The sequence below is a fragment of the Solibacillus sp. FSL W8-0474 genome (genome assembly GCF_038004065.1).
Classification (GTDB): Bacteria; Bacillota; Bacilli; order Bacillales_A; family Planococcaceae; genus Solibacillus; species Solibacillus faecavium.
In genome coordinates this window covers 2,591,347-2,706,689 of record NZ_JBBOQJ010000001.1, presented here as the reverse complement: position 1 = coordinate 2,706,689, position 115,343 = coordinate 2,591,347, and the positions used below count along the sequence as shown (strand labels likewise).

The 115,343-nt window shown below is 37.0% G+C and carries 111 protein-coding genes and 3 other annotated features (2 of these 114 only partly in view); of the genes, 92 read left to right on the top strand and 19 right to left on the bottom strand.

All coding sequences use genetic code 11. The features are described from left to right. The 4 genes from NYE67_RS13640 to NYE67_RS13625 all read left to right on the top strand — a co-directional run. Window positions 1-524, top strand: partial view of a CAP domain-containing protein gene (locus NYE67_RS13640; protein WP_191700412.1) — the 3' portion only. The gene continues 349 nt to the left of window position 1, outside the view; the window shows 524 of its 873 coding nt (coding positions 350-873); its start codon lies beyond the left edge, outside the window; its stop codon occupies window positions 522-524. A 220-nt stretch (window positions 525-744) separates the two neighbouring features. Then, window positions 745-1,656 carry a glycine betaine ABC transporter substrate-binding protein gene (locus tag NYE67_RS13635; RefSeq protein ID WP_191700411.1) on the top strand — a complete coding sequence of 304 codons (912 nt, stop codon included), beginning with the start codon at window positions 745-747 and terminating at the stop codon, window positions 1,654-1,656. Between the two features lie 169 nt (window positions 1,657-1,825). After that, window positions 1,826-1,951, top strand: a complete 126-nt coding sequence (locus tag NYE67_RS13630) for a hypothetical protein (RefSeq protein WP_318245205.1) — start codon at window positions 1,826-1,828, stop codon at window positions 1,949-1,951. Window positions 1,952-1,963: 12 nt separating this feature from the next. Beyond that, window positions 1,964-2,734 carry a glycine betaine ABC transporter substrate-binding protein gene (locus NYE67_RS13625; protein WP_340730914.1) on the top strand — a complete coding sequence of 257 codons (771 nt, stop codon included), beginning with the start codon at window positions 1,964-1,966 and terminating at the stop codon, window positions 2,732-2,734. A gap of 77 nt (window positions 2,735-2,811) precedes the next feature. Here the strand turns inward: NYE67_RS13625 and NYE67_RS13620 are convergent, their stop codons facing one another. Then, window positions 2,812-3,711 carry a MerR family transcriptional regulator gene (locus NYE67_RS13620; RefSeq protein ID WP_191700410.1) on the bottom strand — a complete coding sequence of 300 codons (900 nt, stop codon included), beginning with the start codon at window positions 3,709-3,711 and terminating at the stop codon, window positions 2,812-2,814. A gap of 189 nt (window positions 3,712-3,900) precedes the next feature. Here NYE67_RS13620 and NYE67_RS13615 point away from each other — a divergent pair, with 189 nt between their 5' ends. After that, complete coding sequence (locus NYE67_RS13615; RefSeq protein ID WP_225231259.1) at window positions 3,901-5,208, top strand: globin-coupled sensor protein; 1,308 nt, start codon at window positions 3,901-3,903, stop codon at window positions 5,206-5,208. Window positions 5,209-5,299: 91 nt separating this feature from the next. Here NYE67_RS13615 and NYE67_RS13610 read toward each other — a convergent pair whose 3' ends face one another. Next, window positions 5,300-5,983 carry a TraR/DksA C4-type zinc finger protein gene (locus tag NYE67_RS13610; RefSeq protein ID WP_191700409.1) on the bottom strand — a complete coding sequence of 228 codons (684 nt, stop codon included), beginning with the start codon at window positions 5,981-5,983 and terminating at the stop codon, window positions 5,300-5,302. A gap of 132 nt (window positions 5,984-6,115) precedes the next feature. Here NYE67_RS13610 and NYE67_RS13605 point away from each other — a divergent pair, with 132 nt between their 5' ends. Further along, window positions 6,116-7,780 (top strand): ribonuclease J, encoded by a 1,665-nt coding sequence (locus NYE67_RS13605; protein WP_191700408.1) that lies wholly within the window; start codon window positions 6,116-6,118, stop codon window positions 7,778-7,780. A gap of 68 nt (window positions 7,781-7,848) precedes the next feature. On the opposite strand, the gene NYE67_RS13600 is transcribed toward NYE67_RS13605, so the two are convergent. Both NYE67_RS13600 and NYE67_RS13595 read right to left on the bottom strand, forming a co-directional pair. Beyond that, window positions 7,849-8,403 (bottom strand): integrase, encoded by a 555-nt coding sequence (locus NYE67_RS13600; protein ID WP_191700407.1) that lies wholly within the window; start codon window positions 8,401-8,403, stop codon window positions 7,849-7,851. 290 nt (window positions 8,404-8,693) lie between these two features. After that, window positions 8,694-8,957, bottom strand: a complete 264-nt coding sequence (locus NYE67_RS13595; protein ID WP_191700406.1) for a KGG domain-containing protein — start codon at window positions 8,955-8,957, stop codon at window positions 8,694-8,696. 424 nt (window positions 8,958-9,381) lie between these two features. Between NYE67_RS13595 and NYE67_RS13590 the strand changes: the two genes are divergently transcribed. The 5 genes from NYE67_RS13590 (at window position 9,382) to NYE67_RS13570 (ending at window position 15,262) form a co-directional block, all read left to right on the top strand. Beyond that, window positions 9,382-11,178: a carbon starvation CstA family protein gene (locus tag NYE67_RS13590; RefSeq protein WP_191700405.1), complete on the top strand. Its 1,797-nt coding sequence runs from the start codon at window positions 9,382-9,384 to the stop codon at window positions 11,176-11,178. Window positions 11,179-11,316: 138 nt separating this feature from the next. Continuing rightward, a complete protein-coding gene (locus NYE67_RS13585; protein ID WP_191700404.1) occupies window positions 11,317-12,066 on the top strand; it encodes a carotenoid biosynthesis protein in 750 nt (249 codons plus the stop codon). A gap of 49 nt (window positions 12,067-12,115) precedes the next feature. After that, window positions 12,116-12,703, top strand: a complete 588-nt coding sequence (locus NYE67_RS13580) for a lysophospholipid acyltransferase family protein (RefSeq protein ID WP_340730281.1) — start codon at window positions 12,116-12,118, stop codon at window positions 12,701-12,703. Between the two features lie 13 nt (window positions 12,704-12,716). Then, complete coding sequence (locus NYE67_RS13575; RefSeq protein WP_225231258.1) at window positions 12,717-13,817, top strand: glycosyltransferase; 1,101 nt, start codon at window positions 12,717-12,719, stop codon at window positions 13,815-13,817. Next, complete coding sequence (locus NYE67_RS13570; protein ID WP_191700401.1) at window positions 13,814-15,262, top strand: phytoene desaturase family protein; 1,449 nt, start codon at window positions 13,814-13,816, stop codon at window positions 15,260-15,262. Before NYE67_RS13575 ends, NYE67_RS13570 begins: the two co-directional genes overlap by 4 nt. Window positions 15,263-15,270: 8 nt before the next feature. On the opposite strand, the gene NYE67_RS13565 is transcribed toward NYE67_RS13570, so the two are convergent. Continuing rightward, entirely contained in the window at window positions 15,271-15,834 is a 564-nt protein-coding gene (locus tag NYE67_RS13565) for a GNAT family N-acetyltransferase (protein WP_191700400.1), read from the bottom strand. 212 nt (window positions 15,835-16,046) lie between these two features. Between NYE67_RS13565 and NYE67_RS13560 the strand changes: the two genes are divergently transcribed. From NYE67_RS13560 to NYE67_RS13550, 3 genes are read left to right on the top strand one after another with little or no spacing between them, the layout of a single operon-like run. Continuing rightward, on the top strand, window positions 16,047-16,823 hold the full coding sequence (locus NYE67_RS13560; RefSeq protein ID WP_191700399.1) for an ATP-binding cassette domain-containing protein: 777 nt from the start codon (window positions 16,047-16,049) through the stop codon (window positions 16,821-16,823). A gap of 18 nt (window positions 16,824-16,841) precedes the next feature. Next, on the top strand, window positions 16,842-17,774 hold the full coding sequence (locus tag NYE67_RS13555; protein ID WP_191700398.1) for an ABC transporter substrate-binding protein: 933 nt from the start codon (window positions 16,842-16,844) through the stop codon (window positions 17,772-17,774). 20 nt (window positions 17,775-17,794) lie between these two features. Next, on the top strand, window positions 17,795-18,556 hold the full coding sequence (locus NYE67_RS13550) for an ABC transporter permease (RefSeq protein ID WP_191700397.1): 762 nt from the start codon (window positions 17,795-17,797) through the stop codon (window positions 18,554-18,556). A 17-nt stretch (window positions 18,557-18,573) separates the two neighbouring features. On the opposite strand, the gene NYE67_RS13545 is transcribed toward NYE67_RS13550, so the two are convergent. Next, the gene (locus tag NYE67_RS13545) at window positions 18,574-19,002 is read right to left on the bottom strand and encodes a winged helix-turn-helix transcriptional regulator (protein ID WP_191700396.1); all 429 of its coding nucleotides are present in this window, start codon (window positions 19,000-19,002) and stop codon (window positions 18,574-18,576) included. 206 nt (window positions 19,003-19,208) lie between these two features. Between NYE67_RS13545 and NYE67_RS13540 the strand changes: the two genes are divergently transcribed. Beyond that, entirely contained in the window at window positions 19,209-19,724 is a 516-nt protein-coding gene (locus NYE67_RS13540; protein ID WP_340730280.1) for a DUF4242 domain-containing protein, read from the top strand. A gap of 20 nt (window positions 19,725-19,744) precedes the next feature. Continuing rightward, complete coding sequence (locus NYE67_RS13535) at window positions 19,745-20,788, top strand: acyl-CoA dehydrogenase family protein (RefSeq protein ID WP_340730279.1); 1,044 nt, start codon at window positions 19,745-19,747, stop codon at window positions 20,786-20,788. A gap of 36 nt (window positions 20,789-20,824) precedes the next feature. Here the strand turns inward: NYE67_RS13535 and NYE67_RS13530 are convergent, their stop codons facing one another. Both NYE67_RS13530 and NYE67_RS13525 read right to left on the bottom strand, forming a co-directional pair. Continuing rightward, complete coding sequence (locus NYE67_RS13530) at window positions 20,825-21,034, bottom strand: helix-turn-helix domain-containing protein (protein WP_191700393.1); 210 nt, start codon at window positions 21,032-21,034, stop codon at window positions 20,825-20,827. A 9-nt stretch (window positions 21,035-21,043) separates the two neighbouring features. Next, window positions 21,044-21,514 (bottom strand): DUF2975 domain-containing protein, encoded by a 471-nt coding sequence (locus NYE67_RS13525; protein WP_339213234.1) that lies wholly within the window; start codon window positions 21,512-21,514, stop codon window positions 21,044-21,046. Window positions 21,515-21,679: 165 nt separating this feature from the next. On the opposite strand from NYE67_RS13525, the gene NYE67_RS13520 reads away from it, so the two are divergent. Continuing rightward, window positions 21,680-24,877: a DEAD/DEAH box helicase gene (locus NYE67_RS13520; protein ID WP_339213232.1), complete on the top strand. Its 3,198-nt coding sequence runs from the start codon at window positions 21,680-21,682 to the stop codon at window positions 24,875-24,877. 104 nt (window positions 24,878-24,981) lie between these two features. Here the strand turns inward: NYE67_RS13520 and NYE67_RS13515 are convergent, their stop codons facing one another. Both NYE67_RS13515 and NYE67_RS13510 read right to left on the bottom strand, forming a co-directional pair. Continuing rightward, the gene (locus NYE67_RS13515) at window positions 24,982-25,431 is read right to left on the bottom strand and encodes a universal stress protein (RefSeq protein ID WP_191700390.1); all 450 of its coding nucleotides are present in this window, start codon (window positions 25,429-25,431) and stop codon (window positions 24,982-24,984) included. Between the two features lie 136 nt (window positions 25,432-25,567). Beyond that, window positions 25,568-26,164 carry a biotin transporter BioY gene (locus NYE67_RS13510; protein WP_191700389.1) on the bottom strand — a complete coding sequence of 199 codons (597 nt, stop codon included), beginning with the start codon at window positions 26,162-26,164 and terminating at the stop codon, window positions 25,568-25,570. Between the two features lie 204 nt (window positions 26,165-26,368). Between NYE67_RS13510 and NYE67_RS13505 the strand changes: the two genes are divergently transcribed. From NYE67_RS13505 to NYE67_RS13495, 3 genes are all read left to right on the top strand, one after another. Further along, a complete protein-coding gene (locus NYE67_RS13505) occupies window positions 26,369-27,841 on the top strand; it encodes a protein adenylyltransferase SelO (protein ID WP_340730278.1) in 1,473 nt (490 codons plus the stop codon). Window positions 27,842-27,988: 147 nt separating this feature from the next. Further along, window positions 27,989-28,486 carry an RNA polymerase sigma factor gene (locus NYE67_RS13500; protein ID WP_191700387.1) on the top strand — a complete coding sequence of 166 codons (498 nt, stop codon included), beginning with the start codon at window positions 27,989-27,991 and terminating at the stop codon, window positions 28,484-28,486. Further along, complete coding sequence (locus NYE67_RS13495) at window positions 28,473-29,606, top strand: hypothetical protein (RefSeq protein WP_191700386.1); 1,134 nt, start codon at window positions 28,473-28,475, stop codon at window positions 29,604-29,606. The genes NYE67_RS13500 and NYE67_RS13495 overlap by 14 nt, the downstream gene beginning before the upstream one ends. 40 nt (window positions 29,607-29,646) lie before the next feature. On the opposite strand, the gene nspC is transcribed toward NYE67_RS13495, so the two are convergent. The 5 genes from nspC to NYE67_RS13470 form a co-directional block, all read right to left on the bottom strand. Further along, window positions 29,647-30,837 carry a carboxynorspermidine decarboxylase gene (nspC, locus tag NYE67_RS13490; protein ID WP_191700385.1) on the bottom strand — a complete coding sequence of 397 codons (1,191 nt, stop codon included), beginning with the start codon at window positions 30,835-30,837 and terminating at the stop codon, window positions 29,647-29,649. Further along, window positions 30,837-32,066 (bottom strand): saccharopine dehydrogenase family protein, encoded by a 1,230-nt coding sequence (locus tag NYE67_RS13485; protein WP_191700384.1) that lies wholly within the window; start codon window positions 32,064-32,066, stop codon window positions 30,837-30,839. Before NYE67_RS13485 ends, nspC begins: the two co-directional genes overlap by 1 nt. A 158-nt stretch (window positions 32,067-32,224) precedes the next feature. Then, window positions 32,225-32,701: a hypothetical protein gene (locus NYE67_RS13480; RefSeq protein WP_191700383.1), complete on the bottom strand. Its 477-nt coding sequence runs from the start codon at window positions 32,699-32,701 to the stop codon at window positions 32,225-32,227. A 108-nt stretch (window positions 32,702-32,809) separates the two neighbouring features. Beyond that, window positions 32,810-33,619, bottom strand: coding sequence for a pyrroline-5-carboxylate reductase (gene proC / locus NYE67_RS13475; RefSeq protein WP_191700382.1), 810 nt, complete (start codon window positions 33,617-33,619; stop codon window positions 32,810-32,812). 370 nt (window positions 33,620-33,989) lie between these two features. Then, on the bottom strand, window positions 33,990-34,448 hold the full coding sequence (locus tag NYE67_RS13470) for a hypothetical protein (RefSeq protein WP_191700381.1): 459 nt from the start codon (window positions 34,446-34,448) through the stop codon (window positions 33,990-33,992). 260 nt (window positions 34,449-34,708) lie between these two features. Here NYE67_RS13470 and NYE67_RS13465 point away from each other — a divergent pair, with 260 nt between their 5' ends. From NYE67_RS13465 to NYE67_RS13260, 41 genes are all read left to right on the top strand, one after another. Continuing rightward, window positions 34,709-35,701 carry a DUF3196 domain-containing protein gene (locus NYE67_RS13465; RefSeq protein WP_191700380.1) on the top strand — a complete coding sequence of 331 codons (993 nt, stop codon included), beginning with the start codon at window positions 34,709-34,711 and terminating at the stop codon, window positions 35,699-35,701. Window positions 35,702-35,810: 109 nt separating this feature from the next. Then, window positions 35,811-37,100: a trigger factor gene (tig, locus tag NYE67_RS13460; RefSeq protein WP_191700379.1), complete on the top strand. Its 1,290-nt coding sequence runs from the start codon at window positions 35,811-35,813 to the stop codon at window positions 37,098-37,100. A 413-nt stretch (window positions 37,101-37,513) separates the two neighbouring features. Then, on the top strand, window positions 37,514-38,785 hold the full coding sequence (gene clpX / locus NYE67_RS13455; RefSeq protein ID WP_191700378.1) for an ATP-dependent protease ATP-binding subunit ClpX: 1,272 nt from the start codon (window positions 37,514-37,516) through the stop codon (window positions 38,783-38,785). Window positions 38,786-38,941: 156 nt separating this feature from the next. Continuing rightward, a complete protein-coding gene (gene lon / locus NYE67_RS13450) occupies window positions 38,942-41,284 on the top strand; it encodes an endopeptidase La (protein ID WP_339213212.1) in 2,343 nt (780 codons plus the stop codon). Next, a complete protein-coding gene (gene yihA / locus NYE67_RS13445) occupies window positions 41,284-41,865 on the top strand; it encodes a ribosome biogenesis GTP-binding protein YihA/YsxC (RefSeq protein WP_191700376.1) in 582 nt (193 codons plus the stop codon). Before lon ends, yihA begins: the two co-directional genes overlap by 1 nt. Window positions 41,866-42,033: 168 nt before the next feature. Continuing rightward, window positions 42,034-42,207, top strand: a complete 174-nt coding sequence (locus tag NYE67_RS13440) for a YjfB family protein (protein ID WP_191700375.1) — start codon at window positions 42,034-42,036, stop codon at window positions 42,205-42,207. Between the two features lie 180 nt (window positions 42,208-42,387). Continuing rightward, on the top strand, window positions 42,388-44,082 hold the full coding sequence (locus NYE67_RS13435; protein WP_340728556.1) for a phosphate ABC transporter ATPase: 1,695 nt from the start codon (window positions 42,388-42,390) through the stop codon (window positions 44,080-44,082). Between the two features lie 79 nt (window positions 44,083-44,161). Next, the gene (locus NYE67_RS13430; RefSeq protein ID WP_340728555.1) at window positions 44,162-45,610 is read left to right on the top strand and encodes an S-layer homology domain-containing protein; all 1,449 of its coding nucleotides are present in this window, start codon (window positions 44,162-44,164) and stop codon (window positions 45,608-45,610) included. A gap of 12 nt (window positions 45,611-45,622) precedes the next feature. Next, entirely contained in the window at window positions 45,623-48,580 is a 2,958-nt protein-coding gene (locus tag NYE67_RS13425) for a VWA domain-containing protein (protein WP_191700372.1), read from the top strand. A 296-nt stretch (window positions 48,581-48,876) separates the two neighbouring features. After that, the gene (gene hemA / locus NYE67_RS13420; RefSeq protein WP_340730277.1) at window positions 48,877-50,235 is read left to right on the top strand and encodes a glutamyl-tRNA reductase; all 1,359 of its coding nucleotides are present in this window, start codon (window positions 48,877-48,879) and stop codon (window positions 50,233-50,235) included. Between the two features lie 134 nt (window positions 50,236-50,369). Beyond that, window positions 50,370-51,197: a cytochrome c biogenesis protein CcsA gene (gene ccsA, locus NYE67_RS13415; RefSeq protein WP_191700370.1), complete on the top strand. Its 828-nt coding sequence runs from the start codon at window positions 50,370-50,372 to the stop codon at window positions 51,195-51,197. Window positions 51,198-51,215: 18 nt separating this feature from the next. Continuing rightward, entirely contained in the window at window positions 51,216-52,148 is a 933-nt protein-coding gene (gene hemC, locus NYE67_RS13410; RefSeq protein WP_340728553.1) for a hydroxymethylbilane synthase, read from the top strand. Beyond that, window positions 52,138-52,881: a uroporphyrinogen-III synthase gene (locus NYE67_RS13405; protein ID WP_340728552.1), complete on the top strand. Its 744-nt coding sequence runs from the start codon at window positions 52,138-52,140 to the stop codon at window positions 52,879-52,881. Before hemC ends, NYE67_RS13405 begins: the two co-directional genes overlap by 11 nt. Continuing rightward, entirely contained in the window at window positions 52,878-53,858 is a 981-nt protein-coding gene (hemB, locus tag NYE67_RS13400; RefSeq protein ID WP_340728551.1) for a porphobilinogen synthase, read from the top strand. Before NYE67_RS13405 ends, hemB begins: the two co-directional genes overlap by 4 nt. Before the next feature lies 1 nt (window position 53,859). Then, on the top strand, window positions 53,860-55,149 hold the full coding sequence (hemL, locus tag NYE67_RS13395) for a glutamate-1-semialdehyde 2,1-aminomutase (RefSeq protein WP_340728550.1): 1,290 nt from the start codon (window positions 53,860-53,862) through the stop codon (window positions 55,147-55,149). Between the two features lie 64 nt (window positions 55,150-55,213). Beyond that, complete coding sequence (locus NYE67_RS13390) at window positions 55,214-55,876, top strand: alanine racemase (protein WP_340728549.1); 663 nt, start codon at window positions 55,214-55,216, stop codon at window positions 55,874-55,876. Between the two features lie 576 nt (window positions 55,877-56,452). Next, window positions 56,453-56,836: a binding site (T-box leader), on the top strand. Between the two features lie 57 nt (window positions 56,837-56,893). After that, window positions 56,894-59,536 carry a valine--tRNA ligase gene (locus tag NYE67_RS13380; protein WP_340728548.1) on the top strand — a complete coding sequence of 881 codons (2,643 nt, stop codon included), beginning with the start codon at window positions 56,894-56,896 and terminating at the stop codon, window positions 59,534-59,536. A 97-nt stretch (window positions 59,537-59,633) separates the two neighbouring features. After that, complete coding sequence (locus NYE67_RS13375) at window positions 59,634-60,905, top strand: bifunctional folylpolyglutamate synthase/dihydrofolate synthase (RefSeq protein WP_340728547.1); 1,272 nt, start codon at window positions 59,634-59,636, stop codon at window positions 60,903-60,905. Then, a complete protein-coding gene (locus tag NYE67_RS13370; RefSeq protein WP_340728546.1) occupies window positions 60,902-62,158 on the top strand; it encodes a bifunctional folylpolyglutamate synthase/dihydrofolate synthase in 1,257 nt (418 codons plus the stop codon). Before NYE67_RS13375 ends, NYE67_RS13370 begins: the two co-directional genes overlap by 4 nt. Before the next feature lie 160 nt (window positions 62,159-62,318). Then, a complete protein-coding gene (locus tag NYE67_RS13365) occupies window positions 62,319-62,918 on the top strand; it encodes a translation initiation factor 2 (protein ID WP_340728545.1) in 600 nt (199 codons plus the stop codon). Window positions 62,919-63,023: 105 nt separating this feature from the next. Then, window positions 63,024-63,617 carry a Maf family protein gene (locus tag NYE67_RS13360; RefSeq protein ID WP_340728544.1) on the top strand — a complete coding sequence of 198 codons (594 nt, stop codon included), beginning with the start codon at window positions 63,024-63,026 and terminating at the stop codon, window positions 63,615-63,617. A gap of 11 nt (window positions 63,618-63,628) precedes the next feature. Further along, window positions 63,629-64,327: a RadC family protein gene (radC, locus tag NYE67_RS13355; RefSeq protein ID WP_318245204.1), complete on the top strand. Its 699-nt coding sequence runs from the start codon at window positions 63,629-63,631 to the stop codon at window positions 64,325-64,327. A 380-nt stretch (window positions 64,328-64,707) separates the two neighbouring features. Continuing rightward, window positions 64,708-65,724, top strand: a complete 1,017-nt coding sequence (locus NYE67_RS13350) for a rod shape-determining protein (protein WP_191700359.1) — start codon at window positions 64,708-64,710, stop codon at window positions 65,722-65,724. Between the two features lie 12 nt (window positions 65,725-65,736). Then, window positions 65,737-66,654, top strand: a complete 918-nt coding sequence (gene mreC, locus NYE67_RS13345; protein ID WP_340728543.1) for a rod shape-determining protein MreC — start codon at window positions 65,737-65,739, stop codon at window positions 66,652-66,654. Next, window positions 66,654-67,172: a rod shape-determining protein MreD gene (gene mreD, locus NYE67_RS13340; RefSeq protein ID WP_340728542.1), complete on the top strand. Its 519-nt coding sequence runs from the start codon at window positions 66,654-66,656 to the stop codon at window positions 67,170-67,172. The genes mreC and mreD overlap by 1 nt, the downstream gene beginning before the upstream one ends. Before the next feature lie 92 nt (window positions 67,173-67,264). Continuing rightward, window positions 67,265-67,933, top strand: coding sequence for a septum site-determining protein MinC (locus tag NYE67_RS13335; protein WP_340728541.1), 669 nt, complete (start codon window positions 67,265-67,267; stop codon window positions 67,931-67,933). Window positions 67,934-68,020: 87 nt separating this feature from the next. Next, on the top strand, window positions 68,021-68,818 hold the full coding sequence (minD, locus tag NYE67_RS13330) for a septum site-determining protein MinD (protein ID WP_191700463.1): 798 nt from the start codon (window positions 68,021-68,023) through the stop codon (window positions 68,816-68,818). Between the two features lie 117 nt (window positions 68,819-68,935). Further along, complete coding sequence (locus tag NYE67_RS13325) at window positions 68,936-69,475, top strand: hypothetical protein (protein WP_339213181.1); 540 nt, start codon at window positions 68,936-68,938, stop codon at window positions 69,473-69,475. Then, entirely contained in the window at window positions 69,476-70,087 is a 612-nt protein-coding gene (locus tag NYE67_RS13320; RefSeq protein ID WP_191700354.1) for a site-2 protease family protein, read from the top strand. 45 nt (window positions 70,088-70,132) lie between these two features. Then, window positions 70,133-70,209: a sequence feature (ribosomal protein L21 leader region), on the top strand. Window positions 70,210-70,223: 14 nt separating this feature from the next. Next, window positions 70,224-70,532 carry a 50S ribosomal protein L21 gene (rplU, locus tag NYE67_RS13315; RefSeq protein ID WP_008405205.1) on the top strand — a complete coding sequence of 103 codons (309 nt, stop codon included), beginning with the start codon at window positions 70,224-70,226 and terminating at the stop codon, window positions 70,530-70,532. A gap of 16 nt (window positions 70,533-70,548) precedes the next feature. After that, a complete protein-coding gene (locus NYE67_RS13310; protein WP_008405207.1) occupies window positions 70,549-70,890 on the top strand; it encodes a ribosomal-processing cysteine protease Prp in 342 nt (113 codons plus the stop codon). A gap of 13 nt (window positions 70,891-70,903) precedes the next feature. Then, a complete protein-coding gene (gene rpmA, locus NYE67_RS13305) occupies window positions 70,904-71,200 on the top strand; it encodes a 50S ribosomal protein L27 (protein ID WP_008405208.1) in 297 nt (98 codons plus the stop codon). Window positions 71,201-71,475: 275 nt separating this feature from the next. Further along, window positions 71,476-72,000 (top strand): Spo0B domain-containing protein, encoded by a 525-nt coding sequence (locus NYE67_RS13300; RefSeq protein WP_339213178.1) that lies wholly within the window; start codon window positions 71,476-71,478, stop codon window positions 71,998-72,000. A 5-nt stretch (window positions 72,001-72,005) separates the two neighbouring features. After that, a complete protein-coding gene (gene obgE / locus NYE67_RS13295; protein ID WP_340728539.1) occupies window positions 72,006-73,295 on the top strand; it encodes a GTPase ObgE in 1,290 nt (429 codons plus the stop codon). Window positions 73,296-73,312: 17 nt separating this feature from the next. Continuing rightward, complete coding sequence (locus NYE67_RS13290; RefSeq protein WP_191700351.1) at window positions 73,313-73,768, top strand: ACT domain-containing protein; 456 nt, start codon at window positions 73,313-73,315, stop codon at window positions 73,766-73,768. A gap of 136 nt (window positions 73,769-73,904) precedes the next feature. Next, window positions 73,905-74,777, top strand: a complete 873-nt coding sequence (gene pheA / locus NYE67_RS13285) for a prephenate dehydratase (RefSeq protein ID WP_339213174.1) — start codon at window positions 73,905-73,907, stop codon at window positions 74,775-74,777. A gap of 10 nt (window positions 74,778-74,787) precedes the next feature. Then, window positions 74,788-75,177 carry a thiol-disulfide oxidoreductase DCC family protein gene (locus NYE67_RS13280; RefSeq protein WP_339213172.1) on the top strand — a complete coding sequence of 130 codons (390 nt, stop codon included), beginning with the start codon at window positions 74,788-74,790 and terminating at the stop codon, window positions 75,175-75,177. Window positions 75,178-75,241: 64 nt separating this feature from the next. Further along, a complete protein-coding gene (locus NYE67_RS13275; protein ID WP_340728538.1) occupies window positions 75,242-75,415 on the top strand; it encodes a hypothetical protein in 174 nt (57 codons plus the stop codon). 112 nt (window positions 75,416-75,527) lie between these two features. After that, on the top strand, window positions 75,528-76,073 hold the full coding sequence (locus NYE67_RS13270; RefSeq protein WP_339213170.1) for a sigma-70 family RNA polymerase sigma factor: 546 nt from the start codon (window positions 75,528-75,530) through the stop codon (window positions 76,071-76,073). Next, the gene (locus NYE67_RS13265) at window positions 76,066-76,461 is read left to right on the top strand and encodes a helix-turn-helix transcriptional regulator (protein WP_340728536.1); all 396 of its coding nucleotides are present in this window, start codon (window positions 76,066-76,068) and stop codon (window positions 76,459-76,461) included. The genes NYE67_RS13270 and NYE67_RS13265 overlap by 8 nt, the downstream gene beginning before the upstream one ends. Continuing rightward, window positions 76,451-77,743, top strand: coding sequence for an FtsW/RodA/SpoVE family cell cycle protein (locus NYE67_RS13260; RefSeq protein ID WP_339213166.1), 1,293 nt, complete (start codon window positions 76,451-76,453; stop codon window positions 77,741-77,743). The genes NYE67_RS13265 and NYE67_RS13260 overlap by 11 nt, the downstream gene beginning before the upstream one ends. Before the next feature lie 51 nt (window positions 77,744-77,794). Here NYE67_RS13260 and NYE67_RS13255 read toward each other — a convergent pair whose 3' ends face one another. Next, window positions 77,795-78,322, bottom strand: a complete 528-nt coding sequence (locus NYE67_RS13255) for a transcription repressor NadR (protein ID WP_340728535.1) — start codon at window positions 78,320-78,322, stop codon at window positions 77,795-77,797. Window positions 78,323-78,445: 123 nt separating this feature from the next. Here NYE67_RS13255 and NYE67_RS13250 point away from each other — a divergent pair, with 123 nt between their 5' ends. The 8 genes from NYE67_RS13250 (at window position 78,446) to NYE67_RS13215 (ending at window position 85,637) form a co-directional block, all read left to right on the top strand. Then, window positions 78,446-79,498 carry a LysM peptidoglycan-binding domain-containing protein gene (locus NYE67_RS13250; RefSeq protein ID WP_340730276.1) on the top strand — a complete coding sequence of 351 codons (1,053 nt, stop codon included), beginning with the start codon at window positions 78,446-78,448 and terminating at the stop codon, window positions 79,496-79,498. 50 nt (window positions 79,499-79,548) lie between these two features. Further along, a complete protein-coding gene (locus tag NYE67_RS13245; protein WP_340730275.1) occupies window positions 79,549-80,331 on the top strand; it encodes a phosphotransferase in 783 nt (260 codons plus the stop codon). A gap of 203 nt (window positions 80,332-80,534) precedes the next feature. After that, window positions 80,535-81,155 (top strand): Holliday junction branch migration protein RuvA, encoded by a 621-nt coding sequence (gene ruvA / locus NYE67_RS13240; protein ID WP_191700342.1) that lies wholly within the window; start codon window positions 80,535-80,537, stop codon window positions 81,153-81,155. 17 nt (window positions 81,156-81,172) lie between these two features. After that, window positions 81,173-82,177 (top strand): Holliday junction branch migration DNA helicase RuvB, encoded by a 1,005-nt coding sequence (ruvB, locus tag NYE67_RS13235; RefSeq protein ID WP_191700341.1) that lies wholly within the window; start codon window positions 81,173-81,175, stop codon window positions 82,175-82,177. 15 nt (window positions 82,178-82,192) lie between these two features. Next, on the top strand, window positions 82,193-83,230 hold the full coding sequence (queA, locus tag NYE67_RS13230) for a tRNA preQ1(34) S-adenosylmethionine ribosyltransferase-isomerase QueA (protein WP_339216937.1): 1,038 nt from the start codon (window positions 82,193-82,195) through the stop codon (window positions 83,228-83,230). Between the two features lie 117 nt (window positions 83,231-83,347). After that, entirely contained in the window at window positions 83,348-84,505 is a 1,158-nt protein-coding gene (gene tgt, locus NYE67_RS13225) for a tRNA guanosine(34) transglycosylase Tgt (protein WP_339213157.1), read from the top strand. A gap of 128 nt (window positions 84,506-84,633) precedes the next feature. Beyond that, complete coding sequence (gene yajC, locus NYE67_RS13220) at window positions 84,634-84,894, top strand: preprotein translocase subunit YajC (protein WP_191700339.1); 261 nt, start codon at window positions 84,634-84,636, stop codon at window positions 84,892-84,894. Between the two features lie 101 nt (window positions 84,895-84,995). Beyond that, window positions 84,996-85,637 (top strand): DUF421 domain-containing protein, encoded by a 642-nt coding sequence (locus NYE67_RS13215; protein WP_191700338.1) that lies wholly within the window; start codon window positions 84,996-84,998, stop codon window positions 85,635-85,637. On the opposite strand, the gene NYE67_RS13210 is transcribed toward NYE67_RS13215, so the two are convergent. Next, a complete protein-coding gene (locus tag NYE67_RS13210) occupies window positions 85,617-87,086 on the bottom strand; it encodes a putative polysaccharide biosynthesis protein (protein ID WP_340728533.1) in 1,470 nt (489 codons plus the stop codon). The two genes, NYE67_RS13215 and NYE67_RS13210, sit on opposite strands and share 21 nt — an antisense overlap. A 132-nt stretch (window positions 87,087-87,218) precedes the next feature. On the opposite strand from NYE67_RS13210, the gene NYE67_RS13205 reads away from it, so the two are divergent. The 9 genes from NYE67_RS13205 to NYE67_RS13165 all read left to right on the top strand — a co-directional run bounded on the left by NYE67_RS13205 (window position 87,219) and on the right by NYE67_RS13165 (window position 97,626). Then, a complete protein-coding gene (locus tag NYE67_RS13205) occupies window positions 87,219-87,527 on the top strand; it encodes a post-transcriptional regulator (protein WP_340728532.1) in 309 nt (102 codons plus the stop codon). A gap of 214 nt (window positions 87,528-87,741) precedes the next feature. Further along, window positions 87,742-90,015, top strand: coding sequence for a protein translocase subunit SecDF (gene secDF, locus NYE67_RS13200; protein ID WP_340728531.1), 2,274 nt, complete (start codon window positions 87,742-87,744; stop codon window positions 90,013-90,015). 113 nt (window positions 90,016-90,128) lie between these two features. Then, complete coding sequence (locus NYE67_RS13195; RefSeq protein ID WP_340730274.1) at window positions 90,129-90,503, top strand: LapA family protein; 375 nt, start codon at window positions 90,129-90,131, stop codon at window positions 90,501-90,503. 171 nt (window positions 90,504-90,674) lie between these two features. Continuing rightward, window positions 90,675-92,996 carry a single-stranded-DNA-specific exonuclease RecJ gene (recJ, locus tag NYE67_RS13190; RefSeq protein ID WP_340728529.1) on the top strand — a complete coding sequence of 774 codons (2,322 nt, stop codon included), beginning with the start codon at window positions 90,675-90,677 and terminating at the stop codon, window positions 92,994-92,996. Between the two features lie 16 nt (window positions 92,997-93,012). Beyond that, on the top strand, window positions 93,013-93,525 hold the full coding sequence (locus NYE67_RS13185) for an adenine phosphoribosyltransferase (RefSeq protein WP_191700332.1): 513 nt from the start codon (window positions 93,013-93,015) through the stop codon (window positions 93,523-93,525). 200 nt (window positions 93,526-93,725) lie between these two features. Further along, entirely contained in the window at window positions 93,726-95,921 is a 2,196-nt protein-coding gene (locus tag NYE67_RS13180; RefSeq protein ID WP_340728528.1) for a RelA/SpoT family protein, read from the top strand. A gap of 21 nt (window positions 95,922-95,942) precedes the next feature. After that, entirely contained in the window at window positions 95,943-96,389 is a 447-nt protein-coding gene (gene dtd / locus NYE67_RS13175; RefSeq protein ID WP_191700330.1) for a D-aminoacyl-tRNA deacylase, read from the top strand. A 70-nt stretch (window positions 96,390-96,459) separates the two neighbouring features. Beyond that, entirely contained in the window at window positions 96,460-96,666 is a 207-nt protein-coding gene (locus NYE67_RS13170; RefSeq protein ID WP_225223674.1) for a YuzF family protein, read from the top strand. 66 nt (window positions 96,667-96,732) lie between these two features. Further along, on the top strand, window positions 96,733-97,626 hold the full coding sequence (locus tag NYE67_RS13165; protein WP_191700328.1) for a manganese catalase family protein: 894 nt from the start codon (window positions 96,733-96,735) through the stop codon (window positions 97,624-97,626). 76 nt (window positions 97,627-97,702) lie between these two features. Here the strand turns inward: NYE67_RS13165 and hisA are convergent, their stop codons facing one another. Further along, on the bottom strand, window positions 97,703-98,467 hold the full coding sequence (hisA, locus tag NYE67_RS13160) for a phosphoribosylformimino-5-aminoimidazole carboxamide ribotide isomerase (RefSeq protein ID WP_340728527.1): 765 nt from the start codon (window positions 98,465-98,467) through the stop codon (window positions 97,703-97,705). Between the two features lie 161 nt (window positions 98,468-98,628). Here hisA and recD2 point away from each other — a divergent pair, with 161 nt between their 5' ends. Together recD2 and NYE67_RS13150 are read left to right on the top strand one after the other, a co-directional pair. Further along, on the top strand, window positions 98,629-101,124 hold the full coding sequence (recD2, locus tag NYE67_RS13155; RefSeq protein ID WP_340728526.1) for an SF1B family DNA helicase RecD2: 2,496 nt from the start codon (window positions 98,629-98,631) through the stop codon (window positions 101,122-101,124). A gap of 342 nt (window positions 101,125-101,466) precedes the next feature. Beyond that, window positions 101,467-102,699, top strand: a complete 1,233-nt coding sequence (locus NYE67_RS13150) for a NupC/NupG family nucleoside CNT transporter (protein WP_340728525.1) — start codon at window positions 101,467-101,469, stop codon at window positions 102,697-102,699. A 56-nt stretch (window positions 102,700-102,755) separates the two neighbouring features. Here the strand turns inward: NYE67_RS13150 and yeiL are convergent, their stop codons facing one another. Then, window positions 102,756-103,424 carry a transcriptional regulator YeiL gene (gene yeiL / locus NYE67_RS13145; protein WP_340728524.1) on the bottom strand — a complete coding sequence of 223 codons (669 nt, stop codon included), beginning with the start codon at window positions 103,422-103,424 and terminating at the stop codon, window positions 102,756-102,758. 105 nt (window positions 103,425-103,529) lie between these two features. Here yeiL and NYE67_RS13140 point away from each other — a divergent pair, with 105 nt between their 5' ends. The 12 genes from NYE67_RS13140 to greA form a co-directional block, all read left to right on the top strand. Then, window positions 103,530-104,678, top strand: coding sequence for an MFS transporter (locus tag NYE67_RS13140; RefSeq protein WP_340728523.1), 1,149 nt, complete (start codon window positions 103,530-103,532; stop codon window positions 104,676-104,678). 54 nt (window positions 104,679-104,732) lie between these two features. Next, window positions 104,733-104,940 (top strand) — a binding site (T-box leader). Window positions 104,941-105,006: 66 nt separating this feature from the next. Next, entirely contained in the window at window positions 105,007-107,679 is a 2,673-nt protein-coding gene (alaS, locus tag NYE67_RS13135; RefSeq protein WP_339213132.1) for an alanine--tRNA ligase, read from the top strand. Between the two features lie 117 nt (window positions 107,680-107,796). Further along, window positions 107,797-108,069, top strand: coding sequence for an IreB family regulatory phosphoprotein (locus tag NYE67_RS13130; protein ID WP_191700322.1), 273 nt, complete (start codon window positions 107,797-107,799; stop codon window positions 108,067-108,069). Then, window positions 108,066-108,482, top strand: coding sequence for a Holliday junction resolvase RuvX (gene ruvX, locus NYE67_RS13125; protein WP_191700321.1), 417 nt, complete (start codon window positions 108,066-108,068; stop codon window positions 108,480-108,482). Before NYE67_RS13130 ends, ruvX begins: the two co-directional genes overlap by 4 nt. Window positions 108,483-108,630: 148 nt before the next feature. Continuing rightward, the gene (locus NYE67_RS13120) at window positions 108,631-108,921 is read left to right on the top strand and encodes a DUF1292 domain-containing protein (protein WP_191700320.1); all 291 of its coding nucleotides are present in this window, start codon (window positions 108,631-108,633) and stop codon (window positions 108,919-108,921) included. Window positions 108,922-108,992: 71 nt separating this feature from the next. Beyond that, window positions 108,993-109,505: a DUF1292 domain-containing protein gene (locus tag NYE67_RS13115; RefSeq protein ID WP_340728522.1), complete on the top strand. Its 513-nt coding sequence runs from the start codon at window positions 108,993-108,995 to the stop codon at window positions 109,503-109,505. Window positions 109,506-109,701: 196 nt separating this feature from the next. Beyond that, window positions 109,702-110,820 carry an endolytic transglycosylase MltG gene (mltG, locus tag NYE67_RS13110; RefSeq protein ID WP_445683022.1) on the top strand — a complete coding sequence of 373 codons (1,119 nt, stop codon included), beginning with the start codon at window positions 109,702-109,704 and terminating at the stop codon, window positions 110,818-110,820. A 209-nt stretch (window positions 110,821-111,029) separates the two neighbouring features. Beyond that, the gene (locus tag NYE67_RS13105) at window positions 111,030-111,662 is read left to right on the top strand and encodes an O-methyltransferase (protein ID WP_340728521.1); all 633 of its coding nucleotides are present in this window, start codon (window positions 111,030-111,032) and stop codon (window positions 111,660-111,662) included. Window positions 111,663-111,667: 5 nt separating this feature from the next. After that, complete coding sequence (locus tag NYE67_RS13100; protein WP_191700317.1) at window positions 111,668-112,600, top strand: peptidase U32 family protein; 933 nt, start codon at window positions 111,668-111,670, stop codon at window positions 112,598-112,600. Window positions 112,601-112,619: 19 nt separating this feature from the next. After that, entirely contained in the window at window positions 112,620-113,897 is a 1,278-nt protein-coding gene (locus NYE67_RS13095) for a peptidase U32 family protein (RefSeq protein ID WP_340728520.1), read from the top strand. Continuing rightward, window positions 113,898-114,533: a uridine kinase gene (gene udk / locus NYE67_RS13090; RefSeq protein ID WP_340728519.1), complete on the top strand. Its 636-nt coding sequence runs from the start codon at window positions 113,898-113,900 to the stop codon at window positions 114,531-114,533. It begins immediately after the preceding gene. A 351-nt stretch (window positions 114,534-114,884) separates the two neighbouring features. After that, a protein-coding gene (greA, locus tag NYE67_RS13085; protein ID WP_191700314.1) for a transcription elongation factor GreA crosses the window boundary here: on the top strand, window positions 114,885-115,343 show its 5' portion. It continues 27 nt past the right edge of the window; only the first 459 of its 486 coding nucleotides appear in the window; its start codon is at window positions 114,885-114,887; its stop codon lies beyond the right edge, outside the window.

Below are 115,343 nucleotides of genomic sequence, written 5' to 3'. Positions count from 1 at the left end.
CAGTGAAGGAAGCAACACCAGAACAGCCAATAACGCCAGTGAAGGAAGTAGCACCAGAACAACCAAAAGCAACTGAAACAACACAAACGTCGACTCAGTCACCTGCAAAACAACCAACAAACACTGTAGCATCTAATTCATCGGACATAGATGCAATGGAAGCGGCAGTTGTAGAATTAACAAATGCTGAGCGTGTAAAGGCCGGTTTACAACCATTTCAAACGCATGCACCATTAATGGCGGCAGCACGTGAAAAATCACAAGATATGAAAGATAAAAATTATTTCTCTCATACAAGTCCAACTTACGGTAGTCCATTTGATCGTTTGAAAGCACTAGGCATTAGCTATAAGGCAGCTGGTGAGAATATCGCCAAAGGTCAACGTACAGCACAGGAAGTTGTTACAGCTTGGATGAATTCTGAAGGTCACCGTGCAAATATTTTAAATGCAAACTTTACACATATCGGTGTTGGGTATGTGAAGGACGGTAATATTTGGACGCAACAATTCATTAAACAATAATAGTTATTTATAGAAGCATCTCCATGACTGAGCAAATCAATCATGGAGATGCTTCTTTTTTTATACAATATACTGCTTAGTCATCTAGATAACAGCGCGTTGCCAAAAAAATAAGCCTGTATAGAGTACTCGTTTGACATTAGTAACAACCTCTTGTTAGAATTGGGTTGTTGCTTTTGAAGGAGTAGACGAAATTATATTTTTGGAGTTGATATTTAAGATGAAAAAATTTAAAACCTTTGGGATGACTTTAGGGGTTTCTTCAGCACTTCTTTTGGCTGCGTGCGGAGATGATACTAATGGTAGCGGTAGTGAAAACGGAGATAACAATAACCTTAGTGAACAAGTAGACTATACGATAGTCGGAGTTGAACCTGGCGCTGGATTGACAGGTCTATCACAAAATGTATTAGATGAATACGAAAATCTGGAAGGATGGACATTGCAGGAAAGTTCAACTGCAGGAATGCTTGGAACTTTAGAACAGGCAATTCGTAACGAAGAGCCAGTCATTGTGACAGGCTGGACACCGCACTGGAAATTCTCTGCCTATGACTTAAAAATTCTTGAAGACCCTAAAGGTGTTTTAGGTGGAGCGGAAAATATTCAAACACTTGCAAGAAAAGGGTTGGAAGAAGACTTGCCGGATGTGTATACAGTAATGGATCGTTTCTATTGGGAGCCGGAAGATATGGAGCAAGTGATGTATGATGCACAAGATAGTGGTGATTTTGATGCAGCTGCAGCTCTTTGGATTGAGAACAACGAAGAAAAAGTAAGTGAATGGACAAAAGATATCGCCCAAGCTGATGGTGAGAAGGTTAAAATCATTTCTACTCCTTGGGATTCTGAATTTGCATCAAGCAGTGTAGTCAAACTTGTCCTTGAAGGATTAGGATATGAAGTTGAAGTTACACCGGTTGATCCTGCAATTATGTTCCAAGCAATTGCAACAGGTGAAGGGGATGTCACTGTAGCACCATGGTTACCATCAACTCACAACGCTTTTTATGAAAAACATAAAGACGATATTGTAGATTTAGGCGAAAACTTAGAAGGTACACAAAATGGATTCGTTGTACCGTCTTATGTAGATATTGATTCAATTGAGGATTTAGAGCCGAAAGAATAACAAACTATTAGAGAGTTTCTAATTTAAATAATACTTGTGTAGAAGCTTTGAAATCTACACAAGTATTATTTAATAAGTTAGAAGTACATATAAGACAATAGGACAACAATAACGAAATAATGTTAACTCTTTTAAAATAGATACATAGATATTAAGGAGATGTTATTCGATGAAGAAATTTAAATCGTTTGGTTTAACACTAGGAATTACTTCCGCTTTATTTTTAGCAGCATGTGGAGATGACGCGGGTAATAGTGAAAATACAAAAGAAGATTCTGCTAGTATCAGTGAATAAGTAGACTATACAATAATTGGAATTGAGCCGGGCGCTGGGTTAACAGGTCTTACATACGATGCACTAGAACAATATGAAAATTTAGAAGGGTGGACATTACAGGAAAGCTCAACAGCAGGTATGATTGGTACTTTAGATCAAGCAATTCGTAATGAGGAACCCGTTATTGTCACAGGTTGGAAACCACACTGGAAATTTTCTGCTTATGATTTAAAAATACTGGAAGACCCTAAAGGTGCATTAGGTGGAGAAGAGTATACTAATACACTCGTTAGAAAAGGGCTAGAGCAAGACTTGCCGGATGTCTATACTGTACTTGACCGATTTTATTGGGAACCGGAAGATGTTGAACAAGTAATGCTTGACGCTACAAATAGTGATTTTGATTCAGCAGCTGCGGAGTGGATTAAAAATAATGAAGCTAAAGTGAATGAATGGACAGAGGGAATTGCACAGGGCAATGGCGAGGAATTAAAATTAGTTACAACTACTTGGGATTCTGAATTAGCTTCTAGCAGTGTCATGGAGCAAGTAATTACTGAATTAGGTTACAAAGTAGATGTTATTCCTGTAGATCCAGCTATAATGTTCCAAGCAATTGCTACAGGAGAAGGAGATGCTTCTCTTTCAGCTGCATTACCAACAACACACCAAGCCTTTTATGATAAGCATAAGAAAAATATAGACGATTTGGGAGAAAACTTAAAAGGTACCCAAAATGGATTCGTTGTACCGTCTTATGTAGATATTGATTCAATTGAGGATTTAGAACCGAAAGAATAACAACTAAATAACTTTAAATATCTACAGCCTGTTATTAAAAATAACGGGCTGTATTTTTTGTTTGTGGATAAAAGGGATTATTTTTTGCCCTTCAGTATGTCATTTATATTTGCTACGACAGCTATTGAATTAGTGGAGTTACTTTTTAAATGCTCAAGTGCACCAGCTCCCCCTATATAGAAACGAATTGAGGGATGCTTTGCCGCAAACTCATCTAACCTCTGAATAATATCTGGGTGAAGCACAAATGGTATTGTCGTAATTGCAGAAAGGAGAACGACTTTCGGCTGCAGTTGGGTAACGAGTGCTTCGATTGTACCGGTTGCAGGAGAGCTCCCCACAAGAAAGGCGCGCCAACCATTTATCATTGCCTGTAGCATTAAAATATGAAGAGGCACTTCATGGTATTCTCCAGGCAAGCAGGCACACATTAGAAGGGGTGCATCCTCATGGCAATAATAATTTCTACGTATCTGAACTAAATAATCTCGTATAACCATGGTGGCAACGGATTCCTGATCCTCTGTCCATTCATTATTCTCCCACCGAGTTCCAACCTCTCGTAGAAATGGTATAACAACAGAGGAAAGGAATTTTTCCAAGCCTAAAATATGTGTAGCTTGATGGAGAATTCGATTTATTTCAGACTCATTGCATGTCTCTCCGTAATGCAATAAATATTTAGTATATTCATTCATCTCTTCTTCCGTACAAACGGGTAAATTTTCATTATTTAACTGTTGCTGACGGATTTTTAATACAGCCTGTTTAATGGAATAGCCTTGTAAAGAAAGGTTGCGCACTTTTAAAAATTGCTGTAAATCGTCCTCAGAATAGACGCGGTGCCCATTTTCCAAACGTTTAGGCTGGACTAATTGGTAGCGTTCTTCCCATTTTCGTATAACCTGTTTAGAAAGTTGTGTAATTTCAGATACTTGCGTGATGTTATACTGCCAACTTGAAGATTGTGAAACCATTATGTACCCTCCTTTCTGTTAGAAATAGTTACCATCAGTTCTAATCCATAAAAATTATATAGATATGATTATACTATAAATTTCAAAACTTTATACAAGTTTTGTATAGTTTAGGCTAAAATATAAAAAAATTGACAATAATAGAAGGTTAATGTTATACAAAGATTATACAAATAAGGGGTGGATACTTTGGCAATATGGTGGAAACAAAAAGTGGATAACGGTAAAGCAGTTCAACTCGCACAATTACAAAATTTTAGGCCAATTATGAATTTTACGAATAGACCTGACTTGGAACTACAAATGAAATTAATTGGGATTCATGAAGAAAATTTACGGCAAATCAAGTCATATCAGCCTTATATAGCAGAAGGCGTTTCAACAATTACGGATGTATTTTATGAAAGTGTTCTGGCTATACCGTCCCTAAGGAAAATTATAGAGGAACGAACAAAAATCGATCGTTTAAAGAAGATGTTGGATGTCTATATTGTTTCTATGTTCGATGGAATATTTAATGATGAGACAATTGAAGCTAAAAGGAAGCTAGCAAGTATACATTTTAAAATTGGATTAGATCCAAAATGGTATATGGGGACGTTTCAAAAACTGCAGGAAGCAATGTATACATTGATTTGTAAAGATATATCAGATTTTACGCTAAGAGAACAAATTAATTTAAATATTTCCAAGCTTATTAATCTAGAAATGCAAATAGTTTTAGAAGAATATGAAAAGGAAAATATAAATCTTCGAAATGAACAATATAATATTGTAAAGCAGGAACTAAAGGGTAATCTCTCTTCTATTATTCAAAACCTTGCAGATTTAACGGAAGAAACAAACAAATCAATTGAACAAGTTAACAATCATACATCACAAATTAGTCATACAATAGAGTCGAATGTAGAGATTGTACTGCACATTCATGAAGACGCAATGGCTGGAAAACAAGATGTAACTCAACTAGAAAAAGAGATGCTAGAGATTAAAAACAGTACTTTGGAAATGAGCCGTTTAATCGGCCATTTAAAAGTTTCATCAGAGCAAATTATAAATATTGTATCATTAGTAAGAAATATTGCAGATCAGACGAATTTGCTCGCCTTAAATGCCTCGATAGAAGCAGCAAGAGCAGGCGAACATGGGAAAGGGTTTGCAGTGGTAGCTCAGGAAGTTCGCAAATTAGCGGAGCAATCAAAAAATTCGGTAGAAAATATTACTGATTTAATTCAAAAAACAACTTCTCTAACTACAACAGCGGTGAATATGATTGAAGATGTACAATTAAGGGTCGATTCGGGATTGGATGTTTCGGTTAATACTCAAACAAAATTTCAGCAGATTTTGAAAGCAATTGACCAAAATGAAAAGCAAATTAAACAAGTAGCATTTGATATTTTGGATTTAAGTAGTGTCATTGGGAATATTGGGCATGAAACTAGGGACGTAGCAAGTACAGCAGACCAGTTGTATAAAATGACTACACATTTATAATAATGTCATATAGTTATCTAAAGATTAAGGCTGTGTTAAACGTCAATTTTAACGTTTATCACAGCCTTTTCCCATAACAAATTATTCCTAATTAATCCAAATAGTCATATTTACTAGCCTCATCCGCATACTTTTGCGAAATTTGCCCGTTAAGTTGGTCTTCTTTAGAAACATGGAGGAATTCCAAAGCCGAATACATTTCCTCACCGTCTTTGTCCTTATATAAATCATTGTAATGGTCATAATCTCCTTCAAAATCGGCCGGTGTATCCGAATTTCCGTATTGAGCAACGATTTGAAAGGAATCTTCATTATCTTGCAGTTCATCATGATTTTCTCTATCTGAAAATGAATTGTCTACAGCAGGATGAAGCAGATCTTCTTCAATTGGACGATCGGTTGGTACTGATTTTGCTACACTGTGGTCAATACAAAATGTTGTATAAGGTATTGCTACAAGGCGATCATAAGGAATTTCAGCATGGCATTTTGCACAAACTCCATATGTACCATGTTCCATCCTTTCAAAAGCAGCATTTACCTGTACCAATAGATCATCACTATGGACTTTTAGCGCCATATCCTTTTCGCGATCGTATAACTCAGTTGCTAAATCTGCCGGGTGATTATCGACTGTTGATAATTCATCTGTTGAATCACGTAAGCTTGCGCGGGCAAGTAGTTCATTTTCATTTTCATTTACATCACCGATTAATTCTGATTTTTGTTCAATCAGCTGTTTTTTTAATTTCGCAAGTTGTTTTTCTGTTAGCATCATTATCAATCCTTTCTTAGTTAGTATGAACGAAATAACGCAAAATATTTCATGACTTCAATCTCCGTTCTCGTATAGTTCATACCGTATAGGCAATACTATTTTTTATGATGCGAACAGGAGGAATAAAAGTTGCTAAATACCGATATTAAACTTTCCATTTTCGCTTTAGGTGGTATAAATGAAATCGGAAAAAACATGTATGTCATTGAATATGGGGAAGAGCTAGTAATTATTGACTGTGGTGCAAAATTTGCAGACCAAAGTTTATTGGGAGTTGATTTGATTATTCCCGATTTAAGTTATTTAGAAGAAAATAGACATAAAATAAAAGCTTTAATTGTGACGCACGGGCATGAAGATCATATTGGCGGCATTCCCTTTATGCTAAAGAAGTTAAATATGCCTATTTATGCTTCACGATTTACGCTTGGATTAATCGAATTAAAATTAAAGGAACATAAGTTATTACGCGATACTGTTTTAAATGAGATTAATGCTGAATCTCGTATTGATTTTGAGCATTTATCTGTAACATTCTTTAAAACAAGCCATAGTATTCCTGATTGTTTAGGTATTGTATTTGATACTCCAGAAGGGAAAATAGTCCATACCGGAGATTTTAAATTTGATTTTACCCCCGTAAACGATCAAGTTTCGGATATTCATAAGATGGCGGCAATCGGTACAGAAGGGGTGTTAGCGCTTATATCCGAAAGTACAAATGCTGAGCGACCTGGGTTTACCCCTTCTGAACAAATTATTGCTAGCCATTTAGAAGAAGAATTTCTAAGAGCGACAGGCAAGGTATTTATTTCTACATTTGCTTCCAATGTAAATAGAATCCAACAGATTGTGGAAGCAGCAAAAAAGACGAACCGAAAACTTGTACTGCTTGGTCGGAGTATGGTAAACGTTACTTCTGTCGCAATGCGGCTCGGTTATTTAGATATCCCGGGCTGGATGTTAGTTGAACCACGGGATATGAGAGACCTTCCTCCCGAGAGGATAGTCGTATTATGTACAGGAAGCCAAGGTGAGCCACTAGCAGCATTATCCAGGCTTTCAACTGGGCGAAACCGTGATGTCAAAGTAATACAGGGGGATACGGTGATTTTTGCTGCTTCGCCAATACCGGGTAATGAAAAGGACGTTTCCAAAATTGTTGATAACTTATTTCAGCTTGGAGCAAAAGTTGTATATGGAAATTCAAGTGTAACTGGAATGCATGTATCAGGTCATGGCTATCAGGAAGATTTAAAAATGATGCTGACCCTTATGAAACCGAAGTATTTCATTCCTATTCATGGGGAATACCGCATGCTTCATATCCACCGATTACTTGCAGAAGCAGTTGGCGTTAAATACAACAATACTTTTATACTTAAAAATGGGGAAATTGTCGATATTAAAAATGCGGAAGCTAGGCAAACTCGTGCCATTACTGCAGGAGATACGTATGTAGATGGTGTTGGCAGTGATGAAGTGGGAGAAATTGTACTACGGGATCGCAAGCAGTTATCAGAAGAGGGTATGCTTGTAATTGTTATCACAATCAGTAAATATGATGGTTCGATTATTTCAGGACCGGATAGTATTTCACGAGGTTTTGTTTACGCCAAAGAATCCGAGGCATTAATAAATGATATAAATGAGATTTCAAAAGCGGCAGTAATGAACTTTAAGGAATCTAATCCATTTGCTATGAAAAAGGCGATTAAGAAAGCTGTAGATCAATATATATTTACGTTGAAAATGAGAAAACCAATGATTTTACCGATTGTTATTGAAATCTAAATGCCACGAAAAAAACGTTCTGAAAGGATAAAAATCCCTTGCAGGACGTTTTTATATTATCTAAATTATTATGCCGGTAGAAGTTCTGCTTCATCTTGAATTTTCTTAAATAGGGCTAAATCTTCTCTGTAATTATTCAAGTATGATGACAAACTGTGATTTTTTATTTTTTCAAACATATCGATATTAACTAATTGTAACTTATTATTAAGAATTTCTGCATTAAACCATGCTGTCTCTTCGAAGGCAATATTCATTATATGTTCTTCAATAATCATACTTAAAAGGCTAGGTGTATTATAGATTTCATTTAAAGAATTTTCATTTCTCATTTCAAAAAAATCAATTGTTCTTGGAAGGGAAGCCTGTAATGCCGGTCTGTCAAGAGCATGTCCCAGCTCGTGCAGTGTTAATGCATTTATATATATTTCTAAAGGTATCATATTAGAGAATTCTGCGGCAGCTTCTACTAAACGTTTAGCATCGAAACTAACGATATGCGTAATGAAATTATAACTCATATTTACACCTGTATAATCTTGCTTTAATTCAATATTCATGCCGGTAGCTAGAATAGTAGAATGAATAATTTCTTTAAGATATTGATTTGTATATTGTTGCATGAATAATGTCATTTCCCTCTCTCTATTAAATAAGTTATATTAAAATATTTGTTTTTAATAAATGAACATAAAGTAATATATAATTTTTTTTGAATTTTTTCAAATTGTTTGTTTACAATTTTATGTAATATGCTATTTCTTTAAAGTGAAAAATAGGCTTAAAGCTTGTTATGGTGCTTATTTATGCATAAAAAAGATGCCTGCCGTGTTTATACAACGGCAAGCATCTTTTTATTAAATACGCGTATTTTACTGTTCATTATTATTTAATTTCATTCATATTGATTGTCTTAATTGTTATTATTGTTGTTGTTGTTATTTCTACGGCTAGCCTCTCCGCCTTTGCGGCCAGCTTCTTCACGGCTCATTTTACCACCATTGTTATTGCCATTATTGTTCTGGTTGTTTCCATTACTTGCTTCTCCGCCTTTACGGCCGATTTCTTGATAAAATTCTTGGTTGTGGTTATTGGATGTAGCTTCTCCGCCTTTACGACCCGCTTCTTGAACTGTCATTTTCCCATTGTTGTTCTGGTTACGATTGTTATTAGCCATTTCTAACATCCTCCTAGAATATTTTTTAAGCCTATTGCTAAGCTTACTAGTTTAATTCCCACCCTTACATTTATTAAACATTAATTATATTTCGAATATATTACAAGTAAATGATTGATTTTTATTATATATCTTAATTGAGCATGATGTGAACCCTTAGAGTGCCTGGTTACAGCGCCATGTTATATAAGAATTTATCATCAAATAATGACTGCAAAAAAAAAAAAAATTAATTCTTCTTCTATTTAAAAAAATATTTAATATCTTTTTATAAAATGGAAAATGTATTCAATTTTGTAACTTTGTAAGTTAAAATGACTATTACACAAAATTTTCTGTTAATTTTTAATTTTTGTAATACAACAGAGGTTTTTTTTGATATTGTTATATTACAACAAAAATATAATTTAGGAGGAAAAGAGAAGTGAATGCAATTACACTAGTTATAGGGGCTATTTGTATATTAGTAATAGCTTATCGTTTTTATGGTATTTTCTTTACTAAGAAAGTATTAAAAATTAATGAAGACAAGCCAACACCTGCTCATGAAAAAAATGACGGACAAGACTATGTACCGACAAATAGATGGGTAGCATTCGGGCATCATTTTGCGGCTATTGCAGCTGCAGGTCCATTAGTAGGACCAATTTTAGCTGCACAATTCGGTTATTTGCCAGGTTATCTTTGGCTATTAATCGGTGCTGTTATTGGGGGAGCAGTCCATGACGCAGTCGTACTATTTGCATCGATGACAAAAGGCGGAAAATCATTGTCTGAAGTTATGCGTGAAGAGTTAGGACCAGTGGCGGGCTTTTGTACAGGTCTTGCAATGCTTTTCATAATCACCATTACAATGGCCGGGTTATCAATGGTAATTTTAGGTGCATTAGCAGAAAATCCATGGGGAACATTTGCTGTTGCAGCGACAATTCCTATTGCTATGCTGATGGGCTTAATTAATAAGTTCACGGGTAACTTGAAGCTCTCTACTATTATAGGGGTCGTCTTGCTCGTAGCGGCTGTCTTCTACGGTCCATCGATTCAAGGGACTTGGCTCGGTGAGGTATTAACATTAGACCGTGAAACATTATCAATTTTATTACCGATTTATGCATTCTTTGCGGCAGCTTTACCAATATGGTTCTTATTAGCGCCACGTGATTATTTAAGTAGCTTTATGAAGATAGGTGTATTTATTGCCTTGATTATCGGTGTATTTATTATTAATCCTACAATACAGTTTCCAGCAATTATTCCTGACTTTTTAGGTGGCGGAGGACCGATCGTTGCAGGTCCTGTTTGGCCATTCGTTTCAATTACAATTGCCTGTGGTGCGATTTCCGGTTTCCATGCTTTTGTCGGTTCAGGAACAACACCGAAAATGCTAAATCGCTGGGAAGATATTCGTGTTGTAGGTTTTGGGGCAATGCTCGTAGAATGTGTCGTTGGGGTTATGGCTCTAATAGCAGCAACGGTTTTACATCCTGGAGATTATTTTGCAATTAACTCAACGCCTGAAAAATTTGCAACATTAGGTATGTCTGTAGTAGATTTACCTGCATTATCTGAAGCAATTGGGATGGATTTAGAAGGACGTACAGGGGGCGCGGTTACGCTTGCTGTCGGTATGGCATCGATATTTGCCGGGGTGGAATGGTTCAGTCATTTAACGGCATATTTCTATCAATTTGTTATTATGTTTGAAGCGGTATTTATATTAACAGCAATCGATGCAGGTACACGTACTGCTCGTTACTTAATTCAAGATTTCTTAGGAAATGTGTATAAGCCATTAAAGAAAACCGATTGGCTGCCCGGTGCAATCGGTGCGAGTGCCCTGGCCTGTGTCATGTGGGGCTACTTACTGAATTCCGGGGATATTGCATCCGTATGGGCATTATTCGGCGTATCCAACCAATTGATGGCGTCGATCGGTTTAGTATGTGGTGTAACTTTCGTACTGAAGATTGCAGATAAACGCATTTACGTATTAACATGCTTTATTCCATTAGTATATTTATATATTACAGTAAACGTAGCAGGATTCTGGATGGTGAAAAATGTCTACTGGAACAGTATGGCTGGTGGATATAATATTTTAAATGGAATTTTATCCATCATCATGTTAACGCTAGGTTTAATTATTGTCATAACATCATTTATTAAATGGCGTGAACTATGGGCACATCCACGCTTTAAAAAACAAGCAACAGCAAATTAAATGTAAAATCTAACCCGAAATGGAACCTAACATCCATTTCGGTTTTTATTTGAAACAAAATCGCATTTGTTTACGGGTTATATGAGAAGTGAATATAATGAAAAAAGGAAATAATAGTTTAATAAGGGAGTGAATAAAATGCGTATTGCAAATTACATATTTTACTTTTTTCTTTTTTGGTACATATGCGGAGTAGTACTTGTTGGCTTTGATTTGTTACCTAGTTGGCTGGAATGGTCGAATAGTGTATTTATTATTACATCCGGAATAATAGGAGGAATTTATTTCCTCATTCATTTCCGATTTAAATTGGGCTTCTTAATATTTGTTGGAATATTTGTGTCTACATTCATCATTGAATACTATGGATCATCTAGTCAATTTTTGTTTGGTGATTATACGTATTCCGATTATTTTGCACCAAATGTTATGGGGGTTCCAGTTGCAATCGGTTTCGCATGGGTAATGGTAATTGCGACAGGTCATGCTATTATCATGAAGTTTGGTGTGCAAAATATAATTTTAAGAGCACTACTCGGTGGTGTTTTAGCGCTTACGATGGATTTAATATTGGATCCAGTTGCCTATAAAGCGAAGCAATATTGGATATGGCACGAGCCGGGAATTTACTATGACATTCCGTGGACGAACTTTTTTGGCTGGTTTATTATCGCTTTTTTCATTCATATAATTCTATCATTCATTTCTGTTTCACAAGTGAATAAAGTTTGGCAGGATCGACTAGTCCTTTTGTATATCCTGATTATTATCATGTTTGCTTTAATCGGATTAATGAATGGAATATATTTGGCCAGTACAATAGTTGTGACAGCACTTCTCTTTTTAATATTCTCACTTCGAAAAGAGGGGCAATATGCGAGTAGCTAAAAAGAATAAAATTGCTATGAGAATGTTTCGGCTCGTCCAACAGAAATTGATGAAGCGAAGTTTTGCACATATTTATATAAAGGCAGATTTCCCTATCCCTAACAATGCACTATATATTGCTAATCACAGTTCCTGGTGGGATGGTCTGCTTTTGTTTGAATTGGAGCAAAGGGGATATATTCCAAATCTATTTGTCATGGTAGATGAGCAGGGAATAAAAAAATTCCCGATTTTTCAATGGATAGGTGCGTATTCAGTTAATCAACAAAACCCCAAACATATTAAAGAATCAATCCGCTATACGAAAAGTCTATTACAGGATGGAAAAAATATTTGTATATTTCCTCAAGGAAAGGAATGGCATTTAGAACAAAGGCCACTTTACTTTCAACAAGGTGCAGCAATGATTGCCAAGCAAGTGAAAGATGTTCCGGTCGTTCCTATAACTATTTACTATACATTTCGGAATGAACGAAAAGCGGAAGTGTGGATTGGAATTGGAAAACCAATTCAATATGAAGATAAATGGAGTCGAGAACAGATGACACAGTATTTTGAAGAGGTAGTCACGGAGCAGTTAAATGCTCTGAAAAAAGATGTCGTTCAAAATGATTATACAAGTTTCATAAAAATATGATGAGGTGACAAGGATGCTATTTATTTACTGTGTTGTGTTAAGTATTTTTGTCATTTGGACAATTTTGAATGGCTTGTTTTTACCTCGAATTAAAAAAGTGCATGGAGAAAATCAAGATCGTATTTCCATTCTTATTCCTATGCGCAATGAGCAACGAAATGTAAAAAAATGCATCTCCATGTTAAAGCAACTTACATATCCACAGCTTGAATTCATCATTTATAATGATCAATCAACTGACTTAACTGGACAAATGCTATATCAAGAAATTGAAGGTGATGCTCGCTTTCGTGTGATAGAGGGAGTGGAGTTACCGTCTAATTGGGTAGGGAAAGTGCATGCCTGTCATCAGTTACAGCGAGCAGCCACTGGAAAGTTTTTAGCGTTTATTGATGCAGACGTATCCTTGTCATCACACATTTTTGAAAAAGTTGTACCCCTTATGAGGAGAAAAGAAATCGGTCTAATTACCGGGTTTCCGCATTTTATGTATTCTAATTGGCTGGATCGGCTTGTACTTCCGATGATGCATTTTCTTGTGAATTTTCATTTACCTATTGCTTTGGCGAATTATACGAAATGGCCGGCTGCTACGGCTGCCAATGGGACTTTTTTATTTTTCGAAAGAGAAGCTTATGAGAAAATGGATGGTCATCTTGTAGTGAAAAACTCTCTATTGGAAGATGTAGAAATAGCGCGGGCGATGAAAAAATCAGGAATGCGTGTGTTATTGGTTAATCTTAGTAAAGACAGTTCATGCAAGATGTACACTAACACGTTTGAAACGTGGCAAGGTTTTTCTAAAAATACATTTAGTGGCCTAAATTATTCTTTTAGAAATGCCGTGCTATTTATCCTTTTTTATAGTGTAACTTATGTGTTTCCGCTAGTGCTTCTTATTAATAGTATTGTTTTTTTAAATTGGCTGTATGCTATACCTTATATTTTGATTGTTATTCAAAGAATGGTTTCCGACTTCAAAAGCAAGACACCCTTATATTACGCATTGCTCATGCCACTCTCGTCACTGGCAATGCTAATTATTTTGTGTAATTCAATTTATTTGTATCAAACGAAACGGTCTTATGTTTGGAAGGGACGTGAATACGGATGAAGAAAGTAGCGGTAATTGGCGGTGGTCTAGGGGGGCTATCCGCAGCTATAACACTTGCGAATGCAGGGATGGATGTTACAGTATTTGAAAAAAATAAAGACCTGGGCGGAAAAATGCGCTCAATAGATCTCGGTACACATCATTTTGATTTTGGACCAAATACAATTACGATGCGCCCTGTCTTTCAGCAAGTTTTAGCACAAACTGGCGTAGATCCGGATGATTATTTAAATTTTATCCCTTTACGAGTTCATATGAAGAATGTAAGTTCAAAAGGGGAAGTATTATACTTTTCCAACGACCAGCAATATATGATTGAGCAAATTAAAAAGTTTTCATTAAGCGACGCGGAAAATTATCCTGCTTTTATTACGGAAATTTCAAGAATCTACTTTTTGGCACAGCGTCATTTTTTGCAAACAACATTTACGAGCTGGCGAGACTATATGAAACCATCGTTACTATCAGCTCTAGTAAAAGTGCGACCTTTTGAAACTTTGAATCAATTTATAAGAAAGTATTTTCAACATCCGTTTATCGTTCAATGTTTTTTACGCTATGCGACATATATTGGTTCATCGCCATACATAATGCCTGCAACATTTGCAATGATTGCTTATTTGGAATTGGTTGATGGTGTTGATTACGTTGAGGGTGGAACATCAAAGATTGCGCAAGCATTTACAACCCGTGCTAAGCAGTTAGGTGTGAAATTTCATGTAGGGTGTGAAGTGACAAAAGTTAAATATGGAAAGACTCAAATACACAGTATTATCGATCAGTATGGAATTACACATACAGTCGATGCTGTATTTATGAATTCAGATCGATTAAGTGATTTATTTGAGCTTGATCAAGTTAAAAAAGATATTCAGCCATCCAGTTCAGCATTTGTCATACTGCTTGGACTTAATAAACGGATTGAAGGGTTGCATCATCATAATGTCTATTTTCCTGAAAACTATGAACTGGAGTTTGACGCACTCTTTTCAGATCACTACGTTGAAGATCCCACAATTTATATTTGTAATTCTTCGTATACGGATCGTTCCATTTCACCAAGTGGAGATAATTTACTGATTTTAGTAAATGCCCCACCAACGAAAAAGGGAACTTTACAAATCGATTCACATCAATATCGTCAAAAAATAATTATACAGTTAAAGGAACTTGGTCTTGATATCGAAGATGCTATTGTGGAGGGAAAAGTAATAACACCCGAGTATTTAGAGAAGGAATTTTATGCATTTCGAGGCGCATTATATGGCGCTGCATCCAATTCAGTAAAATCTGCCTTTTTTAGACCGAGTAATCGGCATGCCAAACTGAAAAATTTATATTTTGTAGGCGGGACAGTACATCCTGGAGGAGGGTCTCCGCTCGTCACGCTGGGGGGCATGAATGTAGCTAAAAAATATATAGCTGAAAATGGTCAGGAAATTTAGAGTTACCTCTAATTTTCCTGACCATTTTGTGTAATGTATAAATAATTTAAATAGTCTTCTTTTAAAATTGCATTTAAAATACAGGGCTGTTTTTGTCTCTCTTCCAATAGTAAATGCTCTTCCTGAAATTGTTGTTCTACATTTAATGAGATGAACGGTAGTTTTTCCTGTGCTTTCTGTGAACGGATATTAACAGTACGCGCACCTGCAAACACAACATCTAATTGCAACTGCTCAAATGCGATTTTTAAAATTTCGATTTTAGATGGCAAATTATAGCCAAGCCCCCAAAACTCAAAACCAATCCAACTACCAATGTGACAATGTTTTTTATGTTGGTCAATAAACATTAGTGTCGTAATACCAACTAATTTTTCTTCCTCATTTAGAATTACACGAGAAACCGTTTTTCCTTCAGATTCCTCTATTAAATTATTAATAATAAAATTTTCCGTATCTTCTATGGATTGAGTAGGTAAACCAAGTGCATTTTTTACTTCGGGTGCCTGAGATAAACGATGTATTTCTTTCGCATATCGAAGATCATGGGGAACTAACTTCACTTTTTTCATTTTATTTCTACCTCACTTTTTAAATGAACTTCCATCACTATGTAGATAACTATATATTGTTCCATTCTATATTATATTCATAAAATAACCGACAATTTTTTAGAAAATAAAAATAAATTGGAAAATAAGGTTGTTTTATTTAAGTAAGTATAATAATATAACTCATATAATATAAAACCGAGTTGAATAATCGGCATTGGGGTGAATGGTAATTGTCATCAGTAATGATTGATATTAGGAATGTAAGTAAGTCTTATGGTGATCAGGGTCTGACAGTACTGCAGGATATTTCTTTCGATATAAAAAAAGGTGAAGTTATCGCAATTTTAGGCAAAAGCGGCTGTGGAAAAAGTACATTACTTAATTGTATAGGCGGTTTTGAAGCGGTAAACAACGGCCAAATTTTGCTCGATGAAGTACCTGTCAAGAAACCGAGTAAGCGATGTATTATGCTGATGCAAAACTATGGGTTACTGCCATGGCGCTCTGTCCGGAAAAATGTAGAGTTAGGGATTGAAAATATAAGTTTATCAAAGCAGGAAATATCTGAAAGAACTCTACATTATTTGCGAATGGTTGGATTAGAGGATCGGGCTAATGCTTTACCTAGTGAATTATCTGGTGGGATGCAGCAACGAGTTGCTATTGCACGTGCCTTAGCAATGCAGCCAGAGGTCATTTTAATGGATGAACCATTCGGCGCGCTCGATACATTTACACGATACTATTTACAGGATGAATTAATGCAAATTCAGCATCGAGAAAAGATGACAATTGTGTTAGTAACGCATGATATTGATGAAGCTATTTATTTAGCAGACCGCATTTTAATAATGAAGCCAAATCCTGGGGAGATTCATAAAGAAATTGTATTGAAACTACCAAAGGAACGAAATCGTGCTGATGCAGACTTTCAGTATTATCGAGAATTAATTTTTAATGAGTTCCAATTTACACACGAAAAAGCAACGATCGAATTTAATATTTAATCTAACGGGGGTTAGTGGATGAAAAAGCTATTTTTATTAATGACAATATTATTCGTTACATTTTTAGCTGCATGCGGAAATAATGATTCTGCAGTCAATGGGGAAAAACCAACAATAAAAATTGGCTATTTACCAATTACACATGCAGTGCCTTTATATATGCAGAATGATGAGAACTATGAGGATTATAATTTAGAACTAGTAAAGTTTGGTTCTTGGCCAGAACTAATGGATGCGCTTAATACGGGAGCAATTGATGGGGCATCTGTACTGATCCAATTAGCTATGAATGCAAAGGAAAAAGGCATTGATTTAAAAGCAGTGGCACTCGGTCACCGTGATGGCAATGTTTTAATTGCAGGTAATGATATTAATTCTGTTGAAGAGCTAGTCGGAAAATCCTTTGCAATTCCAAGCAGGTTTTCCACACATAATATTTTGTTGTATGAAATGCTGAAAAAACATGGCATTGCCTATGATGAAGTTGATGTAATCGAACTACCGCCAGCAGAAATGCCGGCAGCTTTAGCAGAAGGGCGAATTGCGGGTTATGTTGTAGCTGAGCCATTTGGAGCGATTTCTGTAGCTCTTGAGAATGGTAAGGTATTGTATCAGTCAGAAGAAATATGGAAAGATTCCATCGATTGTGGCTTAGTATTGCGAGGTAAATTTATTGAAGATAATAAAGAATTAGCCGACAAATTTGTTAATGACTATGTAGCAGGTGGAGAGCTTGCACAAGGAAAAGACAAACATATGCATGAAGTGGTCGGGCAATATTTAACAGTGGATCAAAATGTGTTGGATATTTCTCTTGATTGGATTTCATATGACAATTTAAGTATTGAACAAGAAAGCTATGCTATTTTACGTGATGCATTAATGGAAATGGGATTATCTGATGACCCACCATCCTATGAAGACTTTGTTGATGCTAGCTTTGTAAATTAATAGAGGAACGGAGGGATATTATGGCCATAGTGAAAAAACTGTCACCGATTGCGATTGGCTTTATACTGCTTCTTATCTTCTGGCAATTTGCCATCTTGATCGGTGGACATCAGGCAGCACTCTTCCCTCCGCCTTTAAAAGTGGGGGAAGCATTATTAGCAATCATTTCGGATGGTTCTTTGTTTGCTCATATTCAAATTAGTTTATTTCGATTTTTTTCGGGTTACTTAGCAGCAGTAATTGTGGCTATCATTTTAGGTCTTCTACTAGGTAGATCGACGCTCGTATGGAAAGTAGTGGACCCAATTGTTCAAGTATTGCGTCCGGTTTCTCCAATTGCATGGTCGCCTTTTATCGTATTATGGTTTGGCATTGGCAATATGCCCGCGATTGTTATTATTTTTATAGCTGCTTTTTTCCCGGTTCTTTTATCGACCGTATCTGCTGTCAAAAAGGTTGACAAAACGTTTTTACGTATTGCCTCCAATTTTGAAATGAGCCCGTTTGAAACATTACGGAAAATTGTATTACCGGCATCATTCCCGATGATTGCAAATGGTTTGCATATGGCGTTAGGTTCTGCGTGGATTTTCCTTGTAGCGGGTGAAATGGTCGGTGCGCAATCAGGGTTAGGTTTTTTAATTATTGATGCAAGAAATTCATTAAGTCTTGATTTAGTAATGGCTTGTATCGTTGTCATTGGGGTTCTTGGATTAGCGTTAGATAAAGGCATTCATTATTTTGAAAGTTGGGTCAATCGCATTTGGGGCGGTGCAAAATAAAAACTGCCTAAAAAGTTTTAGACAGTTTTTATAGGGCGTATATGAATATTATCGATTCGCTCACCCGTTTTAGTAGAATAATAACCAATTTCTACCCGGTTTTCATCAGGATCGACAATTTCTTTATAACAAGTTTCAAGATGCTCAGCTCCCCAAATAATCATCGCATTAAATACATGCTCCAGGGCAGTGCCTTTTTCGGTTAATGTATAGCGGTAACGAGGTGGATGTGCAACATAAAGTTCGCTTTGGACTATATGGGCTTCTTCTAATTCCTTTAAACGATTGGAAAGAACGTTTGCCGAAAGTCCGGGTAGCTTGAGCTTAATATCATTGAAATTTGTTTCACCTATTAGAAGTTCGTGGATGATTAGAAGTGTCCATCTATCCCCGAGAATATTTAATGTTTGTGCAATGTTACAAGGTAAATCATAACGAGTTTTCATGCTTATGCCTCCTTCGTACTTAGTATAAACATTAATTTTATGCAAAGCGAGTTAATTTTTTTAACTTTATAAAGGGTTTGAAATTTTCAAAAATATGTACCTCATGACGAATAGGTGCAATTAATTATTGATATTCATAGTGCGATCTAATTGGACGCCTATTTGAATATAGAGAAATTTAATATTTATTATTAGGAGGAATTTAAATGAGTTTATATTTAGTAGAATCAACAATTAATGAAGTATCTTCAAAAGAGGCATTTTCGGCATTGGTAGATAAAGTACATGCAACTAAAAATGTAGGGGTCATCGAAGTACAAGTAGCGAAGGATTTTTCACGCGGCTATTTCATTATTGAAGCAACGGAAGAAGAAGCAGCGAAAGAAGCTTTACAGTCACAAGGTGTTTCCATCGACTTAATTAAGGAAGTTCGTTTAATCGGTAAAGAATTAGATGAAGTAAAAGCTGGCGGCGAGCAAGTTAATTATTTAGTTGAGTGGGAAATTCCTGCTGAAATTACAATGGAAAAATATTTGGAACGCAAAAAGAAAAACTCTGTAAAGTATGAAGAAGTACCTGATGTAAAATTCTCTCGTACGTATGTATGTGAAGATATGACAAAGTGCTTATGCTTCTATGATGCACCAGACGAAGCAGCTGTAAAACGTGCACGTGAAGCAGTACAAACACCGATTACATCGTTAACGGAACTATCGGACTAAAAGGAAAGGATGCGGAGAGAATGGCATTGAACAAACAATTATTAGCGCAAATCATCGAGGAGAAATTAAAACCTTTAGTAAAGAAAGTCGATGAGCAGGCACATTATGCAGAAAGCTATATTTTAGCATTAGGCGAGGCTGGATTTTTCCAATCGGCAAATAAAGATCAATCGAGTTTATTAGTAGATGAAGCGACAGTTGTCCGTGAAACAGCAAAGGTATGTATGACGACAGCATTTTGTGTTTGGTGCCATCTAGCCGCATTAACTTACTTAAGAAATAGTGATAATCCATTTTTGAAAAATGATGTGTTGCCTCAATTAGAAAATGGCGTAAAGTTAGGGGCAACAGGCTTATCAAATGCAATGAAATACTATTCTGGTTTAGAGAAGCTTCATTTAACTGCCGAAAAGACAGAAGCAGGTTATATTATTAACGGGACATTACCAGCTGTATCGAATTTAGGGAAGCGCCATTATTTTGGTGCGATTGCTACAATTGATACACGGGAAGTGATGGTGCTCGTTTCAACAAATGCATCAGGTTTGGAAATGACCGAACGACTTGGGTTTATCGGGGTAAATGGAAGTGCAACGTATACTTGTAAATTTGAGAATGTCCTTATTCCAAATGATTTTGTTATATCGGAGGATGCAAAGGCATTTTGCGATATTATACGACCGACATTCATTTACTACCAAGTTCCGCTTGGTGCCGGGGTTATAGCTGCAGCAGCTGATGGCATAGAGAAAGTAAAAGCAAAGCAAAACGGCTGTAATGACTTTTTGAAAGTACAGGCAACTGAACTACGTAGCCATCATGAAAGAATTGAAGCGGAGTTAAATCAATTAGCAAGCAATTTAACACTAAAAGATGTAGTAAATACGCGTTTACAGGCAGTCCATGATACATTAGCTGCAGTGCAGGCAAATATGATTCATAATGGTGCAGCGGGCTATGTAGCTGGTAGCGTACCTTCCCGAAAGCTGCGTGAAGCATACTTCTTTGCAAATTTAACGCCAACTGTCCGACATTTAGAAAAAATAAAATCAAATTTCACTTAAGTAAAAAGGGGCTATCCAGTTAGCCCCTTTTTTAGTTTAGTTTTCTTTTCGATACTCCAACAAATCCCCAGGCTGACAATCAAGCGCTTCACAAATTGCTTCTAATGTAGAAATGCGGATGGCCTTTGCTTTGCCATTTTTTAAAATAGATATATTGGCCATTGTTATGCCGACCCTTTCAGAAAGTTCGGTCACGCTCATTTTTCTTTTCGCCAGCATAACATCTATATTAATAATAATCGTCATCTTTTCACCTCATATCGTTAAATCATTTTCAGCTTTAAACACTAGCGCATGTGTTAACAACTTTTGTAGAACAGCTGCAAATACAGCGATGACGATTGATGCAAAAATGATAATAAGTGAAAATAACATGATTCCGGGTGCATCATCTATATCTGCAATACGAAATAAAAACGGTAAATCTACAATAAACAATACACTGATTGCAATCGCACAGCGCTTGATTTTTTTTAAAGCTTCTACCGATAAATTGGAAAAAGCAAGCTGTTGATCAATATAGCTTAATAATTTTGTCGTTTGGAAAAGAGCAATAAAATAAGGTATTGCAGAGAGATACATAACAGCTACCATTGGAATGAACAATAAAAAGGCCTTCGTTTTTGGAACGAAAATCAAATCATAAGCTAAATACGATAACACTGCAGCAATCGGTAAACCAATTATAACGACGGCAACCTTTAAAAATATAGTTTCACGCTTCATAAATTCCACCTCGCTATTTTAAATTTATATTGATAATAAGATTATATTTATCGATTTACAATAAATATGTATTGAAAGGTGAATATTTTTTCTATGAATTGCTTGGAGCTAGTATTTCGATGTGGTACATGAGAAAATGAACTAAAAAGAAAAAGGGGGATCAGCATGGATATTAAACTTTCGGAAAATCAGATAAAAGATCTATGCGGGACCGTTTCTTTTAAAAAAGGACAGACTTTTTATCAAACAGGGAAAGTAAATTTCCTGCAATATACGGATATTTTCGGAGAAGCGGTTGTGAAAAGTACAGAACAATTCATTGTCCGTGTGGAAAAAGAGACTACTGGTAAGTTTAAAACCTCCTGTAGCTGCCCGACATTAGAGGGCTACAGTAAAAGCTGTCAACATGTTGCGGCGGTGCTTATTGCTATTTTAAATCGTAATAAAAAAACATCTCCTTCTTCGCATACGATTCCTATTGAGCAGAATTTAGATTTTGAAAATAGCTTTCTTTCTATTTTCAAAGAGCCAAAAGTACAAACGAGTCGTCAGCAACGCCATTTTGAAAAGCGAGAAATAATGGATGTGCACTTTTCGCTGACACCAGTCCAATCTATAGAAGGTGACACACTTTTTGCTATCCAGCTCCAAGTAAATGGGGAACGGGTGTTATCTATTCGTGATTTTTTAACACATATTAAAAATAAAAAATCATATCGGATTTCAGAAAGAACGGTTTATAACTTTGAGCGATTCTGCTTCGAAACACAGCACGATGCTATGATACAGCTCCTTATCAAAATAGTAGAAGACGATGCATTATATATAGAAACTACGCAAAATAAGCCAATCCATTTTAAAGAACATCTATTGGTCATTCCGCCATCATCATGGCATCACCTTGCTTCATTACTCTCGGAAATAAAAGATGTTTCAGTCAATTATCAAAATGAAAGCTATATTGGGATTAAACTTTTAGCTCGACCTACAGCGCTTCATTTTTTCATCAATGAAAAAGGTGAGCATTATGAGCTTACTATAGAAGGAATTGAACGAACGGTCTTACTACGTAGTTATCACTTAGTACTGTTTGATGGAGAAATGACACAAATTAGCGATGAAAGTATGACGCAACTATTGGAATTAAAGAAAATACTTCAACAGCAATCCAAGTTAATAATCGAGCAATCACATTGGAACTACTTTTTAGAGCAGATTATTCCGAAGTTGAAAAAGATCGGTAACGTTACAATGGATAGAGCCCTTTCATTACAGCAAATGCAAACACCATTAGTTGCTAATGTTTATTTAGATCGTGTGAATAATCGCTTTCTTGCAGGTTTGGAGTTTCAATATGGGCAGTTTGTTATTCAACCATTAAGTGAATATGACATATCGGATGAAGTGCTAATTATTCGAGATATTGAAAAGGAGTCAACTATTTTAGCGTTGATGGATGAAAGTGGATTTACGAAAACAGATGGCGGTTACTATATGCAAAATGAGGAGCTCGAATATAATTTTTTATTTCACCAACTTCCGAAATTAACAAAGCTCGCTCAAATTTATGCAACAAATTCTGTTAAATTACGTATTGCAAAGGAAAATAACTTCCCTAAAATTCGAGTAAATGTACAAAAAGAACGGACAAATTGGCTTGAATTTAAATTTGAAATGGATGGGGTTTCGAATAAGCAGATAAAAGAAATTTTAGCGGCTATTAAAGTGAAGCAAAAATATTACCGACTGAAAGATGGAGCATTGCTGTCATTGGAAACGAGGGAAATAGAAGAAATTCAGCGCTTTTTAAGAGCCATACCAGCACAAGATGATGAATACGAATTAACGTTTAACATGCCGATTTTAGATAGCTTGCCGTTTTTGGAGCAATTTGAAGAGAGTACAATTTTTGAAGCGGAACAATCGTTTAAAGAATTTACCGGACAATTGTTAAATCCAGCATCACTAACGTTCGAAGTTCCGCCAAGTCTACAATCTATTCTTAGAGATTATCAAAAGCATGGTTACAATTGGTTAAAATTACTTTCCAATTATGGATTTGGCGGTGTACTTGCAGATGATATGGGACTTGGCAAAACGATTCAAAGTATTGCGTTTATCTTGTCCGAATTAGAAATAGTCCGTGCGAATAAACAACCTGTATTAATCGTTTGTCCATCATCACTTTCTTACAATTGGCTATATGAGTTCATGCAATTTGCTCCAGAAGTTGAAGCAATTGTTGTGGATGGGGATGTGTCAGAGAGAAGGGCCCTACTGCGATCAATGGAAGAACAAGATGTTGTAATTACAACATATCCGTTATTGCGACGTGATATATCATTTTATGAACGACAACATTTCCATACGGTATTTTTTGATGAGGCACAGGCATTTAAAAATCCGGTAACTCAAACGGCACGTACAGTCAAAAAAATTAACGCGACCAACCGTTTTGCCTTAACGGGTACACCAATTGAAAATTCCTTGTCCGAATTATGGTCAATCTATCGCGTTGTTTTTCCTCAGCTATTCCGGGAGCTAGAAGAGTTCCGACATATGCAACGGAAAGATATTGCACGTAGAGTTCGACCGTTTTTGTTGCGCCGTATGAAAGAACAGGTGCTGAACGAGCTTCCTCAAAAAGAGGAAATAATCGAAAAAACGGAACTTTTTCCCGAGCAAAAAGCGTTATATGCAGCGTATTTGGCAAAGTTACGGGTGGATACAATGAAACATTTAGACAAAGAGACGTTTCATAAAAATCGTATTCGAATTTTGGCGGGCATAACCCGACTACGGCAAATTTGCTGTCACCCGGCCCTATTTGTCGAAGGTTATAAAGGAAGTTCTGCAAAATTTGAGCAGTTGTTTCACCTGTTGGAGCAATCGAAAGCATCAGGTCGCCGTGTGCTAATATTTTCGCAGTTTACGCAAATGCTGAAAATGATTGCAACTGAGCTATCCAAGCGTGGGGAATCGTATTTTTACCTGGATGGTCAAACTCCATCAGAGGAGCGTGTAACTCTTTGCAATGCTTTTAATAATGGAGAGCGCGATTTGTTTTTAATTTCGTTAAAAGCAGGAGGAACAGGGTTGAATTTAACAGGGGCAGATACCGTGATTTTATATGATTTATGGTGGAACCCGGCAGTAGAGGAACAAGCAGCTGACCGTGCGCATCGAATGGGACAAAAGGAAGTTGTACAAGTTATCAAACTTATTACAAATGGGACGATAGAGGAAAAGATGAGTGAACTTCAGCAAAAAAAGAAACTGCTCATTTCCGATATTTTGGATGGAGATGACCAGTCTAACAGTAGATTAACCGAGCAAGACATCCGTGAAATTTTAATGATTTAACTTTTTGCATATGTTCACGTAAGAGGAGCTTTTAAAAGTAAGTTCGCATCGTGCATAATTTAAAAAGGTTATGAGGACATTAATTAGCCTCATAACCTTTTTTCCTATTTGATAGGTGTACGTACAATTAATACATCACAAGTTGCATGTCGGACGATTGCTTCAGTACTGGAGCCCATGAACATTTGCTCCATTGCATTTAAACCTGTTGCACCACAAATAATAATATCTGCAGGCGCATGTTCTGAAAGCTTTTTGGATAAAACATTTTTCGGAGTACCTTTAGTTAAAATCTTATTAACATTTACAATGCCAGCTTCTTTTGCTTCTAATTCATAGCGGTCCAATAACACTTCACCGTGCTTACGGACTAATTCGACCATATTATCATAAAGCATATCAAAAGATGCGGAAAAGCTTGTATCGATTACGTGGATGATATGTAAAGTCGAGCCAATATTACGTTTTGCTACATCAATTGATTTTTGAAAAGCGAGTTCGCCTAACTCAGAGCCATCTACTGCCACAACGATATTTTGATAATGATTTGCCATACGGAATTCCTCCTTTATCAATATGATAAATTATATCAAATAAATAGATTTCGGTATAATGATGGCGCCAAAATATTGTATAAAAAAGGATAAATGTGTCCAGCAAAAAGCAGTTTCTCTCCACATTTCCAACTGTTTACGAGTGTTTAATCGGAAGGATCTTTAAAACTTTTTGAATACGGAAAGCAAAGAATCCTGCAAAAATAGCTAGAATAATATCTTTTGGCATCGGTGGAATCATCCATAACCAAGCCAGTTTGTAGGAAAATCCTTCTGGCGCCGCTGCCCATAATGTATAAGCAAAATACATCCAAGTTGTTCCTAGAATATAATTAATAGCCATCGCTATAACTGCCGCAATAATATAGGCAAGTCTAGTTTTGTATGTTTCAGCGATTTTACCGGCAATATAGGCACTAACGATAAATGTAACAATAAAACCGAATGTCGGTAGCAAAATTGCTGAGAAGCCACCTGTAAATTTTGAAAACACCGGTGCACCAGCAAGTCCAATAGCCATGTATACAGTACAAGCAATGGCTCCTTTTTTAGATCCTAGAACTAATCCTGCTAAAATAGCAAAAAAAGTTTGTAATGTAATTGGTACACCACCCACTGTTAAGAAGGGTGCAAATGATGTTATGTTTGCACCAATCATAATTAATGTTGCAAACAAAGCACTGTAAATTAAATCTACTGTTTTAAAGGTTTGTGTTTTGTGAACGGTTTCCATTTTCTAACCCCTTTGTTAACTAGAATATTTTTTCGGTTAACGTAAATATAAAATGTAAAACGAGTTGTGTCAACTAAAATTTATTTTTGGTTAACTAAAATGAGACTAGATTACAGTTTTCGTTTTAAAAGACCGGATTTTGGTTAACTAATCTTAAAAGGTTTATAATAAATGTATCAACTAAAAGAAATGAGGCGAAAAACAATGACAGAAAAAGAAGACAATTTTGGTTTTCGTTTTGATAATAGTTATATGAATTTGCCACAAATGTTTTATACCGAGATAGCGGCAAATAAAGTTACTGCACCAGCGATTGTCCTTTTTAATCGTACGCTAGCAGATAGAATGGATTTAGATGCAAATGAATTAAAAGAGCAAGGGGCGGCAATTTTAGCCGGACATGAAATGCCTTCAGGGGCAGCGCAAATTGCCCAAGCATATGCGGGACATCAATTTGGCCATTTCAATATGTTAGGAGATGGACGAGCACTATTAATTGGCGAGCATATTACAAAAGATGGGGAACGCTATGATATTCAATTAAAAGGCTCAGGGCGCACACCGTATTCACGAGGGGGAGACGGAAGAGCGGCATTAGGTCCAATGTTGAGAGAATTTATTATTAGCGAAGCGATGCATGCACTTTCAATTCCTACCACACGTAGCTTAGCGATTGCTGCAACAGGGGATGTTATTTATCGTGAAAAGGCACTTGATGGTGCTGTTTTAACCCGTATAGCGGCTAGTCATTTGCGCGTCGGTACATTTCAATATGCAGCTCAATTTGGAGAATTGTCTGACGTAAAAGCATTAGCGGATTATGCGATAGACCGGCACTATCCTAAGATTCGTAAAGTAGATAATCCTTATACTCCTTATATTGCATTATTAGAAACTGTATTAGAAAAGCAAGCGGCACTAATTGCAAAATGGCAAAGTGTTGGCTTTATTCACGGTGTAATGAATACGGATAACATGACAATAAGCGGTGAAACAATAGATTATGGTCCATGTGCTTTTATGGATACGTATGACACATCTACTGTATTTAGTTCAATTGATACTCAAGGACGTTATGCTTATGGTAACCAACCTGCAATTGCTGCTTGGAATTTAACACGATTTGCAGAAAGTTTATTGCCAATAATTCATGAGGATGAAGAAGAGGCGGTTCGTTTAGCACAAGGTATTCTAGAAAAATTCCCTTCTGTTTATGAAGTACATTATTATAGTGAAATGCGTGAAAAGCTCGGACTTCTCTATCCGGGTGATCAGGATGAACAGCTTATTAACGATTTGCTTCAGTTAATGGAATACAATGAAGCGGACTATACGAATACGTTTCGTTCATTGGCAGAGGGAGAACGACCAAACAATAAATTATTCCAATCAGAACAGTTCAAACAATGGGAAAAAGCCTGGTTCGAGCGTATTGATCAACAGGACATGACAAAAGAAGAAACTTTACAGGTGATGAAATCGGTTAATCCTTCCGTAATTCCAAGAAATCATTTAGTAGAACAAGCTATAGAAGAATTTATTGCAGGCAATCCTTCAATGTTTGCCGAAATGCTTCAAGTCTTATCAAATCCCTATGATACAAATGAACAGTTTTCAAAATATACACAGCCGCCAACAGATGAAGAACCACCATTTGTCAGCTATTGCGGCACATAAAAATCGAGCGCGGTACAACGTTAAAGTTGAAACCGTGCTCTTTTTTTGTATCATAATTAGCCTTGAAGAAATTATTATGGAAGATTTTGAACAATTTTTTAAAAAGCAAACGTCTAAGTTGTAGAATTGAAAAGAGGTGAGTGGTCGGTGGAGGAAATTGTAGAACAATATGGAGAATATTTATATCATTTTAGCTATTTATACGTAAAGGATCGTCAAATTGCAGAGGAAATTACACAGGACGTCTTAATGAAGTTTCTATTACATAAAGAAAATTTCCGTAGTGAAGCTTCACTGAAAACCTATTTAACTCGTATAGCGATTAATTGTTGTCATGATGAGCTACGCAAACAAAAGAGAAAAGCACTTCTAACAAAATTAATACCAATCCGTAAAAATGTACCTTCAAGTGAACAAGCATATTTAGAGATAGAAGCTTTCACAACATTAAAACAACATATTTTCGCCTTGCCTGTTCATTATCGTGAGGTCATTATTTTATTTTACTATGAGGAATTTGAGGTATCAGAAATTGCTGATTTACTCATGGTTTCACAAAATACCGTTCGTACAAGAATTCGTCGGGCGAGAGAGCTTTTAAAAAATGATCAGGAATTGGAGGCGCTATTTTATGAAGGAATTTAAAAATCAGCTGAAGCGGGAATTGCAGCAGGATGCACCTTATACAACTGAGCTCAAGCAGCGATTGTTACAGACGAAGCGAAAGCCGAAAAAACGCAATTGGCAAGTACTATCGGTTTCTGTTGCAATGTGCTGTTTAATTGGAATGATAGTATATGCTCAGTTCGCCCCAAAGCAAAGTGTCCAGACAGCGAATGAAGGAGATCCACTATTGCCAATTATTAAGGATGTTACTGCGTTAGAGGTGATTAAACCCAAAACCGCGTATCTACTAGGTGAACAATGGATGCTGCATGGCTTTCGGATGGTGATAGACGAAGAGGCCAAAATTACATATGGAGATTATGTAGCATATTACGGTCCTGAGGGAATCGTTGTATCAACAGTGCTCGGTTTAGCGAATGATTCGGTGACAATGGATGAAGGGCAAATTCGAGTAAATGGTACGATATTAACTGTCCGAGGGCTTGGAAAGAAAATAGGGGAGGCAGAACAGAAAGATCCCTTTAAAAACCCGTATTATTTTTATGAGTGGGGTATACAATTCACACCTTTTGCCAATGAAACGGTAGATACCGCTAAGGACGAGCTGCTTGTTTACAATAAAGAAGACCATCAGCAATTATTAAAAATTAAGGATACTCAACTAGCCGGCAAGGTGACTGCTATTTATGCTCCAGATGAATTAGCGCTTACATTGACACCTGAAGAACAAGCTGTTTATGAGGAATTTAAAACGGATTATGATTTGGAACGCTTGCGTGGTATTTCACCCATTGCGATTACAAAAATGTTTTTATTAAGTGAAAGTGAACAAGATTATGAAACATATGAAGCCCTTTTTACAAATGTTGAAAATAAACACACTATTGAAGTAAAGCAGTATTATGAAACAACAAAAGCTGTCCGTCAACAGTTATATACACCAGAACTAAATCGTTTAATGATTGCAAGTGGCTTTAATGGTATAGAAAAGGCAACCTTTGAAGTGCGCTCAGAAACAGAAGGCTGGGTGGTTTATACTGGGGAAAATGGATTACCTGCAGAAGTGAGAATGGAAAAAAATGAGCAAGGAATATGGCAGCCATCGTTTAGTCGGCCTATTTATATTCCGCTTGAATAAAGAAAAAAGCAGAAACGCAATAAAACGTTTCTGCTTTTTCTTATGATAAGCGACCTTTATAATCTTCAAACTGGAATGAACGAATAACTTTTATTCCTTGTTCATCATTGTACGTGCAAATACTCGGCAAGTTCACACCGTTGAACATATGCGTTTTTACCATTGTATAATGGGCCATGTCAGTAAAGACGATTTTGTCGCCTGCTTTAAGTGGCTCATCGAATGAGTAATCTCCAATAATATCGCCAGCTAAGCATGTCATACCACCTAAGCGGTACGTATATGCTTTTTCATTTGGTTGACCAGAACCGATAATATGTGCGCGGTATGGCATCTCAAGCGTATCCGGCATATGACAAGTAGCAGAAGAGTCTACGATTGCAAGCTCCATACCGTTATGAACGATATCAAGCACTGTTGCTACTAAATAACCTGTATTCAGTGCAATTGCTTCACCTGGCTCTAAAATTACTTTCACATCATATGTTTCCTGAATACGATTAATTAACGACACTAAAAGTTCTACGTTATAACCCGGTTTCGTAATATGATGACCACCACCGAAGTTAATCCATTTCATCTGGTGTAAGTACTTTCCGTATTTTTCTTCAAAATGAACTAAAATACGTTCCAGCACTTCCGCACCCTGCTCACACATAGCGTGGAAATGAATACCTTCCACACCGTCTAGCTCATCTGGCTGGAATGATTCAAACGGGATACCTAAACGTGAATTAATGTAGCATGGATCATAAAGTGGTGTTTCCACCTCTGAATAGCCCGGGTTTACACGTAAGCCGATTGAAATATTTTTCTCATGATTCAACACTTTGTCTTTATATTTATTTAACTGATCAAAAGAGTTAAATACAATATGGTCGACATATGTTAAATATTCATCAATTTCATGTTCTGCATAAGCAGGGGCATAAGCATGTACTTCCTTACCGAATTCTTCATAGCCAAGACGTGCTTCGAATAATGAAGAAGACGTAATGCCAGCTAAATAATTGCGCGCCATCGGAAATGTTGACCACATTGAAAACCCTTTAAGTGCAAGTAAAATATCACAATTTGTACGATCCTGTACAGATTTTAATAGCTTTAAATTGCGCTCGAGTAATCGCTCGTCAACTACGAATGCCGGAGACGGAGCCTGTGACCAATCGATGCCCGTTTCTTCTGCTAAAGCTTCCTCCATAATAGGCTTCTTCATTTTTACATCAGCCATTATTTTGTTACTCCGTTAGAAGTGAATTCTAAGTCGATTAATTCAGGATTTTCAGTTTCGTGCCATGGTAAGCCCCATTTGTTTAAAGCGTCCATGAATGGATCTGGATTGAAGTCTTCCACATTCCATACACCTGGTTTTTGCCATTCGCCGTTCATTACAAGCATAGCGCCGATCATTGCCGGTACACCAGTTGTGTAAGAAATCGCCTGTGAGCCAACTTCTCTGTAGCATTCTTGGTGATCACATACATTGTATACATAGTAAGTTTTTTCTTTACCGTCTTTAATACCGCGAACGATACAGCCGATGTTTGTTTTACCTTTTGTAAGAGGTCCAAGTGTTGCTGGATCTGGTAAAACAGCTTTTAAAAATTGGATTGGCTGAATCATTTGTCCTTGGAATTCGATTGGCTCAATTGAAGTCATACCTACATTTTCTAGAACGTTTAAATGTGTTAAGTATTTTTCGCCAAACGTCATCCAGAAGCGGATTTGTTTTAAACCTTTAATGTTTTTCGCTAAAGATTCTAATTCTTCATGGTATAGAAGGTAGCAATCTTTTTCACCGATTTCCGGTAAGTTATAAACTGTTTTATATTCTAAAGGCTCCGTTTCAACCCACTCGCCATCTTTCCAGAAACGACCGTTCGCAGTAATTTCGCGAATGTTGATTTCCGGGTTGAAGTTTGTTGCGAATGGAAGTCCGTGGTCTCCACCATTAGCATCAACGATATCGATGTAATGAATTTCATCGAAATGATGCTTTTGTGCATGCGCTGTGAATACGCCTGTTACACCTGGGTCAAAACCTGAACCTAGAAGCGCAGTAATGCCTGCTTCTTCAAAACGTTCTTTATACGCCCATTGCCATTTATATTCGAATTTAGCAGTATCTAAAGGCTCGTAGTTTGCTGTATCTACATAATGAGTCTTAGTTGCTAAACATGCATCCATAATAGTTAAGTCTTGATATGGTAAAGCTACATTGATCACCACATCTGGATTAAATCCATTGATTAAGTCAATTAGTTCCTCGGTGTTATCCGCATCCACTTGTGCTGTATGAATAATCGTTTTTCCACCATCTAATTTTTCTTTTAAAGCATCACATTTAGACTTTGTTCGACTTGCGATCATAATCTCTTCGAATACTTCTGAGTTTTGTACACATTTATGTACGACAACGCTAGCTACACCGCCAGCTCCAATAATCAATGCTTTACCCAATTTCTTGTCACGCTCCCAATCTATAATTTAATTGTGTTTCAATTTGAAACAAGATTGATTATATAGAATAGTACGTGACTTAGCAATTATGTTCTCGTATTTTTTTACAAGTTTTAGAGATAATTATAAAAACATGCAAAACATAGTTGTTTTACATGTTAATGAGAAGAATTAATCATTTCAAGCAATAGATAATAATAGCGTAAATTAGCTTTAGTATGCTGAAGGATTTCATAGTAGGAATAACTTTTGAACAGGAACAGGCAAGAGATGAAGACGCAACTCAAATAGAGTGGGTGTTTTAAGCGCTTTGGTTTAGTTAGTATGAATGTTACTGTCAAAACGATTGTAAATAATATAAAGCAACTATAAAAGATTAATGGTAGAACGTTACTTGTAGCCTGTTCAATCAAGCTTCTGAACTGCAACAAGGCTTCAGCAGATTTTTCACTTTCTTTAATCTGCAGAAATTGATCTTCAAACTGAATGTTCCAAAAAATTTTATCGTTTTGTTCTATTATTTCATATTGGTATTGAAGTGCATGCCCTTTTTCACCGGTTGCTGCTTCACTTGAAGCGGAAATAAGAAAGGAACTGAATAGGATAATGGCTAAGACTCGCAACGTTAAAGTCATGATACACCTCTTATTGAATGATTTACTAAATAAAGGTAATTATACTATGATAAAAAAGTAAAGCAAGATGAAAAAACCTAGTGAAATTTGATTTCACTAGGTAATAGACTATTTAACTGTTTGCTTTTGAAGAACAGTATCGCGGTTTGTAACGGCATCAACTGCTTCATATATTGTACTTTCGAAATGGTTCACTTGCAGGGATGTGACACCTTGAATTGTCGTTCCACCTGGAGAGCATACTTGATCGATTAATTGCCATGGGTGGGAGTCAGATTGTAATACCATTTTAGCACTACCCAATACAGAACTTGCTGCAATTTTAAGTGCCATATCTTTTGGCATACCTTCGCGGACAGCAGCACGTGCCAACGAATCAATGTACAGGTAAGTAAAGGCCGGGGAGGCGCAACCAATCGTAGTAAATATTGAAAATAATTCTTCAGGAAGTTCATCAATCGTTCCTACTGTAGCAAACAGCTTTTCAACAATAGCTTTTTGTTCGTCATTTCCTATGATTGTTGAAAAACAGCTTGTAGATGCGCCAATAGTTGAATTTATATTAGGCATGACACGGAAAATAGGCGTCTGTACCCCAAGCTCACGATGTAAATAGTCAAGTGATTTTCCGGCAGCAATCGAAATAACAATATGATTGCTCTTTAAATTTTGTTGAATTGCTGGAATTACTTGATCAAACATTTGAGGCTTTACTGCAATAATAACGACATCTACTTGTGACATGAGATGCTCTATTGAATCTGCAGTTTGGATCCCATATTGGCTGATGAGTGCCTCTGTTTTTTCGATGCTACGATTAATCCCATATACATCTGTAGCATTAAATTGTCCACTTGTAATCATTCCATTAATAATCGCGTTGGCCATGTTTCCAAGACCGATAAATCCGAATTTCATAAATATATCCCACTTTCATTCATTAAAAATATGCATAGCGCTTAGTATACAGCACTGAAAGTTCAATGCAAATAGAACGTATTATCAGCAAAAAAGATTAAAAAAATGAGCCTGGGACAAAATGAAAAACATCTATTTTTTCAAAGAAAAAATAGATGTTTTTCTGCTTCTGCCAGAATTGATTTCCGTTACGGGGACGCTTTCCAGGGGCACGGCCTGAGCCTGTAGTCTCAGGCGTCGTGCTATTCCCCCAGGAGTCGCCCCTTCACTCCAATCAATTCATATAATATCAATTTCTTAATAAGAGTATTTCCCTTTTACAAAGAAATTTCTACTTATGTCCCAGCCTCATGCTATGTACTCTATTATTTTATAAAAAATATGCGTTTTTAATCCCGACAGGCCAGTCGACTAGTTGATCATTGTCGGCTTTTACTTCCAAGACTAATATTTCATTTTCGATCGCTTCTAATAGCCACTCACTGTATAATAACAACGGCTTATCATTTGTTACTAACTTTTTTAGTTCATTATTTGTAATCGTTAAAATTTCGTATTCACAGGTAAGGTGTATGTGCTGAGGTAAAACCGTGATGGATCCAATTTTAATCGTCCCTGGAATTGTTCCTTCGATTTCAATAATATAAGTAGTTACGCTTTGTCCTTTATAATCAACAATCGTTTCCGTTATGAAATCAAATTTTACTGGATACTCTACATCGTTTACAATTGCTGTACTTCGACTTACTACACTAATCGGCAGCTTTTCCAATGAATTTTCGAACCGATTTTTAAAATGTAGCAGTACATTTTCCGATAGTACTACCATAATAGACACTCCTTTTATGAATAGTGGATGTTTTTTACTACGATTATTTACTAAGTAGAATGGGAATATTGAATTAGAGCCTTAAATAATAGCGAGAATTTCAAAAATACTAGTACTTAGTATATAACTTTTTTTAGTATTGTAAATTAATATAAGTATAAATTTTGTGAACATATTGTTGAAATATGGTAACAACGTTAAAATAAGTGCAATTGATAAAGGATGCGAAGATTACCTTTGTCATCAATGGAGTGATTACGATGAAAGAAAACAGTAACAACACAAACAAAAGAAAAGTAATTTTATTTCCGGGTACAGTAGATCGACTATTTAATGAAGCGAAACATTTAGCCGAGACGTTCCATTATAAAGAAGCGAATGAATTATTTGAGCAAGCATTGCTATTAGGAGAAGGGGATGAATTATCACTTAGTGTTTTTGCCTATTCTTTATATGAAGTAAAAAATTTTGAAAGGGCAAAACAAATATGTGAAGAACTATTGGCAATTGGTCCAAGTATGTATTTTGAAGTGATGGAACTTTACTTAACAATTTGTATGCAATTGCGCCAATTTAAACAAGTGGAGAAAATTATTGAATCATTGTTTGATGAAGAGTTAATACCAGAGCATGAAGTCGAAAAGTTTGAGCGTTTAAAAAACTTAAATGCGCATATAGCAGAAAACCAGGAATCTCAGTTACAGTCTCCTCCATTAGCCGATATTGAAGAGAATTTTGATATTATCGCAAGTGAGTTCCTGAAGTTATCTGTACAAGAACAGCTGATGTTGATAAATGAGCTGCCTGAAATGAATATTCGTCCATATATAACAGAAATTAAAGCCGTTATTGAATCAGAAAATGTGCACCCTTTTATTCAAAGTTTGTTGCTTATTTTGCTGGTGGAACAGGAAGTTAATCTGGATTTGAATATAGCTAAATTTAACATGATAAGGGAGATCAATCCGGCAGAATTACCTTTGCCAACAAAAATGCCCCAATATGAGGAAATTGCAGCGATTATAACGGAAACACTATTACAAGAACCCTCTACACTGGAGTTTGTGCAGCAATTAATGGCTAAGCATGCCATTGTCCTTTATCCGTTCGAATGGACTATTTTCCGAAGCGAGGATGTTGCACTAAGTTATATTGAATTTGTTAAATCCATGTTTGGTGAAACTGTGGAAATCAACGGTGAAATAGTAGAATTTTTACAGAACATAGAAAAAATATCAGATTTACAAGAGTAGTGAAAAAAGTTGAAACATTGTTCATCTATGTTATACTAAAATGGTTGTCAAACAATATATATGACGAGTTTGTTTATTCAAACGAATGTTAACTTTGGAGGTAATATATATGTCAGTAAAATGGGAAAAACAAGAAGGTAACGAAGGTTTATTAACTGTTACTGTAGAAGCAGCAGAAGTTGATAAAGCTTTAGACCAAGCTTTTAAAAAAGTAGTAAAACAAATTAACGTACCTGGTTTCCGTAAAGGGAAAATGCCTCGTAATGTATTCGAAAAAATGTACGGTGTAGAAGCTCTTTACCAAGATGCTTTAGAAATCGTTATCAACTCTTCATACCCAGTTGCTTTAGATGAAGCTGGTATTGAGCCAGTTGATTACCCAGAAATCGCTGGTACAGAAAACTTCGCTAAAGGTACTGACTTCACTTACACTGCAACAGTAACTGTGAAACCAGAACCAAAATTAGGCGAATATAAAGGTTTAGAAGTAACTAAACAAGCTACAGAAGTAACTGACGAAGAAGTTCAATCTTTAATCGATGCTCAATTAGCTAAAAAAGCTGAACTTGAAATCAAAGAAGATGAAGCAATCGTTGAAGGCGACACTGCTGTTATCGATTTCGAAGGTTTCGTAGGCGAAGAAGCATTTGAAGGTGGTAAAGGTGAAGATTACGCATTAGAAATCGGTTCTGGATCATTCATTCCAGGTTTCGAAGAGCAATTAGTAGGCGCTAAAACTGGCGAAACTAAAGATGTTGTAGTTACTTTCCCTGAAGAGTACCATGCTGCTGAATTAGCTGGTAAAGAAGCGAAATTCGTAGTAACAGTTAAAGAAGTAAAAACTAAAGTATTACCTGACTTAACAGATGAGTTCGCAAAAGAAATGGACCCAGAAGTTGAAACAGTAGAAGCTTTACGTACAAAATTAAAAGAAACTACTTTAGCTAACAAAGAAGCTGATTCTGAAGCATCATTACGTGATGAACTTGTAGAAAAAGCAGCTGCTAATGCAGAAGTTGAAATTCCACAAGGTATGATCAACACAGAAGTAGACCGTATGGTACAAGAGTTTGGTCAACGCTTACAAATGCAAGGTATGAACTTAGATTTATACTACCAATTCTCTGGTCAAGACGAAGAAGCATTACGCACTCAAATGGCTGAAGAAGCTGCAAACCGTGTTCGTGTAACATTAGTGTTGGAAGCGATTGGTCAAGCAGAAAATATTGAAGTAACTGAAGAAGACATCAATGTTGAGCTTGAAAAAATGGCTGCACAATTTGGTATGTCAAATGACCAAATTTTAACTGCTTTAGGCGGAACAAAAGTTCTTGAGAACGATATCCGTACACAAAAAACAGTTGAATTCCTAGTTGAAAACGCTAAAATTACTAACTAATTTATTTAATTTATTGAAACGTACTTTGTTTAATAACCATGGCTAACTATTAACATTGTCGATTATTATTAGTTTAATCACTGGGCTACCATCTTTTTATATATGAGTTAGCTAGTAATAAATAAATTAAATCAAAATTTTAACAAGGTGCGGTTTTTCCGTGCCTTGTTTTATCACTTAAAAATTTAAAAAGATAATATAGGTTAAATTATTTGTGATTTGAATACATACATATAATTGTTAGGGTATTTGAATATTTGTGGAGAAAAAGATACAATAAAATCCAATGAATGTTAAAGCACTAACGTGAAATTCATAAGACATAAATTAAGACAGTAACAATATGCAATCAATTTATTTGATAAAACAACTAGAATCTTGTAAGATTGTTGCTTGAATAGGGGTGAACCAAATTGTTTAAATTTAATGATGAAAAAGGCAATTTAAAATGCTCTTTTTGTGGTAAGCCACAAGAACAAGTTCGTAAACTGGTTGCAGGACCAGGCGTATATATTTGTGACGAATGTATCGAGCTTTGCTCAGAGATCGTAGTAGAAGAACTAGGAATCGAAGAGGAAATTGAGTTCAAAGATATTCCGAAGCCTAAAGAAATTTTAAATATATTAGGTGAATATGTTATCGGACAAGAACGGGCAAAAAAAGCTTTGGCAGTTGCTGTTTATAATCACTATAAACGTATTAATTCAAATTCGAAAATTGACGATGTTGAATTATCGAAATCAAATATTGTTTTAATCGGCCCAACTGGTAGCGGTAAAACTTTACTTGCTCAAACATTGGCACGTATTTTAAATGTACCATTCGCGATTGCTGACGCAACAAGCTTAACTGAAGCAGGTTATGTTGGTGAGGATGTTGAAAATATTCTTTTAAAATTAATCCAAGCTGCTGATTATGATATTGAGCGTGCCGAAAAAGGGATTATTTATATTGACGAGATTGATAAAGTGGCTCGTAAATCTGAAAATCCTTCAATTACACGCGATGTATCAGGTGAAGGTGTACAACAAGCTTTACTTAAAATTCTAGAAGGTACTGTAGCTAGCGTTCCTCCACAAGGCGGTCGTAAGCATCCACACCAAGAGTTTTTACAAATTGATACATCAAACATTCTTTTCATTGTTGGTGGAGCGTTTGATGGAATCGAGACGATTATTAAACGTCGTCAAGGTGAGAAAGTAATCGGATTTGCTTCTACTATAAATAACGGTGTTGATGAAGATGCTTCTATCATGTCCCAATTAATTCCGGAAGACTTATTGAAATTTGGACTTATTCCAGAATTTATCGGTCGTTTACCAGTATTGGCAACGTTAGAGCAGTTAAATGTAGATGCGTTAGTTCAAATTTTAACAGAGCCTAAAAACGCTTTGGCAAAACAATATCAAAAAATGCTAGAACTGGATAATGTTGAGCTTGAGTTTGAAGATGAGGCATTAGTTGAAATTGCAAAATTAGCGATCGAACGTAAAACAGGTGCTCGTGGACTTCGTTCTATTATCGAAGTAACAATGCTGGACGTTATGTTTGAATTACCTTCACGTGAAGACATTAAAAAATGTGTCATCACGGCAGAGACAATTCGTGATAAAGCAGAGCCAAAATTAATTTTGGATGATGGTTCAGTATTGAAAAAAGATGATAACGAAAAAACCTCAGCATAATTTTTGCTGAATGTTTCCAATTATGTAGCTGACTTAGACTTCTTAAGCAAGTCCAAAGTCAGCTTTTTCTTACAAAAAGGATATACATATTGGTTGGATGAAAATTTTATGAATAGCTGACACATACTTATAATGCGGGTTGTTTTTAAGATTTGGATGGAGGTGAATACCCGCGTGACAAAAAAATTATCAAATATGCCAGTTTTACCGTTAAGAGGACTTCTTGTCTACCCAACAATGGTTTTACATATTGATGTTGGTAGAGAACGTTCCATTGCTGCACTTGAACATGCGATGCTTGGAGACAGTACAATCTTTTTAGTAACTCAAAAGGATTTACGTGTTGATTCACCCGTAAAATCAGATCTTTATAAAATGGGTACTTTAGCGAAAGTTAAACAAATGCTAAAGCTTCCAAACGGCACATTACGCATATTGGTTGAAGGTTTAAACCGTGCGGAAATGGTAAGTTACAAAGATGCTGAAAAATTTGCAATTGCAGATTTGGAAATATTTGAAGACGATCAATTTAAAGATTCCGAAACAGAAGCTTTAATGCGTACAGTTCTATCTTATTTCGAAAAATATGCAAAATCATCAAATAAAATTACAACTGAAACAATCGAATCTGTTCTCGATATTGAAGAACCAGGTCGATTAGCGGATGTAATTGCCTCTCATTTACCATTTAAAATTAATGAGAAGCAGGAAGTGTTAGACATCACTAACATTAAGAAACGTTTAGACCACTTAATGATTCGTCTACATGATGAGCAGGAGATTTTAAATCTCGAGAAAAAAATCAGTACAAAAGTGAAGCAAGCGATGGAGCGCACGCAAAAAGAATATTATTTACGTGAGCAAATGAAAGCAATTCAAACAGAGCTTGGTGATCGTGAAGGGAAAACAGGGGAAGTTGCCGACCTTCGCAAAAAAATTGATAGCTCAGGCATGCCTGATTCCACATTAAAAGTGGCGTTAAAAGAGCTTGATCGTTATGAAAAATTGCCTGCTGCAAGTGCAGAAAGTGGTGTTATTCGTAACTATCTGGAATGGCTTGTTTCAATACCTTGGACAGAGAAAACGGAAGACCGTATCGATATTGCCCATGCTGAAGAAGTTTTAAATCGTGATCACGACGGTTTAGAAAAAGTAAAAGAGCGTGTTTTGGAATATTTATCAGTCCGTCAGTTAATGAATTCATTACGCGGTCCTATTCTTTGTTTAGCAGGACCTCCAGGTGTTGGTAAAACAAGTTTGGCACGTTCCATTGCAGAGAGCTTGGATCGTAAATTTGTCCGAGTTTCACTTGGTGGTGTACGTGATGAATCGGAAATTCGCGGTCACCGTCGTACGTATGTAGGTGCTATGCCAGGCCGTATTATTCAAGGAATGAAAAAAGCAGGTACAACAAACCCTGTATTCTTACTTGATGAAATTGACAAAATGTCAAATGATTTCCGTGGTGATCCTTCTGCTGCAATGTTGGAAGTTTTGGATCCTGAGCAAAACAATACGTTTAGCGATCACTTCATTGAAGAGCCATATAACTTGCAGGATGTACTGTTCATTGCAACAGCAAATGATTTAAGCACAATACCTGGCCCACTTCTTGATCGTATGGAAATTATTAATATTGCCGGATATACGGAGTATGAAAAAATTGAAATTACGAAAAACCATTTAATTCCGAAACAAACGAAGGAACATGGTTTAAAGAAAGCGCAATTAGTTATAAAAGACGAAGCAATTACGGATTTGATTCGTTATTATACACGTGAAGCAGGAGTTCGTGGATTAGAGCGACAAGTAGCAACTGTTTGTCGTAAAGCTGCAAAAATCATTGTTTCAGGTGAAAAGAAAAAAGTGACTGTTAGCTCCAAAGTATTAGTGGATATGCTTGGCAAACATCGCTTCCGTTACGGACAAGCAGAGCTTGAAAATCAAGTAGGTGTTGCAACAGGTCTTGCTTACACTACTGTTGGCGGCGATACTTTACAAATTGAGGTTTCATTAACACCTGGTAAAGGAAAACTAATCCTAACAGGGAAGCTTGGAGATGTAATGAAGGAATCCGCACAAATTGCACTATCATTTGTCCGTACATTAACAGATAATTTAGGACTTGATTCAGATTATTTTGATCAACATGATATTCACGTCCATGTTCCAGAAGGCGCAGTGCCAAAGGATGGTCCTTCAGCTGGTATAACGATGACAACAGCCATCGTTTCAGCTATAACTGGAAAAGCAATTAAACGCGAAATTGGGATGACAGGGGAAGTAACTTTAAGAGGTCGGGTATTACCAATCGGTGGCCTAAAGGAAAAATCTTTAAGTGCTCACCGTGCAGGATTAACGACGATTATTATCCCGAAAGACAATGAGCGTGATATTGATGATATTCCAGAAACAATTCGTGAGCAACTCACATTTAAACTAGTGTCACAGGCGGAAGAAGTTCTTGCTCTTGCACTAGATGGAGGTTTTAAAAAGTAATGAAAGTCCATAACGTTGAAATGATCGGCAGTTTTGTCCGACCAGAACAGTTCCCGGAAGACGGGCTACCTGAATTTGCGTTAGCGGGTCGTTCAAATGTCGGCAAATCTTCGTTTATTAATCGTATGATTGGCCGTAAAGCAATGGCACGTATTTCGTCAAAGCCTGGTAAAACGCAACAGTTGAATTTCTATAAAATTGAAGAGCAACTTTATTATGTTGACGTTCCAGGATACGGCTATGCAAAAGTTTCAAAATCAGAACGTGCAGCATGGGGAAAAATGATTGAAAAATATTTCATGGGACGCGACCAATTAAGAGCCGTTGTATTAATTATTGATATTCGTCACAATCCCACTAATGATGACTGTATGATGTATGATTTCTTAAAGCATTATAATATTCCTGTTATCGTAGTAGCGACAAAGGCTGACAAAATCCCGAAAGGTAAATGGGATAAGCATAAAAAGCATGTGCGAGAAACGTTGCAAATGGATAAACAGGATCCATTAATCGTGTTTTCTTCAGAGAAAGGTCTTGGCTTCGAAGAGGCATGGGCTGAAATTGAATCGCGTATGTAATTAAATTAGAACAACTTCGATTAAATTCGGAGTTGTTCTTTTTTGTTTATAAATTTTTAAAAGTCAAACATCCCTTCGCTTTAATTAAAAGGTTACCTTCATCAAAATTATAATAATTACTTGATATTAATATGGATTTGTCGATAAAAATTGTAGGAGGTGCTACATATGGATATCGCAGCTTTAGCAATCTCGATGAAACAAGCGGATTTAATGAAAAATGTTTCAATAGCTGTTACAAAACAATCGATGGAATTTCAAGAACAAAGCATAGAACAATTAATAGAAGTAACGAATGTATCTCACCCAACTCTAGGTCATTCAGTTGATATCTCTATTTAATTAATTAAGACTTACGATGCGAACACTTAGGTAATTTGGTAAACTTAAATAGTTAATGCAGTATTATTTGTAAATTTATACAAATTAAAGAGTGCTTAATTATGAATTGAAAGAAATGAGGTTAAGTAAGACTATTTGAAATAAAAATTAAGGGAAGTAATGAATGAGGAGGAGAAACAATTGCTTAAAAAAATAGTAACACTGTTGACAGCAATTACACTTGCTTTAGCAATTCTACCGCTAGGTCAACAAGCTGAAGCATCTACTACATATACCTTTATGAAAGCAAATTATAATGAAACTGAAGATAAGAATGGAACGGTGACGCGTACATTAAAAAGCGTCACTTTAAAAAATAGTTCTGGAAAAACAGCAACATTAAGCCTTTCAAATACAGGTAAATTCTATATTAATAATACGCTGACAAATATAGCTGGTTTTAAAGCGGGTATGAATGTCACGATTAAACTAAAATCAGGTAAGATCACTGAATTACGCGGTTCTACAAATGACGGGGACGGTTCAATTGTTGAAAATAGTAAACAAATATCAGGTGTAGTTACCCAAATCGATCCAAACGGTCTACAAGTCCGCGTAAAGGTAGATGGGGCATCGACGAAAACGTTTACTGTAACTAATAATACAGAAGTGTTTAAAGGGAAATCTTTTGTAGATATTAGTACCCTATATGTAGGGGACCGTGTACGTTTAAAATTTGCTACAGCCAATACATCTCGTATTGCCGAGATTAATATTATGAGTACAGCCAACATGGTTGCAGATTTATACAAAGCAAATTTAAATACGGTTAATACTAATAAAAATACAATAAATGTTCAAAATGCCCATACTTTATTGAATTGGCGTTTCGGAACTGGAAACATAAAAACAAAGGCTACTTTCAACTTTACTAATAATACAACCATTTATGCAGGGAATAAAAAAATATCAAAAAATCAATTGAAAAACTATAACAACAGTGATATTTATTTTGTAACAAAAGAACAGTTTAATAAAGAAGTAATCGATAAAATTATTGTATTAGCCAAAAATGAACGTACATTCTATCAACCAATTAATCGTGTGAATATTGGTGTAAATATGCTGGAATTAAAAAATGCACAGAAATTAAATTATCATAATGGATCGATTTTATTACGCAATGGTCGATTAGTAGAACCTGAAGGATTAATCGCATTGGATTTAGCACAAAAACCAATTTCGACAACAGCCTTTGTATTAACGGATGGTGGTGCGAAAAATGACTATGCGCATATTGTAAATGTTACAAATGATGCGTTTTTAGCGCCGAATTTATCAAAATACCAACTTTACTTTGGCCGAATTGATGTCGCAGATTTAGACGCATATGAAGTGGACTTATCTGATTTGCAACGTTTTGATAATCATTTCTGGAGTTCAGATAATCGAATTTCCCAATTTGGATACAGCAATTCTACAATTGCATCTGAACTGGATGGGACAAAGCAATTTAAAGTAATACCTGAATTGGACTTAGATTTATATGATAATTATACAAACTCGCCAAATCCTTATTATGCATACTTCTATGTAAAGGATGGACATATTCAAGGCATTCACTTTGTTCCAAACGAAAGATTGGCAACGTTAACTTTGACAGGACGAGTAAGCTCGGTGAACTTCAATACGAAAAAGATTTCAGTTATTAATAGTAGCCAGTGGGGGAACGACGGCCATTGGAATTTCCGATACGGTTCACTTACATTAGACTTATCCAAAGCAATGATTGTTAAAGATGGAAAAGTGGTTGATATTGAGGAAATTAATAAAGGAAGTCAAGTAACAGCTGTTGCACGTTCGACATCTGATGTATATGTACTACTTATAAACTAAACTGATAAGGCATGTGAGATGTGCCTCTCACATGCCAATACTATTTTACGGAATAATTTAAGGAAATGAGGACGAATTTGTGAGGAAAAAGTTTAACTTAAACTTTGTAGCAGTATGTTCATTTTTAATTATAGTACTACTCGTCCACCCGTCGAGTAGTTCAGCCCAGTCAATTGATTTAACAGGTGGAGTTAAAAATGAGTATGAATACGAAGAGTATTTCTTTTTAACAGGGAAACCAATTAAATTTACGGGAACTAATAAAAACGTTTCTGTAAACAAAACAGAACGTCAAGGTAAATTAACTGAAACATATAAATTTACGTTATCAGGACCAAGTGGAGAAAAATTAACGAGAAACTTTACGTATACATATGATGTAACAAACTATGACCAGGTCGGTCAAAGTTCGGCGACTGGTAGCGTAACAAAATTTACAGAAAAAATTACTATTGGTGACCGTACATTTACATTGGCGGATTACCAACTCTCAAAAAGTACAATTACAGACAAGCGTCCAGCATCTGACTATTACTCTGGAGAAGCGATTGCCCGTAAAACATATACCGAATCGACAGGTCGGGGAAAAGATGCTGTAACAAAAACAATTACAGTAGAGGCAAGCAGCCGAAATGAAGGATATGAAAACTTCTGGGGTGCCACTGAAACTCAAATTACCGATTTTGAAATTGTATATGAAGACGGGTCAATCGGAACGGTAAAAAACAAAGTTTCTACAGCTAAATCACGCACTTTGGACTTCAATCAAAGTGATGCTACTTTATCCAGCTTTAACGGCAACTATAAAACAGTTAGCTCGGCAGATTCATTATCTGAATATGAATACGATTTACCTGCCGGAAGAGGAAGAGTGGCAAGTAGCATTGACTATATGCCAAAGCTAGAAATGCTGAAGATCCCAAAATTCCGTGATTTATCAACAAATTGGGCTCGTGAACAAATTGAAAAATTATATTCACTTGGGATTTTGGAGGATCAATCCAACTTCTTCTCTCCTAATACACCAGTGCAACGTTTAGACTTTGCCATTGCAATCGGTAAAGCAATAGACCTACGTGTATTGGAAGAGCAAAACAATCGCCGTCCTACTTCACAGCCGACCATTTTTAAAGATGTAAAGCGCACTACGAAAGATCACAATTATTTAGTTGCAGCAGTGAATAAAGGGGTTATTAAAGGGACGACACCGAATACTTTTGACCCTGATGGATTTTTAACACGTCAGCAAGCAGCGACAATTTTAGTACGTGCCCTTGGTTTAGAAGGGAAAGCGCCAGATCCAGGCTATACAACGGATTATAAAGATGACTACAGAATTACAGATTATGCACGAGATGCCATATATGTAGCGACACAGTTAGGGTTAATGTCCGGCAGCAACGGTTATTTTAATCCGAAAGATACGTTAACACGTGCACAATCTTCGGCAATCATTGAACGATTTTTACGCTATTTAGAAAACGATTTAAAAGAAAACTACCGTGACAATATTCTGTTCTTTAACTAAGGAGTTGCAAAAATGAATAAAATGAAGAAACTAATGGCGATGTTGCTATCTTGTCTTCTAGTTCTCTCTTTAGCTTTTCCATTTGGTCCGATAGAGGTGGAAGCAGCAAACAAGCAAATTTCGGATATTGCTAAATCTAATTCGAAATATAAAGCGGCTAAATGGGCAGTAGACAAGGATTATATGCAATTATATGGCGGGAACAAATTCCAATCTGGCACTCTCGTTATGGAATGGCAAATGCTTCAGTTTTTAGCGAAGTTAGATAGTAATTATCATTTCAATACGAACAATAAGGATATGTTATATGAATATTACAGTGAGTTGAATATACCGCTATATGGAGCAGACAATCCATCAAAGCGAAATGCAAACATTTCCAGAGGTCATTTTGCCCGCCTATATGCGGCAGTGAATGGTTTAGATTTATCGGAAGTACAAGCAGTTCAATATTTATATATGAATGAAATTACTACTGGAACATCTGGTAAGCGCACATTTGAAGATTATAAGCCGACCCGCAATATTAACCGGGGAGATATGGCCGTTTTTATGTATCGAATTAATCAGCAAGGGAAAATGGCGATAGAAGGATTATCAAGCGCTCCTACTGGTAAGGACAATAATAAGATAACGTTGCCAACAAACTTTATTGAAAGTAAAGATGGAACGGTAACCATTCCAACAAAGCCAGGCAAAAATCCGGATGATAAAACGACTAGACCGGACGTTTACAAAGCTGTAAAAGACATTAAAGTAGCAAAAGAAGAACTAACTGCCAACGGTCTGGATTCCTCTTTAATTACAATTAATTTGCGCGATAGCTATGGCAATGACATTTCATATGATGAATCGCTTGCATTTAAAGTTACCTCTGTAGCTGGAGCGAAAGTATCGGAAACGAACACGAGTACAAGTGGACAATCGACAGTAGTATATACAGATGGCCCTCAGTTAAATGTATATGTGACAGCACCGGCACTTACAAAGTCGGTAGTTGATACGATTCGCTTTGAAATGGTCAATCCAACGGAGAAATACCACACATATAAAAATCAAGTCATTGAAGTATCGATGCGATATGTACCAAAAGCAGAGCTTCGCATTACGTATGAAGTGTTTGATCCAGAGCAGACAGAATGGAATGGCGGTACGGTTGATCCTGGAGTAAAACCATTGCCAGCTTTACCACAAGGTGTAGTTGGAACAACGACTGTACCATATACACCAAATGGGATTATTACAATTACCGATTATGACGAAGATATAAAAGTAATGACAGGCTCTAAATGGGAATCTTATACGACATCCGATGGTAAATTAACACAAGGGCAAGTCACTTCAAAGGAAATACAATACGGAAATGCCGACTTAAAATTAGAAGGCCAAATTATTTCTGTTTGGTTATTTGAACAAATTTTAGATTATATGATTGAAGGACCGAAAGATGAATCTTCATGGGGCGGTCTAGGAAATGCGAAAGTAATGTACACAGTAAATAATGAAGGACGAGCAACATACGATCTTCAAGGCGTTATGAGTGAAGAAGATACAGTTCCCTTCAATTCTATGCTACATGCTGTCATTATTTATTTAACAGGCAAGTTTTTACCGATTGCAGATCAAATTACATTAGCGCACGAAGAATCGGTCGAAGTAATAAAAGCAATGTACGATCGCTTAGGACAAATCGATAAAAATTTACTGCGAAAAGATTATGCAGACCTAATCGGAAAACTGGAAGGCGCTGTATCAAAAATTGCCGTTTTACAGGCAGGGAAAGAATTACAACAACGTCCGGAAGGCATGGATCGATATACAAAAGTTATTGTCAATTTAGTAGCGCCAAGTGGTGTTATTATTACTGATTATAAAGGAACAGTAGAAGTATCGTTCAATGGGAAAACTCGTGTTGTATCATTTGATACGAATACTAAAGACTACAATAATAACACAGGTAGCCGCGGGTCTGCAGTTGTATACTTTGATGATATTCTATACGGCAATTCACAGGTAAAAGCACGATTGATTGATTTGGATCCACGTTATGATAAAGTTTTTCAAGGACTGAAAAATACGACTGTTACACAATCAGTATTTTCAAATCCACGTTTTGAAAATAATTTATGTGCAGTTGAATCTGAAGTTATGTTTGTTGTGGATCATTCAGGTTCGATGAAAGTACGGGATGCGAAAAATTATACAGCAGACAAAGTGAAACAGACGGTGAAGCAAATTGGAGCGAATCCAAGTCATGTGTATCGATTCAGCAATCGTTCAAACCATGAAGCAACAGATACAGCAGCAATCGTTTCAGGTATTGATAGCTTACTGAGCTATAAAAATGAGAATCGTTCGACGAATATTGTATCAGCATTAAAAACGGCAGTGAATAATTTCACTACGAATCAATATACAAATAAGGCAATTGTATTGGTAACGGATGGCTATTCAAACAGTAATGGACTAGATGAGGTTATCCGAATGGCAAAAGAAAAGGGAATTGCGATTCATACTGTTTCAGTTGGCTCATACACAACTGTGAATGAAAAGTTATTGAAAGATATATCATCTGAAACAAAAGGTACGTATCAAAACATTTCAACAATCGAGAATTTACATGGCTCGTTACAATCGATTATTACTACGATTTTATGTAAAACTCCAACTTTGAATAATAGTTGTTTAGTAGGGGACACAATCTTTAATCGTACAGATGTACGTATAGAAGAACGTGTAACAATTCTCGCGGATGTAAATACAGGCTGTGAAAATGTAAAAGCGGTGCGTGTCGTATTTATTTCGCCTAGTGGAGATGTGCGTTATGATTTACCTGAACGTGGTTCATCGCGCTTTATGCATCGACCGCAATTATATGAATTCCCTGAATTTGATTTATACGTAGAAGTTGAATTCCAAGCTCTAGATGAATCAGGAAACGTTATCGCGACAAAAATTCATAATATGTGACAAATTAGAAGCTCATTGCATAAGTGAGCTTCTTTTTCGGTTTGTATGATTGAAATCTATGTCGAACTTTGTTAAACTTACATTAGAATAATTCTAATTTAACTTTTTGAAATTAGGGTATATATCATCGTAGCAAAAAAATTTTCAACTCTTATCGATCAAAAATCGGAAAAGAGGATTTGATTTATCATATTCAGCAAATACTTTCATAGCATGTTCACAAACTAAACGTGAGTCATGCTACCTTTATGTTACAATAGAATCTATGAATTAGAACGTGTGAGGTGTAGAGGTTCATGCATACATTAGTAGTAGGCTTGAATTATAAAACAGCGCCAGTAGAAATTCGTGAAAAGTTATCGTTTATCGAATCGGATCTTTCGAATGCTATGGAGGCGCTACAAAAGCAAAAAAGCATATTAGAAAACGTAATTATCTCTACTTGTAACCGTACAGAAATTTATGCGGTTGTTGATCAATTACACACTGGCCGCTATTATATTAAACAATTTTTGGCTAACTGGTTTAACATCCCAATGGAGCAATTCGAGGATCATTTATTCATTTATGAAGAGGATGAGTCGTTAAACCACCTATTCCGTGTAACGGCTGGTATTGATTCAATGGTATTAGGCGAAACACAAATCTTAGGACAAGTTAAAAAGAGCTTTTTACAAGGTCAAGAAATTGGTACTACTGGAACCGTTTACAACCAGTTATTTAAACAAGCAGTTACATTTGCTAAACGCGCCCATAGTGATACAGCGATTGGTGAAAATGCTGTATCTGTTTCATATGCAGCCGTAGAACTTGCAAAGAAAATTTTCGGTTCTTTACAAAATAAACATGTTGCAATTTTAGGTGCAGGTAAGATGGGTGAATTGGCGATTCAAAACCTATATGGCAACGGTGTAGGTAAAGTAACGGTTATTAATCGTACATTTGAAAAAGCCCAAAATTTAGCATCGAAATTCGATGGTAAGGCAAAAGCAATGAATGAATTACAATGTACTCTTTTAGAAGCGGATATTTTAATCAGTTCTACAGGAGCAACAGATTATGTCATTGATTACGATCTAATGAAGGACGTTGCAAAATTCCGTAAGGGTGACCCATTATTTATGGTCGATATTGCAGTACCACGAGATTTAGATCCGCGTATTGGCGATGTACCGAATATTTTCCTGTATGATATTGATGATTTACAAGGAATTGTACAAGCGAACTTGGCGGAGCGTGAGCGTGCGGCAAATGAAATTATGACGATGATTCATAACGAAATTATTCAATTCAAAGATTGGTTTAATACGCTTGGTGTCGTTCCGGTTATTTCTGCATTGCGTAAAAAAGCGTCATCTATACAGGAAGAAACGATGATGAGCATTGAAAATAAGATGCCAAACTTAACGGAACGCGAGCGTAAAATAATTAATAAACATACGAAGTCAATTATTAATCAGTTGCTGAAAACGCCGATTCTTCAAGCAAAAGAGCTTGCCAATGACAAAGATGCAGAAGCACAGCTTGCACTATTCCAACAAATTTTCGGGATTGAAGATGAAGTGCAGCAAGAAGTACAGCAGATGCATGTTGTCAAATCAACATCCAACAAAAAAGTTGAAGAAGTGAACTTAAGTCCGGGTTTAACTTATTAATTGAACAATAGCCAATAGACATTGAGCCTTACCAAATGAACATAAGCGTTTTCGTATCTATATGGTAAAATCATAGATACCGAAAGCGCTTTTTTCATAAGTGGGTTTTAGTTTTAAACAGGAGTAGGGTGCATATGACAGAACTAGTAATGACAAGATTATATGAGCTCATGATTATTCTCTACGGGCTTTGTATCGTACTGTATTTTACTGATTATCTTTATAAAAATGTGAAATTCAGACGTGTTGCGTTTTGGTTTGTTTCGATAGTGTGGATATTGCAAATATTATTTATTGTATTGTTTATTTTCGAAACAAAACGATTCCCAATTTTGTCTCTGTATGAGGGTGTATTCTTTTATGCGTGGCTTCTAACTACGCTGTCGATCGTGCTACATTGTATTGCCCGTGTCGACTTACCGGTATTTTTTATAAATGTATTGAGCTTTATATTTATGACAATCCATTTATTTGCACCTCAATCAAACGCTCAAATTGTGAGTGATTCTTTAGTTTCGGAAATGTTATTGATCCATATTAGCTTTGCGATTATGTCTTACGCCGCTTTTTCTGTGGCGTTTGTCTTTTCGCTACTATATATAATTTTATATCGAATCTTAAAGCGGAAAAAATTAAATAATTTGTGGTCAAGATTGCCAAGTTTGCAACAAATGGTTAAATGGATTAATCTATCGACAATAATCGGAATTCCATTGCTGCTTATAAGTTTAATTTTAGGGTTGGAATGGGCATTTTTAACATTAGAGAATGTTTCTATTTTTGATGTTAAAATTTTAGGCTCTTTCATCGTATCCGTTATTTACTTAATTATTTTCTTACTGCATCGAAGAGGTAGGTTAGTTGGGACGACTTATGCACAAGTGCATGTTGGGTTATTTCTGCTCGTCGTCATTAATTTCTTCCTTGGCAGCAAACTATCAAATTTCCATCTATGGGTTTAACAGAAAGGTCGGAGTATATTGAGAAAAATTATTGTAGGATCTCGTAGAAGTAAATTAGCATTAACACAGACAAATTGGTTCATTAATGAATTAAAGGCTGCAGGCGTTCCTTTTGATTTTGAGGTAAAGGAAATTGTCACAAAAGGAGATCGGATTTTAGATGTTCAGCTTTCTAAAGTTGGGGGTAAAGGTCTTTTTGTAAAGGAAATCGAACAAGCTTTATTTGATAAGGAAATCGATTTTGCAGTGCACTCTATGAAGGATATGCCGGCAGTATTACCAGAAGGTCTTGTAATCGGCTGTATCCCACCGCGTGAAGATGCGCGCGATGCCTTTATTTCAAACGGTCATGTGAAATTTGCCGATTTACCAAAAGGGGCAGTTGTCGGTACAAGCTCATTACGCCGAAGCGCCCAGTTATTACACGTGCGTCCGGACCTAGAAATTAAATGGATTCGTGGAAATGTGGGCACGCGCCTAAACAAATTAAAAACAGAAGGCTTTGATGCGATTATTTTGGCGGCAGCCGGCTTAAAACGTCTTGGCTGGAGCGATGATGTCGTAACAGAATACTTAGATACAGATATTTGTCTACCGGCTGTTGCACAAGGCTCGTTAGGTATTGAGTGCCGTGCTGATGATACAGAGCTTCTTGAGCAATTAGCGAAACTTACAGATAAAACAACGTGGAATACAGCACATGCTGAGCGCTCATTTTTAGCGGCAATGGATGGCGGTTGCCAAGTTCCGATTGCAGGCTATGCAGTAGCGGATGGGGAAACACTTACTTTAACAGGTTTAGTAGCAGCACCGGATGCGTCTGTCACATATAAAGAGACATTATCGGGCACAAATGCTGATGAATTAGGTAAAGCAGTTGCCGCAAAATTAACAGAGCAGGGCGCCTTTGATTTAATTCAAAAAGTAAAGGCTGAGCTTGATGCCGAGTAATGCTCTTTTAGGAAAGACAATTATTATTACAGGTTCAGCTGTTGTACAGTCAGTGCAGCAATTAATTGAGCAACATGGTGGGAAAGTATATAATTATCCATTAATCGAAACTGCTGAAATAGTTTCGGATGAAGATAACATATATACGGCTAACCTCGACTCGTATCAATGGTTAATTTTTACGAGTCAAAATGCCGTGACAAGCTTTATTAATAAGTGTGAGCGCAGTAGAATAAAGGTCCCATCGTCTATAAAAGTCGCAGCTGTCGGAGAAAAAACAGCTACACTTTTACAGCAGCACGGCTATTCTATTCACTTTATGCCGACTGTTTACAGTGCCGATGTATTCGTTAAGGAATTTGTTATGGAGCCAACAGAACGTGCATTATTTTTACGAGGCTCGATGGCGAAAAGTACAATACATAATGGCACTGGTGCAGACGAATGGACAGTTTACGAAACACGTCCTTGTACAACTTATTTACAAGACCTTGAACAATGCATACTTGAACACGAAGAACCAATTGTTATTTTTGCCAGTCCATCTGCAGTTGACATTTATGCTGAGCATATTGTTCCGAATGTGGACTGGCGATATGTTAAATTTGGCTCAATTGGTCATGTGACAACGTCCGCCCTTGCTAAATATGGGGTGGAACCAATTGTACAACCGAAAATCTATACGATGCAGGCTGTTATTGAGCAGCTCATCCTGGAGGAACAGAAAAAATGACAGAACTTTATTTCCAGCGTCACCGTCGTTTACGTCAAAGTGCAGCGATGCGTGCCCTAGTAAAAGAAACATACTTACAAAAAGAAGATTTAATTTATCCATTATTTATTATTGAAGGCGAAAATATTAAAAATCCTGTTAGCTCTATGCCAGGTGTATATCAATTATCACTGGATAAATTAAATGCCGAAGTGGATGAAATTGTTGAGTTAGGTATTCAGGCGGTACTTCTATTCGGTATTCCTGCTGAAAAGGATGCTGTTGGTACAGGAGCATACCATGACCACGGAATTGTTCAAAAAGCAACTCGGTTAATTAAAGAGCGTCACCCTAATCTTTTAGTAGTAGCGGATACATGTTTATGTGAATTTACAGACCACGGTCATTGCGGTGTGATTGAAGGAGAGCAAGTCCTGAATGATCCATCACTTGATGTGTTGGCACGTACTGCTGTTTCTCAGGCTAAAGCGGGTGCTGATATTATTGCACCATCGAACATGATGGACGGTTTTGTTGTGGCAATACGTGCAGGATTAGATGCAGCAGGATTCCAGCATATTCCGATCATGTCGTATGCAGTGAAATACGCATCTAGCTATTATGGTCCATTCCGTGAAGCAGCTGAGGGCGCTCCTCAGTTTGGTGACCGTAAAACGTATCAGATGGACCCTTCAAACCGAATGGAAGCAATTCGTGAAGCAACTTCAGATGTAGAAGAAGGAGCGGATTTCCTTATAGTTAAACCGGCACTAGCCTATATGGATATTATTCGCGATGTAAAAAATAGCTTCCCTGTGCCGGTAGTTGCGTATAACGTTTCAGGGGAATATTCGATGGTGAAAGCAGCTGCACAAAATGGCTGGATAGATGAAAAGGCTGTAGTACTTGAAACATTATTAGGTATGAAGCGTGCAGGATCTGACTTAATTATTACGTATCACGCAAAAGACGTTTGTCGTTGGCTGGAGGAAAAATAATATGACTAGTTATGAAAAATCAAAAGCAGCATTTACAGAAGCTGTTGACTTAATGCCAGGTGGGGTAAACTCGCCTGTACGTGCGTTTAAATCAGTAAACTTGGATCCGATTTTTATGGAATCGGGCAAAGGCGCGGTAATTAAAGATATTGATGGCAATGAATATATTGACTATGTATTATCATGGGGTCCGTTAATTTTAGGACATGCACATCCTGAAGTAGTATCTGCTATTCAGGACCAAGCTGCGAAAGGTGCATCGTTTGGTGCTCCAACACTTTCTGAAAACAAATTAGCAAAGCTTGTAATGGACCGCCTACCTTCTGTTGAAATGATTCGTTTTGTTTCTTCTGGAACTGAAGCAACGATGTCTGCATTACGTTTGGCACGTGGTTATACAGGACGCGATAAAATTTTGAAATTTGAAGGTTCTTACCACGGTCATGGTGATTCCCTTTTAATAAAAGCCGGTTCAGGTGTAGCAACGCTTGGTTTACCGGATTCTCCTGGTGTACCGGCAGATATTGCGAAAAATACTTTAACAGTTGCATACAACGATTTAGAGTCTGCAAAATTAGTATTTGAAAAATTTGGTTCAGAACTGGCAGCTGTTATTTTAGAGCCTGTTGCAGGAAATATGGGGGTTGTACCACCTCAACCAGGTTTCTTGGAAGGTTTGCGTAAGCTAACTGAGGAAAATGGAACACTTTTGATTTTTGATGAAGTAATGACAGGCTTCCGCGTCGATTACGGTTGTGCACAGGAGTACTATGGTATAACTCCGGATCTTACATGTTTAGGTAAAGTTATCGGTGGTGGTTTACCAGTAGGTGCGTTTGGTGGTAAACGTGAAATAATGGAGAAAATTGCACCGGCAGGTCCGATTTATCAAGCGGGGACATTATCAGGCAACCCACTTGCTATGACGGCTGGCTATGAAACACTATCTCGTTTAAATAAAGAATCGTATGAATATTTCCGTAAACTAGGTGACCAACTAGAAGAAGGTTTCCGCGCAGCAGCAACGAAATATAATATTCCACATACTGTGAATCGTGCAGGTTCAATGATTGGTTTCTTCTTTACAAACGAAGAGGTAATTGATTTTGAAACAGCAAAAAGCTCTGATTTAGAATTGTTTGCGGAATACTTTAAATTAATGGCGGAAGAAGGCATTTTCTTACCACCTTCACAATTTGAAGGATTGTTTATTTCAACAGCGCATACAGAAGAACATATCGCTAAAACAGTGCAAGCATTCCATCATGTATTTGCTAAATTAGCAAGATAATCTTACTTAATAAACTCATAAATCCCCTTTCTATGCATAATGTAAGCGTAGGGAGGGGATTTTTATGCAACAATGGCAAATGAATGAAACGTTTACATTTCCAAAGCAATTAGGGAATATCCAACAAAATTCAAAAATAGTAGTTGAACCGAAATGGCATGAAGAATTTAATGAAGATTCTGTAGTGATAAGAGGTATTTATGTAGTAAAAGGAAATATACAATTTGACCATAAAGCGAGAGAGGAGGAAATAGAGGAAGGCATATATATTGAGCATATCGATATAGAAAAGGATTACGGCTATTTTGAATATGCATTGCCTTTTTCGGTTGATTTCCCAAATGATCAGATTGAAAAGGTTTCTCTGCAAATAAATGAAATAAAACTAGAACCAAATAACGGGTACTGTTCATGTAGCTGGCAAGTTAATTGTAATGTGGAAAGAAAAGTACAAGCAATAGAAGAAGTTAAGAAAATCGATGAGGTAAAGGAAGTAAAGGCGGAGAAGGAAGTGGAAGTAATTCAAGAAATTAAAGAAATTAAAGAAACTGTCGAGCCAATTCCGCATATGGCTACTTCAGACCAACAGGAAGAAGAGGTTGAAAGCCATATTTTATTTCATGAGGAAGTGCAACGACAGGCTCAGCATCTTCCAGCAGAAGAAATTGATTTTTTGGAGCAGTTAGCAGATGCATACAGCCGTGTCCAAATTCAATTAAAAAAATAATAAAAGGGATTGGGACATAAGTAGAAATTTCTTCTTATAAGGGAAAATAATCTTATTAAGAAATTGATACTGTGTGAATTGATTGGAGTGAAGGGGCGACTCCTGGGGGAATAGCGCGACGCCTGAGACTACAGGCTCAGGCCGTGCCCCCGGAAAGCGTCCCCGTAACGGAAATCAATTTTGGCAGAAGCAGAAAACTATCTATTTTTTCTTTGAAAAAATAGATAGTTTTCGTTTTGTCCCAGGCTTTTTTGTTTAAAAAACCAAGCTTAAATAAAATCTGTCAATAATAAGTAGCAAAATAAAATTAGTATGGCTAATAATATGATATCGCCTGTTGTCGGAATGAGTATTGTACGTATTGCCTGGAAAATTGTCAGCGGTAGAATGCAATATCTCATGTAAAATCGGAATTTTCGTAACCATGGAGGTAATAAGAAAGGATTATAATTTTTTCGCAATTTCCAAACTCCTTTTGCATAGTATATGTTTAGAAATTAAAAAAAGTGTTTTCCGATAATGAATATGATACTTGAAATTTCATAAAAAACAGCTTAGAATTATTTTAACTATATATTTGAAGCGTTGAATAGGAAGAGTATGTATGAACATGATGTGCAGAGAGGAAACAGTAGCTGAAAAGTTTCTACATCATACTTACAGAAGGTAGCCTAGGAGCTGACTTAGTGAAATAGCAGTAGCTGAGTTCCGGTTTGACACCGTTATCGAATGAAGTGCCGATTGGGCATAGTAACGCCGCATTGTATGCGAGCGCTTGACATTTAAATCACAGGGTTTAAAGAAAGCGCTTGTCAGACGAGGAACGTAGCCGAGCGAAGACGCGAATTGAACATAGTGTTCATGAGCGACTGAGAGAGGCAAGTGACAAAGTATGCGATCGCTTGACTAAACCCTTCGGAATTAAAGGTGGTACCGCGAATTAACTCCCTCGTCCTTTTTTAGGCGAAGGGAGTTTTTTATTTTATTCAACTTGTATTTGAAAAGGAGAGATTCATCATGACGGAAATTACAATGCCAACAAAGTATGATCCAAAGTCAACAGAAGCCGGCCGCTATGAATGGTGGTTAAACGGTAAGTTTTTTGAAGCAGATCCAACGAGCGATAAAGAGCCGTATTCTATCGTTATTCCACCACCGAACGTAACAGGGAAACTACACCTTGGTCATGCTTGGGATACAACATTACAGGATATTTTAATCCGTATGAAACGTATGCAGGGATATGACGCGCTTTGGTTACCGGGTATGGACCACGCGGGTATTGCGACACAGGCAAAAGTCGAAGAAAAACTACGCGGTGAAGGCATTTCACGATATGATTTAGGCCGCGAGAAATTCCTGGAAAAGACGTGGGAATGGAAGGAAGAATACGCTTCACATATTCGTGAGCAATGGGCAAAACTTGGTTTAGGTCTTGACTACTCAAAAGAGCGCTTCACATTAGATGAAGGCTTATCAGAAGCAGTTAAAGAAGTATTCGTTAAGCTGTATGAAAAAGGTTACATTTACCGCGGTGAACGTATTATTAACTGGGATCCAGCTGCAAAAACTGCACTTTCTGATATTGAAGTAATTCATAAAGAAGTAGAAGGCGCATTTTATCATATGGAATACCCATTGGCAGATGGCTCTGGAAAATTACGTGTAGCAACTACACGTCCAGAAACAATGCTAGGTGACTCAGGTGTAGCTGTACATCCAAACGATGAACGTTATGCACACTTAGTAGGGAAAACGGTTATCCTTCCAATCGTAGGTCGCGAAATTCCAATCGTTGCGGATGATTACGTAGATATGGAATTTGGAACAGGTGTCGTAAAAATGACGCCAGCACATGACCCGAACGATTTTGAAGTAGGAAATCGCCATAATTTAGAACGTATTTTAGTAATGAACGAAGATGGTACAATGAATGATTTAGCTGGTAAATATGCTGGCATGGATCGTTTCGAGTGCCGTAAGCAGATTGTAGCCGATTTACAAGAGGCAGGCGTATTAATTGAAATTGAACCGCATACACACCAAGTAGGACACTCTGAGCGTACAAATGCAGTAGTAGAGCCATACCTTTCAAAACAATGGTTCGTAAAAATGGCACCACTTGCAGAAGAAGCATTAAAAATGCAAGAGGATGAAAATGAAAAAGTAAACTTCGTGCCAAACCGTTTCGAAAACACATATAACCGTTGGATGGAAAATATCCATGATTGGTGTATTTCCCGTCAATTATGGTGGGGGCACCAAATTCCAGCTTGGTACAATAATGAAACAGGCGAAATTTATGTTGGTAAGGAAGCACCAGCCGACAAAGAAAACTGGACACAAGATGAAGACGTATTGGATACGTGGTTCTCAAGTGCTTTATGGCCGTTTTCTACAATGGATTGGCCAAATGAAGAAGCAGATTTATACAAACGTTACTATCCAACAAACACACTAGTGACTGGTTATGATATCATCTTCTTCTGGGTAAGCCGTATGATTTTCCAAGGTAAAGAATTTACTGGTAAACGCCCATTCCAAGATGTGTTGATTCACGGTTTAGTACGTGATGCAGAAGGTCGTAAAATGTCCAAGTCACTAGGAAATGGCGTTGACCCAATGGATGTAATCGGTCAATATGGCGCGGACTCACTACGTTACTTCTTGGCAACAGGTTCTTCTCCTGGTCAGGATTTACGTTACTCTACAGAAAAAGTAGAATCTACATGGAACTTTGTAAACAAAATTTGGAATGCCTCTCGTTTTGCGTTAATGAACATGGAAGGTTTAACATATGAGCAAATTGATTTAACAGGTGACCTTTCAACAGCGGATAAATGGATTCTTTCACGCTTGAATGAAACAATCGACCGTGTAACAACTTTATCTGATAAATATGAGTTCGGTGAAGTAGGACGTGAGCTATACAACTTCATTTGGGATGATTTCTGTTCATGGTATATCGAAATGGCGAAATTACCATTATACGGTGAAGATGAAGCAGCGAAATTAACAACACGTTCAGTACTTGCCTATGTTTTAGACAATACAATGCGTTTACTGCACCCTTTCATGCCATTTGTAACAGAAGAAATTTGGCAGCACTTGCCACATGAAGGGGAGTCTATTACAGTAGCTGCATGGCCGACTGTAAACCCAGCATTCAACTTTACGGCAGAAGCAGGCGATATGCAGCTGTTAATGGATATTATCCGTTCAGTACGTAACATTCGTGCAGAAGTAAATACACCGATGAGCAAAAAAGTAGCGATGACGATATCGGCAAAAGATGCTGGTATTGCAGCAGTTCTTGAAGCGAACAAAGGTTACATCGAAAAATTCTGTAACCCTGATGGCTTAACAATCGGTACAGAGCTTGAAGCACCAGCACAAGCAATGTCGGCAGTTGTATCAGGCGCAGAAATCTTCATGCCGCTTGCAGGTTTAATCAATATTGATGAAGAAATTGCACGTCTTGAAAAAGAGCTTGAAAAGTGGGCAAAAGAAGTGAAATTAGTTTCTGGTAAATTATCTAATGAACGCTTTGTATCAAAGGCACCAGAAGCATTAGTAGCAACTGAACGTGAAAAGTTAGCCGACTATGAAGCGAAATATGCAACGGTTGAAAAACGTATTGCAGAATTAAAAAACATGTAATTTATACGAAAGGGGTGCCGGAATTCGGTGCCTCTTTCTTTTTATTTCGCTATAATATAATTGATTACATATTAGCCTTACTAGGGAGAGAAATTAAATGTTTCAATCGATTGAGCAGTGTACAAATTTTATTTTTCAATTAAAAGCAAGCCAATACAAAGGAGAACCTTTACAGTCAGCCAAAATGATTTTAAATGCACTTGGCAATCCGGAGAAAAAAAATAAATTTATTCATTTTGCAGGTTCGAATGGAAAGGGTTCTACTTTAAATGCGACACGTGAAATTTTAATGGCGCATGGTTTAACGGTAGGTGCTTTTATCTCTCCTCATTTAGAACGAGCAAATGAACGGGTGACTATAAATAAAAACCAAATCTCTGATGAAGATTTTCTAAATATCGCGAATCAGCTGAGTGAAGTAATTAAAGAAAAATTGGATGGCAAGTTTCCGAGCTTCTTTGAGTTTATGACACTCCTTGCCCTGCAATATTTTACAGAACAACAGGTAGATGTCGTTTTGCTTGAAACAGGAATCGGAGGGCGTTTGGATTCGACCAATGTTGTCATACCGGAAGTAAGCGTCATTACAACAATTTCATTAGAGCATACAGATATGCTTGGTGAAAGTTATGGGGAAATTGCAGCAGAAAAAGCCGGGATTATAAAAACAATGAAACCTGTAGTTGTAGGAGTGAAAAATAAAGAAGCATTATCGGTGATTAAAGAAACGGCGATTCAATTACATGCACCAATCTATATGATAAATGAGCAATTTTATATTGAAAACAATAAAAACTCGAATTTCGACTATGTATCAGATATAAATATCAGCAATATAACAATGGCTATGATCGGTGAGCATCAAAAGGAAAATGCCGCACTGGCAATTACTGCAGTGAAATTGTTCTTGCCATCTGTTGATGAAAAAAAAGTAAAACAAGCACTTCATGAGGCAAAATGGGATGGCCGATTTGAAAGGGTGACCGGCAATGTCATATTAGACGGTGCACATAATTCTGAAGGCACCATGGCATTAGTCGAAACAATAAAAGAATTTGCCCCACATCATAAAGTAAAGTTTATTTACGCAGCATTACAAGATAAAGACCATGCTGTCAGTATTGAATTAATGGATAAATTCGCTGCTGAGATGCATTTTACTCAGATAAATTTACCGCGCGCTGCAACAGCGAATCAGCTTTTCGAACAAAGTAACCATGCTAAGAAGTTTATGAATTCGAATTGGCAACAGTTGATTGAAACAGAAAAGGCAAAACTGGCGGAGAATGAACTGCTTGTTATTACGGGCTCGTTATATTTCATCGCTGAAGTACGAAGTCTATTTGTAAAGAAAGGGTGGATTTCATGATTCCGTTATTAAACCTTTATAAAGAGCGGTGGCAAGTGGAAAGTGAACAAATAATTAAGCCGGGATTAGCGGCAATTGAATCGGCTCTAACTATATTGGGACATCCTGAAAAGCAATTAAATGTCGTACATTTTGCCGGTACAAATGGAAAGGGCTCTACATTGTCGTTTGTAGAAGGAATAGCACGGGCTCACGGACTGTCGGTAGGTAAGTTTATGTCACCTTGCGTTGTAGATGTGCATGATCAAATACAAATCGATGGGAAGCCTATTTCTACAGATCAGATGGATCGGATGTTTCAGCACTTGGCTGAGGCGGGGCTAAGCGGGAAATTAACGGATTTTGAATTATTGACGGTCGTGGCCTTTCTTTATTTTGCCGATCAAAAGCCCGATTTAGTTTTAATCGAGGCAGGAATGGGTGGAAGAGAAGACAGCACGAACGTAGTTTTACCTATTGTTTCGGTTGTTCCGAGTATTGCATTGGAACATACAAAATTTTTAGGTGATACATTGACGAGTATCGCACGCCATAAAGCAGGGATATTCAAGAATAACTGCCCTGCTGTGATAGGGGAAATGCCTGGTAATGTAAAGGATGTTTTTGTACAGGAAGCCAAAGCAAAAAACGTAGCGTTATATTGTTATGGGCAACATTTTACCGTTACAAAAACAAACGGCTCTGAACTTTACGAAAATACGGTGTACGAAGTGAAATTCGGAAATTTACAGCGTCAGCTTTTAGGCGCACATCAAGGTCACAATATGTCTTTGGCCATTACTGCCTTTATGGAAGTGGCGAAAAAATTTCAGTTGGAGCTTGATGAGAGTAAAATTCAGATTGGTATAAAAAATGCTGTTCTTGCAGGCCGCTTTGAACAAGTCCTGCCAAATATTTATTTTGATGGTGCACATAACCCGGCAAGCATTCAATCACTGATCTCAACAATAAGGGAGCATTTTCCTAAGAAACGAATTGAATTCCTTGTAGGATTACTGGCGGATAAAGATGTCCAATCAATTTTAAAACTGTTAGAGGAAGTCGGAGATGCTTTTTACTTTGCCGATATCCAAAATGAACGGGCGATGAAAGCGTCGGTTATTTTTGAACTGAGCCAGGCAGAGAATAAATATATTATTAACGACCCAGTTAAGATTTTAACGGAGCCAGTGAAAGGTGATACGGTTAGAATTGTAACCGGCTCATTATATTTGTTAAGCGAGATTCGACAAAAATGTAAAAATATCATATGATTTTGCTAATAAACTTCGATTTGATGGTATTTCTTTGTTGTCGAGTGAAAATAAAGAAGAATATTAGCGAAACATTTTTAATGGGCGACGACAGCAGTCTCGCCCTTTTTTATGTCTATTTTGCTATGGTTGATTAAAAAGAGATGGAGCTGTAGCAAATATGAAAGCTTTAAAGAATAATGCCATTTTCCAAGCAATGTTCATTGGAAGTCTTACAGGGCTTGCTGGCGTCCTAGCATTTGTTTTTATTTTACAATTACCAACAACAGAAAAAGAAGTTGCAGAAACCATTCCAACAGTGCAAACAACTGAGGAACAACAGCAAGTGAAGCAGCAATATTTTGCATTACAACATGGTGTTTTCTCAAATTTTGATAGCGCAGCTCAATTTTTAGCGACTTACCCTACTTTAAATAAAGCGGCTGTAGTGAAAGTGGACGAGCAGTATTTTGTTTGGTCACGTCTTGATACAACGAAAGTCGATGCTGCATTAGCGTTAATACCAAGTGGATTTTATAAAAGTATAACAATTGCAAGCAGTTGTCCTAATAATGCTGAACTCCAGCTGCCAATTACCTTGAAAGATACGAAAATGTTTACAGGTCAACAAATGGATTCGATTGATGAACAACTTGTGCCAACGGACTGGATTGGGCTGGCATCGGAAGTTTCAAAGCTTTCAACTAACCCCAATATTATTCGGTTGCATATGTTTTTAAATTATTATGAGCGTCTAGATTGCCTTAAAGTAACATTTTAGTATAGAAAAATGCTAGAAATAGTCTATTTTAATGAAAAGTATCCACGGCAGTACAATGTTCAAATTTCCTATTGTCGGTTACTATAGATGATAGGAGGATTGGAAATGAATTTTACTACGAACGAACAACTTATTTTAGCTTCTTCATCACCACGAAGAAAAGAATTGCTCCAAATGATAAATATTCCCTTTACAATTGTCACAAGTGATGTAGTGGAAACGAGTGTCAAAGCAAATACAGTCCAGGAATATGTAACAGAAGTAGCGCTTTTGAAAACACGTGATGTCGCAAAAAAATGCCCGAATAAGTGCATTATTGGAGCAGACACTATTGTCGTGTTTAACGATCAAATATTACACAAACCTACTTCAAAAGAAGAAGCGATTCAGCATTTAACGCAGCTGGCGGGCAATCGTCATGAAGTGATGACAGCAGTAGCGATTATTTTAGCGGATGGAACAGAGCATACATTTGTTGAAAGGACTGCAGTTATTTTTAAACAGGTCTCTCCACAAATGATAGAAGCTTATGTGCAGACAGGAGATCCATTTGACAAAGCAGGGGGATATGGGATTCAAACGAGTGGCGCCATGCTCGTGGATCGCATAGAGGGAGATTATAACAATGTCGTCGGCTTGCCGATTGCATCGTTAGTTCAAAAAATGCTTACATTGCAACTACTAAAACTAACCTTTTAGGAGTGATGTCAATGACTGGAACACCGTTGTTAAATTTAAAAATTCATGATGTGCTTGAAGTAGACCGTCCGCGTGAGCGCCTTATACGTCAAGGTGCAAAAAGTCTGTCGAACCAAGAGCTTATTGCAATTCTTTTAGGAACAGGTACAAAGAAAGAGTCGGTACTGACGGTTGCTAATCGGGTATTGATAAACTTTGAGAAATTGCATAATTTAAAACATGCAACACTCGAGGAAATTATGGATATTAAAGGAATTGGCGAAGCGAAGGCAGTATTGTTATTAGCCGCGATTGAACTAGGGAGAAGGCTTGCAACAAAAGACTTAGAAGAACGTTTTACTATACGCTCTCCTGAAGATGCTGCAACCTTTTTAATGCAAGATATGACGTCATTGCAGCAGGAGCATTTTGTTTGCCTATTTTTAAATGTTAAAAATCAAGTGCTCCATAAACAAACAATTTTTGTTGGAAGTTTAAATGCAAGCATTGTTCACCCTAGGGAGATTTTCCGTGAAGCCGTTAAACGTTCCGCAGCATCAATCATCTGTGCTCATAACCATCCTAGCGGGGTACCTACACCTAGTCCGGAAGATGTCGATGTTACATCACGACTGTATGAGGCAGGTAAAATTGTCGGCGTTGATTTGCTTGATCATGTCATAATCGGTGATCATCAGTTCATAAGCATGAAAGAAAAAGGATATTTTTGATAGTGAAGACAAACGTAAGTGCACGTTTGTCTTTTTAATATGAGAATGATAAGAAAGAAATAGAAGGAATGTTACATTACAATAACAATTATTATATATTTTAATGATTCATCGACATATTTCGCCTATGCAACTTTTATTTGTTATATTCGTCATATGGATGTGGTGATTTTGTTAAATCTTACATATTAATTTTATTTGTTTCAAAGCGAAAATAGAAATACAATAGTAAGGTAGTGTTATAGAAAAAAACATTCGACAAAAGTCGAGATTAAGAGCATATGACACTATAATTATTTGATGTAATTCGTTATAATAGAGCGTATGATTTTAGTAACATCATAAATAGAAATTGTTTTATAGGAAAGGGAGTACTTAATTTGTTTGGATTAGGGAATAAAGATGTCGGGATTGATCTTGGCACAGCTAATACATTAGTATTTGTAAAGGGAAAAGGTATCGTATTACGAGAACCATCAGTAGTAGCGAAGAATACAAAAACAGGTGACATTGTTGCTGTTGGTAATGATGCGAAAAATATGATCGGACGTACACCGGGTTCTATCGTGGCAATTCGTCCAATGAAAGATGGCGTTATTGCTGACTTTGAAATTACAACTGCAATGATTCAATATTATTTAAGAGAAGCAATGAAAGCATCAGGCTCTAACTGGAAAAAGCCAAATGTGATGATCTGTGTTCCTTACGGTATTACATCTGTTGAACAACGTGCTGTTATTGATGCAAGCCGTCAAGCTGGCGCAAAAGAGGCATTTACTATAGAAGAACCTTTTGCAGCTGCAATCGGTGCTAACTTACCGGTTTGGGAGCCAACAGGTTCTATGGTCGTAGATATCGGCGGTGGTACAACAGAAGTAGCTGTTATTTCTCTAGGTGGTATTGTAACTAGTGAATCGGTACGTGTCGGTGGTGACGCGATGGATCACTCAATTATTGCCTACATCCGCAAGACATATAATTTAACAATCGGTGAGCGTACAGCGGAGAGCATTAAAATGGAAATTGGTACAGCACTTGCTGAGGGTCCTGACGAAGTGATGGAAATTCGCGGTCGTGACTTATTAACAGGTCTGCCTAAAACGATTGAAATTACTTCAAGTGAGATTTCAAAATCTTTACATGAAGCAATCGTTGTAATTCTGGATGGCGTGAAGAAAACTTTGGAACAAACTCCTCCTGAATTATCTGCAGATGTTATGGAGCGCGGAATCGTACTAACAGGCGGTGGCGCACTATTACGTAATCTTGATAAAGTAATTAGTGACGAAACAAAAATGCCTGTATTTATCGCTGAAAATCCCCTGGACTGTGTAGCGATTGGTACAGGTAAAGCGTTGGATAATATTGATTTAATTCGTTCGCAACAAGTGAAATAAGGAGGACTCGCAGTGCCACATTTCTCAAATAAAAAATTAATTATTCTTTTAGTAAGTGTTATTTTCCTTGTGGCATTGATTGGGTTCTCTCTACGTGATCGTCATAACGCAACATTACCTGAGCAAATTATTAAAGATACAGTTGGCTTTGCACAATCGATTGTCGCAAAGCCGACTAATTACATAACAAGTATTTTTAGCAATATTGATTCGCTGTTAAATACGTATGAAGAAAATCAACGCCTAAAAATGCGCCTTGAAGATTTTGCCGTTTTACAGGCAGAAGTAAGTACTTTAAAAGCCGAAAATTCTTCATTGCGTGAACTCGCATCAATCGAGGAAAGTTTGCGTGATTTCGATCCGATTCAAGCGACGGTCATTGCGAGAAACCCTGATCAGTGGGAAGAGAAAATTATATTAAATAAGGGTACAGCACATGGTGTTGAAAAAAATATGGCGGTTAGAACTTCTCGTGGTCTAATAGGTAAAATTGTAATTGCTACACCTTATACGTCAGAAGTAGAGCTACTTTATACAAATAATGAAAATTATCGTGTATCTGCTATTGTAGTAGATGAAGACAATAAAGAAATTCATGGTTTAATAGAAGGGTATGACGATGAGCGTAACGAATTACTATTAAAACGAATCGATTCCAATGTAGATCTTGATGTCGGCGGCAAAGTATTGTCTTCTGGTCTAGGCGGGATTTTCCCGAAAGGTATTTTGATCGGTGAAATTACAGAAGTGACGACAGATGACTTTGGCTTGACGAAAATGGCTTATGTAAAACCGGCAGCGGATTTTTCAATACTAGATCATGTTATTATTGCCAAACGTAACACAATTTCGATAGACGGTTCAGATGGGTCTGGTTCAAATGAAGATTTAACGAATGAACCGGTTGTGGAAGTTGAGGGGGAGGAATAATGCTCGCTCGGTTTTTAATAGTATTTGTAGGTGTTTTGCTGTTTTTATTTGAATCTGGATTAGCTATGTTTTCCCCCTTGCAGCTAGGTGAGGAAACGTACTATTTAATTCCACGTTTTTTAATTTTATACTTAATTTTTTTAGCCATTTATTATAGTCGTAAAAAAGCCATGATTTATGGTCTTATTTTTGGATTATGTTTTGATGTATTCTATATTAATATTATTGGTTTATACATGGTGTTATATCCGGCGGTTTGCTATATTGCAGCATGGTGTGTGAAGCGTGTTCATCCCCATTTAGTATTTTCAATGTTTTTAGCTTTACTTTTAATGGCTATTTTTGAATTTGTAATATATGAATTTTTCTATATTCTACAGTTTACAACAATGGCAGTTCAGCCGTTTATCGTAAATCGATTAGTTCCTACAACAATAGGGAATCTATTATTTTTAATAATGCTTGCATGGGCGTTTAAATATTGTATTAGCGCTCGCGTATTTCAACGTGCACAATAAGCATTGTAAAACAAGTGATGAAGAGACAACTCGAATATTGGATTCGGTTGTTTCTTTTCACCATTATGTAGCGCGAGGTGACTTGAAAAGCTATGAAAAAACAACTTATCCATATTAAAGGAACTAAAGATGGATTGGTCCTTCGTTTGGATGATCAATGTTCTTATTCCGAATTAGTGGAAGAACTTGAGAAAAAAGTTACAGAAGGACATCTTGATGGTAAAATAGATGTACAATTGCACTTAGGGAAACGTTACTGTACACCAGAGCAAAAAGACCAGCTTACAAAAGTTGTTGAAGAGCATCAAAAGTTATGTGTAAAAAACATTCAAAGTGATGTCATTACGATAGAAGAAAGTTTCAAACAGCTTGAAACAAATCGCTTTGAAACATACGTAGGAATTGTTCGATCTGGACAAACACTACGCGTGCCGGGAGATATTCTTGTTTTGGGCGACGTAAATCCGAATGGAAGAATTGAAGCAGGCGGTAATGTACATATTGCGGGTAAGCTAAAAGGAATTGTGCACGCTGGTGTAAATGGAAATGAGGAAGCGATTGTGTACGCCTCTCATTTTGAACCAACACATGTATTAATCGGTAATCATGTTGAGGTCATGACGAACGAATCGCAATTTATATTAGACCATACTCACCAAATATTTGCATATCTTGGAGAAAATGACATAATTGCATATGATAGAATCCAAGAGTTAAGAAATATACGACCGAATTTATCAACATATAAAGGAGGAAGCTAAATGAGTGAAGACGAATTATTATTCTCTAAGAATATTGATGATGCAATTACTCAAGATGCTACCTTATATAAGGAAGGGGCCGCTAATGTGGGAGAAGCAATCGTTATAACTTCAGGGAAAGGTGGCGTAGGTAAAACGACTACTACCGCAAACCTAGGAACTGCATTGGCACTTCAAGGCAAGAAAGTTTGTTTAGTAGATACGGATATAGGTTTACGTAACTTAGACGTGATTTTAGGACTGGAAAATCGTATTATCTATGATTTAGTTGATGTAATTGAGGGCCGCTGTAAAATGCATCAGGCGTTAGTTAAAGATAAGCGAGTAGATGAACGTTTGTACTTATTGCCTGCTGCTCAAAATACAGATAAAAATGCGATAAACCCGGAACAAATGAAGATCGTAATAGATGAGCTGAAGCGGGAATTTGATTATGTGTTAATTGATTGTCCTGCAGGTATAGAACAAGGCTACCGTAATGCTGTTGCTGGTGCGGATCGCGCTATTGTCGTTACAACACCTGAAATTTCAGCAGTGCGGGATGCGGATCGTATTATCGGTTTGCTGGAGCAAGAGCCAATTGAACCACCAAAGCTTATTATTAACCGTATACGTAAAAGCTTAATGACGAACGGAGATGCGATGGATATTACGGAAGTTACAACGCATTTATCGATTGATTTATTGGGAATCATTGTCGATAGTGAAGATGTCATTAGCTCTTCAAACAAAGGTGAACCAATTGTAATGAATCCGAATAATAAAGCATCATTAGGCTATCGCAATATTGCCCGTCGTATTTTAGGGGACTCTGTACCGTTAATGAGTCTGGAAGATGACCAGCCAAAAGGTGTATTTGCTAAATTAAAATCATTATTCAAATAAAGCGTGGGCTGTATGGAATGTATCGAACTATTCCATACAGCTTTTTCTATTAGTAGCTTTCTTGAATTGAAATGTCTTTCATGACATATAATAGTTCAAAAAGATTGGATGGTGAGCTTGAAAAAATGGAAATGGCTCATCGCGAGCATCGTCTTTGTGATTATTTATGGCTGTAATTATTATGGGGATATATCTACAAAACGTGTTATTCATTCCATCGTATATAGCTCGGATGACTTAGTCATGATGAGAAAGGCAGTTGTAAATATACTGTCCAAGGATGAAACACAAATCCCTGTAAGTGCAGATATATCAATCAATCAATTACAACTTTTCCAGACGATTGATCGCTTTAACGATGGTTTTTTACTCGCTTATGATGAACCTTTTGTATTAAATGCCTTGTTTGATGGTCTAATTGTTTTTACTGGCCATACAAAATATAATGGGAAAGCAATTTCGATTGTATATGATACAGGGGATACAGTTACATTTGGTTTTGTCGATGATTTTTATGTATTACCCTACACAACTGTAAGTAAAGGGATGGTTGTTGCAACTAAAAAAGCTGGAAAACTGTATGTGCAAATTGAGCGAAATGGGCAAGTTTTGAATATGGAAGAAACGATTAGCTGGCTAAAGGAAAAGTCCATCTAAATGAAAATTTCGATTCACCCATTATTTTTGTTACTGCTCTTATCAATTGTTTTGTATGGGGATATTGCATTTTATACTGTTATTATTGTCTCGTTATTATTTCATGAATTGGGTCATTTTATCGCAGCGAAATTAGTCGGAGCGCACATTACACAATGTAAAATTGTTCCGTACGGCGGAGAAATGACGATAAAGGATGAGATGCGTTTATCCTACAATCAGCTCATTATTATTGCATTAGGGGGACCGCTTGCAACGTGCATTGGAATCTTCGTCAGTGTTTTTTTGCCTCCTATGCTCAGTGAGAGGTTAATAGAAGTTCAACTATTTATTCTAGCTATTAACCTCATTCCAATCTGGCCTCTTGATGGTGGTAGAATATTTTGCTATAGCTTATTAAAATGGCGGCCGTTTTCTAAAATTTTCGAATTTTATTTAACGGCTTCTTTTTATTTACTTACGGTAATAATTATCGTACTATTATATTTATTGCCGCAATCATTGTCATTAACAATCATTGGTCTCTTTTTATGGACCAAAGTTATAGGCGATTGGAAATTTCGAAAATACCGTTCTGCATTTGAAAAAATAGTAATGAATAGGTTGACTTGATATTTTAGATGTGGTAGTATTTGAATGTTATTGTTTGTAGCACCCGTGCTACTGCAACCGCGCTGAACAGGTTTAAGTACCTTTATGGTCACCTGCAATTCCGGGCGAGTCTGAGTCTAAGAGGAGGTGCATTTTAATGTACGCAATTATCGAAACTGGTGGTAAACAAATCAAAGTTGAAGCAGGTCAAGAAATCTATGTTGAAAAACTAGGTGTGGCTGCTGACGAAATCGTTACTTTTGACAAAGTTTTATTCGTAGGTGGAGAAACAGTTAAAGTTGGAGCTCCAACAGTTGCTGGCGCTACTGTAACAGCGAAAGTTGTTAAAGAAGGTAAGCAAAAGAAAATTACTGTTTTCAAACTTAAAGCGAAAAAGAACTACCGTCGTAAGCAAGGTCACCGTCAACCATACACTAAATTAGTAGTTGAAGCTATCAACGCTTAATAAGTAGGTGATGGACATGATTACAGTAACTATTTATAGTGATGAAAATCGTAAATCTTATGGATTTGAAATTTCAGGACATGCTTTATCGGATATCTATGGTCGTGATTTAGTTTGTGCAGGTGCTTCTGCTGTTGCCTTTGGTGCAGTAAACGCAATCCCACAAATTACAGGAATTACTCCTGAGATCGAACAAGGTGCTGAAGGTGGTTACTTAAAAGTAACTGTTCCACAAGCTGAACTGAATGATGAAACAGACGCTAAATTACAAGTTATTCTGAACACAATGGTTACACAGTTCTATACAATGACTGCGAGCTATTCAGAATACATCGAATTGAAATATAAAATGATCTAGGAGGTGGAACAGGATGTTATTATTAACTTTAGATCTTCAATTCTTCGCATCTAAAAAAGGTGTAGGTTCTACTAAAAACGGACGTGACTCTGAGTCTAAACGCCTTGGTGCTAAACGCGCTGATGGTCAATTCGTTACTGGTGGTTCAATTCTTTACCGTCAACGCGGTACAAAAATTTACCCAGGTACAAACGTAGGCCGCGGTGGTGACGATACATTATTCGCAAAAGTTGACGGCGTTGTTAAATTTGAACGCTATGGTCGCGACAAGAAAAAAGTATCTGTATACCCTACAGCTCAAGAAGCATAATTCTTGCAATGAAAGGACTGCATTTATTGCAGTCCTTTTTTTCACTTTTTCACCTTTTTTAACAGGTGTCATAGTTCAGGAGAAAAAGGCTAACTGATTCGCTATGGTCATATAGCTAAATCCGATGGCAATTATGCTAAGTATAATTGATATGAATGGTTGAAATTTTCTTAAGTATCGATTATGTCATTCTTTTGAGGAACAGATGAATAGAAGGAAAATAGATGTGAAACTTGTTATACTAGTAACGATACTGGAAAACGGAGAGTGGGAAAATGGCTGGTTCAAAATTAACTGTAACTGAAGCGTTACGCTATGCAAATCATGACTTTTTAAATCATCTTCATTTGATTCAAATGAATTTAGATTTAGGTCGAGTGGACGATGCAAAAAAAGTGATTTTTGAACAGTCAGAGCATTGTAAGATGCTTTCGAACATCAATCGACTTCAATTACCTAATACGATGGAATGGCTTCATACAGTACAATGGCGTTTCCCAGCTATACAGCTTCAAATGGATAGCGATGTAAATGCCCCAGTTGAAAGCAAGTACGATGAAGCTATTACTCAATACTTGGAAAACACAATTATTCATGTTTATGACACGCTTGATCCATATGAAGAGCACAAATTGCAGTTAAGTATCGAAACAAAAGAAAATAAGTGGAATATTTCATTTCATTTAACGGGAAAATGGGAACAGTCGCTATTTTCAATAGAACAGAATATTTTTGGTGTGGAAACATATGAACAAACGAATACAAGTTGGAAATATGTCCTTCACATGCATGAGGAGTGAAAGAAATGTTTGTCGATCACGTAAAGATTTACGTTAAAGGTGGAGACGGTGGAGATGGAATGGTTGCCTTCCGCCGTGAAAAATATGTACCAAATGGTGGTCCAGCAGGTGGCGATGGTGCCCGTGGTGGTAACGTTGTTTTTGAAGTAGAAGAAGGTTTACGTACGTTAATGGACTTCCGCTACAAACGCCACTTCAAAGCTGAACGTGGAGAGCATGGGATGAGTAAAGGGATGCACGGTCGTCGTGCTGAAGATTTAATCGTTAAAGTGCCACCCGGAACAGTTGTAATGAATGCTGAAACAAAAACAGTCATTGCCGATTTAGTTGAACATGGTCAACAGGCTATTATCGCTAAAGCAGGACGTGGCGGACGTGGTAACTGCCGTTTTGCTACACCATCAAATCCAGCACCGGAATTAGCCGAAAAAGGTGAACCAGGTCAGGAATTAGAAGTTATTCTAGAATTAAAAGTATTGGCTGATGTTGGTTTAGTTGGTTTCCCTTCTGTAGGAAAATCTACATTATTATCTGTCGTTTCTTCAGCAAAACCTAAAATTGGTGCTTACCATTTTACAACGATTGTACCGAACTTAGGAATGGTAGAAACAGATGACGGTCGTTCATTCGCAATGGCCGATTTACCAGGTTTAATTGAAGGCGCGCACCAAGGCGTTGGCTTAGGGATGCAATTTTTACGTCATATCGAACGTACACGAGTAATTGTACACGTAATTGATATGTCTGGGATGGAAGGCCGCGAGCCATATGACGATTATGTAACGATTAACAACGAGTTAGAACAATATAATCTACGTTTACTTGAACGTCCGCAAATTATCGTTGCCAATAAAATGGACATGCCAAATGCGGAAGAAAACTTGGAAGAGTTTAAAAAGAAAGTAGGAGAAGACGTAAAAATCTTCCCGGTTTCAGCAGTTTCTCGTCAAGGTTTAAAGCCATTACTATTTGAAATCGCCGATCTTCTAGAAGTAACACCAGAATTCTTATTGCATGATGTATTGGAAGAAGAGTCGGATGCGGTAGTAATGTACAAACATGAAAGCCAAGGCAGCGATTTCGAAATTACACGTGATGATGATGGTGCATATGTACTTTCAGGTTACACTATTGAACGTTTATTCAAAATGACTGACTTCAGTCGTGAAGACGGTATTCGACGTTTTGCCCGCCAACTACGTGCTATGGGTGTTGACGAGCAATTACGCAAACGTGGTGCCCAAAATGGCGACACAGTACGTCTAATGGAATTCGAATTTGACTTTGTCGATTAATTAAGTGGGGGATGACGATGAAAAACGTAGCTAATCAACGATATTATTTAGTGCGTGAGGACGTATTGACAGATGCGATGCAAAAAACGTTAGAAGCAAAACAATTATTGCAAAAAGGCTCTGTTACTTCCATTTGGGATGCGGTAAAAGAGGTTGATTTATCTCGAAGCGCCTTTTATAAATATCGTGATGCTGTTTTTCCTTTCCATTCGATTGTGCAAGAACGTATTTTAACGGTGTTCATTCAACTGCAAGATCGTAAAGGTACACTTGCCAAATTACTAGAAACCGTATCGGATGCACATTGCAATGTGCTGACGATTCACCAAACAATTCCGATTCAAGGGCGTGCAAATGTTACGTTGTCATTGGACGTTACAAGTATGTCGTATGAGTTGGATGAACTCATTCGCAGCTTAAATCATCTTGAATTTATTGAATCGGCTGAAGTTATTAGCTCAGGTGCATTTTAACCTCTAGAATTTCACGCAAATGCACCAAGGAATAACCAAATAATTAGGGCTGTCCAATCTGCTAGGGCAAATGGACAGTCCTTTCTTATAAAAATATTTAACAGAAAATTTAGAACTTGAGACTGAGGTGTACATTATGTCAGAAAATAAATGGGAAAAACGAATTGCCTATCTAGGTCCAGAAGCATCTTTTACATATTTAGCTGCAAAGGGTTTATATCCGCATGATTGGCATATTCCATATAAATCAATTCCGGAATGTATTGAAGCTGTATCGGAGGGGAAAGTCGAGCTAGCAGTTGTACCTGTAGAAAATGCATTGGAAGGTTCCGTGCCATTAACAATTGACTATTTATATCATGAAGCAGAGCTATTTGTAACAGCTGAAGTAATGTCAAAAATTCAACAGCATTTATTGGTAAATAAAAAGTTCGCTGAAAATTTAGAGATGCTGGAAGAAATATATTCACATCCACATGCATTGGCACAATGTCATAAATTTTTATTTTACACACATGGCAATGTGAAGCAAACACCATATGCTTCTACTGCAGCAGCTGCCGAGCTTGTTTCCCAAACCGAAGATCGCTGTATTGCAGCCGTTGCAAATCTTTCAGCAGCTGAAAAATATAACCTACATATTGCAGAACATAATATTCATGATTTCCATTTTAATCATACGCGCTTTTTTGTATTATCAAAGCAAAATATAAAGCATGGTTTAGTACCGTTACAATCACAGCCGAAAACAACATTTATGCTTACATTACCGACAGATGTGTCCGGTGCGCTTCATCAAGTATTATCTGTATTTGCATGGCGTAAAATAAATTTAAGTAAAATAGAATCACGACCATTAAAAACAGGACTCGGGAATTATTTCTTCATTATTGATATACTAGACGATGAAGAGGAACCGATGATGAAAGGTGCTCTGGAGGAGCTTAAGGCTCTTGGCTGCACAGTGAAGTCACTCGGCACATATTTTACTTATGTAACACCAGAATGAGGTGGAGATCTTGAGACGTCTTATACTATTTGATGGAGAATGCAACTTCTGTGATGCAAGTGTTCAATTTATTATAAAGCGTGATCCGAAAGCATTGTTTAAGTTTACCTCACTTCAAAGTGATAGCGGGATTGATATGTTGAAAAAGTTTGGTGTCTCCGAAAAGACGGACAGCATTGTATTGATTGAAGGGGATAATTACTATACTGAATCGACAGCAGCGCTTAAAATTGCACGGAATCTTACAGGCCTCTGGAAGCTATGCTATATTTTCATTGTAGTGCCTAAACCACTGCGGGATATTTTCTATCGGTTCGTTGCAAAAAACCGCTACAAATGGTTCGGTAAAAAAGATGCATGCATGCTACCATCAGCAGAGCAGCGAAAAAGATTTTTATAAAATGAAGTTGTGCACTCGTGTCAATGGAGTGCACTTTTTTATGTTTATTTTAAAGGAATAATGTATGCGCGTCATTTTATTAGAACAATGCTGCGGGATATTAGAAGATGGCAATTGGATATTAGCAAATCCAACGGAGATATTAGATAAAAGTCATTGCATTTTAGCACAATGGGACGTTTTATTAGAAAATCGGGATTTTATTAGAAAAAATAAAATTATATTAGAAGATTTATAAATATATTAGAATTTTCAGGGTTCTATTTAATCCAGTATCCTATTAATTAATTGTAATTAAATCAAACTTTTTAAAAACGGGATTCGTCTAATTGATGAAAGGAGGTATTTCTGTGGAAAGTTATTTAATAAATGATACTGCTAACTTATCAAATGAAACGATTATAGATGAATTAATGCAACATTACGGAGAAGACGTATTAAAGCTTGTCATGCAATATGTACATAATAACGCTGTTGCCGAGGATCTAACGCAGGAGATTTTCGTGAAATGCTACAAGGCACTTCCTTCTTTTCAATATGATTCATCGTTAAAAACATGGCTTTGGCGCATTGCAATTAACCATTCAAAAGATTATTTGAAAAGCTGGTATGCCAAAAATGTCGAAGCAAAAGACGATGAAGTCTTTATGCAAGTAGAAAGCGGTACTTCTGTTGAACGAGAAGTCATACAGCAGCAGGAAGATGAGAACTTAGTCAAGGCGATCATGGCGCTGCCGATCAAATACCGTGAAGTTATTTATTTATGTTATTACGAAGATCAGGCGATGAAGGAAATGGCAGATGTACTGCAAATTAATGAGAACACAGTAAAAACAAGACTTCGAAAAGGGAAGCAGCTATTAAAAAAATATCTGGAGCGTGAAGAAAATGGATGATCGTTTAAAAAATTTGAAAAAAGCGATGGATCGCACTGCATTTTTCAGCACGAAGTTCACAGAGCAGCATAAAGAAAATGTTCAACGACAGTTAAACATGGACGAGTTGAAAAGGTTAATTTTATCACTTTTATTTGAAGCAAAGTCAGGGATTGAAATTACGCAATTACTGCATGTAAGGGGAATACAGGATGTAATCAATAATGAGGGAATCATCTATTCAATTCTTCATGAACAGGAAAGGAATGGGTTTGTGCTCGCAAATTGGACGGACGGCGTTAAGCGGTATGAGTTAACGAAGACCGGAAAAAAACAATTACAGCAAGAGGGGCAAATCAAACTGACATTGAAGGAGCGTCTATTGGGGGTGCGTATGCATGCAGAGTGAACGTTTTTTAAATAAAGTAACAGCTTTTATTCGTTCAAAAGAAGCTCAGGTACATGTATATGATGAATTAAAGCACCATATAGAGCATTCGAAAAATGCCTGGTTAAAAAAAGGGTATACACCCGATGAAGCGGAACGAAAAGCAATTGATGAAATGGGTTCACCATCCGCACTCGGAAAATCGATGGACAAGATTCACCGGCCCAAAGTCGATTGGCTGTTAATTAGTTTAGTTGCACTTCTATTAGGGGCCAGCTTTATTCCTATTTTAACATTTGATAGTACCGTTATTTTTGGGGCAGATATGACTGATTATTTTATTCGAAGCAAATGGGTGCACCTTGTTTGTGCCGCCATATTGATTGCAGCACTGATGTATATCGATTACCGGAAGCTGGAGCGGTTCAGTCTCGCTATATATTTGGGTGCACTTATTTTGTTAATGATATTATATTTCTTTCCGACAGCTATGGTTTCTGGGCAAAGCTATTTAATGGTAGGGCCGATACAGATACAAGCTTGGACCGTTTTACCATTGTTGCTGATTGCTTGGGCAGGCTTTTTTACACAGAAAAAATTTAAAAGTTGGCAGTTAATCGTCTTATTTGTTTTGCCGTTATGGTTTATTTTAAGTGCGCCAAACCTGACAGCAGCCCTTATTTATACAGGGGTAGTAACGGTTTTATTTTATTTAAGTGACTACTCACTAAAATCGAAAATTATGACAAGTATAACTTTAATAGGCCTAATCGCTAGTACAATGTTTCTGATTGCTCCGCAGCTGCATCATTACCAGCTTGTACGTATCTATGCTTTTCTGAATCCGGAAAGTTATGCTACACAGGAAGGCTATGTATATTTGGCAATCAAAAATGCATTAAATGAAGCTGGGTGGTTTGGGGCAGAGACGGTTCGTTATATTCCGGAAGGGCATACAGATTTTGCTTTAGTGCAGCTTATCCAGGAATTTGGTTATATTGCAGGAATTGCTGTCGTATCGGTATTATTCGCCATCGCAATTCGTATACTTTGGAAAGCAAAACAATTAGCCCGTTCCTATGGAAAAATGCTTGTAATTGGAGCAGTATCTTTTTATTGCATGCAGTTTGGATATTCTGTGGCTATGATTCTTGGTTGGTTGCCGATCATCGGATTGTCGCTTCCTTTTATAAGTTATGGTTTTACATCTCTCCTATTAAACTCATTTGTCATCGGGATTGCACTTAGCGTGTATCGCCGGAAGACATTTATCGGGAGTGGCGTGCAACAGAACTATTCATAAGAAAAACAGCTTATTCATTTGACAAGTGTCTTCTGAATAAGCTGTTTTATCTTAGTTTTCAATCAAAAATCCGCGCTGACGTAATTTCTCTTCGGCTAGATTCAAGCTTTCTTCAGAAGTCGAGCTAATGACGTGCAAATGTGTGCCATCGGTAAGAGCTGAAAGATAAAGGGCATTAGTTTCTTGAACTCGTTTTACAAAATGCTCCACTTCTAAGCGGTTAGATACCATAATCGAAGCGGTAATTTCTCCGTATACCGGATGCTCGACAATAACGCTTTCGACCATAACCCCACAATCGACCAATATAAATAGCTCCTCTTTCGCTTCCTCAGCATTATGCATACAGACAATTTTACGTTGTATACGCGATTGTTGAACGTTATGCATATAAATATAACCTTGGCTTGTAGCGACAATGGGTTCGTTTCGTGCTTTTAATAAATTCATGTCATTTACAATGACCTGTCTCGAAACATTTGTATGCTTTGCTAATTCTGTACCTGTTAGCGGTTGTGTTGCATTCTTTAATAATGCAAGCAATTCGAGACGGCGTTCTTCGCCTAATAATTTTTTCATCAATTCCACCTCATTAGCATACCAGTTACATTACATCTTATCATAATTATAGTGTACTTACTGTGAACATTGTGGCAATAGCACAATTTATGCATATGCTATTACGAGAAAAGGAGGAAAGATGTGCGCGTTCATATTGTTCAAAAGGGAGATACTTTGTGGAAAATCGCAAAGCAATATGCGATTGGTTTTGAAGATTTAAAAAGATTAAATGCACATTTAGCTAACCCTGATTATATTGTTCCAGGGATGGAAATATATTTACCAGATTCCGTGCATAAAAAAGAAGTGAAGCAAGTTGTAAAGGAACAGCCAAAAGTAGTCAAGGAGCAGCCAAAGCCTGTGAAAGAGCAACCCGTTCAAATGCCGGCACCCGTTCCAACACCGGTACCTATGCCGCAGCCACAACCACAAAAACCGCTTTGGCAAGGGGATATTTACTTGCAGCCTACTCCTCAGCCAATGCCGATGCCGATGCCAAATTGGCAAACGAATGTTCATGTACAACCAACATTTGAAAACAATATTACACAACCACAACCCGTCTATATGCCACCGATGATGCCACAACAACCTATTATCATTCAGCAACAACCACAACCACAACCACAACCACAACCAATGCCGCAGCAACCAGTCTTCGAACATCAGCCACAGTTTATTCACCCAATGCCAATGCCAATGCCAATGCCTCAAATGCCAGTGTGTCCTTCATGCCATAAAATGCCAGTGCATCAAATGCCAGTGCATCAAATGCCGGCTTGTCCGTCATGTCATCGGATGCCAATGGAAATGCCAATGCATCATATGCCAGTGTGTCCGTCATGTCATCGAATGCCAATGGAGTCGCTAATGCATATGCACCAAATGCCGGTGTGCCCATCATGTCAGCATATGCCAATGGAATCAACAATGTATATGCATCCGCAAATGCAACCATTTATGCATATGGAACATCCAATGCATATGCAAATGCAGCCAATCCATCATGATGAGTCTTCAGTAAAAAGAAAACATTGCCCGGATAAAGAGCAATTAGTAAACCATTACTATAATGAAATTGATTATATGATGCACCAACAAAACCCTTGCTGTCACCCACAAATGATGCCTTATCCAGCAAGTATGATGCCTCAAATGCAACCGATGCCACAACCGCCGAAGTCATGTCAATAGTCATAAAAGAGAATTGCTGGAAGTGGGATACACAAAAAGGGTCTTATTTTATGAAGTATTATGAAGATGGATTTATTGCACAAAAAGTGAAAATGATTCATCGTGAGCTTGAAAATATACAATTCCCATATCATATTCCTGTAGAAGAAAATGAAGAGCCAAATATTTTAAAACAACGGTGGTTTGATGGGAAAAGTGTTGATTATAAGCGGTTTGAACATCAGTATTTTGCTATTTATGCGCTCCAACAATTGCATGAAACCAATGAAAAAATTAATTGGGATGAAACAGGCATGCTTTCATTGTACCGAATGCCGGAGAAGTGGATGAGGCGCTTCGAACGCTTTATTGCAAATGAAAGAGAGCTAAGACGCTTATTAAAAAACAATTATGACGATTTAGTTAAGCATGCGTCCAATGCGTTAAATACAATGGCGCAAAGGACTGTACCTTCTGAAACTAAAACAATTTTACATGGGGATGTCGTTCATCATAACGTGATGTTACGTGGTGAAGAAGTAAAGCTTATTGATTTTGATTTAGCTTCTTTAGGAGAAGCATCAGATGAGATTATTTTATGGCTTCATCGCATAATGCCACAAACTAAATATAATTTACAGCAGGCAATGAATGATCATCCTTATTTACAGATTGTTCAGCCGAAGCTTCATTATTTGAATTACCCTAATGAAATTTTGAGGGAATGTTTATTTTATCTCAAATTAAGCGACCGACAAAAAATTGCCTGCTATCCATTCATCCAATCAATTGTGTATGAGTGGCTTAAATACAAAGATTCTTTAGCAGAACAAATTGAAATTTTGCAAAATTAAATTGTAGCATATAATTCTGTGATACAAGATAAAGAATATGATAAACTTAAGGCTGTCTTATAGGACAGTCTTTTTTGTATTTAAAAATGCATAAAACCGAAATCGGTATCCGCATGGCTGTTAGTCTCGAATAAAAGCAACGTACGTTCGGTAACTTACCTTTTCGTATGCTATAATAAATCGAGAAATGTGAGGGATGAACGATGTATGATTATTTAAAAGGACAAGTAACCAGAGTTACACCAGAATATATTGTATTAGAACAACAAGGCATTGGCTGGATGATCTTTACTCCCAATCCATATGCATTCCGAATTTCAGCAAGCGATCAGCAAATATTTGTGTCCTTGCAGGTAAGGGAAGACGCACAAAATTTATATGGATTTAATAGTTTGGAGCAGCGTGAATTATTTAAAAAACTAATTCAAGTATCAGGTATCGGTCCAAAAGGTGCACTGGCGATTTTAGCTAGTGGGAACCCTACTTCCGTAATACAGGCAATTGAAATGGAAGACGAAGCATTTTTAATCCGATTCCCTGGTGTAGGTAAAAAAACAGCACGCCAAATGATTTTGGATTTAAAAGGAAAGCTCGATATGCTGCTTGATTCGGTGGAATTACCGAGCGCAGAAAATGAGCTGCCGTTATTTGGTGTTAATCCAAATGAACATGAACTTCAGGAGGCAATGCTTGCTCTACTGGCATTAGGCTACTCCGAAAAGGAACTGGATAAGGTTAAACCACAATTAAGTGAAGATGAAAGTTTAACGACGACAGATGCCTATATTAAACAGGCATTAAAGCTATTGTTGAAATTGAAATAAAAAAGGAGTGAGATAACATGTCAGACCGTGTACTTTCAGGTGAAGCAACAGATGCCGAAGAGCAATTTGAGCTTTCTTTAAGACCGCAGCGTTTAGTGCAATACATAGGTCAAGATAAAGTGAAGGAAAACCTTAAAATATTTATCGAAGCCGCTAAGCTACGTCAGGAAAGTCTTGACCATGTACTCCTTTATGGTCCACCAGGTTTAGGGAAAACAACATTAGCTATCGTTATCGCTAATGAAATGAATGTAAACGTAAAAATGACAAGCGGTCCGGCGATTGAACGACCAGGGGATTTAGCAGCAATTTTAAGTTCTCTCGAAGCAGGTGACGTACTTTTTATTGATGAAATTCATCGTTTGCCACGTGCTATTGAGGAAGTACTCTATTCTGCCATGGAGGATTTCTGTCTGGATATTGTTGTCGGAAAAGGTCCAGAAGCACGTTCGATTCGTTTAGAGTTGCCGCCATTTACACTTGTTGGTGCGACGACACGAGCAGGCGCTCTTTCTGCACCGCTTCGTGATCGTTTTGGTGTTTTGGCGAGACTGGAATATTATGATGAACAGTCGCTGGCGGAAATTGTTATTCGATCGGGCGAATTGTTTGGGGTTGCATTAAATGAACAAGCGGCCTATGAAATTGCAAGACGTGCCCGTGGAACACCACGAATAGCAAATCGTTTATTAAAAAGAGTTCGTGATTATGCACAAGTATTAGCAGACGGTGTTGTTTCGCACAATTTGGCGAAGCAAGCATTGGAGCTTCTACAAGTTGATCCAAGAGGACTTGACCATATAGATCATAAACTGATGCAGTCGATGATTGAACGTTTCGGTGGTGGTCCTGTTGGTTTAGATGCGCTAGCAGCATCCATCGGAGAAGAAAGAATTACAATTGAGGATGTGTATGAGCCGTTTTTATTGCAAATTGGCTTTATTCAACGTACACCACGTGGTCGAATAGCAACAAACCTATGCTACGACCATTTCGGTTATCCACCGGCACAAAAAGAATAGAAGGAAGTTATGACCGTGAAAGTAGAAGATTTTGATTTTCATTTACCAGAAGAATTAATTGCCCAAACACCATTATTAGACCGTACAGCGAGCCGCTTGATGGTCGTTAACCCAAACTCATTGGAAGTTGAGCATCATACATTTGCCCATATTTTAAATGAACTAAAAGCAGGGGATTGTCTCGTATTAAATGATACACGAGTACTGCCGGCTCGGTTAATGGGGACTAAAGCAGACACAGGTGCCAATATAGAATTATTACTATTAAAGCAAACAAATGAGGATGAATGGGAAACGCTAGTTAAACCAGCCAAGCGTGTAAAGGTCGGAACGGTTGTCACATTTGGTGATGGACTGTTGACTGCAACATGCACTGGCGAACTAGATCATGGCGGACGTACATTTAAATTTACGTATGATGGCATTTTTTATGAAATCCTGGATAAACTGGGGGAAATGCCTTTGCCACCATATATCCGTGAAAAGTTAGACGACCAGGAACGTTATCAGACAGTTTTTGCAAAGGAACGTGGATCGGCAGCGGCACCGACAGCGGGACTACATTTTACTGAGCCTTTACTAGAAGCTATAAAAGCAAAGGGTGTAGAAATCGTGTTCATCACATTGCATGTAGGGCTGGGTACATTCCGACCAGTAAGTGTTGATTCCATTGAAGACCATGATATGCATTCAGAATTTTATAGTGTATCGGAAGAAGCTGCAGCTGCAATTAACCGTGTGAAGCAAGCAGGAGGAAACGTCATTTCGGTAGGAACTACTTCTACTCGTACCCTTGAAACAGTGGCAGCAAAAAATGACGGAAAAATTGTGGCATCACAAGGATGGACAAATATTTTTATTTATCCAGGATTTGAATATAAGGCAATTGATGGTCTTATTACGAATTTCCACTTACCGAAGTCAACATTAGTCATGCTTGTCAGTGCGCTTGCTACGAAAGAAACAATTATGAATGCCTACGAAAAAGCAGTTGAAGAAAAGTACCGTTTCTTTAGCTTTGGAGATGCAATGTTCATTCGTCCAGGGAAGTAATTTGCAATTAAGGTAACATATCGATACAATTATTATTTGTGTGCACCTACTACAACAGTGGTAGGTGTTTTCATTCGAAGTAGTGTTCTTACTTTAGAAACGAGAGGATTTTTTATTATGACAGAAACAACAAACCAATTACCAATTCGATATGAATTAATTAAAACTTGTGCTCAAACAGGTGCCCGATTAGGGATTGTGCATACACCACATGGCTCGTTTGAAACACCGACATTTATGCCCGTTGGTACACAAGCTACCGTGAAGGCGATGAGTCCTGAAGAATTAAAAGAAATGAATGCAGGAATCATTTTATCTAATACGTATCATTTATGGCTTCGTCCAGGAAATGATATTGTAAAAGAAGCGGGTGGCCTACACAAATTCATGAACTGGGACCGTCCTATTTTAACGGATTCAGGCGGTTTCCAAGTATTCTCTTTATCAAAGTTCCGTAAAATTGAAGAAGAGGGCGTTTATTTCCGTAATCATTTAAATGGAGACAAGCTATTTTTATCTCCGGAAAAGGCTATGGAAATCCAAAATGATCTAGGCTCTGATATTATGATGGCATTTGATGAATGTCCACCATTCCCAGCAACATATGAATATATGGAAGCATCTGTTGATCGTACAACGCGTTGGGCAAAGCGCTGTAAAGAAGCTCATGCACGTCCAGATGAGCAAGGATTATTTGGGATTATTCAAGGCGGGGAATATGAAGAGTTGCGACGTAAATCTGCTGAAGCTTTAGTAGAGCTTGATTTCCCAGGTTATGCAATCGGCGGTTTATCTGTTGGCGAGCCGAAAGATATTATGAATAAAGTATTAGATTTTACTGCACCAATGATGCCGGCAAATAAACCACGCTATTTAATGGGTGTCGGTTCACCAGACTCTCTAATTGATGGAGCGATGCGCGGAATTGATATGTTCGACTGTGTACTGCCAACACGTATTGCACGTAATGGTACACTCATGACTTCTGAAGGACGTATGGTCATCAAAAATGCAAAATACGCTAAAGACTTTACGCCAATCGATGAAAATTGCGATTGCTACACATGTAAAAACTATACACGTGCATATGTACGCCATTTATTACGTACAGAAGAAACATTCGGTTTACGTTTAACGTCATACCATAACTTACGCTTCTTAATTAAATTAATGGAAGATGTACGCCAAGCGATTCGTGAAGACCGTTTAGGTGATTTTAAAGAAGAATTTTTCGAAAAATATGGTTATAACAAACCAAATGCAAAAAACTTCTAATAATATGTTCGAAATCCGAAAATTAATATAATTTTTTAGAAAAAGTAGAGTTTTTTTGAGCAAAACTTAACAATTCTATACTATACTAGGTAAGTGAGAAAGAGATAGAGAAAGGGGGCAATTTAAGAATGGAAGGCTTAGTACAATTTTTACCAATCATCGTAATGTTCGTTGCGATGTGGTTCATTTTAATTCGTCCAGCACAAAAACGTCAAAAAGCAACAGCAACAATGCAAAATAGCTTAAAACGTGGAGATAAAGTAGTTACTGTAGGTGGCTTACACGGAGAAGTAGATGCAATTGAAGATACGGTTGTTTATTTATTAGTTGACGGAAATACTCGTTTGAAATTTGAGCGCCAAGCAATTGGTCGTGTAGAATCAGTTTAAACGAATGAAAAAAGCTTGCGGAAATGTTAATTTTCCGCAAGCTTTTTGTATCTTTCCTACATTTTTGTACAAGCTAAAATGTAAGAAAGAGGTGAGCGAAAATGAATGATTATATGATTATTATTATACGAACAGTTCTTTTGTATATTATTTTACTTGTTGTATTTCGACTTATGGGCAAACGTGAAGTTGGTGAGCTAAGCATTGTTGATTTGGCGATTTTTGTATTGATGGCTGAAGTTGCGGCACTTGCACTAGATGACATACATAGAGAGTTTTCAAAAGCAATATTACCAATTATATTATTGTTTTTAATTCAGTATTTAAACTCTTGGTCTATATTAAAAAATAAACGATTACGTGACTTTATTGAAGGCGATCCTACAATGGTCATTAGAGATGGCTGGATTTGTGAATCTGAAATGAAAAAACAGCGATACAACCTAGATGATCTGCTCCAGCAGCTTCGTGAACAGGGAGTCTGCTCTGTACAAGATGTAGCCTATGCATTTTTGGAACAGTCCGGTAAATTATCCGTTTATAAAAAAGATCAAGGTGGATTTATTTTGCCATTAATACTGGATGGTTATGTTGACAAAAGACATTTGAAAATAATGGGAAAAGATGAAGAATGGCTGGTGCATGAATTATTAGTCAATGGATATCCCAATATAAGGGACATTTTTTATTGTACGTATGAAAATGAAAAGTGGTTTGTCCAATTACGAGCGCGAAAAAATTGATCGGATGTAATGGAAATCATTAATTCGAATTTGTTTTGTAATGAATAGTAATAACATTACGACACCAATAGTAACGAAACAACTAGTAAATAACGGTATGCCTTTCGTGAACAATGGCAAAGCAATACAAGTAATGATGAAAATACCGTAAGGCAGGAAAAAGAATCTAAAGCCAACATTGATTTTCTTCTGTTGCTTAATGGAGGCAATATGCAGGAAAGACGTGATTAATACGCCAAAACCAATGGCGATAATTGCCCCTTTTTCCTGAATGGATGGCTGTGATGCCAAGAAAAACAGAATGAAAAGTTTTCCAATACCACCATAAATGGAATTCATCATAGCAGCCTGAGCTTCATCAATTGCTTGTAAAATTGAATGAAGCGGACTTTGAATATAATAAAAATAAAAAATTGGTGCCAATATTTTCATATAGCCACGGTTTTCTTCTAAATGGAAAAGAACCATTGTCAGTTCATCTCCATGCAAAAAGAATAAAGAGGCGGCTAAACAGCCAATTAATGAAGACAGTCTTAAAGAATGTGTCACCCGTTTATTCACCAATGTGTAATTACCGCTGGCCATGGCACTGCTTACTGCAGGGATGAGGACAATTGCCAGAGCTGCTGGGATAAATGCCGGGAATAGTAGCAACGGTATGTGAACACCCGAAATAATTCCGTAAAGTGTTGTAGCAGCACCTGCTGCTAAACCAGAAACAGTTAGGGCTTTCAGGAAAATAATCGGCTCTAAAAACCATGTAAATGTTCCGAATAATTTACTGCCTGCTGATGGAAGCGCAATATTAAAAATCGGTTTTGCAAAAGATCCGTTGCTGTTGCCTTTTTTAAATGCTTTACTGGACCTTTTATAGAAATAAGCCAAAAATAATAAAGAAAAGATTTCTCCAATTGCTGTAATCCCCATTGCTGCAGCTGCTGTTATGGCAGGTGATTCAGAAATGAAGTACGGTAATAATACGACAATTAGACCAATTCGTACAAGTTGTTCAAGAAGCTGTGCCCATGCGGTAGGAGCAATTTTTGCTAAGCCTTGCAAATATGCTTTTATCAAACTTGAAAATACAACGATTGGAATTGTGAATATGCTAATATAAAGTGTGAAAATCAAATTTTCATTATGTAATAGCACTTTTGCAATATACGGGATGCTAAAATAAACGAATGGACTAAATAAAATAATAGAAATAGCAGAAATTTTTATAGCCGTTTTCATAATTGTTGCAACATGTTCAACTTTTCTTTTTGCGGAGTATTCTGCAATTAGCTTAGAAATTGCAATGGGAATACCTAATTGAATAAGAGAAATGAAAAAAATAAAGGTCGGATAAGCTGTCATATAAAGTCCGACAGCCTCTTCTCCAGCAATACGCATAAACTGCATTCTGTAAATAAACCCAAGACATTTAGAAATGAATATGACAAACATTAAAAATAATGTTCCTTTTAAAAATGAGCCCAAATAACTTCAATATTCTCCCTTCTCAATTTAATTTCATTCAGATACAATAAAGTATGCAATACTAATCGCAGTTAAAACCTAAGTATAGGAGTGATCGAAATGCAAATTCCATTTTTCAGTCTTTACGAAAAAGTTCAGCTTATATTGACGAACAAAATTGAGGAATTCCATTACTATGGATATGATGCTCTAACAGAACAGGATTTATGGAAATATTGTGTCGACAAAGTTTGGCGCAAACAAGATGTGCAGAACTTACGATTACATGAGTTAACGTCTGGCATTTTTGGCACTACCGCTTCAGAAGTACTAAATTATGTGCAAATTAGCGATTTTAAACGTAATGAATTAAAATTAAAACTTTCGGAGGAAGAGCTTCAAGGGTTATTTCATCCTCTTAAAGAATAGGGATAAAAGGTATAGTATAAAAAAACAAATTATCTAGTAATAATTTGACAGTTTCCACAAGCTGTTTCATAATGAGAGTGTTGCGCTTTTTAAAGTATCGATGTTATTTTTAAAAAGCGATAAAAAATTTGTGCTATAGATACATAGATTTTTGTAGTTATTTTTACGTTTTACATCACAGTGCTTTTCTTGTGATATTGAGGAGGATTTTTTAATGAAATTAGCAAACCGTATCATTACGTTTATCCTAGTAGTAGCATTGTTATTTACAGGGATGGGCACAACGGTAGAGAAGGTTTTAGACGACGTAAAGCTTGGTTTGGACCTTCAAGGTGGATTTGAAGTACTGTATGAAGTGGAATCTCTTGTGGATGGACAAAACATTACACAAAGTGTATTGGCAGATACAACAACTGCATTAAACAATCGTATTAATGCATTCGGGGTTAGTGAGCCAAGCATTCAAATTGAAGGAGAAGACCGAATTCGTGTACAGCTTGCAGGTTTAGCAGATCAAGCTTCTGCTCGTGAGCTTTTATCAAGTACAGCGAATTTAACATTCCGTGATGTAAACGATAATATTTTACTCGATGGGACGGATTTAAAGGAAGGTGGCGCAGCTGCGTCATTTGACCAGCAAAATCAGCCAATCGTAACATTAACTTTAAAAGATGCATCAAAATTTGCTGAAGTTACTCAAAAAGTAATGAGCATGGGTGCTCCGAATAACCTATTAGTTGTTTGGTTGGATTTTGAAGAGGGCGTAGATTCATACGCTGCAGAAAGTCAAAAGCCGCCTGGCGAACAAAAATATCAATCAGCTGCATCAGTAACGCAAGTTTTAAATACAACAGATGTTATGATTTCGGGTAACTTCACAGTAGAAGAAACGAAAAACTTTGCATCTGTATTAAATGCAGGTTCTTTACCTGTAAAATTAACAGAAATATACTCAACATCGGTTGGTGCCCAGTTTGGTGAAGACGCATTAAATGATACAGTACTTGCAGGCGTTGTCGGCGTACTGTTAATCTTCTTGTTCATGCTGCTATACTACCGTTTACCAGGGTTTATCTCCATTATTACATTATCGGTATTCACGTATTTAGTGTTAATCGTCTTTAACGGTATTAATGCCGTATTAACATTACCAGGTATTGCCGCAATTGTATTAGGTATCGGGATGGCCGTAGATGCGAACATTTTAACAGCTGAACGTATTCGTGAAGAATTACGAGTTGGTCATTCTGTAAAAGATGCTTACAAAATGGGTTCTAAACAATCTTTATCAGCAATTATTGATGCACAATTAACAACGTTGCTTGCTGCAGTAGTATTATTCTATTACGGTACAAGTTCTGTAAAAGGTTTTGCAACAACATTAATTATTTCAATTTTATTATCCTTTATTACAGCTGTTTGGGGTTCTCGTATGTTGCAAGGTCTGCTTGTAAACAGCGGTTACTTCAACAATCCAGCATGGTTTGGGATTAACAGATCAAAACAACATTCACTTGATGAAGGAATTACTTCATTGGATTTAACTACGAAATTCGATAAACTAGACTTTGTTGGAAATCGTAAAAAGTTTTACGCGTTATCTACAATCATTTTAGTAGTTGGTATTGTAGTACTTGGTGTATTTAAGCTGAATCTCGGCATTGATTTCTCTCAAGGTACACGAGTGGAAATTGGATCAGATACAGCATTAACACAACAGGAAGTTATCGATTATTTAGATGAGATTGGGTTTGAAAATAACGATGTAGTCATCTCTGGCGATGAACAGAATATGGCAGTAATGCGTTATAAAGAAGACTTCTCGCAACAAGAGGTACTTGACTTTAAAGCACAGGTAAATGAGAGATTTGGTCAAGAGCCAAGCTTAAGTACAGTTTCAGCAACGGTCGGTAAAGAGCTGGCCAAAAATGCAATGTATGCTTTAGCGTTAGCTGCAATAGGAATAATCATTTATGTAGCTATTCGCTTTGAATGGCGTATGGGTCTTGGTGCTATTATGTCATTATTGCATGATGTATTCTTTATTGTCGTGATTTTCAGTATATTACGTTTGGAAGTAGACATTACATTTATAGCAGCGGTATTAACAATTGTTGGGTATTCTATTAACGATACAATTGTAACGTTTGACCGTATTCGTGAAAATATTGATCGTCAAGAAAAAATTACGACGAAAGAAGATCTGGCATTAATTGTTAATAAATCTCTTCGTCAAACAATGGGTCGTTCTGTTAACACCGTATTAACGGTTATTGTTGTTGTAATAGCACTTATTTTCCTAGGTGCTCCTTCAATTCAGAACTTCTCAATCGCTTTATTAATTGGTTTAGTTACAGGTATCTATTCTTCTATCTGTATCGCAGCACAAGTTTGGTATTCACTGAAATGCCGTGAAATGGATAAAAAAGGTACATCTGTTGTGAAAAAAGAGAAAAAACAATGGGGTTCAGACGAGCCACAAGTATAATAGTATTGAAAGCATGCAATTTTGTTTAAAGACAAAATTGCATGCTTTTTGTTTACGTTAAAACGATATAAGGAATAACATTTAATGGATACACCATTAAAGGAGGGCATTTTATGAAAATACAATGGACATTAGTTGTAGGCCTTATTTTTGCTATTATTATCGCTATTTTTGCTACGGTAAATGTAGACAGTGTCCCGGTAAACTATATTTTCGGAGAAGCCAATTGGCCATTAATTTTAGTGATTTTAGGATCAGTGTTAGTCGGATTTATTATTAGCTTTTGTTTTTCGGCATTTCGAATGTTAGGGAGCAAGCGTCAAACAAAATTAGTGAAAAAAGACCTGGATGATACACGTGTTTTGTTAAATGAAAAGGATGCTGAAATTCTACGTTTAAAAGAGGAATTACGTAAGCGTGATGAATCTACATTAAAAGTAAAAGAGATTCCGGATGAATATGATACAAATAAAGAATGGACAAAATAATAGAATTCTTCAATGTTATGCTATCTAAAAGTGATAAACTTTTAGATAGCACTTTTTTAAGTGTAAATTTATCTCTTCTAAACCCTATATTAGAATGGTATTTTACGAAATTATCTTTAGGAAACGCACGTGATTTTCGGTATAATGTACTGCATGAGGAAGTGAATATATATGATACAATCACAAAAAGTTTGGAAAATAGAGGAACAAGATGAACAACTTATTAAACAACTAAGTTCACAATTAAATATTTCATCTATCGCAGCAAAAATTTTAATTGCAAGAGGCTGTGAAGATTCAGAGCAGGCAGCCTCCTTACTAAAAATTGATGAAAGTCAGTACCATGATCCTTTTTTAATGGCGGGAATGGAAGAAGCCATTACTCGTATTGAAGAAGCATTAGAGAACGGGGAAAAGATTTTAGTATATGGAGATTATGACGCGGACGGGATTACAAGTACGACTGTGTTAATGAATGCCTTACTTGATATAGGGGCAGATGTAAGCTTTGTTATTCCTGATCGATTTACACATGGGTATGGTCCAAATGAAGAACTTTTCCGAAAAGCATATGCAGATGGCGTAAATTTAATAATAACTGTCGATAATGGTATTAGTGGCATCGAACAAGTGAAAGTAGCACGGGAGCTCGGGATGGATGTTATCATTACTGATCACCATGAGCCAGGGGATGTATTACCAGACGCAAATGTTATTATTCATCCACGTATACCTGAAGGACATTATCCATTCGGAGAGCTTGCTGGAGTGGGGGTAGCCTTTAAGCTAGCGCATGCTTTATATGGCGAGATACCTGATCATTTATTTGAATATGTAGCAATTGGGACGATTGCCGATTTAGTACCTCTAGTCGGGGAAAACCGCTTTTTGGTACAGCGAGGTCTCCAAGCGTTACAACAGTCTACAAACCCTTGGGTAAAAGCAATGTGTGAGGCGTCAGGAACCAATCAAAGAGAGATTAATGAAGAAACTGTAGGATTCTATTTTGGTCCTAGGTTAAATGCGATCGGTCGCTTAGGAAGTGCAGAGCCAGGTGTGCATTTTTTGATGAGTGAAGATCCGCTGCAGGCAAATGACCTTGCAAAACAGTTAAATGATAAAAATACTGAACGCAAAAAAATAGTTGAGGATATTAGCAATGAAGCGATTTCAATGATTGAAAATAATGAGGACTTAAAACAATCGCTTGTTTTAGTAGTTGCTGGAGAAGGATGGAATCCCGGGGTTGTTGGTATTGTGGCTTCCCGATTAGTGGAAAAATATTATCGCCCGACTATTGTTCTTTCCATTAATCATGAAAAAGGAATTGCAAAAGGTTCTGCCCGTAGTATCGAAGGGTTTCATTTGTACAATGAACTGGCGAAAAATCGCGATATTTTACCTCATTTCGGTGGACACCCGATGGCAGCAGGTATGACATTGCCAATTGAACATGTCGAAGCTTTGAGAACACGTTTAAATGAACAGGCTAAAGCATGTTTATCGGAGGAGCAACTGGTACAAAAATTGCAAATTGATGTTCCTATTGATTTAAATGAAATTACAGTTGATGCAATACAGGAAATACGTAAATTAGCGCCTTTTGGTACGGAATTTCCAAAACCGATTTTTGCTATTCAAAATGTGAAAGCAAAATCGCTTAGAAAAATTGGGTCAGCTGAAAATCATTTGAAGATGGAGTTGGAGGATGCTTACAATTCATTAGATGCAATCGGTTTTAATAAAGGTTATTTACATGACGAAATATCCTATGGCATCGCTTTATCTTTAGTAGGGGATTTACAAATTAATGAGTGGCAAGGTAATAAAAAGCCGCAATTTATGGTCCAGGATGTACGTATTAATGAGTGGCAACTATATGACTATCGTGGAAAAAGTCAAACAAGCAATTGGGTAGCGAAGGTCAATATTGAAAAAACGGATTTTATTGCGTTTTTTAAACAGACGAAAGATCACTTTGAACAAGCGATTCCAAAAGAGATTATACACTTTACAGATGAGGTGAATCCCTTAACGCTTCATAAAAATATTGTTTTGCTTGATTTACCTGAAAACTTTTTACTGTTGGAGAAAATACTAAATAAAGTACAGATTGAACGGATTTATGCACATTTCCATACGGATCAATCTGCTTATTTTAACGGAATGCCGACACGAGATCATTTCAAATGGTATTATGGCTTCTTAAAAAAACGTCCTGCTTTTAACTTAAATGAGCACATTCAGAAATTGTCGGAACATATTGGCCTAAATATGGAAGTAATTAAATTTATGACAACAGTGTTTTTTGAGCTAGGATTTGTTACAATAGAGAATGGTCTGACGACAGTAAATGAAAATGTACCAAAACAAGCATTGTCAGAAGCCCCGTCATATAAAATGCGTTCACAACAAATCGAGCTTGAGCAGAAGCTTGTATATGCTACATACAGCGAGCTTAAACAATGGTTTAATGAACGATTGAGTTCTTGAGGAGGACATAGGAAGAATGGATTTAAAACAATACGTAACAACAGTTGAAAACTGGCCGAAAGAGGGCATCAGCTTTAAAGATATTACGACAATCATGGATAACGGTCCTGCATACAAATATGCAACTGATGAAATTGTTAAATATGCAAAAGAAGTTGGCGCAGAAATTATTGTTGGTCCAGAAGCGCGCGGATTTATTATCGGTTGTCCGGTAGCTTATGCTTTAGAAATCGGTTTTGCACCAGTACGTAAACCAGGTAAATTACCTCGTGAAGTCATTTCTGCAGATTACGGTTTGGAATACGGCACAGATACGTTAACAATGCATAACGATGCTGTTAAACCAGGTCAAAAGGTTTTAATCTGTGATGATTTACTTGCAACAGGTGGTACAGTAGAAGCAACTGTACGCTTAATTGAGCAATTAGGCGGCGAGGTTGTAGGCGCTGCATTTATTATTGAGCTTACAGAATTAAATGGCCGTAACAAAATCGGATCTGTTCCGATTAAAACATTAATTCAATATTAATTTATTATCGAACTATCTCGCATGTTTATGTGAGATAGTTTTTTTTTCAATGAAATTAATTGCTATTAGCTGTTCAATAATTCTACAAATTTCGACTTTCTGCAAAACTAAATGACCGCGTGTCTTTACATTTAGTAGCTATCTTTTATACAATTGAAGTTATACTTATTGCGAAAATTAAAAGAACAGGTGGACTAATGATGGCGAAAGAACAAATATTGGCGCCCGAAGATGTTTTCGAGCTCGTCAAATCTTATATGAACGAAGAACATGTTACCTTTGTTGTAAAAGCATATGAGGTAGCAAAAGAAGCCCATAAAGAGCAGTTCCGGAGCTCTGGAGAACCATATATTATTCACCCAGTACAAGTAGCAGGTATTTTGGCAGAACTGCAAATGGATCCTGAAACAGTATCCGCTGGATTTTTACATGATGTCGTAGAAGATACAGAAGTAACACGTGAAGATTTAGTGAATGAATTTAGTGAAGAAGTTGCCAAGCTTGTTGATGGTGTAACGAAGCTTGGGAAAATTAAATACATGTCAAAAGAAGAGCAGCAGGCAGAAAACCATCGAAAAATGTTTGTCGCTATGGCTCAGGATATCCGTGTCATTTTAATTAAACTGGCAGACCGTTTACACAATATGCGAACATTGAAACATTTGCCGGCTGAAAAACAACGTCGCATTTCACAGGAAACACTGGAAATTTTTGCTCCTTTAGCGCACCGTTTAGGAATTTCGAAAGTGAAGTGGGAGCTGGAAGATACGGCATTACGCTATTTAAATCCCCAGCAATATTACCGGATTGTTAGTTTGATGAAGAAAAAGCGTGATGAGCGTGAAGCCTATTTAGACAATGTAATGGATGAAATTAATTCGCAACTTCAGGAAGTTGAAATTGAGGCGGATGTTTATGGTCGTCCAAAACATTTATATAGCATCTATCGGAAAATGGTTCTTCAAAAGAAGCAATTCAATGAAATTTATGATTTATTGGCTGTAAGAATTTTAGTCGATAGTATTAAAGACTGTTATGCAGTTATTGGTATTATCCATACATTATGGAAGCCAATGCCTGGCCGATTTAAAGATTATATTGCGATGCCAAAGCAAAACTTATATCAATCTTTGCATACAACGGTCATTGGTCCATATGGTGATCCATTGGAAGTTCAGATTCGTACGAAGGAAATGCATAAAATTGCTGAATTTGGTATCGCCGCACATTGGGCATACAAAGAAGGCAAAACAGTCGAGCGAAGTAAGGAAAATATAGACCAAAAATTAACGTGGTTCCGCGAAATCCTGGAATTCCAAAACGAATCATCAAATGCGGCAGAATTTATGGAATCATTAAAATTCGATTTATTTTCAGATATGGTTTATGTATTCTCGCCATTAGGGGATGTTATCGAACTTCCGGCGGGCTCTGTCCCAATCGATTTTGCGTATCGTGTCCATTCTGAAGTCGGAAATAAAACTATCGGTGCAAAAGTTAACGGCAAAATGGTGCCTCTTGATACTCCATTAAAAACAGGGGATATTGTGGAAGTTTTAACTTCAAAGCAATCATTTGGGCCAAGCCGTGACTGGATTAAAATTGCCCAAAGTTCCCAAGCAAAAAATAAAATAAAACAGTTTTTCAAAAAGCATGTGCGTGAAGAAAGTGTAATTAAAGGTAAAGAGCTTGTAGATAAAGAAATAAAAGCACAAGAGTTTGATATGAAGGTAGTTTTAACTCCAGAAAATATTAAACGCGTTATTGATAAATTTAACTATACACATGAAGATGATTTATATGCAGCTGTTGGTGTCGGCGGGATTACAGCCCAACAAATCGTCAACCGATTAGCTGAGAAGATGCGAAAAGAGCGTGAACAGGAAGAAGCGCTCGAAAAAATCGTTAAAAGCATGAACAATCCTACACCTAAAAAACGTACTGAATCTGGTGTTATTGTTAAAGGGATTGATAATTTATTAATTCGTCTTTCACGCTGTTGTACGCCGGTACCGGGTGATGATATTGTCGGGTTTATTACAAAAGGTCGAGGTGTATCGGTACACCGAGCTGATTGTCCTAATATTCAGGAAGATGGCAACTTAGAACGTCTTATTGAAGTGGAATGGGAAAATGATGGTACACAAATACGCAAAGATTATCCGGTAGATATCGAGATTTCTGCGTTTGATCGTCCTGGTATATTAAATGATGTGATGCACGCAGTAAGTGAAGCGAAAACAAATATTTTAGCAGTTACAGGTAGAGCTGATCGTGAAAAGATTGCTACGATCCATTTAACAATAGCGATTACAAATATTTCAGGGCTTCATCGAGTAGTGGAGAAAATAAAGCAGCTTCCGGATATTTATTCGGTACAACGTGTCATTAATTAATTTATAGATAGAGGTTATGTTATGCGAGTAATACTACAACGTTCAAAACAGGCTTCGGTAACAGTGGACGGACAGAAAACTGGTGCCATTGATAAAGGTTACGTGCTGTTAGTCGGCATTACACATAGCGATACAGAAGAGGATATTGCCTATGTGGCAAAAAAGATTACTGATTTGCGCATTTGGGAAGATGATGAAGGGAAAATGAATCGTTCTATACTGGAAGTTGGCGGCGACATTTTATCCATTTCCCAATTTACTTTATATGCTGATACACGTAAAGGAAAACGACCGAGCTTCGTGGAAGCAGCAAGACCAGAGCAGGCTGAGCCTTTATGGAATGCTTTTAATGAACAATTAAAAGCACATGGCTTACATGTTGAAACAGGCGTTTTCGGTGCAATGATGGATGTAGCACTTATTAATGACGGACCAGTTACAATTACTATTGAGTCGAAAGCTAAATAATCAATGAACGCATCACTCCTTGAAAGCATATTGTACAGTATGCATACAAAGGAGTGATTTTTTGGTTCAAATGAGTACTTTTCCTAACGCTTATTGGTTGGAAGCAATTCAAAATTATTTAGGTCAAATGGTTGCGGTACAACAAGATGGGAATCGAGTTCAACAAGGAGTTCTAGCAGCTATCTGTCCAGATTATATTGTGCTTGATGTTTGCCAAACACCGTTTTATATTCGGATTGATAAAATTGTATCGATTATGCCGTTTTTGAAAAAATAAAGTATGATTTGGTCTATGCACCCCCTAATTGTCATAAGCTTACTATGACAATTAGGGGGTGCTTTATTGTTTCAACGCGTTAATCGTTTAGCAATTGATTTACCACAAGTTGAATATGGTGATGCAAATGCAGCGAGTGCTGTACAAGAACTGTTAGGCGGGAAATTCGGGGAGATGTCGACTCTCAATAACTATATGTATCAGTCGTTCAACTTCCGAGGAAAGAAAAAACTAAAGCCTTTTTATGACTTAGTTGCGAGTATTACAGCAGAAGAGTTTGGACATGTTGAACTCGTTGCCACTACCATCAATTTATTAAGCAAAGATACAACGTTTTCCGGAAACCCGAATCTTGCTCCGATGATGAACGCTAAAAATATGCGCAATACACAAAGTTTTATTGCATCTGCACAAACATCTTTACCTGTAGATTCGATGGGGAAACCATGGAATGGCGAATATGTATTTTCAAGTGGAAATTTAGTGCTTGATTTACTGCATAATTTCTTTTTGGAATGTGGAGCACGTACTCATAAAATGCGTGTATATGAAATGACTGATCATCCAACAGCACGTGAAATGATCGGCTATTTATTAGTACGCGGCGGAACACATGTTGTTGCTTATGCAAAAGCAATTGAGATGGCAACAGGATTGGATGTAACGAAGATGCTTCCGATACCTAGCCTTGATAATCATGTATTTGATCATGCGCGGAAGTATGAAGATCGAGGATATGGAAATGTACTGTTTACGTGGAATTACGTAGGAGATTATCAGGATATCAATAAAATTTGGAAAGGACCACATCCATGGACGAATGCTCCCCTCATTGTAGAGGAAGGAATGCCAAAGGGTGCAAAAATGCCGGATTTAGACGAATTACCGGAAGAATTTGCTCCGGGAATCGGTCCGGAAGAATTTCAAATGATTGCGAAACGACTCATGTCCAATATATAAAATAAAGGCTGTTTTGGGAAAGTAAACAACTTCCTATAACAGCCTTTTCTTCACGTTATTTCATAGTCTTATGACGTCATTCACTTATGCCTTCGCAGTAATTAACAACTGTTTGGAAATCCAAATCCCCACCGAATATGGACAGTGCACTCCCGATCGTTACATGTAATTTACCGTTTGAAATGGCTTCAAACTTTTTTAAATCATCAAGCGAACGAACTCCTCCAGCATATGTTGTTGGAATCGTTGTCCATTCAGCCAAATCACGTACTAATTCTTCCTGCATGCCTCCGCGTTTTCCTTCAACATCCACTGCGTGAATAAGCAGCTCATCGCAATATGCTTCAATGTCTTTTATCGATTGTGCATTTACTTCAAAATCACTGAATTTTGTCCATTTATCTGTTACTACATACCATTTATCATCGCGCTTGCGGCAGCTTAAATCAATGACAAGATGTTCTTTCCCGATTTTTTCAACTAAGTTTTCCAATCGATTTAGATCAAGCAATCCATCGTGAAAAATATATGAAGTGACAATGACATGTGATGCACCGGATTCGATATATTTTTGTGCATTCTCTGCAGTAATGCCGCCACCAATTTGCAGTCCATTTGGATATGCATGTAATGCACGAATTGCTGCTTCCTCATTCCCAGGACCAAGCATAATAACATGTCCGCCTGTTAGTTTATTTTGCTGGAATAATGAAGCGAAATACGAGGCATCTTGATCCGATGTGAAATTTTCAATGACTTCTTTATTATCATATCCAAGCGTACTCCCGACAATTTGCTTAACTTTCCCGTCATGTAAATCAATACAAGGTCTAAAGTTCATGTTCTTCACTACTTTCTCTTGAAATCTATTCCTATCATAACATTTTAGTGTGCCAAATTAATAGAAAAATCAGACGCAACAAGTCATGCGTTATATAGTAAGACAGGGCGCTGCGTGTATGATAAAATGAGCATACAATTATTAGAAAGCGTGGCATGAAAATGGCGGAAAATCTAAATTTGTTTGACATAAATAAGCTATTTATTTTAGGTCGACCTATTGTAACAATTTTTCATAATACAACGAATATGTACTCCATTGTTCGTGTCAAAATACAAGAAACAAACCTTCAGTATGATGAGAAAGAAATTATTGTCGTAGGCTATTTTCCGAAGTTAGTAGACGATGAACTTTATCGATTCACCGGACAAATGAAAAGTCATCCGAAATACGGGATGCAATTTCAAATTGAAACATTTGAAAAAGAAGTACCGACAACAGAGCAAGGTATTGTCCATTATTTATCAAGCGACTTATTTTCAGGGGTAGGCCGGAAAACGGCAGAAATAATTGTTGAAAAGTTGGGTATGGATGCGTTAACCAAAATATTAGAAGATCCATATGCACTTGATGCGGTTCCTCGTTTATCTGCTGAAAAGAAGTTGCTCATTCGTCAAACAATCGAAGAAAATTTAGGGTTAGAGAGGGTAATGGTTCGCCTCAATGAGTGGGGATTTGGACCACAGCTTGGTATGAAAATATATCAGGCCTATCGGGAAGAAACCTTAAGTTTATTAACAGAAAATCCTTACCGGCTTATTGAAGAAGTAGAAGGGGTCGGTTTTATTCGTGCCGATGAACTTGGTGCGAAGCTAGGGATAACGGGAAATCACCCGGACCGTATAAAAGCGGCTATATTTCATGTACTGACAAATGCAGCATTATCAGAAGGTCATGTCTACTTGGATGCAGAAATGGTTCTTCCAATGGTTAAAGAAATGCTTGAGCAAAGTCAGCGTATTGAAATTCCATACGAAGCAATTTCGAAGGCAGCGATTGATATGCGGGAAGAGTCAAAAATTTGTGGTGAAGAAACCCGTATGTATTTACCTTCTCTGTATTTTAGTGAAGTCGGCATTGCCAGCAAGATAAATGAGCTCAAAGAAAAAAATAAAAAAGCAGAGAATTTTTCGCGTGATGAAATTCGTAAAGCAATTGGTGATATTGAAGAACAGTATGATGTGACATATGCACCTACGCAAGCACTCGCTATTGAAACCGCTCTTAACTCTGCCGTTATGATTTTAACAGGTGGTCCAGGTACAGGGAAAACGACCGTTGTGCGTGGTTTAGTCGAAGTTTATGCAGAACTTCATGGATTATCATTGAATCCAAAAACTTATGCGGAAAAAGAAGAGCCGTTTCCTATTGTCCTGGCAGCACCAACTGGTCGGGCAGCAAAAAGGTTAGCCGAATCAACAGGTTTACCAGCGATGACGATTCACCGCTTATTAGGATTTAATGGTCAGGAAAAGGATGAGGAAACGGAGCGTGAAGTTGTCGGTCGTCTTATCATTATCGATGAGATGTCAATGGTAGACACGTGGCTTGCCCATCAGTTGCTTAAAGCGCTTCATGAAGATGTACAGGTAGTATTTGTAGGAGATCAGGATCAGTTACCGCCTGTAGGTCCTGGACAAGTATTAAAGGATTTGCTTGCATCTAAGCAAATTCCGACCGTCGAATTAACGGATATTTACCGTCAGGCGGAAGGATCTACAATTATCGAGATGGCCCATCAAATTAAAAAGGGCAAAGTTCCGGATTCATTGACTACAAAAACAACGGACCGCTCGTTTATTCAGGCAGGAGCCGGACAAGTAACGAGCGTTGTCACACAAGTTGTAAAAGGTGCGCTTGCAAAAGGTCAGGCAATTCGAGATATTCAAGTTTTAGCGCCGATGTACAAAGGTCCTGCAGGCATCGATAATTTAAATAAAGAAATTCAGCAGCTTGTCAATCCGAATGATGGGACAAGAAAAGAACTTGTTTTCGGTGATACGATTTACCGTATCGGGGACAAAGTACTGCAGCTAGTGAATCAGCCGGATAATAATGTATTTAATGGTGACATGGGTGAAGTGATTTCCATTATTCGAGCAAAGGAAACAGTAGAAAAGCAGGATTTATTAATCGTAAGTTATGATGGGATTGAAGTGACCTATCAACGTGCTGATTTAAATCAAATAACATTGGCATATTGCTGTTCAATTCATAAATCCCAAGGCTCGGAATTTCAAACGGTTATTATGCCGGTAGTACGCAGCTACTCTAAAATGCTACGTAGAAATTTACTGTATACCGGAATAACACGCGCAAAAAACTTCTTAATATTATGCGGCGAGCCGGATGTATTAGCGAATGGCTTAGCCAAAAATGATGATTTAACACGACTAACAACATTAAAGGCTCGACTTGATCCTGAAATTACAGAAATACAGGAAGTAAATGAAATACCGGAAAAAGAGGTAAAAACAGAAGGAATTAGTGAAAAAAAACAATCAAAAACATCTTCTGAACAGTTAGGTCTACTAAATACTACCTCCTCACATAAAATCGGAGAATCATTACCGAATCATTTAACAGTGGAAACTGCACCGTATATTCATCCATTAATAGGCATGAATGACATTTCTCCATATGATTTTAATGAATAATAAAACCAGCTATTTTTTTCATTTCTGAATGAAAATAGCTGGTTTTTTGTTGTATTAAAGTTTGTTTGACTTCAAAATACTTTATAATATGTGGATTGTTTATCTTCATCGAAAAAGGGAAATGTTTTTAAAATATAATAAAAAGTTAAGGGAATTATGACATGACACTTTTAAACATTAAAGTCGCAAAATATAAATGTCAGAAGTTTTTAAAGAAACTATTAATTAATAATATGTATGTGATTATGTTAGTATAATAAAAACGTATATGATGTCCGAAGTTTGATGTCAAATAATGTAAAATGAAAAGGTTTACAAAATTAAAGGAGAAGGTGCGCAAACATGGATTTCGTTTGGGGAATCATAGGTATTGTTGGAATCGTAGCGATTGCTATAGCATTGTCAAATAACCGTAAAGCAATTCAGTGGAGAATTATTATATCAGGTTTAATTGTACAACTAATTTTCGCATTTATCGTATTAAAGTGGTCATATGGCCGTGAAAGATTAATGCAACTTTCTGAAGGGGTACAAAAGTTAATAAGTTATGCAAATGAAGGGATTTCCTTCGTATTTGGCGGATTAGCAGATCCGAATAATGTTGGATTTGTTTTTGCAATGAGTGTATTAACGATTATTATTTTCTTCTCTTCTTTAATCTCTGTTCTTTACTATCTAGGGATTATGCAATTTATCATTAAAATTATCGGTGGCTTTTTATCAAAAGTGTTAGGAACAACAAAAGCAGAGTCGGTGAATGCTGCTGCTAATATTTTCGTTGGTCAAACAGAAGCACCGCTTGTAATTCGTCCATTTTTAAATAAAATGACAAAGTCACAAATGTTCGCTGTTATGACTGGTGGTCTTGCATCGGTATCAGGTTCTGTATTAATCGGGTATTCTTTATTAGGTGTGCCTCTTGAATACTTATTGGCTGCAAGTTTCATGGCCGCTCCAGCAGGTTTGGTTATGGCAAAGCTAATGATTCCTGAAACAGAAGAAATCGATGAAGCAGATTTCAAACTAGAACGTAATTCTGAAGCGACAAACGTTATTGATGCTGCTGCATCCGGGGCATCTGACGGTTTAAAATTAGCAGTAAACGTTGGTGCAATGTTACTAAGTTTCATCGCATTAATCGCATTGCTGAATGGTATTTTAGGTGGCGTAACTGGCTGGATAGGTAACTTTACAGGATGGACAGCCTTAGATAACGTAACACTTGAAGGTATTTTAGGATATGTATTTGCTCCATTAGCATTTTTAATTGGTGTACCATGGGATGAAGCAGTTCGCGCCGGTTCATTTATTGGTCAAAAATTAATTTTAAATGAATTTGTAGCGTATTCTAACTTCGGTCCTGTGATTGGTGAATTTTCGGATAAGACAGCTATTATCATTTCATTTGCGCTATGCGGATTTGCTAATTTAAGCTCAATGGGTATCTTAATTGGTGGTCTTGGCGGTATGGCTCCTGAAAAACGTAGTATGATTGCAAAACTTGCGGTTAAGGCAGTTGCTGCAGGTACGTTAGCATCTCTATTATCAGCTGCTATTGCAGGTATGTTTATTTAAATAAGAAATTATTATATAGGAGACTGTGCTAAAACTTAGTTTAGCGCAGTCTTTTTTTAGTAAGTAATTTCGCTAGCAAGCTTTTCTAGTACTTGTCGATTTGTTAGGACATAACCCCGATCTTTCTTCGTTAAGTATCCTTCTTCGCAAAATTGTGCCAGAACAAATAATAAATGTCGGTATGATACCCCTAAATATTCGCATACCTCTGTATGTTTTTCTTTATAGAATTGTTTATCAGACGATAGTAAAATGAATGATGCCAGTCTATTTTCTAATGGATAAGCCTGGTTTTGAGTATATTTGGCTGTCATATCCATAGTTTTTTGACTTAAAAAAAGACAGAGCATTTTTAAAAATACCGGATCAGCTAATAATTTTTCTTTCACTTCACGGATGGAAATTGCAAAACAAATGGATGTTGTAACGGTCTGGATGCCTTTTGAGTAACGTTCTGCATTTAATAATTCCATTTCTCCCATAAATGTAGGAGATGTTATAAAATCAATTAGAGAAATTTTCCCGTTTTTATGTGTAACATATAATTTTGCTTTTCCTTCAATCATGTAATACAAATAGTCGGGAAAAGAATGCTCATGAAAAATATACTCCCCTTTATCAAATTCATAAACTTGTATAAAAGGATTAATATCAAATGAAAAATATTGAGAAATAGGGTATTGCTCAATATAAGGTTTACTTTCTTCTAGTGATAACTTTCTCAAATTATAAAGCAACTCCTTAATATAAAATATGAGATATCTCACATTATTGTACAAATTGTCGTGCTATTATTCAACATTATAAGAATGGAAGAAGGCTATATTATTATGAACAATCAGCGTTGGCTGGCAAAGAATTTTTTTATGTTCTTTATTACGTGGGGTATATTTTTACCTTATTGGACAGGCTGGCTTATTAATGACAAAGGTTTAACCGTTTCAGATGCGAGTATTATTATGGGGTTTGGTTTAGTTGCACGAGCAATCTCGACAATCCTTATTTTCCCGTATGTCTCAAAAATAATGAGCAATAAAAATGTACTTATATTCTTCACAGTGGCATCTTTAGTAACCGCACTACTTTATGTACCTATCGATTCTTTTGTAGGCTTATTCATCATGACGATGCTTTTTAGTGCATTGTATCCTGCATTATTACCTGCAGTGGAAAGCAGCGCAGCGACATTAATGCAGCAAGGTGGAATTCATTATGGTAAGGCACGTTCACTAGGTTCATTTGGCTATGTAGTTGCTGTATTAATTATTAGTATGATTACAGGAATGTACGGCGAACAAATGATTTTATGGGCGATGATTTTCGGTTTAACTGCATTATTAGCAATTCAACTAATGCCCGCCCCAAATGTTTTGAGCTTAGCTCCTTCAAAGGAAACTGGAAAAGCATTATCGATGAAAGGGCTATTTGATGTAAAAAGTTTTATTGTCGTATTATTTGTAGTGATCTTACTTCAAGGGGCACATGCCTCTTACTATAATTATGGCTATATATATTTACAGGAGTTAAACGTAAACCCCTTTTATATCGGAATGATATTGAATGTCGCAGTGTTATTTGAGATTATTTACTTTTTAAAAGCAGATACGTTCTTAACGAAGTGGAAGCCATCATCGTTAATGTTATTGGCAGCGGTTGGTTCAACTGTACGTTGGATTATGATATATGCTTTTCCAAATATGCCTATGTTTATTGTGTCTCAGGCACTTCACGCACTGTCATTTGCAATGGCGCATTACGCATTCATCCGCTACATATCTCAAGCATTACCGAAAGAACAAATCCCGAATGCACAGGGGATTTATTCTGCGCTTGCAATGAGTTTAAGTGCTGCGATCTTAACGCTTTTAGGTGGAGCTCTGTATGAAGTTGAACCTAGTTTGGCATTTTTAGGAATGGTTATTTGTACAGGACCAGCTATTGTATTGATACTATTGACGAAAAATCGTTTTAATTATTAAGGAATGCGGATTGACAGCACGTAGTCAATTTTCTATAATGAAGAACATATATTAATGAAAACGATGATGGAACAAGTACGTATTGGACTTCGTGAGCAGAAAGAGATTTCTTGGCTGAAAAAATCTCCGCGAAAATTACGGAAAGCTACTCCAGAGTGCAGCTAATACCTGCCGTATGCTTACGTTATAAGCACTTGAGATATAATGCTTTATGCATTATAAATTAGGGTGGTACCACGAGATAACAGTCTTCGTCCCTTTACCGGGATGAAGGCTTTTTTTGTGCCCAATTCATCGTACTTCAAAAACATTACAGGAGGATATAATTATGACTACAAAAACAATGACAGGTTCTGAAATTCGTCGTCTATATCTTGATTTTTTTAAAGAAAAAGGACATCATATTGAACCATCCGCACCATTAGTGCCAATTAATGACCCATCACTTTTATGGATCAACTCGGGAGTTGCGACATTAAAGCCATATTTTGACGGACGTATTATTCCGGATAACCCACGTATTACAAATGCACAAAAATCTATTCGTACAAATGATATCGAGAATGTAGGGAAAACAGCACGTCACCATACTTTCTTTGAAATGCTGGGGAATTTCTCAATCGGGGATTACTTTAAAAAAGAATCAATTCATTACGCTTGGGAATTTTTAACGGACGAAAAATGGATGGGCTTTGATCCGGAAAAGTTATCAGTAACTATTCACCCGGAAGACCAAGAAGCTTATGATGTATGGCACAACGAAATCGGTATTCCGAAAGAGCGTTTAATTCGTTTGGAAGGAAACTTCTGGGATATCGGAGAAGGTCCATCTGGTCCGAACTCAGAAATCTTCTATGACCGTGGTGAAGCATATGGTTTTGGGGCACCTCCAGAAGAAATGTATACAGGTGGGGAAAATGAGCGATATTTAGAAGTGTGGAATTTAGTGTTTTCTCAATTCAATCACAATCCTGATGGAACATATACGCCACTGCCGAAGCAAAATATTGATACAGGTATGGGTCTGGAGCGTATAGTTTCTGTTGTACAAAATGTACCAACGAACTTTGATACAGATCTATTCATGCCAATCATTGAAAAAACTGAAAGCTTTGCTAACCGTTCATACAAACGCCCGCACGAAGTAGACTTAAAAGAAATCTTCGGTTCAGCAGAAGATATTAATACACCGTTCAAAGTAATTGCTGACCATATCCGTACAGTAGCATTTGCAATTGGTGACGGAGCATTGCCATCAAACGAAGGACGAGGCTATGTATTACGTCGTTTATTACGTAGAGCAGTTCGTTACGCGAAAAAAATCGGTATTGAAAAGCCGTTTATGTTTGAATTAGTTCCGACTGTAGGGGAGATTATGCAAGATTTCTATCCACAAGTAAAAGAAAAGGAAGCATTTATTCAACGTGTTATTAAAAACGAAGAAGTTCGCTTCCATGAAACACTTGATGGAGGACTTGCAATCTTTAACGAAGTAGTTGAGAGTCAAAAAGCAAAAGGTGAAACTGTAATTCCTGGACCGGATGCATTCCGTCTTTACGATACATTCGGTTTCCCAATCGAATTAACGGAAGAATATGCAGAAGAAGTTGGCATGACAGTTGATCATGATGGTTTCGAAGCTTCTATGGAACAACAACGTAATCGAGCTCGTAACGCGCGTGCAGATGTTGATTCTATGCAAGTGCAAAACGAAGTGCTTTCAAACTTAAAACAGCAATCAACATTTATTTATGATGCATTAGAAGCTTCAGCAAAAATTGCTGCGATTGTTGTAAATGGTCAAGAAACGACAACGGCTAATGAAGGTGAAGAGGCATTAATTATTCTTTCTGAAACACCATTCTATGCTGAAATGGGTGGTCAAATTGCTGATACTGGAGTTATTGAAGCAGACGGATTCACTGCCATTGTTAAAGATGTTCAAAAGGCGCCAAATGGTCAACCATTACACACTGTTGTAGTGGAATCAGGTGAAATGAATGTTGGGGATGAGGCTACTGCGAAAGTAGATGAATCAAAACGTAAATTAATCCTTAAAAACCATACAGCAACACACTTAATGCACCGTGCCTTAAAGGATGTATTAGGTGACCATGTAGCACAAGCAGGCTCTTACGTTGGACCTGACCGTTTACGTTTCGACTTCTCTCACTTCGGTGCAGCAACAAAAGAGGAACTTGCACAAGTAGAGCGTGCAGTAAATGAAAAAATTTGGGAAGACATCGAAGTTGTAATTCAGGAGATGGATATCGATTCTGCAAAAGCAATGGGCGCAATGGCTCTATTCGGTGAAAAATATGGTGATGTTGTACGCGTAGTAGCTGTTTCAGATTATTCGATTGAGCTATGCGGTGGACTGCATGTAAGCCGTTCTTCAGAAATTGGTATCTTCAAAATTGTTTCAGAAGGTGGTATCGGTGCAGGTACTCGTCGAATCGAAGCTGTAACAGGTAAAGCGGCGTATGAAGCAATCAAAGAAGAAGAAGCTATTTTAAATGAAGCAGCAGCTCTATTAAAAGCAAATCCAAAAGATGTTTCAACACGTGTAGCAGGTCTACAGGCAGACTATAAACAATTACAACGTGAAAATGAATCATTATCACAAAAAATTGCAAATGCTCAAGCGGGGGCAGTATTGGATGCAGCACAAAAAATCGGTGACGTAACAGTACTTGCAACAAAAGTGGATGCAAAAGATAATAATCAATTGCGTCAAATGATGGATGACTTAAAAGAAAAAATGCAGGCAGCTGTTATTGTACTAGGTGCAGTAGATGGCGATAAAGTAATGCTATGCGCAGGTGTAACGAAAGATATCGTAGGTGGTAACTACCATGCCGGTAACATTGTAAAGGTTGTTGCTGAAGCATGTGGCGGTAAAGGCGGCGGTCGTCCTGATATGGCTATGGCTGGTGCTAAAGATGCTTCAAAACTAGAAGAAGCGTTAAATGGAGTCTATGAAAAAGTAAAATCTTTCTAAACATCTAAAATTTACTACTAGCATATTTGAAGTGCTTGCGGGAATAAGTTATAATGATAAAAATGGAGATGGGCTTCTATGCTCCATCTCTTTATTGCTGAAAGCGAGGTGCTGGTCTTGAGTTCTTTCGATAAAACGATGAAATTTAGTTTTCCAGAGGAATCTATGGAACAAGAAGTAAAGCAAGTGATGCTGAAGGTGTATACGGCTTTAGAGGAAAAAGGGTATAATCCAACAAACCAAATTGTAGGGTATTTATTATCTGGTGACCCGGCATACATCCCTCGCCACCAGGACGCACGTAATTTAATCCGCAAGCTGGAGCGCGATGAAATTTTAGAGGAGCTCGTGAAGTTTTATATTAGAAGGAATGCTGAGGCAGAAAAATGAAGATTATGGGTTTAGACGTCGGCTCGAAAACAGTCGGCGTAGCAATTAGTGATGCGTTCGGTTGGACAGCGCAAGGAATCGAAACAATAAAAATTGATGAAGCAGCAGGCAAGTTTGGGATTGAACGTATTAACGAACTTGTAAAGGCACACAATGTTACTGAATTCGTTGTGGGTTATCCAAAAAACATGAATAATACTATCGGTCCGCGTGGGGAAGCTTCTGAGAACTATAAAAAGTTATTGGAAGATACTTTCGGTTTTCCTGTCAAACTGTGGGATGAGCGTATGACGACGATGGCTGCTGAACGCATGCTTATTGAAGCGGATGTTAGCCGAAAAAAACGCAAGCAAGTAATTGATAAAATGGCTGCGGTCATGATTTTACAAGGTTATTTAGACAGTAAAAACTAAACGCTCTATTCAATCAAGGCAATTAGTTTGAGCTTTTCTAACAATGTTGCTTTTGTTAGGGCTTATTTGTATTTAAATGCAATGGCTTTATGTATAATATACGAAGCAACAACCGGCAATACTTAAATTTAATGAAGAGGTGACTTTCATGTCAGAACAACAAAACAATATTACTGTAGTCGATGAAAACGGCAATGAACAACTTTGCGAAATTTTACACACTTTTGATTCGGAAGAATTCGGTAAATCATACGTGTTATATTCTTTAGTAGGTGCAGAAGAAGATGAAGATGGAGCAGTAGAAATCTTTGCATCTGCATTCGTACCTGCTGAAAATGGTGAAGATGGCGAATTAACGCCTATCGAAACTGAAGCAGAATGGGATTTAATCGAAGAAGTATTAAACCAAATTGAAGACGAATTAGGCGAAGAAGAATAATTCATTCGATATTATAAAAAAACAGAGTGGGTGACGAGCCTTCTCTGTTTTATTATTTAGGAGGAAATTTAATGGAAGAAAATATTTTTATTTTACAAACAGAAGATGGCGGGGAGCAACAATGCCGCGTCATATTCAATTTTGATTCAGATGAACATTCTTATGTACTGTTTACGCTAGTTGGTGATGAAGAGGCTGGTATTTCAGCATTGCGTTATGTTTTGGATGAAAATGGCGAGATGGGCGGCTTCTCTGATATTGAAACAGAAGAAGAATGGGCAATGGTAGAAGAAGTAATGAATACCGTAATGGCTGAGTTTGGTGCAGATCAAACAAATTACTTCACAATTACGAATGATAACGATGAAGAAATTATGTGCCAAATTTTACATCGTTTTGAAAATGGCGGGAAAAATTATTTATTTTACGCTACTTTAGAAGACGGTGAACCACAGCTAGAAGAAGTATTCGCTTCTGCGTACATTCCTGGTGAAAATGGTGAAGTAGAAGATCTTTTACCAATCGAAACCGATGCTGAGTGGGCAATGGTCGAGCAAGTTTTAAACTCATTATCACAAAATTAGTCCAAAACCTAACTGACGTTATTCGTTAGTTAGGTTTTTTTATAGTGCTGTGAGGTTTCTTAATATATTTGGAAAAAGAACATTTTTCTCTTTAAAACGTCGCTAATAAAATACAAAACATGCAACATTCATTGTTCATTATTGTATCGGAAGTAAAATTTATGTATCATATGAAAGAGAAAAAGGGGGGGCTCCCGTGCTAGATGAAAATTCAAAAAAGGAAATGTTCAATAAGATGAATGAGCGTAAAGGAGAAGTTAAAACTGTGCGAAAAATAGTAGGAATCATCGCACTTGTCGTTCTCATCATTATCGCGATTGCAGGATACTCAGGTTATAACTATGTTACATCCGCATTAGAACCAATGGATCCAGAATCAAATAAGCAAATTGAAGTTGAAATTCCAATGGGTTCCGGGATTACTTTGATTTCAAGCATTCTGGAAGACAAGGGAATCATTAAAGATGCGAGGATTTTTAAATATTATACAAAATTTAAAAATGAATCTGCATTCCAGGCTGGTGACTATTCTTTAACACAATCAATGACATTGGATGAAATTATTGAAAGCTTGAAAACGGGCCGAGTATATCGAGAGCCGGCATTTACAATGACGATTCCAGAAGGATTGACACTTGAGCAGGTTGCAAGCGTCATACAGAAAAATACCTCTCACAAAGCAGAAGATTTCATGAAAAAAGTCACGGACGTTGCTTATGTAGAGCAGTTAATGACTGAATATCCAGATTTATTAACCGAGAATATTTTAAATGAAAATATTCGCCATGCATTGGAAGGTTATTTATATCCTGCAACATATCCGTTTTATGAAGAAAATCCATCCATTGAAGAGATTGTAAAGACAATGCTCACTTCGATGAACACAATTGTTTCGGAATATACACCGATTTTGGAAGAACGTGAAATGACAGTGCACGAATTGTTGACTTTTGCTTCATTACTTGAAGAAGAGGCAACAGCGCAAACTGACCGTGAAACAATTGCTAGTGTATTTTATAACCGTATGGATATTGATATGCCATTACAAACCGATCCGACTGTTTTATATGCTTTAGGCTCACATAAGGATCGCGTGTTGTATGAAGATTTAGAAGTAGACAACCCATATAATACGTATCAGAATGTAGGATTGCCTCCTGGACCGATAGCAGGAGCGGGGAAAACGTCGATAGAAGCGGCTTTAAATCCTTCACAAACCGATTATTTATATTTCCTGGCTGATAAAGAAGGTACGAATCACTTCGCAAAATCATATGATGAGCATTTGGCAAACATTGAGAAATATTTGCGATAATTAGAATTAAAGGAATCGGATAGCTTTTAAAATCCGTCTAAAGATGGATTTTAGTAAAGATTATTCGCATTCCTTTTCTTTTCATGCTATTATAAGTTGTGATTTTTTGTCCTTATATAACAATTTTGTAGGCGCAAACATCTTCGTTTCGTCTTTTTTCTTATGGATATAAGATATGCGTAAACAACCAGGTAAAGGGAGAATGAAGAATGGAATTATCAGACGCTTATATTGCTTCCTTCATTTCTGAGCGTGATGAGTTATTAGTAGAAATGGAAAACTTCGCAAAACAACATCATGTCCCAATTATGCAGCTTGCCGGAATTGAATCATTGAATCAAATATTGCGTATTCAAAAACCGAAAGCTATTTTGGAAATTGGTACGGCCATTGGCTATTCTGCACTGCGAATGGCAAAGGCATTGCCCGATTGTCAGATTGTGACAATTGAACGGGATGAATCACGCGTTCAATATGCTAAAGAGTTCATTGCAAGGTCAGATGCGGCAAGCCGTATACAAATAATTGAAGGCGATGCGTTAGAGGTAGAAATGGGAATGCTTCCTACTACTTTTGATGCTGTTTTTATTGATGCGGCAAAAGGTCAGTACATGAAGTTTTTCGAAAAATACGCGCCACTTGTTCCATCAGGTGGGGTATTATATATCGATAATATGTACATGCATGGGCTTTCGAATTTAGATATAAAAGAAGTGCCTAGAAGAAAAAGAACAATGATTCGTAATTTAAAAACATTCTCAGATTGGATTATGGCGCACCCGGATTATACGAGCGCATTTTTCCCAGTCGGTGATGGATTGTTAATTTGTTTGAAGAGGTGATTAGAGTGAATAAACCAGAATTATTACTTACTCCCCAATCCGTAGAGCATGTGGCTGCATTACTTGATGCAGGAGCAGATGCTTTCGTTATTGGTGAACAGAAATTTGGTCTGCGATTGGCTGGAGAATTTACAGTAGCACAAGTGGAAGAAGCTACGAAATTAATCCATGCTGCAGATAAAAAAGTGTATGTAGCTGTCAATGCTTTATTTCATAATGACCGTTTAGATGCACTGGATGAATATTTAAAAGAAATGCAACGTATTGGTGTTGATGCACTAATCTTTGGTGATCCGGCGGTTATCGTAGCGGTACGTGAATTAGGTATTACTATTCCATTGCATTGGAACCCTGAAACGACAGCAACAAATTACTTCCAAGTGAATTATTGGGGCGAACGTGGCAGTAAGCGTGCTGTACTTGCCCGTGAACTTTCTGTTGATGAAGTCATTGAAATCAAAGAAAATACAAAACATGAAATTGAAGTGCAAGTGCACGGAATGACTTGTATGTTCCAATCAAAGCGTTCACTATTAGGGAACTATTTCTTATACCGTGATGAAGCGATGCAAATTGAAAATCGCAAAGAAAATAAAAATATGTTTTTACATGATAAAGAACGTAAAAATAAATACCCGATTTATGAAGATTTAAACGGTACGCACATTTTCTCTCCAAATGATATGTGCATTATCGAAGAACTGAATGAATTATTTGAAGCAGGAATAGACTCATTGAAAATTGATGGTGTTCTCCAATCATTTGATTATGTTGTGACAGTGACAAATCTTTACCGTCAAGCAATCGATACGTACTTTGAACAAGGCGAAGATGCATATGACGATATTAAATCAGCCCTTTTTGAGCAAGTGGAAGCAATTCAGCCAGCGTTACGCCCACTGGATACTGGCTTCATCTTCAAAGAAACAGTTTACTAGGAAGGAGAACGAAGGCAACATGCTACAGTTAATTCAAAACGAAAAAATCCGTGAAACAATTAACGGAAAAACAGTCATTACGAAAAAGCCTGAGCTGCTTGCACCAGCAGGAAGCTTAGAAAAATTAAAAGTAGCCGTACATTACGGTGCAGATGCCGTATTTATCGGTGGTCAGGAATTCGGTTTACGTTCAAATGCGGGTAACTTCACAATCGAGGAAATGAAGGAAGGCGTTGAGTTCGCCAACAAATACGGCGCTGTTATTTACGTAACGACAAATATTTTTGCCCATAATGAAAATATGGACGGGCTGGAAGAATATTTACAAGCAATCGAGGGTGCCGGTGTTAAAGGGATTATCGTTGCAGATCCACTAATTATCGAAACTTGTAAAAAGGCAGCTCCAAGTTTAGAAATCCACTTGTCGACACAGCAATCTTTATCGAACTGGAAAGCTGTAAAGTACTGGAAAGACGAAGGTTTAGAACGAGTAGTTTTAGCACGTGAAGTAGGCGGGGAAGAAATGCGCAAAATGAAAGAGGAGGTAGACATTGAAATCGAGGCATTCGTGCACGGTGCAATGTGTATTGCCTATTCAGGACGCTGTACGCTTTCCAACCATATGACGGCACGTGACTCGAACCGAGGTGGTTGCTGTCAATCATGTCGTTGGGATTATGATTTATATGAGAACAATGACGGTGAAGAAGTGGCATTATTTAACGAAGGTGAAGCACCTTTCGCAATGAGTCCAAAAGATTTGAAGTTAATTGAATCTATCCCTCATATGATTGAATTGGGCATTGATTCGTTAAAAGTGGAAGGCCGTATGAAATCAATTCACTATGTAGCCACTGTAGTTTCCGTATACCGCAAAGTGATCGATGCCTACTGTGCTGACCCGGAAAATTTCAAGTTTGAAAAAGAGTGGCTAGAAGAGCTAGCACGCTGTGCAAACCGTGCAACAGCTTCATCATTCTTTGAAGGTGAACCAAGTTATAAACAGCAAATGTTCGGCTTCCATTCACATAAAATGAAATGGGACTTCGCAGGATTTGTAATGGATTATGATGCTGAAACACAAATGGTTACGCTGGAACAACGAAACTATTTCAAACCGGGAGATACGGTTGAATTTTTCGGTCCAAATATGGAAACATTCAAAATGACAGTTGGTCAAATATGGGATGAAGACGGCAATGAACTTGATGTTGCCCGACACCCACTGCAAATTGTAAAATTTAAAGTAGATCGCTCATTATCGCACTTTGATATGATGCGAAAGGAGAATAACTAAATGTCAAAGCGACCAGTTGTCATCGGGATCGCAGGTGGCTCATGCTCAGGTAAAACGAGTGTAACACGTGCAATATATGATGTTTTTAAAGACCGTTCGGTAGTTGTAATCGAACAGGATTATTACTATAAAGATCAAAGTCATATGACGTTTGAAGAGCGTCTAAATACAAACTATGATCACCCTCTTGCGTTTGATAATCAGTTATTAATCCAACATATTAATGAGCTCTTGTCTTATCAGCCGGTAGAAAAGCCGGTGTATGACTATGTTCAACATACACGCTCGGCCGATGTAATACATGTAGAGCCAAGAGATGTTATAATAGTCGAAGGGATTCTAGTATTGGAAGATGAAAAATTACGCGATTTAATGGATATTAAATTATTCGTTGATACGGATTCGGACTTACGTATTATCCGCCGTATTCAGCGTGATATTAAAGAGCGTGGTCGTACAGCTGATTCTGTTATCGAACAATACTTAACAGCAGTTCGTCCAATGCATAATCTGTTTATCGAGCCAACGAAACGATATGCCGATGTTATCATTCCAGAAGGTGGAGATAACAACGTTGCTATTGACTTAATGGTTACGAAAATAAAAACAATTCTTGAAACTGATGCAAACTTGTAATATGATGATGTAGTATTTACAATATTTACATTTTACTTTATACAACTCTCATATTTTTAATTGGTGGATGTAAAAGTTAGTAAATGGCAATGTCACAGATTTTTTTAGAAAGTTATTCGAGTGAACTTGAATAAAATCTGGACGTAGTTTATGCCGAAACTTTATTGATTGATAAATAAGTATTCATGAAATTCGGCTGCTAGTATTTGCAGTGTAAATCTCTTCTAAAAGAAGTAATTTACACATACTGTAAACTAGTAGTCGGGTTTTCTGTTATTTATGAACGCTAATACAGAAGAGAAAAACGTAGAAAAGTAAACGTTTTCAAGTTATTACTAAGGAGTGGGAATAATGTCAAATGAAAAACAATATCCAATGACACTTGAAGGAAAGCAAAAATTAGAAGATGAACTAAACACGCTTAAAACTGTTAAGCGTCCGGAAGTTGTAGAGCGTATAAAAACAGCTCGTAGCTTTGGTGACTTATCGGAAAACTCGGAGTATGATTCAGCAAAAGAAGAGCAAGGCTTTGTGGAAGGACGAATTTCGTTAATCGAGCAAATGCTTCGCAATGCCGTAATTATTACAGAAGATGATTCATCAACTTCTATTTCTCTAGGGAAAACTGTTACATTCGATGAGTTAATTAACGGAAAACGTGCTAATTTTGAAGAGTCGTACACGATTGTTGGTTCTGCAGAAGCTGATCCGATGGAAGGTAAAATTTCAAATGATTCACCGATTGCAAAGGCTTTAATGGGAAAACATGTTGATGATGTAGTTAAATTAACTACACCAGGCGGAGATATG

What these genes read in the sequence shown, in the direction of transcription:
- NYE67_RS13635 (WP_191700411.1), top strand. Translation starts at nt 745, where the DNA reads ATGAAAAAATTTAAAACCTTTGGGATGACTTTAGGGGTTTCTTCAGCA.
- NYE67_RS13630 (WP_318245205.1), top strand. Translation starts at nt 1,826, where the DNA reads ATGAAGAAATTTAAATCGTTTGGTTTAACACTAGGAATTACTTCCGCT.
- NYE67_RS13620 (WP_191700410.1), bottom strand. Translation starts at nt 3,711, where the DNA reads ATGGTTTCACAATCTTCAAGTTGGCAGTATAACATCACGCAAGTATCT.
- NYE67_RS13610 (WP_191700409.1), bottom strand. Translation starts at nt 5,983, where the DNA reads ATGCTAACAGAAAAACAACTTGCGAAATTAAAAAAACAGCTGATTGAA.
- NYE67_RS13600 (WP_191700407.1), bottom strand. Translation starts at nt 8,403, where the DNA reads ATGCAACAATATACAAATCAATATCTTAAAGAAATTATTCATTCTACT.
- NYE67_RS13595 (WP_191700406.1), bottom strand. Translation starts at nt 8,957, where the DNA reads ATGGCTAATAACAATCGTAACCAGAACAACAATGGGAAAATGACAGTT.
- NYE67_RS13585 (WP_191700404.1), top strand. Translation starts at nt 11,317, where the DNA reads ATGCGTATTGCAAATTACATATTTTACTTTTTTCTTTTTTGGTACATA.
- NYE67_RS13580 (WP_340730281.1), top strand. Translation starts at nt 12,116, where the DNA reads ATGAAGCGAAGTTTTGCACATATTTATATAAAGGCAGATTTCCCTATC.
- NYE67_RS13575 (WP_225231258.1), top strand. Translation starts at nt 12,717, where the DNA reads ATGCTATTTATTTACTGTGTTGTGTTAAGTATTTTTGTCATTTGGACA.
- NYE67_RS13570 (WP_191700401.1), top strand. Translation starts at nt 13,814, where the DNA reads ATGAAGAAAGTAGCGGTAATTGGCGGTGGTCTAGGGGGGCTATCCGCA.
- NYE67_RS13565 (WP_191700400.1), bottom strand. Translation starts at nt 15,834, where the DNA reads ATGAAAAAAGTGAAGTTAGTTCCCCATGATCTTCGATATGCGAAAGAA.
- NYE67_RS13555 (WP_191700398.1), top strand. Translation starts at nt 16,842, where the DNA reads ATGAAAAAGCTATTTTTATTAATGACAATATTATTCGTTACATTTTTA.
- NYE67_RS13550 (WP_191700397.1), top strand. Translation starts at nt 17,795, where the DNA reads ATGGCCATAGTGAAAAAACTGTCACCGATTGCGATTGGCTTTATACTG.
- NYE67_RS13545 (WP_191700396.1), bottom strand. Translation starts at nt 19,002, where the DNA reads ATGAAAACTCGTTATGATTTACCTTGTAACATTGCACAAACATTAAAT.
- NYE67_RS13540 (WP_340730280.1), top strand. Translation starts at nt 19,209, where the DNA reads ATGAGTTTATATTTAGTAGAATCAACAATTAATGAAGTATCTTCAAAA.
- NYE67_RS13535 (WP_340730279.1), top strand. Translation starts at nt 19,745, where the DNA reads ATGGCATTGAACAAACAATTATTAGCGCAAATCATCGAGGAGAAATTA.
- NYE67_RS13530 (WP_191700393.1), bottom strand. Translation starts at nt 21,034, where the DNA reads ATGACGATTATTATTAATATAGATGTTATGCTGGCGAAAAGAAAAATG.
- NYE67_RS13525 (WP_339213234.1), bottom strand. Translation starts at nt 21,514, where the DNA reads ATGAAGCGTGAAACTATATTTTTAAAGGTTGCCGTCGTTATAATTGGT.
- NYE67_RS13520 (WP_339213232.1), top strand. Translation starts at nt 21,680, where the DNA reads ATGGATATTAAACTTTCGGAAAATCAGATAAAAGATCTATGCGGGACC.
- NYE67_RS13515 (WP_191700390.1), bottom strand. Translation starts at nt 25,431, where the DNA reads ATGGCAAATCATTATCAAAATATCGTTGTGGCAGTAGATGGCTCTGAG.
- NYE67_RS13510 (WP_191700389.1), bottom strand. Translation starts at nt 26,164, where the DNA reads ATGGAAACCGTTCACAAAACACAAACCTTTAAAACAGTAGATTTAATT.
- NYE67_RS13505 (WP_340730278.1), top strand. Translation starts at nt 26,369, where the DNA reads ATGACAGAAAAAGAAGACAATTTTGGTTTTCGTTTTGATAATAGTTAT.
- NYE67_RS13495 (WP_191700386.1), top strand. Translation starts at nt 28,473, where the DNA reads ATGAAGGAATTTAAAAATCAGCTGAAGCGGGAATTGCAGCAGGATGCA.
- nspC (WP_191700385.1), bottom strand. Translation starts at nt 30,837, where the DNA reads ATGGCTGATGTAAAAATGAAGAAGCCTATTATGGAGGAAGCTTTAGCA.
- NYE67_RS13480 (WP_191700383.1), bottom strand. Translation starts at nt 32,701, where the DNA reads ATGACTTTAACGTTGCGAGTCTTAGCCATTATCCTATTCAGTTCCTTT.
- proC (WP_191700382.1), bottom strand. Translation starts at nt 33,619, where the DNA reads ATGAAATTCGGATTTATCGGTCTTGGAAACATGGCCAACGCGATTATT.
- NYE67_RS13470 (WP_191700381.1), bottom strand. Translation starts at nt 34,448, where the DNA reads ATGGTAGTACTATCGGAAAATGTACTGCTACATTTTAAAAATCGGTTC.
- NYE67_RS13465 (WP_191700380.1), top strand. Translation starts at nt 34,709, where the DNA reads ATGAAAGAAAACAGTAACAACACAAACAAAAGAAAAGTAATTTTATTT.
- tig (WP_191700379.1), top strand. Translation starts at nt 35,811, where the DNA reads ATGTCAGTAAAATGGGAAAAACAAGAAGGTAACGAAGGTTTATTAACT.
- lon (WP_339213212.1), top strand. Translation starts at nt 38,942, where the DNA reads ATGGAGGTGAATACCCGCGTGACAAAAAAATTATCAAATATGCCAGTT.
- yihA (WP_191700376.1), top strand. Translation starts at nt 41,284, where the DNA reads ATGAAAGTCCATAACGTTGAAATGATCGGCAGTTTTGTCCGACCAGAA.
- NYE67_RS13440 (WP_191700375.1), top strand. Translation starts at nt 42,034, where the DNA reads ATGGATATCGCAGCTTTAGCAATCTCGATGAAACAAGCGGATTTAATG.
- NYE67_RS13425 (WP_191700372.1), top strand. Translation starts at nt 45,623, where the DNA reads ATGAATAAAATGAAGAAACTAATGGCGATGTTGCTATCTTGTCTTCTA.
- hemA (WP_340730277.1), top strand. Translation starts at nt 48,877, where the DNA reads ATGCATACATTAGTAGTAGGCTTGAATTATAAAACAGCGCCAGTAGAA.
- ccsA (WP_191700370.1), top strand. Translation starts at nt 50,370, where the DNA reads ATGACAGAACTAGTAATGACAAGATTATATGAGCTCATGATTATTCTC.
- NYE67_RS13405 (WP_340728552.1), top strand. Translation starts at nt 52,138, where the DNA reads ATGCCGAGTAATGCTCTTTTAGGAAAGACAATTATTATTACAGGTTCA.
- hemB (WP_340728551.1), top strand. Translation starts at nt 52,878, where the DNA reads ATGACAGAACTTTATTTCCAGCGTCACCGTCGTTTACGTCAAAGTGCA.
- hemL (WP_340728550.1), top strand. Translation starts at nt 53,860, where the DNA reads ATGACTAGTTATGAAAAATCAAAAGCAGCATTTACAGAAGCTGTTGAC.
- NYE67_RS13390 (WP_340728549.1), top strand. Translation starts at nt 55,214, where the DNA reads ATGCAACAATGGCAAATGAATGAAACGTTTACATTTCCAAAGCAATTA.
- NYE67_RS13380 (WP_340728548.1), top strand. Translation starts at nt 56,894, where the DNA reads ATGACGGAAATTACAATGCCAACAAAGTATGATCCAAAGTCAACAGAA.
- NYE67_RS13375 (WP_340728547.1), top strand. Translation starts at nt 59,634, where the DNA reads ATGTTTCAATCGATTGAGCAGTGTACAAATTTTATTTTTCAATTAAAA.
- NYE67_RS13370 (WP_340728546.1), top strand. Translation starts at nt 60,902, where the DNA reads ATGATTCCGTTATTAAACCTTTATAAAGAGCGGTGGCAAGTGGAAAGT.
- NYE67_RS13365 (WP_340728545.1), top strand. Translation starts at nt 62,319, where the DNA reads ATGAAAGCTTTAAAGAATAATGCCATTTTCCAAGCAATGTTCATTGGA.
- NYE67_RS13360 (WP_340728544.1), top strand. Translation starts at nt 63,024, where the DNA reads ATGAATTTTACTACGAACGAACAACTTATTTTAGCTTCTTCATCACCA.
- radC (WP_318245204.1), top strand. Translation starts at nt 63,629, where the DNA reads ATGACTGGAACACCGTTGTTAAATTTAAAAATTCATGATGTGCTTGAA.
- mreD (WP_340728542.1), top strand. Translation starts at nt 66,654, where the DNA reads ATGCTCGCTCGGTTTTTAATAGTATTTGTAGGTGTTTTGCTGTTTTTA.
- NYE67_RS13335 (WP_340728541.1), top strand. Translation starts at nt 67,265, where the DNA reads ATGAAAAAACAACTTATCCATATTAAAGGAACTAAAGATGGATTGGTC.
- NYE67_RS13320 (WP_191700354.1), top strand. Translation starts at nt 69,476, where the DNA reads ATGAAAATTTCGATTCACCCATTATTTTTGTTACTGCTCTTATCAATT.
- rplU (WP_008405205.1), top strand. Translation starts at nt 70,224, where the DNA reads ATGTACGCAATTATCGAAACTGGTGGTAAACAAATCAAAGTTGAAGCA.
- NYE67_RS13310 (WP_008405207.1), top strand. Translation starts at nt 70,549, where the DNA reads ATGATTACAGTAACTATTTATAGTGATGAAAATCGTAAATCTTATGGA.
- rpmA (WP_008405208.1), top strand. Translation starts at nt 70,904, where the DNA reads ATGTTATTATTAACTTTAGATCTTCAATTCTTCGCATCTAAAAAAGGT.
- NYE67_RS13300 (WP_339213178.1), top strand. Translation starts at nt 71,476, where the DNA reads ATGGCTGGTTCAAAATTAACTGTAACTGAAGCGTTACGCTATGCAAAT.
- obgE (WP_340728539.1), top strand. Translation starts at nt 72,006, where the DNA reads ATGTTTGTCGATCACGTAAAGATTTACGTTAAAGGTGGAGACGGTGGA.
- NYE67_RS13290 (WP_191700351.1), top strand. Translation starts at nt 73,313, where the DNA reads ATGAAAAACGTAGCTAATCAACGATATTATTTAGTGCGTGAGGACGTA.
- pheA (WP_339213174.1), top strand. Translation starts at nt 73,905, where the DNA reads ATGTCAGAAAATAAATGGGAAAAACGAATTGCCTATCTAGGTCCAGAA.
- NYE67_RS13275 (WP_340728538.1), top strand. Translation starts at nt 75,242, where the DNA reads ATGCGCGTCATTTTATTAGAACAATGCTGCGGGATATTAGAAGATGGC.
- NYE67_RS13265 (WP_340728536.1), top strand. Translation starts at nt 76,066, where the DNA reads ATGGATGATCGTTTAAAAAATTTGAAAAAAGCGATGGATCGCACTGCA.
- NYE67_RS13260 (WP_339213166.1), top strand. Translation starts at nt 76,451, where the DNA reads ATGCAGAGTGAACGTTTTTTAAATAAAGTAACAGCTTTTATTCGTTCA.
- NYE67_RS13255 (WP_340728535.1), bottom strand. Translation starts at nt 78,322, where the DNA reads ATGAAAAAATTATTAGGCGAAGAACGCCGTCTCGAATTGCTTGCATTA.
- NYE67_RS13245 (WP_340730275.1), top strand. Translation starts at nt 79,549, where the DNA reads ATGAAGTATTATGAAGATGGATTTATTGCACAAAAAGTGAAAATGATT.
- ruvA (WP_191700342.1), top strand. Translation starts at nt 80,535, where the DNA reads ATGTATGATTATTTAAAAGGACAAGTAACCAGAGTTACACCAGAATAT.
- ruvB (WP_191700341.1), top strand. Translation starts at nt 81,173, where the DNA reads ATGTCAGACCGTGTACTTTCAGGTGAAGCAACAGATGCCGAAGAGCAA.
- tgt (WP_339213157.1), top strand. Translation starts at nt 83,348, where the DNA reads ATGACAGAAACAACAAACCAATTACCAATTCGATATGAATTAATTAAA.
- yajC (WP_191700339.1), top strand. Translation starts at nt 84,634, where the DNA reads ATGGAAGGCTTAGTACAATTTTTACCAATCATCGTAATGTTCGTTGCG.
- NYE67_RS13215 (WP_191700338.1), top strand. Translation starts at nt 84,996, where the DNA reads ATGAATGATTATATGATTATTATTATACGAACAGTTCTTTTGTATATT.
- NYE67_RS13210 (WP_340728533.1), bottom strand. Translation starts at nt 87,086, where the DNA reads ATGTTTGTCATATTCATTTCTAAATGTCTTGGGTTTATTTACAGAATG.
- NYE67_RS13205 (WP_340728532.1), top strand. Translation starts at nt 87,219, where the DNA reads ATGCAAATTCCATTTTTCAGTCTTTACGAAAAAGTTCAGCTTATATTG.
- secDF (WP_340728531.1), top strand. Translation starts at nt 87,742, where the DNA reads ATGAAATTAGCAAACCGTATCATTACGTTTATCCTAGTAGTAGCATTG.
- NYE67_RS13195 (WP_340730274.1), top strand. Translation starts at nt 90,129, where the DNA reads ATGAAAATACAATGGACATTAGTTGTAGGCCTTATTTTTGCTATTATT.
- recJ (WP_340728529.1), top strand. Translation starts at nt 90,675, where the DNA reads ATGATACAATCACAAAAAGTTTGGAAAATAGAGGAACAAGATGAACAA.
- NYE67_RS13185 (WP_191700332.1), top strand. Translation starts at nt 93,013, where the DNA reads ATGGATTTAAAACAATACGTAACAACAGTTGAAAACTGGCCGAAAGAG.
- NYE67_RS13180 (WP_340728528.1), top strand. Translation starts at nt 93,726, where the DNA reads ATGGCGAAAGAACAAATATTGGCGCCCGAAGATGTTTTCGAGCTCGTC.
- dtd (WP_191700330.1), top strand. Translation starts at nt 95,943, where the DNA reads ATGCGAGTAATACTACAACGTTCAAAACAGGCTTCGGTAACAGTGGAC.
- NYE67_RS13170 (WP_225223674.1), top strand. Translation starts at nt 96,460, where the DNA reads ATGAGTACTTTTCCTAACGCTTATTGGTTGGAAGCAATTCAAAATTAT.
- hisA (WP_340728527.1), bottom strand. Translation starts at nt 98,467, where the DNA reads ATGAACTTTAGACCTTGTATTGATTTACATGACGGGAAAGTTAAGCAA.
- recD2 (WP_340728526.1), top strand. Translation starts at nt 98,629, where the DNA reads ATGGCGGAAAATCTAAATTTGTTTGACATAAATAAGCTATTTATTTTA.
- NYE67_RS13150 (WP_340728525.1), top strand. Translation starts at nt 101,467, where the DNA reads ATGGATTTCGTTTGGGGAATCATAGGTATTGTTGGAATCGTAGCGATT.
- NYE67_RS13140 (WP_340728523.1), top strand. Translation starts at nt 103,530, where the DNA reads ATGAACAATCAGCGTTGGCTGGCAAAGAATTTTTTTATGTTCTTTATT.
- alaS (WP_339213132.1), top strand. Translation starts at nt 105,007, where the DNA reads ATGACTACAAAAACAATGACAGGTTCTGAAATTCGTCGTCTATATCTT.
- ruvX (WP_191700321.1), top strand. Translation starts at nt 108,066, where the DNA reads ATGAAGATTATGGGTTTAGACGTCGGCTCGAAAACAGTCGGCGTAGCA.
- NYE67_RS13120 (WP_191700320.1), top strand. Translation starts at nt 108,631, where the DNA reads ATGTCAGAACAACAAAACAATATTACTGTAGTCGATGAAAACGGCAAT.
- NYE67_RS13115 (WP_340728522.1), top strand. Translation starts at nt 108,993, where the DNA reads ATGGAAGAAAATATTTTTATTTTACAAACAGAAGATGGCGGGGAGCAA.
- NYE67_RS13105 (WP_340728521.1), top strand. Translation starts at nt 111,030, where the DNA reads ATGGAATTATCAGACGCTTATATTGCTTCCTTCATTTCTGAGCGTGAT.
- NYE67_RS13095 (WP_340728520.1), top strand. Translation starts at nt 112,620, where the DNA reads ATGCTACAGTTAATTCAAAACGAAAAAATCCGTGAAACAATTAACGGA.
- udk (WP_340728519.1), top strand. Translation starts at nt 113,898, where the DNA reads ATGTCAAAGCGACCAGTTGTCATCGGGATCGCAGGTGGCTCATGCTCA.